Source organism: Micromonospora sp. NPDC049230 (assembly GCF_040647875.1).
Taxonomy (GTDB): domain Bacteria; phylum Actinomycetota; class Actinomycetes; order Mycobacteriales; family Micromonosporaceae; genus Micromonospora.
In genome coordinates this window covers 1-114,142 of the sequence record NZ_JBEZCZ010000013.1, presented here as the reverse complement: position 1 = coordinate 114,142, position 114,142 = coordinate 1, and the positions used below count along the sequence as shown (strand labels likewise).

The 114,142-nt window shown below is 72.7% G+C and carries 104 protein-coding genes and 5 tRNA genes (1 of these 109 cut by a window edge); 51 read left to right on the top strand and 58 right to left on the bottom strand.

The features are described from left to right. The 3 genes from AB0A95_RS14380 to AB0A95_RS14370 all read right to left on the bottom strand — a co-directional run. Positions 1-857, bottom strand: partial view of a diacylglycerol kinase family protein gene (locus AB0A95_RS14380; protein ID WP_357556139.1) — the 5' portion only. It extends 148 nt beyond the left edge of the window; only the first 857 of its 1,005 coding nucleotides appear in the window; its start codon is at positions 855-857; its stop codon lies beyond the left edge, outside the window. A 94-nt stretch (positions 858-951) separates the two neighbouring features. Beyond that, positions 952-1,530 (bottom strand): Clp protease N-terminal domain-containing protein, encoded by a 579-nt coding sequence (locus tag AB0A95_RS14375; protein ID WP_357556198.1) that lies wholly within the window; start codon positions 1,528-1,530, stop codon positions 952-954. Next, positions 1,530-1,766 (bottom strand): helix-turn-helix domain-containing protein, encoded by a 237-nt coding sequence (locus AB0A95_RS14370; RefSeq protein WP_272616519.1) that lies wholly within the window; start codon positions 1,764-1,766, stop codon positions 1,530-1,532. The genes AB0A95_RS14375 and AB0A95_RS14370 overlap by 1 nt, the downstream gene beginning before the upstream one ends. A gap of 151 nt (positions 1,767-1,917) precedes the next feature. Here AB0A95_RS14370 and AB0A95_RS14365 point away from each other — a divergent pair, with 151 nt between their 5' ends. From AB0A95_RS14365 to AB0A95_RS14355, 3 genes are read left to right on the top strand one after another with little or no spacing between them, the layout of a single operon-like run. Beyond that, positions 1,918-2,778 (top strand): universal stress protein, encoded by an 861-nt coding sequence (locus tag AB0A95_RS14365; protein WP_357556137.1) that lies wholly within the window; start codon positions 1,918-1,920, stop codon positions 2,776-2,778. Between the two features lie 59 nt (positions 2,779-2,837). Next, positions 2,838-5,231 (top strand): phosphoketolase family protein, encoded by a 2,394-nt coding sequence (locus AB0A95_RS14360; RefSeq protein WP_357556136.1) that lies wholly within the window; start codon positions 2,838-2,840, stop codon positions 5,229-5,231. Positions 5,232-5,241: 10 nt separating this feature from the next. Continuing rightward, entirely contained in the window at positions 5,242-6,087 is an 846-nt protein-coding gene (locus AB0A95_RS14355) for a universal stress protein (protein ID WP_357556135.1), read from the top strand. An 11-nt stretch (positions 6,088-6,098) separates the two neighbouring features. On the opposite strand, the gene AB0A95_RS14350 is transcribed toward AB0A95_RS14355, so the two are convergent. After that, positions 6,099-7,091, bottom strand: coding sequence for a reductase (locus AB0A95_RS14350; RefSeq protein ID WP_357556134.1), 993 nt, complete (start codon positions 7,089-7,091; stop codon positions 6,099-6,101). Between the two features lie 75 nt (positions 7,092-7,166). Beyond that, on the bottom strand, positions 7,167-7,814 hold the full coding sequence (locus tag AB0A95_RS14345) for a TOPRIM nucleotidyl transferase/hydrolase domain-containing protein (RefSeq protein ID WP_357556132.1): 648 nt from the start codon (positions 7,812-7,814) through the stop codon (positions 7,167-7,169). Between the two features lie 174 nt (positions 7,815-7,988). On the opposite strand from AB0A95_RS14345, the gene AB0A95_RS14340 reads away from it, so the two are divergent. The 4 genes from AB0A95_RS14340 to AB0A95_RS14325 are packed head-to-tail and all read left to right on the top strand — an operon-like array spanning position 7,989 to position 15,538. Next, a complete protein-coding gene (locus AB0A95_RS14340) occupies positions 7,989-8,921 on the top strand; it encodes an ABC transporter ATP-binding protein (protein WP_357556131.1) in 933 nt (310 codons plus the stop codon). After that, positions 8,918-9,610 (top strand): ABC transporter ATP-binding protein, encoded by a 693-nt coding sequence (locus tag AB0A95_RS14335; RefSeq protein WP_357556130.1) that lies wholly within the window; start codon positions 8,918-8,920, stop codon positions 9,608-9,610. The genes AB0A95_RS14340 and AB0A95_RS14335 overlap by 4 nt, the downstream gene beginning before the upstream one ends. A 4-nt stretch (positions 9,611-9,614) precedes the next feature. Beyond that, positions 9,615-12,782, top strand: a complete 3,168-nt coding sequence (locus AB0A95_RS14330; protein ID WP_357556129.1) for a permease — start codon at positions 9,615-9,617, stop codon at positions 12,780-12,782. Next, positions 12,779-15,538: an ABC transporter permease gene (locus tag AB0A95_RS14325; RefSeq protein ID WP_357556128.1), complete on the top strand. Its 2,760-nt coding sequence runs from the start codon at positions 12,779-12,781 to the stop codon at positions 15,536-15,538. Before AB0A95_RS14330 ends, AB0A95_RS14325 begins: the two co-directional genes overlap by 4 nt. A gap of 63 nt (positions 15,539-15,601) precedes the next feature. Here AB0A95_RS14325 and AB0A95_RS14320 read toward each other — a convergent pair. Together AB0A95_RS14320 and AB0A95_RS14315 are read right to left on the bottom strand one after the other, a co-directional pair. After that, positions 15,602-15,676 (bottom strand) — tRNA-Val (locus AB0A95_RS14320). A gap of 26 nt (positions 15,677-15,702) precedes the next feature. Then, positions 15,703-15,775 (bottom strand) — tRNA-Gly (locus tag AB0A95_RS14315). 146 nt (positions 15,776-15,921) lie between these two features. Between AB0A95_RS14315 and AB0A95_RS14310 the strand changes: the two genes are divergently transcribed. Beyond that, entirely contained in the window at positions 15,922-16,164 is a 243-nt protein-coding gene (locus AB0A95_RS14310) for a DUF6458 family protein (protein ID WP_357070106.1), read from the top strand. A 79-nt stretch (positions 16,165-16,243) separates the two neighbouring features. Here the strand turns inward: AB0A95_RS14310 and AB0A95_RS14305 are convergent, their stop codons facing one another. From AB0A95_RS14305 to AB0A95_RS14275, 7 genes are all read right to left on the bottom strand, one after another. Beyond that, positions 16,244-17,200, bottom strand: a complete 957-nt coding sequence (locus AB0A95_RS14305) for an NADP-dependent oxidoreductase (RefSeq protein WP_357556127.1) — start codon at positions 17,198-17,200, stop codon at positions 16,244-16,246. 14 nt (positions 17,201-17,214) lie between these two features. Continuing rightward, the gene (locus tag AB0A95_RS14300) at positions 17,215-18,324 is read right to left on the bottom strand and encodes a Gfo/Idh/MocA family oxidoreductase (RefSeq protein ID WP_357556126.1); all 1,110 of its coding nucleotides are present in this window, start codon (positions 18,322-18,324) and stop codon (positions 17,215-17,217) included. A gap of 72 nt (positions 18,325-18,396) precedes the next feature. Next, the gene (locus tag AB0A95_RS14295; RefSeq protein ID WP_357556125.1) at positions 18,397-18,978 is read right to left on the bottom strand and encodes a helix-turn-helix domain-containing protein; all 582 of its coding nucleotides are present in this window, start codon (positions 18,976-18,978) and stop codon (positions 18,397-18,399) included. Between the two features lie 154 nt (positions 18,979-19,132). Next, the gene (locus AB0A95_RS14290) at positions 19,133-20,053 is read right to left on the bottom strand and encodes a glycosyltransferase family A protein (RefSeq protein WP_357556197.1); all 921 of its coding nucleotides are present in this window, start codon (positions 20,051-20,053) and stop codon (positions 19,133-19,135) included. Positions 20,054-20,210: 157 nt separating this feature from the next. Next, a tRNA-Val gene (locus AB0A95_RS14285) sits at positions 20,211-20,282 on the bottom strand. 13 nt (positions 20,283-20,295) lie between these two features. Then, positions 20,296-20,366 (bottom strand) — tRNA-Cys (locus tag AB0A95_RS14280). Positions 20,367-20,400: 34 nt separating this feature from the next. Further along, positions 20,401-20,473, bottom strand: a tRNA-Gly gene (locus AB0A95_RS14275). A 388-nt stretch (positions 20,474-20,861) separates the two neighbouring features. Between AB0A95_RS14275 and AB0A95_RS14270 the strand changes: the two genes are divergently transcribed. From AB0A95_RS14270 to AB0A95_RS14260, 3 genes are all read left to right on the top strand, one after another. Next, complete coding sequence (locus AB0A95_RS14270; RefSeq protein WP_357070132.1) at positions 20,862-21,464, top strand: TetR/AcrR family transcriptional regulator; 603 nt, start codon at positions 20,862-20,864, stop codon at positions 21,462-21,464. 79 nt (positions 21,465-21,543) lie between these two features. Beyond that, complete coding sequence (locus AB0A95_RS14265) at positions 21,544-22,125, top strand: TIGR03086 family metal-binding protein (RefSeq protein ID WP_357556124.1); 582 nt, start codon at positions 21,544-21,546, stop codon at positions 22,123-22,125. Between the two features lie 371 nt (positions 22,126-22,496). Next, positions 22,497-25,427 (top strand): M36 family metallopeptidase, encoded by a 2,931-nt coding sequence (locus tag AB0A95_RS14260; protein WP_357556123.1) that lies wholly within the window; start codon positions 22,497-22,499, stop codon positions 25,425-25,427. Between the two features lie 47 nt (positions 25,428-25,474). Here the strand turns inward: AB0A95_RS14260 and AB0A95_RS14255 are convergent, their stop codons facing one another. Next, positions 25,475-26,326 carry a hypothetical protein gene (locus AB0A95_RS14255; RefSeq protein ID WP_357556196.1) on the bottom strand — a complete coding sequence of 284 codons (852 nt, stop codon included), beginning with the start codon at positions 26,324-26,326 and terminating at the stop codon, positions 25,475-25,477. Between the two features lie 183 nt (positions 26,327-26,509). On the opposite strand from AB0A95_RS14255, the gene AB0A95_RS14250 reads away from it, so the two are divergent. The 5 genes from AB0A95_RS14250 (at position 26,510) to AB0A95_RS14230 (ending at position 31,229) form a co-directional block, all read left to right on the top strand. After that, entirely contained in the window at positions 26,510-27,178 is a 669-nt protein-coding gene (locus AB0A95_RS14250; RefSeq protein WP_357556121.1) for a 50S ribosomal protein L11 methyltransferase, read from the top strand. A gap of 66 nt (positions 27,179-27,244) precedes the next feature. Continuing rightward, complete coding sequence (locus tag AB0A95_RS14245) at positions 27,245-28,411, top strand: cytochrome P450 (protein WP_357556194.1); 1,167 nt, start codon at positions 27,245-27,247, stop codon at positions 28,409-28,411. Between the two features lie 93 nt (positions 28,412-28,504). After that, positions 28,505-29,389, top strand: coding sequence for a polysaccharide deacetylase family protein (locus tag AB0A95_RS14240; protein ID WP_357556119.1), 885 nt, complete (start codon positions 28,505-28,507; stop codon positions 29,387-29,389). A gap of 89 nt (positions 29,390-29,478) precedes the next feature. Beyond that, positions 29,479-30,411 carry an ATP-binding cassette domain-containing protein gene (locus tag AB0A95_RS14235; RefSeq protein WP_357556118.1) on the top strand — a complete coding sequence of 311 codons (933 nt, stop codon included), beginning with the start codon at positions 29,479-29,481 and terminating at the stop codon, positions 30,409-30,411. Then, positions 30,408-31,229: an ABC transporter permease gene (locus AB0A95_RS14230; protein ID WP_357556116.1), complete on the top strand. Its 822-nt coding sequence runs from the start codon at positions 30,408-30,410 to the stop codon at positions 31,227-31,229. The genes AB0A95_RS14235 and AB0A95_RS14230 overlap by 4 nt, the downstream gene beginning before the upstream one ends. A gap of 30 nt (positions 31,230-31,259) precedes the next feature. Here AB0A95_RS14230 and AB0A95_RS14225 read toward each other — a convergent pair whose 3' ends face one another. From AB0A95_RS14225 to AB0A95_RS14210, 4 genes are read right to left on the bottom strand one after another with little or no spacing between them, the layout of a single operon-like run. Further along, positions 31,260-31,937, bottom strand: a complete 678-nt coding sequence (locus AB0A95_RS14225) for a response regulator transcription factor (RefSeq protein WP_357556115.1) — start codon at positions 31,935-31,937, stop codon at positions 31,260-31,262. Then, on the bottom strand, positions 31,937-33,496 hold the full coding sequence (locus AB0A95_RS14220) for a histidine kinase (protein WP_357556114.1): 1,560 nt from the start codon (positions 33,494-33,496) through the stop codon (positions 31,937-31,939). Before AB0A95_RS14220 ends, AB0A95_RS14225 begins: the two co-directional genes overlap by 1 nt. Positions 33,497-33,550: 54 nt before the next feature. Beyond that, positions 33,551-34,276 carry a dethiobiotin synthase gene (bioD, locus tag AB0A95_RS14215; protein ID WP_357556112.1) on the bottom strand — a complete coding sequence of 242 codons (726 nt, stop codon included), beginning with the start codon at positions 34,274-34,276 and terminating at the stop codon, positions 33,551-33,553. After that, positions 34,273-35,433, bottom strand: a complete 1,161-nt coding sequence (locus AB0A95_RS14210; RefSeq protein ID WP_357556111.1) for an 8-amino-7-oxononanoate synthase — start codon at positions 35,431-35,433, stop codon at positions 34,273-34,275. The genes bioD and AB0A95_RS14210 overlap by 4 nt, the downstream gene beginning before the upstream one ends. Positions 35,434-35,659: 226 nt before the next feature. Here AB0A95_RS14210 and bioB point away from each other — a divergent pair, with 226 nt between their 5' ends. From bioB to AB0A95_RS14195, 3 genes are read left to right on the top strand one after another with little or no spacing between them, the layout of a single operon-like run. Next, positions 35,660-36,655, top strand: coding sequence for a biotin synthase BioB (gene bioB / locus AB0A95_RS14205; RefSeq protein WP_357556110.1), 996 nt, complete (start codon positions 35,660-35,662; stop codon positions 36,653-36,655). A gap of 5 nt (positions 36,656-36,660) precedes the next feature. Then, complete coding sequence (locus AB0A95_RS14200; RefSeq protein WP_357556108.1) at positions 36,661-36,852, top strand: hypothetical protein; 192 nt, start codon at positions 36,661-36,663, stop codon at positions 36,850-36,852. Between the two features lie 4 nt (positions 36,853-36,856). Continuing rightward, positions 36,857-37,363: a GNAT family protein gene (locus AB0A95_RS14195; protein WP_357556107.1), complete on the top strand. Its 507-nt coding sequence runs from the start codon at positions 36,857-36,859 to the stop codon at positions 37,361-37,363. Positions 37,364-37,438: 75 nt separating this feature from the next. Here the strand turns inward: AB0A95_RS14195 and AB0A95_RS14190 are convergent, their stop codons facing one another. Next, a complete protein-coding gene (locus AB0A95_RS14190) occupies positions 37,439-40,342 on the bottom strand; it encodes a glycoside hydrolase family 9 protein (protein WP_357556105.1) in 2,904 nt (967 codons plus the stop codon). Between the two features lie 295 nt (positions 40,343-40,637). Here AB0A95_RS14190 and AB0A95_RS14185 point away from each other — a divergent pair, with 295 nt between their 5' ends. Then, the gene (locus AB0A95_RS14185) at positions 40,638-41,036 is read left to right on the top strand and encodes a VOC family protein (protein ID WP_357556104.1); all 399 of its coding nucleotides are present in this window, start codon (positions 40,638-40,640) and stop codon (positions 41,034-41,036) included. 12 nt (positions 41,037-41,048) lie between these two features. On the opposite strand, the gene AB0A95_RS14180 is transcribed toward AB0A95_RS14185, so the two are convergent. After that, on the bottom strand, positions 41,049-42,125 hold the full coding sequence (locus AB0A95_RS14180; protein ID WP_357556103.1) for a GNAT family N-acetyltransferase: 1,077 nt from the start codon (positions 42,123-42,125) through the stop codon (positions 41,049-41,051). Between the two features lie 89 nt (positions 42,126-42,214). Then, positions 42,215-42,916, bottom strand: coding sequence for an amino acid-binding protein (locus AB0A95_RS14175; RefSeq protein WP_357556101.1), 702 nt, complete (start codon positions 42,914-42,916; stop codon positions 42,215-42,217). A gap of 150 nt (positions 42,917-43,066) precedes the next feature. On the opposite strand from AB0A95_RS14175, the gene AB0A95_RS14170 reads away from it, so the two are divergent. Both AB0A95_RS14170 and AB0A95_RS14165 read left to right on the top strand, forming a co-directional pair. Next, positions 43,067-44,146 (top strand): phosphotransferase family protein, encoded by a 1,080-nt coding sequence (locus AB0A95_RS14170; RefSeq protein ID WP_357556100.1) that lies wholly within the window; start codon positions 43,067-43,069, stop codon positions 44,144-44,146. Beyond that, the gene (locus AB0A95_RS14165) at positions 44,146-45,357 is read left to right on the top strand and encodes an acyl-CoA dehydrogenase family protein (RefSeq protein WP_357556099.1); all 1,212 of its coding nucleotides are present in this window, start codon (positions 44,146-44,148) and stop codon (positions 45,355-45,357) included. Before AB0A95_RS14170 ends, AB0A95_RS14165 begins: the two co-directional genes overlap by 1 nt. A gap of 130 nt (positions 45,358-45,487) precedes the next feature. On the opposite strand, the gene AB0A95_RS14160 is transcribed toward AB0A95_RS14165, so the two are convergent. The 6 genes from AB0A95_RS14160 to AB0A95_RS14135 all read right to left on the bottom strand — a co-directional run bounded on the left by AB0A95_RS14160 (position 45,488) and on the right by AB0A95_RS14135 (position 52,055). Then, on the bottom strand, positions 45,488-46,534 hold the full coding sequence (locus tag AB0A95_RS14160) for a LacI family DNA-binding transcriptional regulator (protein WP_357070177.1): 1,047 nt from the start codon (positions 46,532-46,534) through the stop codon (positions 45,488-45,490). Positions 46,535-46,616: 82 nt separating this feature from the next. After that, entirely contained in the window at positions 46,617-48,038 is a 1,422-nt protein-coding gene (locus AB0A95_RS14155) for a GH1 family beta-glucosidase (RefSeq protein ID WP_357556098.1), read from the bottom strand. Next, positions 48,035-48,877, bottom strand: coding sequence for a carbohydrate ABC transporter permease (locus tag AB0A95_RS14150; RefSeq protein WP_357556097.1), 843 nt, complete (start codon positions 48,875-48,877; stop codon positions 48,035-48,037). The genes AB0A95_RS14155 and AB0A95_RS14150 overlap by 4 nt, the downstream gene beginning before the upstream one ends. 10 nt (positions 48,878-48,887) lie before the next feature. Next, positions 48,888-49,859, bottom strand: coding sequence for a sugar ABC transporter permease (locus AB0A95_RS14145; protein WP_357556096.1), 972 nt, complete (start codon positions 49,857-49,859; stop codon positions 48,888-48,890). A 109-nt stretch (positions 49,860-49,968) separates the two neighbouring features. Further along, entirely contained in the window at positions 49,969-51,255 is a 1,287-nt protein-coding gene (locus tag AB0A95_RS14140; RefSeq protein ID WP_357556095.1) for an ABC transporter substrate-binding protein, read from the bottom strand. A gap of 245 nt (positions 51,256-51,500) precedes the next feature. Further along, on the bottom strand, positions 51,501-52,055 hold the full coding sequence (locus tag AB0A95_RS14135) for a plasmid pRiA4b ORF-3 family protein (protein WP_357556094.1): 555 nt from the start codon (positions 52,053-52,055) through the stop codon (positions 51,501-51,503). 150 nt (positions 52,056-52,205) lie between these two features. Here AB0A95_RS14135 and AB0A95_RS14130 point away from each other — a divergent pair, with 150 nt between their 5' ends. The 10 genes from AB0A95_RS14130 to AB0A95_RS14085 all read left to right on the top strand — a co-directional run bounded on the left by AB0A95_RS14130 (position 52,206) and on the right by AB0A95_RS14085 (position 63,777). Further along, positions 52,206-52,952: a pyrimidine reductase family protein gene (locus tag AB0A95_RS14130; RefSeq protein WP_357556093.1), complete on the top strand. Its 747-nt coding sequence runs from the start codon at positions 52,206-52,208 to the stop codon at positions 52,950-52,952. A 148-nt stretch (positions 52,953-53,100) separates the two neighbouring features. Next, complete coding sequence (locus AB0A95_RS14125) at positions 53,101-54,855, top strand: ATP-binding protein (protein ID WP_357556091.1); 1,755 nt, start codon at positions 53,101-53,103, stop codon at positions 54,853-54,855. A gap of 18 nt (positions 54,856-54,873) precedes the next feature. Further along, positions 54,874-56,022 (top strand): exonuclease SbcCD subunit D, encoded by a 1,149-nt coding sequence (locus tag AB0A95_RS14120; RefSeq protein ID WP_357556090.1) that lies wholly within the window; start codon positions 54,874-54,876, stop codon positions 56,020-56,022. Then, entirely contained in the window at positions 56,022-58,496 is a 2,475-nt protein-coding gene (locus AB0A95_RS14115) for an SMC family ATPase (RefSeq protein WP_357556089.1), read from the top strand. Before AB0A95_RS14120 ends, AB0A95_RS14115 begins: the two co-directional genes overlap by 1 nt. Further along, positions 58,493-59,452: a hypothetical protein gene (locus AB0A95_RS14110; protein WP_357556087.1), complete on the top strand. Its 960-nt coding sequence runs from the start codon at positions 58,493-58,495 to the stop codon at positions 59,450-59,452. Before AB0A95_RS14115 ends, AB0A95_RS14110 begins: the two co-directional genes overlap by 4 nt. 18 nt (positions 59,453-59,470) lie before the next feature. After that, positions 59,471-60,328, top strand: coding sequence for a fused MFS/spermidine synthase (locus AB0A95_RS14105; protein WP_357556086.1), 858 nt, complete (start codon positions 59,471-59,473; stop codon positions 60,326-60,328). 122 nt (positions 60,329-60,450) lie between these two features. Then, positions 60,451-61,143 (top strand): sigma-70 family RNA polymerase sigma factor, encoded by a 693-nt coding sequence (locus AB0A95_RS14100; protein ID WP_357556085.1) that lies wholly within the window; start codon positions 60,451-60,453, stop codon positions 61,141-61,143. After that, a complete protein-coding gene (locus AB0A95_RS14095) occupies positions 61,140-61,916 on the top strand; it encodes a zf-HC2 domain-containing protein (RefSeq protein ID WP_357556084.1) in 777 nt (258 codons plus the stop codon). The genes AB0A95_RS14100 and AB0A95_RS14095 overlap by 4 nt, the downstream gene beginning before the upstream one ends. A gap of 203 nt (positions 61,917-62,119) precedes the next feature. Further along, positions 62,120-62,770 (top strand): hypothetical protein, encoded by a 651-nt coding sequence (locus tag AB0A95_RS14090; RefSeq protein ID WP_357556082.1) that lies wholly within the window; start codon positions 62,120-62,122, stop codon positions 62,768-62,770. Positions 62,771-62,856: 86 nt separating this feature from the next. Continuing rightward, positions 62,857-63,777, top strand: a complete 921-nt coding sequence (locus AB0A95_RS14085; RefSeq protein WP_357556081.1) for a DNA-3-methyladenine glycosylase 2 family protein — start codon at positions 62,857-62,859, stop codon at positions 63,775-63,777. A 54-nt stretch (positions 63,778-63,831) separates the two neighbouring features. Here AB0A95_RS14085 and AB0A95_RS14080 read toward each other — a convergent pair whose 3' ends face one another. Both AB0A95_RS14080 and AB0A95_RS14075 read right to left on the bottom strand, forming a co-directional pair. Next, complete coding sequence (locus tag AB0A95_RS14080) at positions 63,832-64,254, bottom strand: SRPBCC family protein (protein ID WP_357556192.1); 423 nt, start codon at positions 64,252-64,254, stop codon at positions 63,832-63,834. A 96-nt stretch (positions 64,255-64,350) separates the two neighbouring features. Then, the gene (locus AB0A95_RS14075) at positions 64,351-64,563 is read right to left on the bottom strand and encodes a hypothetical protein (protein WP_357070209.1); all 213 of its coding nucleotides are present in this window, start codon (positions 64,561-64,563) and stop codon (positions 64,351-64,353) included. Positions 64,564-64,697: 134 nt separating this feature from the next. On the opposite strand from AB0A95_RS14075, the gene AB0A95_RS14070 reads away from it, so the two are divergent. Together AB0A95_RS14070 and AB0A95_RS14065 are read left to right on the top strand one after the other, a co-directional pair. Beyond that, complete coding sequence (locus tag AB0A95_RS14070) at positions 64,698-65,813, top strand: ATP-dependent DNA ligase (RefSeq protein WP_357556079.1); 1,116 nt, start codon at positions 64,698-64,700, stop codon at positions 65,811-65,813. A 58-nt stretch (positions 65,814-65,871) separates the two neighbouring features. Then, positions 65,872-67,449: an alpha/beta hydrolase gene (locus AB0A95_RS14065; RefSeq protein WP_357556190.1), complete on the top strand. Its 1,578-nt coding sequence runs from the start codon at positions 65,872-65,874 to the stop codon at positions 67,447-67,449. Here the strand turns inward: AB0A95_RS14065 and AB0A95_RS14060 are convergent. Beyond that, positions 67,376-67,897: a potassium channel family protein gene (locus tag AB0A95_RS14060; protein ID WP_357556078.1), complete on the bottom strand. Its 522-nt coding sequence runs from the start codon at positions 67,895-67,897 to the stop codon at positions 67,376-67,378. The two genes, AB0A95_RS14065 and AB0A95_RS14060, sit on opposite strands and share 74 nt — an antisense overlap. Positions 67,898-67,971: 74 nt before the next feature. Between AB0A95_RS14060 and AB0A95_RS14055 the strand changes: the two genes are divergently transcribed. Both AB0A95_RS14055 and AB0A95_RS14050 read left to right on the top strand, forming a co-directional pair. Further along, positions 67,972-68,424, top strand: coding sequence for a GNAT family N-acetyltransferase (locus AB0A95_RS14055; RefSeq protein ID WP_357556077.1), 453 nt, complete (start codon positions 67,972-67,974; stop codon positions 68,422-68,424). Positions 68,425-68,513: 89 nt separating this feature from the next. Then, complete coding sequence (locus tag AB0A95_RS14050; RefSeq protein WP_357556076.1) at positions 68,514-68,948, top strand: hypothetical protein; 435 nt, start codon at positions 68,514-68,516, stop codon at positions 68,946-68,948. Between the two features lie 340 nt (positions 68,949-69,288). Here the strand turns inward: AB0A95_RS14050 and AB0A95_RS14045 are convergent, their stop codons facing one another. The 8 genes from AB0A95_RS14045 to AB0A95_RS14010 form a co-directional block, all read right to left on the bottom strand. Beyond that, on the bottom strand, positions 69,289-70,047 hold the full coding sequence (locus AB0A95_RS14045) for an ABC transporter ATP-binding protein (RefSeq protein WP_357556075.1): 759 nt from the start codon (positions 70,045-70,047) through the stop codon (positions 69,289-69,291). After that, a complete protein-coding gene (locus AB0A95_RS14040; protein ID WP_357556073.1) occupies positions 70,044-71,039 on the bottom strand; it encodes an ABC transporter ATP-binding protein in 996 nt (331 codons plus the stop codon). Before AB0A95_RS14040 ends, AB0A95_RS14045 begins: the two co-directional genes overlap by 4 nt. A 1-nt stretch (position 71,040) precedes the next feature. Next, positions 71,041-73,749, bottom strand: a complete 2,709-nt coding sequence (locus tag AB0A95_RS14035; protein ID WP_357556071.1) for an ABC transporter permease — start codon at positions 73,747-73,749, stop codon at positions 71,041-71,043. Then, positions 73,746-76,940 carry an ABC transporter permease gene (locus AB0A95_RS14030; protein ID WP_357556070.1) on the bottom strand — a complete coding sequence of 1,065 codons (3,195 nt, stop codon included), beginning with the start codon at positions 76,938-76,940 and terminating at the stop codon, positions 73,746-73,748. Before AB0A95_RS14030 ends, AB0A95_RS14035 begins: the two co-directional genes overlap by 4 nt. Positions 76,941-77,081: 141 nt before the next feature. Next, positions 77,082-77,246: a hypothetical protein gene (locus tag AB0A95_RS14025; protein ID WP_357556068.1), complete on the bottom strand. Its 165-nt coding sequence runs from the start codon at positions 77,244-77,246 to the stop codon at positions 77,082-77,084. Then, positions 77,243-77,458, bottom strand: coding sequence for a helix-turn-helix transcriptional regulator (locus AB0A95_RS14020; protein ID WP_278138146.1), 216 nt, complete (start codon positions 77,456-77,458; stop codon positions 77,243-77,245). Before AB0A95_RS14020 ends, AB0A95_RS14025 begins: the two co-directional genes overlap by 4 nt. After that, positions 77,458-77,937, bottom strand: a complete 480-nt coding sequence (locus AB0A95_RS14015) for a DUF2975 domain-containing protein (RefSeq protein WP_357556067.1) — start codon at positions 77,935-77,937, stop codon at positions 77,458-77,460. Before AB0A95_RS14015 ends, AB0A95_RS14020 begins: the two co-directional genes overlap by 1 nt. Before the next feature lie 31 nt (positions 77,938-77,968). Then, positions 77,969-78,613 carry a YdeI/OmpD-associated family protein gene (locus AB0A95_RS14010; RefSeq protein WP_357556066.1) on the bottom strand — a complete coding sequence of 215 codons (645 nt, stop codon included), beginning with the start codon at positions 78,611-78,613 and terminating at the stop codon, positions 77,969-77,971. 101 nt (positions 78,614-78,714) lie between these two features. On the opposite strand from AB0A95_RS14010, the gene AB0A95_RS14005 reads away from it, so the two are divergent. Then, positions 78,715-79,452, top strand: coding sequence for a VOC family protein (locus AB0A95_RS14005; protein WP_357556065.1), 738 nt, complete (start codon positions 78,715-78,717; stop codon positions 79,450-79,452). Positions 79,453-79,575: 123 nt separating this feature from the next. On the opposite strand, the gene AB0A95_RS14000 is transcribed toward AB0A95_RS14005, so the two are convergent. After that, positions 79,576-80,826 (bottom strand): DUF222 domain-containing protein, encoded by a 1,251-nt coding sequence (locus tag AB0A95_RS14000; RefSeq protein ID WP_357556189.1) that lies wholly within the window; start codon positions 80,824-80,826, stop codon positions 79,576-79,578. Between the two features lie 87 nt (positions 80,827-80,913). Here AB0A95_RS14000 and AB0A95_RS13995 point away from each other — a divergent pair, with 87 nt between their 5' ends. Together AB0A95_RS13995 and AB0A95_RS13990 are read left to right on the top strand one after the other, a co-directional pair. After that, positions 80,914-81,756, top strand: coding sequence for an MBL fold metallo-hydrolase (locus tag AB0A95_RS13995; RefSeq protein ID WP_357556064.1), 843 nt, complete (start codon positions 80,914-80,916; stop codon positions 81,754-81,756). Beyond that, on the top strand, positions 81,753-82,208 hold the full coding sequence (locus AB0A95_RS13990) for a MarR family winged helix-turn-helix transcriptional regulator (protein ID WP_357556063.1): 456 nt from the start codon (positions 81,753-81,755) through the stop codon (positions 82,206-82,208). Before AB0A95_RS13995 ends, AB0A95_RS13990 begins: the two co-directional genes overlap by 4 nt. 40 nt (positions 82,209-82,248) lie before the next feature. Here AB0A95_RS13990 and cutA read toward each other — a convergent pair whose 3' ends face one another. From cutA to ligD, 3 genes are all read right to left on the bottom strand, one after another. Next, positions 82,249-82,572, bottom strand: coding sequence for a divalent cation tolerance protein CutA (cutA, locus tag AB0A95_RS13985; protein ID WP_357556062.1), 324 nt, complete (start codon positions 82,570-82,572; stop codon positions 82,249-82,251). Positions 82,573-82,690: 118 nt separating this feature from the next. Then, on the bottom strand, positions 82,691-82,882 hold the full coding sequence (locus tag AB0A95_RS13980; RefSeq protein WP_357556061.1) for a DUF397 domain-containing protein: 192 nt from the start codon (positions 82,880-82,882) through the stop codon (positions 82,691-82,693). A gap of 84 nt (positions 82,883-82,966) precedes the next feature. Then, positions 82,967-84,004: a non-homologous end-joining DNA ligase gene (gene ligD / locus AB0A95_RS13975; protein WP_357556060.1), complete on the bottom strand. Its 1,038-nt coding sequence runs from the start codon at positions 84,002-84,004 to the stop codon at positions 82,967-82,969. A gap of 47 nt (positions 84,005-84,051) precedes the next feature. Between ligD and msrB the strand changes: the two genes are divergently transcribed. Next, positions 84,052-84,456 (top strand): peptide-methionine (R)-S-oxide reductase MsrB, encoded by a 405-nt coding sequence (msrB, locus tag AB0A95_RS13970; protein ID WP_357070243.1) that lies wholly within the window; start codon positions 84,052-84,054, stop codon positions 84,454-84,456. A gap of 28 nt (positions 84,457-84,484) precedes the next feature. Here msrB and AB0A95_RS13965 read toward each other — a convergent pair whose 3' ends face one another. The 3 genes from AB0A95_RS13965 to AB0A95_RS13955 form a co-directional block, all read right to left on the bottom strand. Beyond that, positions 84,485-85,087, bottom strand: a complete 603-nt coding sequence (locus AB0A95_RS13965; RefSeq protein ID WP_357556059.1) for a DUF305 domain-containing protein — start codon at positions 85,085-85,087, stop codon at positions 84,485-84,487. Between the two features lie 64 nt (positions 85,088-85,151). After that, positions 85,152-85,883: a lytic polysaccharide monooxygenase gene (locus AB0A95_RS13960; RefSeq protein WP_357556058.1), complete on the bottom strand. Its 732-nt coding sequence runs from the start codon at positions 85,881-85,883 to the stop codon at positions 85,152-85,154. Between the two features lie 110 nt (positions 85,884-85,993). After that, positions 85,994-86,269 carry a glycoside hydrolase gene (locus AB0A95_RS13955; RefSeq protein ID WP_357556057.1) on the bottom strand — a complete coding sequence of 92 codons (276 nt, stop codon included), beginning with the start codon at positions 86,267-86,269 and terminating at the stop codon, positions 85,994-85,996. Positions 86,270-86,425: 156 nt separating this feature from the next. Here AB0A95_RS13955 and AB0A95_RS13950 point away from each other — a divergent pair, with 156 nt between their 5' ends. From AB0A95_RS13950 to AB0A95_RS13935, 4 genes are all read left to right on the top strand, one after another. Beyond that, positions 86,426-86,686: a Prokaryotic metallothionein gene (locus AB0A95_RS13950; protein WP_355051720.1), complete on the top strand. Its 261-nt coding sequence runs from the start codon at positions 86,426-86,428 to the stop codon at positions 86,684-86,686. Between the two features lie 178 nt (positions 86,687-86,864). Beyond that, a complete protein-coding gene (locus AB0A95_RS13945; RefSeq protein WP_357556056.1) occupies positions 86,865-87,809 on the top strand; it encodes a DMT family transporter in 945 nt (314 codons plus the stop codon). A 24-nt stretch (positions 87,810-87,833) separates the two neighbouring features. After that, positions 87,834-88,289, top strand: a complete 456-nt coding sequence (locus AB0A95_RS13940) for a GNAT family N-acetyltransferase (RefSeq protein WP_357556055.1) — start codon at positions 87,834-87,836, stop codon at positions 88,287-88,289. A gap of 122 nt (positions 88,290-88,411) precedes the next feature. Continuing rightward, positions 88,412-89,530: a lytic polysaccharide monooxygenase gene (locus tag AB0A95_RS13935; protein ID WP_357556054.1), complete on the top strand. Its 1,119-nt coding sequence runs from the start codon at positions 88,412-88,414 to the stop codon at positions 89,528-89,530. A gap of 58 nt (positions 89,531-89,588) precedes the next feature. On the opposite strand, the gene hemQ is transcribed toward AB0A95_RS13935, so the two are convergent. From hemQ to hemE, 3 genes are read right to left on the bottom strand one after another with little or no spacing between them, the layout of a single operon-like run. Next, positions 89,589-90,290 (bottom strand): hydrogen peroxide-dependent heme synthase, encoded by a 702-nt coding sequence (gene hemQ / locus AB0A95_RS13930; protein ID WP_357556053.1) that lies wholly within the window; start codon positions 90,288-90,290, stop codon positions 89,589-89,591. Beyond that, on the bottom strand, positions 90,287-91,696 hold the full coding sequence (gene hemG, locus AB0A95_RS13925; protein WP_357556052.1) for a protoporphyrinogen oxidase: 1,410 nt from the start codon (positions 91,694-91,696) through the stop codon (positions 90,287-90,289). Before hemG ends, hemQ begins: the two co-directional genes overlap by 4 nt. 7 nt (positions 91,697-91,703) lie before the next feature. After that, on the bottom strand, positions 91,704-92,801 hold the full coding sequence (hemE, locus tag AB0A95_RS13920) for a uroporphyrinogen decarboxylase (RefSeq protein WP_357556051.1): 1,098 nt from the start codon (positions 92,799-92,801) through the stop codon (positions 91,704-91,706). A 137-nt stretch (positions 92,802-92,938) separates the two neighbouring features. Here hemE and AB0A95_RS13915 point away from each other — a divergent pair, with 137 nt between their 5' ends. The 5 genes from AB0A95_RS13915 to AB0A95_RS13895 all read left to right on the top strand — a co-directional run bounded on the left by AB0A95_RS13915 (position 92,939) and on the right by AB0A95_RS13895 (position 99,469). Then, positions 92,939-93,511, top strand: a complete 573-nt coding sequence (locus tag AB0A95_RS13915) for a DUF3000 domain-containing protein (protein WP_357556050.1) — start codon at positions 92,939-92,941, stop codon at positions 93,509-93,511. Between the two features lie 95 nt (positions 93,512-93,606). Next, a complete protein-coding gene (locus AB0A95_RS13910) occupies positions 93,607-94,926 on the top strand; it encodes a ribonuclease D (RefSeq protein WP_357556049.1) in 1,320 nt (439 codons plus the stop codon). Between the two features lie 278 nt (positions 94,927-95,204). After that, positions 95,205-96,401, top strand: coding sequence for a thiolase family protein (locus tag AB0A95_RS13905; protein WP_357556048.1), 1,197 nt, complete (start codon positions 95,205-95,207; stop codon positions 96,399-96,401). After that, the gene (locus AB0A95_RS13900) at positions 96,398-98,467 is read left to right on the top strand and encodes a 3-hydroxyacyl-CoA dehydrogenase NAD-binding domain-containing protein (protein WP_357556047.1); all 2,070 of its coding nucleotides are present in this window, start codon (positions 96,398-96,400) and stop codon (positions 98,465-98,467) included. The genes AB0A95_RS13905 and AB0A95_RS13900 overlap by 4 nt, the downstream gene beginning before the upstream one ends. A gap of 171 nt (positions 98,468-98,638) precedes the next feature. Beyond that, positions 98,639-99,469: a hypothetical protein gene (locus tag AB0A95_RS13895; protein WP_357556046.1), complete on the top strand. Its 831-nt coding sequence runs from the start codon at positions 98,639-98,641 to the stop codon at positions 99,467-99,469. A gap of 59 nt (positions 99,470-99,528) precedes the next feature. Here AB0A95_RS13895 and AB0A95_RS13890 read toward each other — a convergent pair whose 3' ends face one another. The 7 genes from AB0A95_RS13890 to AB0A95_RS13860 all read right to left on the bottom strand — a co-directional run bounded on the left by AB0A95_RS13890 (position 99,529) and on the right by AB0A95_RS13860 (position 106,637). Continuing rightward, positions 99,529-100,038 carry a levansucrase gene (locus tag AB0A95_RS13890; RefSeq protein ID WP_357556045.1) on the bottom strand — a complete coding sequence of 170 codons (510 nt, stop codon included), beginning with the start codon at positions 100,036-100,038 and terminating at the stop codon, positions 99,529-99,531. A gap of 235 nt (positions 100,039-100,273) precedes the next feature. Then, positions 100,274-100,699: a VOC family protein gene (locus AB0A95_RS13885; RefSeq protein ID WP_357556044.1), complete on the bottom strand. Its 426-nt coding sequence runs from the start codon at positions 100,697-100,699 to the stop codon at positions 100,274-100,276. A gap of 161 nt (positions 100,700-100,860) precedes the next feature. Then, a complete protein-coding gene (locus tag AB0A95_RS13880; RefSeq protein ID WP_357556043.1) occupies positions 100,861-102,036 on the bottom strand; it encodes a HAMP domain-containing sensor histidine kinase in 1,176 nt (391 codons plus the stop codon). Next, entirely contained in the window at positions 102,033-102,701 is a 669-nt protein-coding gene (locus AB0A95_RS13875; RefSeq protein ID WP_357070407.1) for a response regulator transcription factor, read from the bottom strand. The genes AB0A95_RS13880 and AB0A95_RS13875 overlap by 4 nt, the downstream gene beginning before the upstream one ends. 86 nt (positions 102,702-102,787) lie before the next feature. Beyond that, entirely contained in the window at positions 102,788-104,077 is a 1,290-nt protein-coding gene (locus tag AB0A95_RS13870) for a PQQ-binding-like beta-propeller repeat protein (protein ID WP_357556042.1), read from the bottom strand. Continuing rightward, positions 104,074-105,366: a PQQ-binding-like beta-propeller repeat protein gene (locus AB0A95_RS13865; protein WP_357556041.1), complete on the bottom strand. Its 1,293-nt coding sequence runs from the start codon at positions 105,364-105,366 to the stop codon at positions 104,074-104,076. The genes AB0A95_RS13870 and AB0A95_RS13865 overlap by 4 nt, the downstream gene beginning before the upstream one ends. After that, entirely contained in the window at positions 105,363-106,637 is a 1,275-nt protein-coding gene (locus tag AB0A95_RS13860) for a PQQ-binding-like beta-propeller repeat protein (RefSeq protein WP_357556040.1), read from the bottom strand. The genes AB0A95_RS13865 and AB0A95_RS13860 overlap by 4 nt, the downstream gene beginning before the upstream one ends. A 126-nt stretch (positions 106,638-106,763) precedes the next feature. Here AB0A95_RS13860 and AB0A95_RS13855 point away from each other — a divergent pair, with 126 nt between their 5' ends. Further along, a complete protein-coding gene (locus AB0A95_RS13855; protein ID WP_357556187.1) occupies positions 106,764-108,653 on the top strand; it encodes a hypothetical protein in 1,890 nt (629 codons plus the stop codon). Here the strand turns inward: AB0A95_RS13855 and AB0A95_RS13850 are convergent, their stop codons facing one another. Further along, entirely contained in the window at positions 108,654-110,477 is a 1,824-nt protein-coding gene (locus AB0A95_RS13850; RefSeq protein WP_357556039.1) for a hypothetical protein, read from the bottom strand. Beyond that, positions 110,477-112,570 carry a hypothetical protein gene (locus tag AB0A95_RS13845; RefSeq protein WP_357556038.1) on the bottom strand — a complete coding sequence of 698 codons (2,094 nt, stop codon included), beginning with the start codon at positions 112,568-112,570 and terminating at the stop codon, positions 110,477-110,479. The genes AB0A95_RS13850 and AB0A95_RS13845 overlap by 1 nt, the downstream gene beginning before the upstream one ends. Positions 112,571-112,763: 193 nt before the next feature. Here AB0A95_RS13845 and AB0A95_RS13840 point away from each other — a divergent pair, with 193 nt between their 5' ends. Beyond that, the gene (locus AB0A95_RS13840) at positions 112,764-113,918 is read left to right on the top strand and encodes a hypothetical protein (RefSeq protein ID WP_357556186.1); all 1,155 of its coding nucleotides are present in this window, start codon (positions 112,764-112,766) and stop codon (positions 113,916-113,918) included. Positions 113,919-114,142 lie beyond the last annotated feature (224 nt).

Below are 114,142 nucleotides of genomic sequence, written 5' to 3'. Positions count from 1 at the left end.
GCGATGAGGTCGCCGTCCAGCTCGCGGGGCTGGGCCCGGTTGCTGGTGACCACCACGCGGCGGCCCCGGAACACCTCCATCTGCGGCACCTGGCCGCTGCGGCGGATCACCGCCCAACCGAGCGCGAGCCAGTGCCGCAGGTTGCGGGGGGTGAGCACGGCGACGTCGAGCCAGCCGTCGTCCGGCTCGGCCTCGGTGAGCAGGGTCACCCCACCCTGGAGCCGGCCGACGTTGGCGATCAGGACCGAGCGGGCTCGGCGGCGCAGCGGCGGGCGGTCGTCGACGCGGATCTGCACCCGCATCGGCCGGTCCCGCAGGTGGCGGGCGGCGCCCATCACGTACGCCGGCCAGCCGATGCGGGCCTTGGTGGTCTCGGAGGTGGCGGCGAGCATCTGGGCGTCGAAGCCCATCCCGGCCATCACCGTGAAGTATTTGTCCTCGACGGCGCCGACGTCGAGCAGCCGTCGGCCCCGTTCGACGGCGACCTGGAGCCCGGCGGCCAGGTCGGTGGAGAGACCGAGGTTGGCGGCGAGCAGGTTGCCGGTGCCCTGCGGCAGCACGGCGAGGGCCACGTCGGTGCCGACCAGCGCGCTGACGCAGGACATCACTGTGCCGTCGCCACCGCAGGCGAAGACCAGGTCGACGCCGTCCTTGACGGCCTGCTCGGTCTGGCCACGGCCCGGGTCGTCGACGGTGGTCTCGTGCCACTGCGGCTCGGGCCAACCCGCCGCGCCCAGGGCGTCGTTCACCGTACGGCGCAGCTCGTCGAGATCGTCCACCTTCACCGGGTTGACCACCACGGCGGAGCGCAGCCCGCCGTCGCCGCCCGAGGGCCGCCTGTCCTGTCCAGCATCCACGGGCGCCAGTGTGCAGCACCGGGGCACCTTCAGCGACCCGATGCGGGGCTCGCGTCGCAAGTGCCACAGACAGGTTTCAACGTGCGTGCACCCGTCAGGCCGCCGCCCGTAGCGCGCTCTCCACCCGTCGGCGCAGATCGTCGAGGTCGAGGCCGGACTCGGTGAGCACCAGCGCGCCCAGCCCGTGGCCCTCCCGGAGCACGCCGAGCAGGATGTGCTCGGTGCCGATGTGCTTGTGGCGCAGGCGTAGCGCCTCGCGCAGGGACAACTCCAGCGCCTTCTTCGAGCGGGGCGAGAACGGCCCACCGAGGTAGCGCTTGCGCCCCCACCGGCGGCGCGGTGCCGGCACGGCCTCCCGCAGCGCGTCCGGGCCGAAGGACTGCTCGATGCGGGCCACGATCGCGGCCAGGTCGATGCCGATCTCCCGCAGGGCCGCCGCGTCCGCGTCGCCGAGGCCGACGCCGCCGCCGGCGGTGTGTCGGCGGACGCGTTCGCGCAGGTCGTCGGCGCGTACGCCGGCGTCGGCGAGCACCCGGGCGGCCAAGCCGGCGTCGTCGTCGAGGAGGGCGAGCAGCAGGTGCTCGGTGCCGACCGGCCGTTGGCCCTCGGCCCGCGCCTCCTCCACTGCCCGACGCACCACGCCGCGCGCGCGGTCGGTGAACCGTTCGAACATCACGCCTCCCAGGATGAGTTGACCGCCGGTCGCCCGGCGTGCTTCTTGTGCACCGCCTGCCGGCTGACCTCGAGCGCGTCGGCGATGTCCTGCCAGGACCAGCCCTGTCGACGGGCGTTGTCCACCTGGACCACCTCAAGCCGCTCGAGCAGCCGGCGCAGCGCGCGGACGGCGCGCAGCCCGACCCGGGGGTCGGTGCTGCCGGCTGCCGCCGCGAGTTCCGTCGCCTGACTCATGCCGTCAACATACGTTGACAGCACCACTCGCGTCAACCCCAGTTGACATTTCCAGGAGTGCCGGAACCGGACCCGTCGCCGTGTCGGCCCGGCTACCCTCGGTCAGGGACAGCTTGGTCAGGCCGGGCGCGAGGCCCGGGAGGTGATATCGATGGCCGCACCCGCCGACGCAGCGGTGCTGGTCGGCATCGGCTCGGTTCTCGACCTCCCGGTCGTCGAACAGGCCGCACAGGAAGCCGCCGGGCACGGCCGGCCGCTGCACCTGCTGCACATGTTCGACTGGCAGGCGGCCTTCGCGGCGGACACCGTCGCCGCACCCCGCGACCGGGCCGAAGAGCTGCTCACCCGGGCCGCCCAACTCGCCCACCAGGCCGAGCCCGAGCTGACGGTGGGCAGCGAGATCGTCGAGAGCGGCATGCTCGCCACCCTCATCCGCCGGTCGGAGACGGCCTTCCTGCTGGCGGTCGGCGACAGCGGCATGGCCGGCAGCGGCCAGTGCGTCCCGGCCGAGACGCCCGCCGTGCAGTTGGCCGCGCGGGCCGGTTGCCCGCTGCTGGTGGTCCGCCGCGAGCCACCACCGCAGGGGCCGGTGCTGGTCGGGGTGGACGGCTCACCCAGCTCGCACCTCGCCCTGCGGTGGGCCGTGGAGTGCGCGGCACGCCGGGACACCCGGCTGCTCGCGCTGCGGGTGGTGGAGCAGGACGAGGACACCGACGCGGTCACCGAGCAGCTCGTCGAGGCCCTGGCACAGCACACCTGCCGCAACGGTTCGGTGCCCACCGAGTGCCGGGTCGTTCGGGGCGATCCCGGTCAGGTCCTGATCGAGACCTCCCGTACGTCGCAGTTGGCGCTTGTCGCCGCCCGCGGCGACGAACCGGGGCGAGCGATGCTGGGCGCGGTCGCCCAGTCCCTGCTCTACCACTCCCCCGCACCGGTGGTCGTCGTCCGTGGCCTGGCCGAGGCGCCGCTGACCGGGCCGGCCGCCCCGGCGGCACGCGCCCAACGGCCCTGACCCCGGCGTTCGCTGCGGCGAAGCCGCACGTCCCACTCCTACCCGCGAGAGGCAGCCTGATGGACACCGCTCTCGACGCGCGACGCGCCCTCACCGACGACGAGCTGCGCCGGCTGGACGCCTACTGGCGTGCCGCGAACTACCTCACCGTCGGGCAGATCTACCTGCTGGGCAACCCGCTGCTGCGGGAGCCGCTGAGCCGCGACGACATCAAGCCCCGGTTGCTCGGGCACTGGGGCACCAGCCCCGGGCTCAACCTGATCTACGCCCACCTCAACCGGGTGATCGTGGCGCGTGACCTCAACGCCATGCTGGTCACCGGCCCCGGGCACGGCGGCCCGGCCATCGTGGCCAACACCTGGCTGGAGGGCACCTGGTCGGAGCGCTACCACGACGTGGCACGGGACGAGGCCGGGATGGCCAAGCTGTTCCGCCAGTTCTCCTTCCCCGGTGGCATCCCCAGCCACGTCGCGTCGGACGTGCCGGGCTCGATCCACGAGGGCGGCGAGCTGGGGTACGCGTTGAGCCACGCCTACGGGGCCGCGTTCGACGACCCGGATCTCGTGGTGGCCTGCGTGGTCGGCGACGGTGAGGCGGAGACCGGCCCACTGGCCGGCAGTTGGCTCTCCAACGTGTTCCTCAACCCCGCGCGCGACGGCGCGGTGCTGCCCATCCTGCACCTCAACGGCTACAAGATCGCCAACCCGACGGTGCTGTCCCGGATCCCCGAAACCGATCTGCTCGACCTGATGCGCGGTTCGGGCTACCAGCCGTACGTGGTCGCCGGTGACGACCCCGCCGTGGTGCACCGCACGCTCGCCGCGACGATGGACCGCGCGCTGGACGAGATCGCCGAGATCCAGCGGCGGGCCCGTTCCGGTGGTGCCGTCGAGCGCAGCCGCTGGCCGATGATCATCCTGCGGACGCCGAAGGGCTGGACCGGCCCGAGCGAGGTCGACGGCGTCCAGGTGGAGGGCACGTACCGCGCCCATCAGGTGCCGCTGTCCGGGGTACACGACGACCCGGCGCACCTGGCCGAGTTGGAGCGGTGGCTGCGCAGCTACCGGCCCGAGGAACTGTTCGACGCCACCGGCGCGCCGGTGGACGAGCTGCGGACGCTGCCCCCGCGCGGGGACCGGCGGATGAGCGCCAACCCGGTCACCAACGGTGGCGTGGTGCTGCGCGACCTGACCCTGCCCGACTTTCGCGACTACGGCGTGGACGTCCCCGAACCGGGCAGGCCGATGGCCGGTGCGACGGGGGTGCTCGGCCCGTGGATCCGCGACGTCATCAGCGCCAACCCGGAGACGTTCCGACTGTTCGGCCCGGACGAGGTCGCCTCCAACCGGCTGGGCGCCGCGTTCGAGGTCACCGGCCGGACGTGGGTGGCGGCCACCGTCGCCGGCGACGACCACCTCTCCCCCGACGGCCGGGTCATGGAGGTGCTCTCCGAGCACCTGTGCCAGGGCTGGCTGGAGGGCTACCTCCTCACCGGCCGGCACGGCGTCTTCACCAGCTACGAGGCGTTCATCCACATCGTCGACTCGATGCTCAACCAGCACGCCAAGTGGCTGAAGGTGACCCGGGCCATCCCCTGGCGGCAACCGATCGCCTCGTTGAACTACCTGCTGTCCAGCCACGTCTGGCGTCAGGACCACAACGGCTTCTCCCACCAGGACCCCGGCTTCATCGACCACGTGGTCAACAAGAAGGCCGAGGTGGTGCGGGTCTACCTGCCACCGGACGCCAACACCCTGCTCGCCACAATGGACCACTGCCTGCGCAGCCGGCACTACATCAACGTGGTGGTGGCCGGTAAGCAGTCGGCACCGAGTTGGCTGACGATGACCGAGGCGATCCAACACACCCGCCGGGGCCTGGGCATCTGGGAGTGGGCCAGCAACGACGAGGGCACCGAGCCGGACGTGGTGCTCGCCTGCTGCGGAGACGTGCCCACCCTGGAGACGTTGGCCGCCGTCGAGCTGCTCCGCCAGAACCTCCCGGACCTGCGGATCCGACTGGTCAACGTGGTCGACCTGATGCGGCTGCAAACGGACACCGAGCACCCGCACGGCCTGACCGACAACGAGTTCGACACCATCTTCACCGCGGACCGGCCGGTCATCTTCGCGTACCACGGTTATCCCTGGCTGATCCACCGGCTCACCTACCGCCGCAACAACCATGACAACCTGCACGTACGCGGTTACAAGGAGGAAGGGACCACCACCACCCCGTTCGACATGGTGATGCTCAACGACCTGGACCGTTTCCACCTGGTCATCGACGTCATCGACCGGGTGCCCGGCCTGGCCGCCCGCGCCGCGCACCTGCGCCAACGGATGGTCGACGCCCGGCAGGCCGCCCGCGACTACACCCGCCGGTACGGCGAGGACGACCCCGCGGTCGCCGAGTGGCGCTGGGTCCGCACGACCGACCCGACGAACCCCTGAGGAGGACGACGTGCGCGACGCGGAGATCCTGGTCGGCTTCGACGGCTCCACCGACGCCTCGGTGGCGGTGGACTGGGCGCTGGAGGAGGCGCGGCACAGCGGCCGACCGGTGCGGCTGGCGTACGTCTTCGAATGGCTGACCGTGGCCGGCTGGGTCGGCCCGGGCGTGGCGCCCGGGGTCTGGCCGGACGAGACCGCCCGCCGGCAGGTCGAGGACCTGGTGCGCAAGGCCGCGGCGAACGCCGCCGCCACCCACCCCAAGCTGCGGATCACCGGCGAGGTGTACGACGGGCCACCCGCGCTGGTGTTGCAGGAACGCTCGGCCGAGGCCGGGATGCTGGTGCTCGGCAGCCGAGGCCACGGCGGCTTCGGGGGCCTGCTGGCCGGGTCCACGGCCGTGTCGGTCGCCGCGCACGCGCACTGCCCGGTCGTGGTGGTGCGCGACGGCACGGCCGGCCGACCGGACGGCCCGGTGGCGGTCGGGGTGGACGGGTCGGCGCCGTCGCTGGTGGCGCTCGGTTTCGCAGCGGAACGGGCGGCGCGGCGGCAGATGCCGCTGCGCGTGCTGCACGCCTGGACACCGGGCCCCGCTGCGGCGGCCGGGGTGCCCGACGAGCGGGCCGCCGTGGAGCAGGCACTGCAACCGTGGCGACGGACGTTTCCCGAGCTGAACGTCACCGTCGACGTGATCCCGGGCAGCCCGGCGGCGATGCTGATCGAGGCGAGCCGGTCCGCGCAGGCGGTGGTGGTCGGCAGCCGGGGTCGGGGCGGACTGGCCGGAATGCTGCTCGGCTCGGTCAGCCAGCAGGTGATCCAGCACGCCAGTTGCCCGGTCGCGGTGGTCCGCGAACGCTGACCGCGCGGAGATCAGCCGGTGAGCACGGCGGCCTCCCGTTCCGGGGCCAGACCGATCGAGCCGCGGTCCGGCCGCCCGGCACGCGGCGGGACCGTGCCCACCTCGCGGAGCCACCGCCAGGTGTCCTCGACGGTCTCGGCCACCGGCCGGCAGGTCAGCCCGGCGGCGAAGACACGGGTGACGTCCCGCTCCAGCAACCCCCGGTAGGGGTGGCCGATCGGCAGCCAGATCGGCAGGTCACTCCACGGCTGCACACCGGCGGCGAGGATCGGCGCCGGATCGGTCCAGCACAGCCGGGCGTCGGCACCGGTGACTGCCACGCACGCGTCGAGCAGCTCGCCCATCGTGGTCTGCGCCCGCCGACCGATCGTGTTGAACGTGCCGCCCACCCGCCGGGCGCCCGCGTCCAGCATCCAGCCCGCCAGGTCACGGACGTCGATGTACTGCACCGGCAGGCCCGCCGGCCCGGGGGCGAGCACGTCGCCGCCCCGCTCGACGCGCCGCAACCACCAGGGCAGCCGGCCGATGTCCTCCCCCGGGCCAAGGATCAGCCCGGCACGGGCGACCAGCGCCCGCTGCCCGAAGACCTCCCGCACGGCACGCTCCGCGCCGGACTTGAGCTGCGGGTAGTCGCCGTCGACGGAGTCCGGGTCGGCGTCCACCACCGGTGAGTCCTCGTCCAGCCCGGCAGCGGCCGGGTCGGCGTAGACCGACCCGCTGGACACGTACACGTAGTGGCCTACCGCGTCGACCAACGCGCGGGCGGCGTCCCCGGCAGCGCGCGGTGCGCCGTCCCAGGTGTCCACCAGCAGGTCCCACTCGCCGCCGGCCAACGCCGTCAGGCCGTCCGGCGCGGTGCGGTCACCCCGCAACCGATGTACGCCGGGAGGCACCGTCCCGTGCAGCCCCCTGTTGAAGACGGTCACCGACCAGCCACGGCGGACCGCCTCGGTGACCGTCGCACCGCCCACGAACCCCGTACCGCCGAGCACCAGCAATCTCATCCGCCCACCCTGCCGGTGCGGGCCGGCGAACGACAGCCCTGTTCACCGGTAGCGGATCTGCCCGTGGCAGAACCGTCAGTCGAGCAACCGATCCAGCGGTCGGGGGATGGCGCCCGGGTCGACGGCACGGACGAGCGCGGACGCGTACCGGGCCTTGCGACCGCTCATCGTGCCCAGGAAACGGCGCAGCTGTCGCTCAACCGTCCGCCCGCGCTGCGCGGGCTGCTTCTGGAAGACCCGGAACCTCGCCAGATCCCGCTCGGCATCGATGACCCGCTCGACACCGGCGCTGCCCAGCGCACGGATCAGCTCGTCCTCCAGGTCGGTCACGCACACCTGGAAGCCGAGCGCCGCCATGGCCGGACGGGTCAGGTCACCGCCGAAACCGGCCCGCTCCAGCCCCCGTCGGAAGAAACCCTCCTCGGCCTCGTCGCAGAGCCCTCGTACGGTCAGGGCCAGGCCCTGCGCCCCGAAGAGCCGCAGGTACCTGGCGACACTCATCGCGCCACCGATCGGCAGGACGCACACGCCCTCACCCGCCAGGTCGCGCCCCCGCCGCTCGGCCAGCGCCTCCACCGCGCACTGGTCGCTGAAGCCCTCGACGAGCACGACAGTGCTCAGCTCACCGGCCAGCTCGCGGGCAACAGTGGCGGCTGCCGCGGCGTCCGCGCCGCCGGTCGCCCACACCCGCACGGCGCCTCGGAAACGGTCCGGCTCTCGCACAGGCCAGAGTCTCGCAACCCGCGACGAGGACCGCCATCGATTTGGGGTACGGCGACGGCTCGACCGGGCTGCGATGACGAGAAGTTCTCCGCGATGGGCGATACTGGCGTGCCGCAGCTTGCCCCGGTCACCCGAGGCTGGCTCCACGGCGGCACAACCCGGACGGAGAAGGGCATGCCCCGCACACCGCTGTCCCTGCCGCAGCCAACCGCGCGGGCGCCCGAGTTCGGCCGGGACGCGCTCATCGTCTGCGAGAACCTGGTGCGGATCTACCAGACCGGTTCGATCGAGGTGCAGGCCCTGCAGGGGCTGGACCTGGCCGTGCAGAGCGGCGAGTTGGTCGCCGTCGTCGGCGCCTCCGGATCGGGCAAGTCGACACTGCTCTCCATCCTGGCCGGCATCGACGCCCCCACCGCCGGGCGGGTCCGGGTCGACAGGTGGAACCTGCTGGCGATGTCCCGCGCGGACCGGGTGGACTACCGGCGGCACACCGTCGGGTTCGTACGACAGCAGACGGCGAGCAACCTCATCCCGTACCTGACCGCACGGGAGATGGTGGACCTGCCGATGACGACGGCCCGGACGCCGAAGGAGGAGCGCCGGGAGCGCGCGGCCGAGCTGCTGGACAGCCTCGGCGTCGCCGACTGCGCCGACCGGCGCCCCGGGCAACTCTCCGGAGGGCAACAGATGCGGGTCGCGATCGCGGTGGCGCTGGCCAACCAGCCGCGGGTCCTGCTCGCCGACGAGCCAACCGGTGAACTGGACGCCGCCACGTCCGCGGAGGTCTTCGGCGCGCTGCGGGACGTCAACCGGCGGTACGGCGTCACGGTCGTCGTGGTGACCCACGATCCGGAGGTCAGCGGCCAGGTCGAACGCACAGTCGCGATCCGGGACGGGCGCACCAGCAGCGAGGTGCTGCGCCGCACCACCACCGACGCGGAGGGTGACACGCACGTGATCGCCGAGGAGTACGCCGTGATGGACCGCGCCGGGCGGGTCCAGGTGCCCCGCGAGTTCCGCCAGGCGCTGGCGCTGACCCGACGGGTCCGGCTGGCCCTGGAATCCGACCACATCACGATCCACCCCGACTCGGGCAGCGGCGAATGAGCAGCGAGCCACTGCTGCGCGTGCGCGGCGTGCACCGGAGCTTCCGCACCGGGCCGAGCGTCGTACACGCCCTGCGCGGTGTGTCGTTCGACGTGGCCGCCGGTTCGATGGTGGCGCTCGTCGGCCGGTCCGGCTCCGGCAAGACCACCCTGCTCAACGTCATCGGCGGCCTGGACCGCCCGGACGCCGGCACCGTGCACGTCGACGGCACCGACGTCACCGCGCTCGACGAGGACGGCCTGTCCCGGCTGCGGCGGGAGAAGGTGTCGTACGTCTTCCAGAGCTTCGGGTTGATCCCGGTGCTGTCGGCCGCGGAGAACGTCGCGGCCCCGCTGCGGATGGCCCGCGTCGCCCCGAGCGAGCGCGAGCGGCGGGTCGAGTTGCTGCTGGAGCTGATCGGCCTGGCCGACCACGCCGGGCAGCGGCCGGCCGAGCTGTCCGGCGGCCAGCAGCAGCGGGTGGCGATCGCCCGCGCGCTGGCCGCGTCGCCCCAACTCCTGCTCGCCGACGAGCCCACCGGGCAACTGGACGCCGAGACCGGCCTGTCGGTGATGGCCCTGCTGCGCGGGATCGTGGAGTCCGAAGGCGTCACCGTCCTGGTGTCGACGCACGACGCGGTGATGATGGCCCTGGCCGACCGGGTGATCCGCATCCACGACGGGCACCTCGACGAACAGGCAGCCGGGTGACGCGATGATGGGGCTGGTCAGCCGGCGTGCCCGCGCCCAGTGGCCGTTGCTGGCGGCCCTCCTCGGGGTCGTCACGATCGGCGCGACACTGCTGGGCACCTGCACCCTGCTGATCACCCGCACCGCCGAGCGGGCGCTGGAGGTCGCCATGGCCCGCGCCGCCCCCGCCGCCGTCGACGTGACCGTCTACACCGGCGCCGTCGAGGGCCCGGACACGTCGTCCGTCGCCGCCGACACCCGCACCGTGGTGACCTCCGCGCTCGCACCGTTCCCGGCGTCGACGACCGCGCGGGCGTCGACGGTGCTGCGGGCGCTGCCGCCCACGCTCGCCAAGGGCACCACAGTTCCGGCCCAGGCGTACCTGTCGGGGATGGACGACCTGCCGACCCGAGCCGAGCTGATCACCGGGCGCTGGCCACAGCACCCTGGCGACGCGGTGCTGCTGGAGTCCACCGCACAACTGCTCGGCCTCACCCCCGGCAGCCGGGTACGCCTCGGCGCCGAACTGGCCCACGCGCCGGTCCCGGCCATCGACGTGACAGTCGTCGGAGTGGTACGCCCGCTGCCGGGACGCGGCTGGGACCGCGACCCGCTGGCCGCGGCCGGCTCCGCCACCGGCTACCGGGACGGCCGCTTCCTCCAGCCGGTCAACGCCTACGGCCCGTTCCTCGTCGACCTCACCGACCTGGTCACCACAGGCGCCACTGTCGACCGGATGGAGGTCACCGCCCATCCGGACCTGTCCGACCCCAACCGTCGCGACCTGGAGACCGTCGCCGGGGCCGTCCGCGACACCGACCGCCGGCTGGCGGGCACCCTCGGTGACCGCGTCCGGCTCGCCCGGGTCTCCTCCGAACTGCCGCTGACCCTGCGAGCCGCCGACGACCAACGGCACGTCACCTCCGCCGTCGTGCTGGCCATCGCCGTCCTCGGCGGTGTCCTGACCGCGACGGCACTCGTCCTCGCCGGCCGGCTGACCACTGGCATCCGCGCCGACGAGACAGCCCTGCGGTCCGCCCTGGGCACCAGCCGTCGCCAACTCGCCGCCACCGCGACGATCGAGGCCGGGCTCGTCGCCGCCGTCGCCGCCGCGCTCGCGATACCGGCCTCGTCGGCCCTGCACGCCGGCCTGACCCACCTGCCGCCGCTGGACGGTGCCGGCCTGACCGTCCGGCCGGCCATCGTCGGTGTCCAGGTCCTCGCGGTCGTCGGTGGCGCGCTGGTGCTCGCCGCCGTCCTCACCGTCCTGGCCATCCGGCCCGTCCCGGCGGCCAGCGACCAGCGCACCCGCCGCGAGCTGCTGGCCCGATCCGGCGCGGACGTGCTGCTCGCGGCGTTCGCCGCCGCCGGCTGGTGGCAGCTGTACGCGCAGCCCGCCGCCGCCAGCCCACGCGCCGACGCGGTCCGGGTGCTCGCACCGGCGCTGCTGCTCACGGCGGGCGCCGCCCTGGCCCTCCGGGTGGTGCTGCCCGCCCTTCGTGGCGCCGACCGGCTGGCGTACCGCGCCAGAGGGCTGGCGCTTCCGCTGGCGGTCGCCGAGGCCGCCCGCCGGCCACAGGCGGTCGCCGCCGGACTGCTCGTCGGACTGGCCTGCGCGGCCGGAACCTTCGGCCTCGCCTTCGACGACACGTGGCACCAGTCGCAGCGCGACCAGGCGGCGCTCACCGTCGGCACCGACCTGGCACTCACCCTCAGCACGGCACCGGTGGCCGGAGAGGGCGCGGCCGTCAGCGCGGCCACCGCGGGGGCCGTGAGTCCGGTCCTCGACCGGGGCACCACGGTCGGTCAGTGGCTCGGCAACGCGGGCGTTGCGCCGCGCCTGGTCGCCGTCGACACCACCCGCGCCGACGCCCTGCTGCGCGGACGGCTGGACGACGACCGCGGATGGGCCGACGTGGGCGCCACGCTGGCACCCCGCACCCGGGCCACCGGCCTCGCCATTCCGGCCGGTGCCCCGCTCGTCCTGCGCGGGACAGCCGCCGGCGGCGCCCCGCTCGCCGTGACACCCCAACTGATGTTGCAGGACGCCACCGGCCTCCGCACGTCCTGCACCGGTCCCGCCGTACCGCTCGACGGCCAGGAGTTTCGGTTGCCCGCCTGCGCGACGGCTGACGGGCAGCGCCTCGTCGCGGTCGCCCTGCCCCTCACCACCGACACGGTCGGCGGATCCGTCGCCGTAGCCGTCACCCTCACCGTGCCGCCCACCGGGGCGGTGGAGAAGCCCACCGACGGATCGGAGTGGACCGCCACGTCCGCGCCGCCGATCCCGAGCAAGGTGAGCGACCTGACCGTCGGGGTGTCCGCCACGCCGACGGGAACCGCGCTGCGGATGGCCGCGACCGTCGACCTCGGCCGCGCCGAGGACGCCGCCCGGACCCTCGTCGCCACCGCATTCCCGGACCCCGGCCCGGTGCCCGTCGCCGTCTCCGCCCACTTTGCCAGCGAGGTCGGTGCCAAGCGCGGCAGCCAACTCAGCGTCACGGTCGGCATCACACCCGTCCGGATCGTCGTCAGAGAGGTCGTGCCGACCGTGCCGTCCGCCCCTGGCGCCGTCGCCGTCCTGGCCGACCTGGACACGCTGTCGCGCGCACGCGCCGTCACCGGCGACCTGACGTTCCCGGTCGACGCCTGGTGGGTCGGCCACCCCGCCGCTGCCGGTGCCGCCGAGCGGGCCGCCGCCCTGTACCTGGGCACCGTCACGACCCGCGAGGCGGAGACGGCCCGCCTCACCGGCGGCCCGCTGCGCGCCGGGCTGCCGGCCGCCCTCCGGCTCCTCGTCCCGGCCGCGGCCCTGCTGCTGCTCGCCGGCGTCGTCCTGCACGTCACCTGTGACCTACAGGTCCGCGCCGTCGAGGTGACGCGGCTGCGCGGCCTGGGGATGTCCCGGCGCGACATCCGGGGCGTGCTGCTCGGCCAACACGCAGGCGTTCTGCTGCCCCTGCTCGCGGCGGGCGCGGCCGTCGGCGCGCTCGCCACCCGCGTCGTCGCCCCCCTGCTCGTACGCTCCGACACCGGCGCCGCGCCCGTCCCGGCCACCCAGCCACACTGGCCGTGGCCAGCCGAGGCCGCACTGCTCGCCGTACTGCTGGCCGGCTGCCTGCTGGCGGTCGCCGTGGTGGTCACCGTCCAGGTCCGCCGGGCCGACGCCGCGCACCCGCGGGTGGCGCCGTGAAACGGTGGCTGACCCGCCGGTGGCCGGCGCCGCACTGGCCCAGCATCCGTGGCCGTGGCCGTGCCGACGCCGGACCGCTGCTGCTCACCGCCGCCGTCATCGCGGCCATCGCGCTACTCGCCGGGGCCGTGCCCGCGCTGTTCGGCGCCGCCGCCGACACCGCCGTCCGGGACACGGTCCGCCGCGCCGGCCACGACTCGACAGTCCTCGTGCACGCCGACTGGGAACGCGACGACGGGCCGACCGGCGGGCGGGTCCGGATGCCCCGCCTCGCCGAGGAGGTCGACAAGTTCCGCGCCCGGGCGGCAACCGCGCTCGGACCCGACCTGGACGCCGCGCTGCTTCCGCCCGTCGCCGTCGTCAACGGCCCGATCCTCACCATCACCGACGGCACCGTGCCGCGTACCTTCCAGCTCACCTACCTGGCCGGTGACCTCGACACCCCGGCCGTGACCTGGGTCGCCGGCAACGCGCCCGGTTCCACTGTCTCCGACGAGTACGTCGAGACCTCCTACGACGGACCGCCCTGGCCGGTGCAGGTCGGTCTCTCCGAGGCGGACGCCGCCGCACTGCGCCTCGGCCCCGGCGATCGGATACGGGTCACGGACGGCAAGGGTAGCGACACTGACGTCCGGGTCAGCGGGATCTACCGACCCGCGGACAGCACCGACCCGGCCTGGCAACTCGCCCCGGCGCTGCTGCGCCCCGTGCCCGGCGCCGACGGCGTGGGGACCACCCGGTTCGGCGGCCTGCTGTCGCGCGCGTCGTTGCCGGACGCCCGGCTCGCCGTCGACGAGGGCCAACTGCGGCGCACCATCCACTTCGCCCCGGACCCCGACGCGCTCACCTGGGACGCCACCGCCGCGCTCGCCAGCAAGGTGGTCAAGCTCAAGGCCGGTTCCGGCTCGTCCGGCGGCCGCGACCAGTCCCTGAAGTGGGAATCGCAGCTGGACACCACCCTGCGCGACGCCCAGGCCCGCAACAGCGCGGCTTTCGCACAGGCCGCCGTCCTGCTCGCCGGCGTGCTGACCGCCACCGTGCTGGTCCTGCTGCTCGCCGCCGACCTGCTGGTCCGCCGTCGTACCCCGGTGCTGCGGGCCGCCCGGCAGCGGGGGGCGGCACTACCCGACCTGGGTACGGAACTGGTCATCGAATCCACTGTCGTGTCCCTGTCGGCCGCCGCCGTCGGGCTCGCACTCGCCCGCGTGGTCACCCCGGGCGTCTCCTGGACCTGGACGGTTCCCGTGGTTCTGGCCGGTGCCGTCGCCGGGCCGGCGTTCGGCACGCTCGCCGCCGCCCGCGCCAGCCGCGACCGGCGTCAACCCGCCAACCCTGCCGCTCGGCGCTGGATCCGGGCCACCGGTCGGTTGCGCCGCGCCGCCGTCCAGGTCGCTGTCCTGATCGCCGCGGTCGCCGCCCTCGTCACACTGCACCAGCGCGGCCTGCTGCCCGTCTCCTCCGACGGTGCTACCGGCGAGCTGACCGGCGACCTGATCCTGCCGATCAGCGCCCCCGCTCTGGGCGCGCTCGTCGGCGCGCTCGTCCTGCTCCGGGTGGTGCCCCTCGGGGCGCGGTTCGCACTCCGCCAGGCCCTGCGCTCGCGCCGCCCGCTGGCCGTGTTCGGTGCCGCCCAGGCGGCCACGACGGCCGGGCGTGCGCTGCCACTGCTGGTTCTCGTCAGCACCACGGCGCTCGCGTCGTTCGCGCTCATCCTCGGCGTCACAGTCACCCGAGGTCTGGCCGACGGCGCGTGGAGCACCGTCGGCGCGGACGCCCGCCTCGACGTCGGCGCCGACACCGAGGCCGCCACACCCGCACTCGCCCAGCGCATCGCCGCCGCGCCCGGGGTAGAGCAGGTCGTCGTCGCGCAGGTGACCGACTCGGCACACGTCTCCAGCGATTCGACACCGCTCACCCCACGCCTTGTCGTCGTGGACGCCGCCGCGTTCCAGCGCCTGCTGGCCACCACTCCGCTGCCCGACGCGCCGGCGCTGGCCCGGCTCACCGCACCCGGTCGGGGCCCCGGGGACGTCCCCGCGCTGGTCCGGTCGAGCGACGGCGGTCTGCGGCCCGGCACGCGGCTGCAACTGTCCCGGGACGACGCACCGGCGATCGGTCTCGCCGCGGTCGGTACCGCTCCCTCCGTCGGCGGTGCCGACGACGTCGTCATCGTGGACGCCGCGGCGCTCGCCGACGCCGGGCTGCCCGCCGTTGCGAACACCGTCTGGGTGACCGGCCCCGGCGCGGCGCGGGCCGTGTCGAACACCGGCGTCGCCGCCGACGTCGTGCTGCGCACGGACGTCCTGCGGGCGCAGCGGGTGGCACCGCTGACCGCGGGGCTGCTACGGCTGGCGTGGACTGCCGCCGCGGTGCTGCTGGCGCTGGGGTTGCTCGGCCTCACGCTCGCCGCCGCCGCCGGGGCGTCGCAGCGGTGGCAGACCCTGACCCGGCTGCGGACCCTCGGCCTGCGGCCACGCGACGCCCGCTGGGTCGCCGCCGGAGAGCTGCTGCCGCCGGTCGTGGTCGCCGCGGTGTGCGGCCCGCTCCTCGGGGCCCTGCTCGCGCGCCTGACGTTCGGCCCGCTCGACCTACGGTTGCTCACCGGCCAGGCCGCCGACCCGGCGGCGGCCCTGCCGTGGTGGCTGCTGGGCCTGGTGAGCGTGGCGCTGCTGGCGACGGCCGCCACTGTCGTACCTGTCGAGTCGGCGCTGCGGCGACGCGACCGGCTGAGCGAGGTGCTCCGGGCCGGCGAGTAGGCGGAAACGCCGAGACCCGTTACCGGATATCCGGTAACGGGTCATCAGAGCTGCGGGGGTGGATGGTGGGCGATACTGGGTTTGAACCAGTGACCTCTTCCGTGTCAAGGAAGCGCGCTCCCACTGCGCCAATCGCCCGTGGCGGCCCCGTGGGGCGCGTCGCGAGCGGACGACGGGATTCGAACCCGCGACCCTCACCTTGGCAAGGTGATGCGCTACCAGCTGCGCTACGTCCGCACGTCCCCGACAAGCGCCGGCGACAGGTGAACTCTACCCGATGCCAAGATCGCTTGGTACGGCACCCTGTCCGGTCGCGGTTGCGCTGGTCCCCGCCGGGGTACTGAAGGGCCCGACAGCGCACCACACCCCCTAAGGAGGCTGTCGTGGGTATCGGCACCAGCATCTTCCTGATCGCGCTCGGCGCGATCCTCACCTTCGCACTGGACGCGAGCGTCGGCGGCATCAACCTCGACGTGGTCGGCTGGATCCTGATGGGAGCCGGCGTGCTCGGCCTGATCATGACCACGCTGATCTGGGGCCGCCGCCGCGAGGTGGTCACCACCACCGAGCAGCCTGTCGAATACCAGCGGGTCGAGGAACGGCGGGACATCGCCCCGCCGCTGTGACACGACCACTCTCCACCGCCGACGGACCAGCCGCTGCCGGGCCGGCCGCCTCGACGAAGGCGGCCGGCCACAGACGGAATCAGAACTCGATGACCAACCGGCCGCGTACCCCTCCGGCTTCCAGGAGCTGATGCGCGCGGGCCGCCTCCTCCGGCGGGAACCGGCCGGCGACGCGAAGGCTCAGCACCCCCTCCTCGGCGAGCTGCCGAAGCAGGTCGAGCTTGTCGCGACGCCCGTCATAGTCGTGCACGTGGGCAGCCACCATCCCGATCCCCCGCTGGCTGGCCTGGGCCAGCAGCAGCGGATCCGGCCCGCCGCGCAGCAGCGCGACGGCGCCACCGTCGCGGACCGCGGGCAGCAGCGCGCCGCCGATCAGCGCGGCGTCGACAGCGGCATCCACACCCTCCGGGGCGTGCTCCCGGAAACGGTCCGCGACACCCTGGCCTCGGGGCACCGTCACGTCGGCGCCGAGCGCCGCGACCAGCTCGACGTCACCGGGCGCCGCGTCGGCCAACACGTGGTGACCGGCGGCCTTGGCGAGCTGTACGGCGTACCCGCCGACGGCGCCGGCCGCGCCGGTCACCGCGAGGGTGCTGCCGGGCGGCAGCCGCAACTGGTCCAGGGCGTGCAGGGCGGTCAACCCGTTCATCGGCAGCGTGGCGGCCTCGGCGGGTGACACGCCCGCCGGCGCGGGCACCACCCAGGTTTCCGGAAGCACGACCCACTCGGCGTACCCACCTCCGGCCTCCCGGGTCGGATTGACCATGGCCATCACCGGGTCACCCGGGGCGAGAGCACCACTGCCCCCGGGACCCACCTCGTCGATCGTGCCGGCGATGTCCAGGCCGGGCAGCAGCGGGTCGGTGCCGCGGAGTCGTACCGGCGTCACACCGGCTCGGATCAGAGTGTCCGCGGGGTTGACCGCCGCCGCGCGTACCCGGATGCGGACCTCACCGGGGCCTGCGTGCGGGGTCGGAAGCTCGACCACCCGCAGCACCTCCGGCCCGCCGTAGCGCAGTAGTCCGACCGCTCTCATACTCGAACTCCCCGTCATGCGGGTCGGGCCAGGGACTGGGTCGTGCCGGTGGCGGAGGCACGCTCGATCGCGTCGATGAGCCGGTGCCGGCCGAGGGCATGCGCGAAGTCGGGGACGGTCCGTGTGCCGTCGGCCAACTCCCGGGCGAGCTGCCGGTAGAGCCGGGCCACACCCCCGGCCACGGAACGACTCAGCTCGGCCGGTACGCCGTCCAGGTAGGACGCCGGGACCTCCAGTGGTCGGACGGCGCTGTCGGCGCCCCGGCCTCCGGCGAGGGTCAGCTCGGCGACCTGCATGTTGCCCCAACCGGCGGTCAGCACCAGGTCACCCTCACTGCCGTTGATCTCCCACCGGAAGTTGTCCCCCCGGGACACCCCGCCTCGGTAGAAGATGGACGCCGCCGCCCCGCCGTCGAGGGTGCCGATCACCGAGACCTGGTCCGGCACGGTAACCGGAATGGCGCTGCCGTCCGTCGCGAGCGTCGTCTGCTTGCGGCCGACCACGAGGTTCGCGGCCACCGAGTCGAACTCACCGAGGACGAAGTGCAGCGGGTCGAGGGCGTGCAGGGTGGCCGAGGTGAGCGGCGTGGCGCCGTTGGCATTGTCGAACCAGTACGCCTGGCTGGGGTCGGCGACTTCACCACCCCAGACCATCCCCGAGCCGACCATCGTGGTGCCGAGCACCTTGCCGACATACCCGTCACGGATCAACTCCCGGGCGTACTGGACCTCGGGGGCGTACCGACCCTGGAGGCCGACCACCGTGCGGACGCCCGCCTTCTCCGCCCGGTCTGCCAACCGCTGGGCCTCGGCCAGGCCATTGCCCAGCGGCCACTCGCTGTAGACCATCTTGCCCGCGTCCAGGGCCGCGGAGATGAGCTTGAAGTGCTCGGTGACCTTCACCGCCACGACGACCAGATCGACGCCGGGGTGGAGGATCAGGTCGCGGTGGTCGTGGTACGCGGGCACGCCGTACCTGGCCGCTGCGGCCTCGGCGCTGCTCGGGCGGGACGTGCTCACCGCGCGGAGCGTGAACTCGGGTGTCGCGGCGATGGCGGGCACATGTGCGGTGGAGGCCCATCCGCTGGTGCTCGCGCCGATGATGCCGACGCCGATCGTAGACACGACTATATCTCCTTAGAATATGAAAAATTGGATCATTGCTAGTCGCTTGGGCGATGGACCCGCGTGGGGCCGTCAGTTCAGGCAGGTGAGCGCGACCTCGGCGTACCGGGTCAGCGCCGCCCGGTCCGGGTTGATGGCACCCATCACCCGCAGCCCCTGAAGGCTGGTCACCAGGAAGCCGGCCAGGTCGGTGGCGCTGCGATCGGACGTGACCTGGCCCCGCAACTGCGCCTCGGCGAGCAGGTCGTGGAGCGCCAACTCCAGGGACTGGGTGGTGGAGCGGAGCCGCTCGGCGACCCGCAGATCCTGGTGTGCCCGTTCCATCGACGCGCCGACGATGAGGCAGGCGAGGTGTCGGCCGTCGCCGGTGATGTCATCCACAGCGCCGACGAACACCTCACGGATGACCTCCCGCGCGTCGTTGCCGGAGCGCAGCAGGTCGACCATCGGTGCGGCGTAACGCTGCCGGTACAGGTCGAGCACCGCGAGGTAGAGGCCGTCCTTGCTACCGAAGGCTGCGTAGATCGAGCCGCTGCCGAGGCCGGTCGCCTCCGCGAGGTCGCGCATCGAGGTGCCCTCGTAGCCCTTCCTCCGGAACACGTCCATCGCGGCGTTGACCGCGGCGTCGAGGTCGAACTCGCGGGTACGTGCCATGCCGGAGACGCTACCCGCTATCTGGAACGATCGACAAAGTATCGCCGATCACAGTGGTCGCGTCGACCGGCTCGGTGCCGTGATCGACTCGCTTTCCTGGAAGACGCGGTGTGCGCGTGAGGCAGACGGCGCGACCTCACCGAACCCGAGTGGATCACGGTGACCGCGACGGCCGAGACGGCTCCGCCGCCATCGGGTTCTTCCGGGGCGGGGCGGCGGAGTAGGCCGGGTGGGTTCGGTGCAGCGCCCGGAACGGCAGGTAGCAGAGCATGATCAGCCGGCTGGTCAGCCAGGCCCGCCAGTAGCTGGCACTGCCGCCCCGCCCCGAGTGGCTGGCATAGGAGGCGTCGATCATCCGCAGGTACGCCCAGAAGTCGGCCGGGTCGTTCCGGAAACGGCGCGCTGAGGTGCTGGCCCGCAGCCCGGCGGCGAAGACCACCCGGTGGCCGGCCCTCCGCAGGTGGATGCCGAGGTCGAGGTCCTCGTGGTAGCGGCGATCGTCGCAGAGGTCGGTCCGGATGGCGTGCCAGGCCCGGGCCCGGACCGCCATGTTCGCACCGAACAACCAGTCGAGCCGCTGCCGGTTCGGCAGTGTCCATGCCCGGCGCAGCGTCCGGTCCACCGCGTTGAGGGCCGCCGGAAAACGGATGTCGTAGTAGGTCACCGGACCGGTCACCGCCGCGACGGTGTCGTCGGCGAAGACCCGGCGGACCGCCTCCACCCAGTACGGCGGCAGCCTGGTGTCCGCGTCGATCCGCCCGATCACGTCACCGGTGGCCGCAGTCAGGCCGCGGTTGCGGGCGGCCAGTACGCCGACCTGCGGCTCGCTGAGCAGCACGACCCGGTCGGTGTACCCGGCCAGCCGGGCCCGCGTCGCGTCCGTGGAGGCGTTGTCCACCACGATGATCTCGTCGGCCGGCGTGGTCTGCCGGAGAGCCGCGTCGAGGCACGGCCCGATGTTCTCCTCCTCGTTGTGCACCGGCACGACGATCGAGACCCTCGGTGCGCGGGCCGGACCCGCTGCGGCGGTCTCGGATGGTCCAGCGCTGTCGGATGGTCCAGCCGCCCCGGTCATGGTCCGCCCCCGCCCGTGCGCGTCGATGGATGCGTCGCGCGGGAAGCGTGCCATGCGAAGCCGCACCGGCGCTGTCCCGGACGCGGACGAGGCCCGGACAGCAGAAGGCCCGTCACCGGAAGCCGGTGACGGGCCGTTCAACTGCCTCTGTAACCTGTGGGCGATACTGGGTTTGAACCAGTGACCTCTTCCGTGTCAAGGAAGCGCGCTCCCACTGCGCCAATCGCCCGTGCTTGTTGCCGAGGTGGGGACGGGATTTGAACCCGCGTACACGGCTTTGCAGGCCGTTGCCTCGCCTCTCGGCCACCCCACCGAGGTTGCCCCCGTCATGCGTGGCGGCAGCTCCGAGCGGACGACGGGATTCGAACCCGCGACCCTCACCTTGGCAAGGTGATGCGCTACCAGCTGCGCTACGTCCGCACGCCCCCCGGCGTTCCCGGGTGACGGATGAGAACTTTAGCCGAGCCGGTGAAAGACTGCCAACTCGGGGTCACCTCGGCGCGTCCCCTCCTGGTGAGGCGGGAATGGAGATCACCACCCGCCAGCTTCCTAGGCGGCTGACCTGGTGCCGACGGGCACCACCGACGGTCACCCTCGGGCATCCACTCGACAATGACGGCCATCATTGCGCCAAACGCTCGCCACCAGGGCCTTTACGCGCCACCCCATCGCGGCGGACCTCGACGAACACACTCACAGGAACGACTGACGGCACCCCGGGGAATTGTCCGGCTTCCGACTCTCGCGGCGCGGATCCGGGCACAGCCGTAACTGTTCGTGTTCAATCGGATGGGCTACGGTAACGGTCGTGACGAGACGTGCGGCCGAGATCCGCCTGGATGCCCTGCTGCGCACCGCCTGCGATGTGATCGTGGAGCGCGGTCTGGCCAACACCCGGACCGCCGACGTGGCACAGGCCGCCGGCGTGAGTCAGGCGTTGGTGTTCTACCACTTTGCCACGAAGGAGCGGTTGCTCGCGCAGGCCTTCGCGTACGCGGTCGAGCAGGATCTGGCCCGACTGGACGTGGTGACCCGCTCCTCGGCGCCGCCACTGACCAAGCTCCGCCGGATCCTCAAGCTCTACACGCCGGCCGGGCGGGCAACCTCCTGGTCGATGTGGATCGACGGTTGGTCCGAGTCGCTGCGTACCCCGGAGTTGGAGAAGGTGTCCCGCCGGCTCGACCTGCGCTGGCGGCAGGACCTGGCCGCGGTGATCAGCGCCGGGGTGGCCGACGGCACCTTCCAGTGCGCCGACCCGGACGGCGCCGCCTGGCGGATCAGCGCGGTGATGGACGGGCTCGCCGTCCAACTCGCCGTGCACGACCGGGTGATCTCCCGCCGGCAGTTCGGCGAGTGGGTCCGGCTGGTCACCGCCCGAGAGCTCGGCCTCGATCCGGTCGCGCTGGACTAAACCGACCAGCCACCGCTCGCGCACACCAAGGCCGGGCAAAACGGCTCGGCCCGCCCCGACGACCGGAACAATCGGCAGCATGGACCTGCTGGACGCGTACCGCCGGAGCCTGGCCGAATTCGTCGACCGGGTGGACCAGATCGAGCCCGGCCAGTGGTCCGACCCGACACCCTGCTCGGACTGGGACGTACGCACGCTCGTCAACCACGTGGTGAGTGAGGACCGGTGGAGCGTCCCGCTGCTCGCGGGCCGGACCATCGACGAGGTGGGCGACCGGCTCGACGGCGACCAACTCGGCACCGACCCGATCGCGGTGGCGCGGGAGGCGGCCGCGCAGGCCGAGATCGCCGCCACCCACCCCGGCACGCTCGACCGCGCCGTGCATCTCTCCGCCGGTGAGACCCCGGCCGCCGAATACCTCCAGCAGCTCCTCGCCGAGCATCTCATCCACGGCTGGGACGTGGCGGTGGCGATCGGGGCGCAACCGCGCCTGGACCCGGACGCGGTGCACGTGGCCGCCCGCTGGTTCGCCGGCCAGATCGACGACTACCGGCGCAACAACCTGGTGCGGCCCGGGGTACGGGTGCCCGACGACGCCGACGAGCAGGACCACCTGCTGGCCGCCTTCGGCCGTAACCCCGACTGGACACCGGACGACTGACCACGTGGTGGCCCCGGGTGGGCGCGACGGATAAGCGGCTGTTGGGTGCCTGTCGAGTTGCCCCGCTGACGGGGCAGCTCGGCGCGGACTGACGGGCAGCTCCTTGCCGGTAGCCGGCCACCCCGGACAGCCGGCGCTCGTCCACCCTCCCGCCGACGGCCCAGCTCCTGGGCGGTGTTGACGGCGATGCCGTTGACCCACCGACTGCGGCGACCAGCCCGGGCCTCGCCCACGCGCTGGGTTCGCCGGCCGGGCGATCCGTCACAGACCTTGCCGCCACCCCAGCCGGCTGATATCCAGAGATGCACATGCGTGATCGCGCAGCGACGGCCGGCGGACCGCCGGCCATTTCGCTCCCACGAGGAGGTCCCGTGCCACGACCCGAATGGTCACCCCCGATGAGCCGGCGTCGACGCCGGCTCATCGCCGTCCTGGCGGCGACGGCCACTGTCGCCGCGTTGCTCCCCACCGGTGTGAGCACCGCGGCACCCACCGGCAGCGCCCCGTCGGCCGAGCGCCGGTCCGGACCGTTCAGCGAGGGGCACGAGCCCGCCGACGCCGACAACCGCATCGGTACGGCGGCACCCGACGCCCGTCAGCGCGGTCTGGCACGCGCCGCCGACCCCGACGTCCGGTGGAACCGACTCGGCACCCCGCACGCCCTCGGCCCCGGCCGCACCCCGCTCGCCACCGGACTGCCCACCGACCCGGAGGCCGCCGCCCGCGCCTACCTGCGGGCCAACCGCGACCTGTTCGGCATGAACGCCGACACGGTGGCCAGCATGGAACGGGTGCTGGTCCGGCCGATCGGCAGTGGTGCCGTGGTCACCCTCCGGCAACGGTTCGGCGACCTGCCAGCCGGTCCGGACGGTCTCGTCACCCTCGCGGTCGCCAACGGATCGGTGCTCTCGGTCAGCTCCTCGCTGGCCCGCGGCACCGGCACGCCCGCGCCGGCCACCCGCACCGCCGAGCAGGCGTACGCCGCCGCGCTCGCCGACGCCGGGCTGACCGCCGGCGCGGTGGCCAGCCACACCATCCGGCAGGTGGCCGTACCGACCCCGCTGGACGGGCCGCGGGCCGCCTACGAGGTGACCATGATCGGCGCGGACACCGAGCACCCGGCCGCGTTCACCAGCTATGTGGACGGCGGCACCGGGCAGGTGCTGGTCCGTGAGGACCTCGTCAACTTCGACTCGGACAACCCGAGCTGGGCGGTCTTCCCGGCCACCCCGCCCCGCGACCTCGGCCCCGGGCAGGACCCCCGGGTGCGCTGGTGCGGCGACCCCGCGCCCGGCTGCCAGGCCGCCCTCCGCGACCCGGCCACCGGCCAACCGTGGGACGTCGACGCGGCCACCGGCACACCCACCCTCACCTCGCGCGGCAACTCGGCCAACACGGTGCTGTCCTGGGGTGCGGGCACCCCTGTCGTCCCGGCCCCCACCAGCCCTGAGCGCCGCTACGAGTTCCCCTTCACCGACCAGTGGCACCAGGCGAGGTGCAACCCGGGCGTGTTCACCTCCGCCCAGCGCAACGACGCCGACGCGTCGATCGCCAACCTCTTCGCCATGCACAACCGGATGCACGACTGGTCGTACCGGTTGGGCTTCACCGAGTCGGCGTGGAACCTCCAGGCGGTCAACCTCACCCCGGCCGGGCTGGGCGGCGACGCCGAGCAGGGCCGCGCCCAGCAGGGCGCGCTGACCGGCAACCGGAACAACGCCATCCAGAGCACGCCTCGCGACGGGCAGCCGCCGACCACCACCATGTTCCTCTGGCAGCCGCAGGCCGGCGGGCCGTACCCGCCGTGTGTGGACGGCGACTACGACATGACGGTGATCGGCCACGAGTACACCCACGCGATCACCGAGCGGATGATCGCCGGCCCGGACAGCGGGATCGGCGGCCACCAGGGCGGCGCGATGGGCGAGTCGTGGGGCGACCTGCTCGCCGCCGAATACCTCTTCCAGAACGGGCTGCGCGCACCGGGTGAGACGCCCTTCGTCACCGGCGGCTACGTCACCGGCAACCTGGTCAGCGGCATCCGCAACTACGACCCGAGTCGCAGCCCGCTCAACTACTCCGACATCGGCTACAACACCGCAGGTCCCGCCGTGCACGCCGACGGGGAGATCTGGGGCGCCACCAACTTCCGGGTCCGCTCCGCACTTGTCACGCGGTACGGCCTCGGCACCCCGCAACGGCAGCTCGACTGCGCACAGGGCAAGGTCGCCGCCGACAGGTGCCCCGGCAACCGGCGCTGGTCGCAGTTGGTCTTCGACTCGTTCCTGCTCCAGGCCGCCAGCCAGGTCAGCATGCTCGACATGCGGGACAACATGCTCACCGCCGACCTGCTCCGCTTCGGCGGCGCCAACCAGGACCTGATCTGGGCGGAGTTCGCCCGCTCCGGGATGGGCCGCGACGCCGCCACCAACGGCGCCGGCGACACCGACCCGACGCCGAGTTTCGCCTCGCCGCGCGGCGGCAACGCGACACTCACCCTGCGCCCGCGCGGGGACAGCGTCGACGCGCCGATCCGGGTGTACGTCGGGGCGTACGAGGCGCGGGCCACGCCGATCGCGGACACCGACCCGGCCACGCCGATCCCGGACACCGTGGAGCTGGTGGCCGGCACGTACGACCTGCTCGCCGTGGCACCCGGCTTCGGGCACCAGCGGCTCAGCGTGGTCGCCAAGGCCGATCAGGACGGGTACGTGGACCTGCGGTTGAGCCGCAACTTCGCGTCCACGGCGTCCGGGGCGACGGTCACCGGCGACGGGGTCAACCTGGACCGGATCGCCGACGACACCGAGGCGACGAACTGGGCCTCCCTGGACGGGGTGGCCGGCCGGCAGCTCACCGTGGCGTTGCCCGGGGACGCCCCGCAGACGGTCAAGCGGCTCAACGTCAGTGCGATGCTGCGTCCCGCGATCGCCGGCGACGCCGACACCGGCAGTCAGAACGCGCTCAGCGCGTTGCGCTCGTTCGCGGTGTCCGCCTGCGACGCGACGACCACCGACTGCGCGGACCCGGCCCGCTGGCGGCGGATCTACACGAGCGCGGGCGACGCGTTCCCCGGCGGGGCGTACCGGTCCTACAGCCGGGACATCAACCTGCGGACGTTCGCGGTGCCCGCCACCCTCGCCACCCACCTGCGCCTGGAGGTGCTGGCGAGCCAGTGCACCGGCGGCCCCCGGTACGCGGGCGAGCAGGACGACGATCCGGCCACGACGACGGACTGCGCGACGGCCAGCCCGGCCCGGACGCAGGTCAGGATCGCCGAGTTCCAGGCGTTCTCGCAGTGACGCCGAGGGGGGCCGGCGGACCACCCGCCGGCCCCCTCGACCCCCGATCAGCGGCGGACCGGTCGCCAACGGTCGGCCGAAGCCGGCCGTTCCCAACGCCGGTCCACCGTCGGGTCCTCGCCCTCGTCGGACGCGGGCCGGGTGAGGTGTCGCAGCCGCAGCAGCAGGCCCATCCCGAGGAAGAGCAGCAACGCGCCGAGCAGGAACGCCGCCTGCACGATGCCGAACCCGCCGGACTGCGCCACCTGCCGGCCGGCCGGTGGCGCGGCGTCGGCCGGGTAGTCCCCGACCGGCTCCTCGGCCGTCGTGCTCTCATCCTCGGCCGGCTCACTCGGCGGGTCACTGGGCCGTGACGGTGTCGCTGTCGGCTTCGGCGTACCGGTCGGGGCGCCAACCGCCCCCACCACCGAGCGGGTGGCGGTCTGTCGGGCCAGCAGGCGCGCGTTGGCGTCGTACGCCTCGGCGGCGAGGGTGACCCGTCCCTGGGTGACGTCGTCGGCGAAGGCCACCCGGTAGCGGGCCGTGACGGTGCGGCCCGGGCAGAGCGTGCCCGGGTCGAGCTGCCGGTCGGTCAGCCGGGCCACGTCGCCCTCGGTCTGGATCTCCAGCGGAAAGTCGCCGGTCTCCTCCACCCGGTCCATCTTCACCTGGTCGAGTCGGAGGCCCTGCACGCTGAGCACCATCGACCAGCGCACCTTCGCGCACCCGCCGCGCCGATCCGTCTGCGAGACCACCGCCGAGATCGTCCGCACCTGGTCACCGGCGCTGAACCGGGCCGGCAGGCCGCTCATCTCGGTGGCGAAGGCCGCCTGTGCCGGCGCGGCCAGGGTGAGCACCGCCCCGGCCACACCGGTAACCAACGCCCCGATCCGCAGCGCGTACCGCCACACGATCACCATCACCTCGCCTCTTCTCGTCTCCTGCGCAAAACGCTAGGAGGAAGCGGGCGGGTCGGACAGAGGGGTGTCTTCGCACCGGACGCCAAGGACGAGTGGTGATTTCACCGACAGTGGTGAACCCCTTACCCGTACCGGTCCACCTCCCCGCGCCGCCCGGGGTGACAGGTGCGCGAGAATCGCCGGGTGTCCGAACTCTCCAGCACGTTCGTCCGGCTGCACGCCCGCCTGGCCCCGGTCGCCTTCGTTCCCGAGGTGCGACTGCACCAGGCCGACGAGCCGATCGGGTTGTGGGAGCTGACCGAGGGCGAGTTCTCCACCGACCGGCCGCCGCCGTTCTGGGCGTTCGCCTGGGCCGGCGGGCAGGCGCTCGCCCGCTACGTGACAGACCACCCGGAGCTGGTCGCCGGCCGCCGGGTGCTCGACCTCGCCTCCGGCTCCGGCCTGGTGGCCATCGCCGCCGCCCGCGCCGGCGCGGCGTCGGTGCGCGCCGTCGAGGTGGACGAGCTGGCGGTGGCGGCCGTCGCGCTCAACGCCGAGGCCAACGGGGTACGCGTCGACGCCGAGTTCGGCGACATCCTCGACTCCGACGCCGGGGACGCCGAGGTGGTGCTCGCCGGCGACGTCTTCTACAGCGGCGCGATGGCCCGGCGGGTGCTGCGGTTCCTGCTGCGCGCCGCCCGGACCGGCGCACCCGCGCTTGTCGGTGACCCCGGCCGGGCGTTCCTGCCCCGCGACCGCTTCGACGAGTTGGCCGTGTACGACGTGCCGGTGCCGGAGGCGCTGGAGAGTGTCCGGGTGAAGCGCACCACCGTCTGGCAGTTGCGCGCCGGGCTGCCCGGAGCCGCCCGCTAACGTGTCGACGTGCTGTTTTCCGGCTGGGGGTCCGCGGTCGAGGCACCCTGGCCGGACGTCGCCGAGGTGACCGACCACGTCGGCGTACGCCATCTGGTCGTCACCCGGCACGCGCTGGTCCGGCAGGTGCTGGCCGACCCGGTCACCTACCGGCCGGACAACGCGCTGGACGCGGTGACACCGATGCCGGTGACCGCGCTGCGGGTGCTCGCCGGGCACCGGTTCCGGCTGCCGCCGACCCTGGCCAACAACTCGGGCGTCAGCCATCCGGAGATCAGGGCGATCGTCGCGGCGGCGTTGCACCCCGCCCGGGTCGCCGCGCAGCGGCTCTGGCTCACCGCGCTGGTCCGGGACCGGGTCGCCCGGCTCGGCGCCCGGCTCGACACCGGTGCCTCTGTCGACCTGTACGCGGACCTCGCCGCCGACCTGCCGCTGCTGGTGCTGGCCCGGCTCGTCGAGCTGCCGGACGCACCGGTCGGCGCGGTCAAGGAGTTCGCCCGCGCGGCGCTGGAGTTGTTCTGGGCACCGTTGGACGCCGACCGGCAGTTGGCGCTCGCCGCCGAGGTCGGTCGGTTCCACGGCGTACTGCGGGACTTCGCGACCGGCGGGGGCGGGTTGGCCGCCGAGTTGCGCGCCGCCGGGCACCCGACGGACGTGGTGGTCGGCGCGCTCTTCTTCCTGCTCGTCGCCGGGCAGGAGACCACCTCGCAGTTCCTCACCCTGCTGCTGCACCGGCTGGCCGGCGAGCCCGCGGTGCGGGTCGGTCTGCGCACCGGAGCGGTCGCGGTGGCCGACGTGGTGGAGGAGGGGCTGCGACTGGAGCCGCCCATCGTCACCTGGCGGCGGGTGGCGGCGACGGACAGCACGCTGGGCGGCACGGCGGTGCCGGCGGGCAGCAGCCTCGTGCTCTGGCTGGCCCGCGCCGGCCGTGATCCCGCGATCGTCCAGTCGCCCGACGAGTTCCGCCCGGGGCAGCGTGGGTCCCGCCGACACCTGGCGTTCGGGGCCGGTGCTCACCGCTGCGTCGGTGACGTGCTGGCCCGGATGGAGGCGGCGGTGGTGGTTGCCGAGGCGGCACCACTGCTGGACGCGGTGACGGTGGTCCGCCCACCCTGGTGCCCGGACAATCTCACCTTCCGGATGCCGGACGCCTTCGTGGTGCGCTCAGTCGAGCGGCCCGTGGACCAGGAGCACGATGCTCCCGACGATCGCGATGGCGCCGACGAGCAGTAACCCGCTCGGGTGATCGGCACGGGGCACGGGAGCTGACCTTGACCCGCTATGTTTCCGGGCGTGTCATCAGCCCATCCGCGCCGCATCCTCGCAGTGGCAACGCTTCTGGCCGTGCTGACGCTGACCTCCTGCACAGGCGGTCCCGGCCACCGGACCAACGCCCGGCAGGTCACCGCGACCCAGCCGACGCCATCCGCACAGCCGACGCCGTCCGTACAGCCGACGCCATTCGCCCAGCCGACGCCGTCCGCACAGCCGGCACTCTCGGCACTGCCGACGCCGTCGGCCTCGCCGTCCCCGACGGTGAAGCCCACACCGGGAACTCTGGCCTGGTACGTGTCCCAGGTCCCGACCTTCCCGCAGGCGCCGCCACCGCAACCGGTGCCGCTGCCGACGACCGGCGCGGCCCAGTTCTGGCACCGTCTGCCGACCGACCAGAAGGTCGCCTTCATCACCATCGACGACGGCGGGCTGGCCCGCCCGCCCGACGTGGCCGACTTCGTCTGGCAGGCGCACATCCCGGTCACGATGTTCCTCAACTCACCGGCGGCGGCTGAGCACACCGACTACTTCCGGCAGATCCAGGTGGCGGGCGGGGTCGTCGAGAACCACACCATCAACCACACCTCGCTGGCCGGCCGCTCGTACGACTACCAGAAGCACGAGATCTGCGGGGCGGCGGACAGGCTGGAGGCGCTGTTCGGCAAGCGCGCGACCCTGTTCCGTCCGCCCTTCGGCAACCACGACGCCACCACGTTGCGAGCCGCGCACGACTGTGGCGCGAAGGCTGTCCTGCACTGGACCGAGACGGTGCACGAGGGGAAGGTGCGCTACCAGACCCCGGAGAAGGTGGTCCAGCCCGGCGACATCCTGCTGATGCACTTCCGGCCGGCGCTGATGGACGACCTGCTCGCGGCGCTCAAGGCGATCCACCGGGCCGGGCTCACGCCGGCGCTGCTGGAGGACTACGTGCGCTGACCGACCCGCCCACGACCTGACGAAAGTCAGGGTCGGGTGGTGCCCTTCGGGCGCGGTGCGGCAGCGGGTCGCGCGCCTAGCGTCAGCGCATGATCACATTACGTGGGTTGACGAAACGGTTCGGGGCGACGGTCGCCGTCGACGCGTTGACCGTCGACGTCGCGCCCGGCCGGGTCACCGGCTTCCTCGGCCCCAACGGCGCCGGCAAGTCCACCACCATGCGGATGATCCTCGGGCTGGACCGTCCCACCGCCGGACAGGCCCTCATCGGCGGGCGCGCGTACCGGGAACTGCGCCGACCGCTGCACGAGGTGGGTGCGCTGCTCGACGCCCGGGCCATCCACCCGACCCGGTCCGGCCGGGCCCACCTGTTGGCCATGGCCCGCAGCAACGGCATCCCCGCCCGCCGCGTCGACGAGGTGCTGGACACCGTCGGGTTGGACGCGCGGGCCGCCGGCAAACCGGGCCGGACCCTGTCCCTCGGCATGGGTCAGCGGCTCGGCATCGCCGGCGCGCTGCTCGGCGACCCGCCGGTGCTGATGTTCGACGAGCCGGTGAACGGCCTCGACCCGGACGGGGTGCGCTGGGTACGCCAACTGACGCGCTCGCTCGCCGACCAGGGGCGGACCGTCTTCGTCTCCAGCCACCTGATGAGCGAGATGCAGCTCACCGCCGACCAACTCGTGGTGATCGGGCGGGGCCGACTGCTCGCCGACGCACCGATCGGCGACGTGATCGCCGGCGGTGCTGTCGCCGTCCGGGTGCGCAGCCCGCACCCGGACGGGCTGGCCGCCCTGGCCGCGCGCCTCACGGCCACCGGAGCGAGCGTGGTGGCGGCCGACCGCACCGAGCTGACAGTCACCGGCGCCACCGCGGACCGGGTCGGTGACCTGGCCTACGAGCTGGGGGTACGACTGCACGAGCTGACCGCGCAGGCCGCGACCCTGGAGCAGGCGTTCATGGAGCTGACCGCCGACAGCGTCGAGTACGCGGGCGGTCCGACCGAAGGTGGGCAACGATGAGCACCCGGACCGACGCGGGCACCCGCCCCACCAGCACGCCGACCGCCGGTGCGCCGGCCACCTTCCGGGGGGCGGTGGCCGCCGAGTGGACCAAGCTCTCCTCGGTGCGCAGCACCTGGTGGACGGCGCTGGCCGGGCTGCTGGTGATGGCCGCCAGCGCCGGCCAACTCGCCATCTACGCCGCGAACGCCAACACCAACGACGACCCGACCGACGACCCGGGAATCGTCACCGTCGGCAGCGTGCTGATCGACTCGGTCGAGCTGACCCAGTTCGTGGTGCTCGCCCTCGGCCTGCTGGCGATCACCGCCGAGTTCACCAGCGGCACCATCCGGACGACGTTGCAGTGCACCCCGTCGCGCGGTCGCGTGCTGCTGGCCAAGGCCACTGTCGCCGGCACTGTCACCTTCGCCCTCGGGTTGCTGCTCGGCGGCATCGGCGCCCTGGTCGCCCGACCGGTGCTCGGCGAGTGGGGCAGCGCACCGGCCGCCGAGACGATCGGCGACATCGTGGCGGTGGCGGTCTACCTGGCGCTGATCGGCGTGTTCGCCCTGGGCCTCGGCGCCGCACTGCGCAGTGCGGTGCTCACCATCACCGTGCTCCTCGCCACCCTGATGATCGTGCCGCTGTCCCTCCAGGAGCCCGACATCGAGGTGTTGAACCGGATCGCCGACGGGTTCCCCGGCGTGGCCGGCGGGCACTTCCTGGCCGGCGACACCGAGCCGTACCCGAGCCTGGTCGGGCTGCTCCTGCTCGCCGGCTGGGCCGGTGCCGCACTGCTGCTGGGCCGGGCCGCACTGCGCCGCCGCGACGCCTGACGAGCGGAGCGGGGGCTTCCGGGCCCCCGCTCAGCCGTCGACGAGCCCCGCCTCGTACGCGAGGATCGCCGCCTGCACCCGGTTACGCACGTCCAGCCGGGTGAAGATGCTTGTCAGGTAGCTCTTCACTGTGCCCTCCACCAGGTGCAGTCGGCGGGCGATCTCGGCATTGGACAGCCCCGCCCCGACCAGGGCCAGCACCTCCCGTTCCCGCTCGGTCAGCCCGGCCGTCCGGTCCCGCGCGGCCGGCCGGCGGGCCAACCGCCCCGCGCCCAGCTCGATCACCCGGCGGGCCACCCTCGGCGACAGGTACGCGCCGCCGTCGGCCACGGCGTGCACACCGGCGATCAACTCACGCGGGTCACCGGCCTTGAGCAGGAACCCGTTGGCACCGTGCCCGAGCGCACGGGCCACATGGTCGTCCTCGCCGAACGTGGTCAACATGATCGTCGCGGTCTCCGGCACGATCCGGTGGATCTCGGCGGCGGCGGCCAACCCGTCCAGCCGTGGCATCCGGATGTCCAGCAGCGCGACCCGAGGTCGGTGCGCACGGACCAGTTCCACAGCGGCGTGCCCGTCACCGGCCTCGGCGACCACCTCGATACCGGGATCGCTGGCGAGGATGGCCCGCACCCCGGCCCGGATCATCGCCTCGTCGTCGGCCAGCACCACCCGCACCGGCGCTGCCCCGGCCCTGTCGGTGTCCACTAGGCGATCCACTCCTTGCTGGCCAACCGGCCGTCGGTGAAGCAGAGCCGCCAGGTCGGCTCGGCGAGGGGGAAGTTGCCGTCGGTGTAGTACTCGCAGCCGGCCCGGTCGACGCCGACGGGGCTCTCCAACTGCCGCCGGGGCAGACCCTCCAGCTCCGAGCGGGCCGTGCCGACGCGCATCTGGTCGAAGGTGTCCCGGTCCAGCACCGTCCCGGCGGTCGCCACCGGGTAGTAGACGAGGGAGAGCACCAGGGCGAACCCGGCAGGCGCCAGGAGCGCCACCAGCAGACTGCGCCGGACCCGCCGGCGAGCGTCGTGCAGTCGCCGTTCCGCGTCCACCGGCCGCTCCACCGGACCGGGCTGGCCACCCACCCGTGCGGCAGTGTCGTTCTCCACCGCCTCCACCGGTGGCGCGGTCGCCGGCAACACCGCCCGGACGACGAACCCGCCCTCGGTGCGGGGCCCGGCGTCGAGCGTCCCACCGGCGAGGCGGACCCGCTCGGCGAGCGCGAGCAACCCGCTGCCCTGCGACGGCGGGGCCGGCAGCGGCTCGGCCGGCGGAGCACCGTTGACCACGCACACCTCGACCCGTTCACCGTCGCGGGTGAGACGAACGTCGACCGGGGCGCCCGGCGCGTACCGGGCGGCGTTGGTCAGCGCCTCACGGACCACCCGGTGGGCCGCGTGGCCGGTCATCGCCGGCAGGTCGGCGACCACCGAGGAGGCGTCCAGCCGGACCGCCAGGCCAGCCTCCCGGGCGTTGTCGACCAGGTCGGCGACTGTCTCTCCACTCGGACGCACCGACGCGCCACCGTCCTCGCGGAGCACCCCGATGATCTCGTGTAGTCGCTCGGTGGCGGCGGAGACGCTGGCCCGCAACTCTCCCGCCGCGGCCCGGTGCCGGTCGTTCAGGTCGGCGGCGACCTCCAGGGCGGCGGCACGCAACGCGATCAGGCTGAGGTCGTGGCCCAGCGAGTCGTGCATCTCCCCGGCGATCCGGGCCCGTTCCCGCAGCCGGATCCGCTCGGCGACGCCACGCTCCTCGCGGATCAGCGCGTCCACGTGCCGATGACCCGCTGCGGCCAGCTCCTGTTGCTGACGCCGGTAGCGGCCCACCAGCCAGGGGAACACCGCGGCGAAGAGCAACACCGAGGCCAGCAGGAACCAGGTGGCCTCGCCGGTGCCGAGCAGACCCAGGTTGAGCGCCGTGCCGCCGGCCGCGATCACCACGAAGACCACGGCCACCGGGCGCGCGGTGACGCTGCGCCGCCCGGTGAGATAGCTGAAGACCGGAACGGCGAAGACGAAATTGCCGTCGACGACCGACCCGAGCACCACCAGCACCAGGGCGACCAACGGCCAGCGTCGACTCGCCACCGTGGCCACGCCGAGCAGCAGCAACTTGCCGACCAGCAGCGGCACCGCGTACCGCTGGTAGGGCGGGCTGACCCCGGCGTAGCCGACCGGGGCCGCGACCACCGCCCAGAGCAGCGCGTCCAGCAGCAGGTGACGCCGCCGATCCAGCGGACCTGGCAGCGGGAAGTCGAGGATCCGCACGGCGGCCAGGCTACCCACGCCCGACCTGCGCGAACACCGACGAAAGTCAGGTGTTCAGCCGCTCTCCTCGGCCCAGACCCGCCAGTCGTCGAGCACGCCGTGCAGGGCCGGGGTGAGCCAGCCCGGCGCGGAACGCCGGAACACGCCCGGGTCCATCGCCCCGGCGCCGTCGGGCAACGCGCCGAGCAGATTCGGCACCAGCTCGGTGAGGTTCGTCCAGTGCACCAGCTCCGGCCTGCTCGGCCAGGCTCCGATCACCACACCGGCCGGCACCGCCCGCCGGTCGAGCGCCTCCAGGGTCAGCGCGGTGTGGTTGAGCGTGCCCAACCCGGCGCGGGCCACCACCACCGCGGGCGCGCCGAGCGACACCGCCAGGTCGGCCATCGTCCACGCCTCCCCCGACGGGCGCAGCCCCATCGGCACCAGCAACCCGCCCGCGCCCTCGATCAACACCAGGTGGTGTTTGTCCGTCTCGGCACGAACGGCGTCCACCGCCTCGTACAACTCCAACGGCGGCAGGTCGGCGACCCGGGCGGCCGTCAACGGGGCGAGCGGGTCGGGGTAACTGGCCAGGGTCCGCCCGGTCAGCGGGGCAGCCAGCCGGTTCACCGCGTCCACGTCGCCGGGCTCGCCGCCGGCCGTACCCGTCTGGCCCGGTTTCACCACCGCCACCCGCAGCCCGGCGGCCTGCGCCGCGGCCGCGATCGCCGCGGTGGCCACCGTCTTGCCGACCTCGGTGTCAGTCCCGGTGACCAGGACCGGCCCTTCCCACCCGGTCACGGCGCCACCTCTGCTCGCGACTGCGGGGCACACTCCACGATGACCTCCAGGGCCCGCTCGAAATCCGCCCGGGGCACCCCGGCGCTGACCGTGAGGCGCAGACGGGACCGGCTGTCCGGGGTGGACGGCGGCCGGAAACAACCGACAGCTACGCCCCGATCCCGGCAGTCGACGGCCCAGGCACTCGCCGCCTCCGGCCCGGGGGCCGTCACCGAGATCACCGCCGCGTCCGGCGCGGAGACGGTCAGCCCGGCCGCACGCAGTCGAACGACCGCCAACCGCACCCGGTCGGACAACTCCCCGCGCCTGTCGTCGTCGACCCGGGCCAGCCGCAGCGCGGCGTGCACACCGGCGGCGACCGCCGGCGGCAGCGCCGTGTCGAAGATGAACGTACGCCCGGTCTCCACCAGATGCCTGACGAACTCGGCGGGGCCGGCGACCACGCCACCGGCACCGCCGAGCGCCTTGGACAGGGTGGCGGTCACCAGCACGTCCGGTTCGCCGGTCAGCCCCGCGGCCGCCACCGCACCCGCGCCGGCCGGACCGGTCACGCCGAGCGCGTGCGCGTCGTCGACAAGCAGGAGCGCACCGTGCCGCCGGGCCACCGCGTGCAACCGGGCCAGTGGGGCGAGGTCACCGTCGACCGAGAAGATCGACTCGGTCACCACCACCGCCGGGCGGCCCGGAGCGGCAGCGAGTGCGGCGGCGACGGCGTCCACGTCGACGTGCGGGGTGACCACCGTCTCCGCACCGGAGATCCGAGCGCCGTCGATCAGGGACGCGTGGTTGTGCGCGTCGGAGACGAGCAGCGTCCGGGGTCGCACCAGCGCCCGCAGCGCACCGAGGTTGGCCAGGTAGCCGGAGGAGAAGACCAGGGCCCGATCGGTGCCCAGCCACTGCGCCAGCTCGTCCTCCAGCGCCTGGTGCGCGTCGGTGGAACCACGGACCAGACGCGACCCGGTCGCCCCCAGCCCGTACGCCGACAGTGCCGCGGTGGCCGCGGCGATGACCTCCGGGTGGGTGGCCAGGCCGAGGTAGTCGTTGCCGGCCAGATCGGTCACCTGGTCGCCGGCGGGACGCGGGTGCAGTCGTCGGGTCAGCCCCGCCTTCGCCCGCAACTGCGCGCGGCGGTCGAGCGCCGCCAGCCAGTCCGCCACCGTCACCCCTTCGCCGCCGTCCGCGCCGGTCAGCCCGACACCTGCCGGGCGAAATTACCACCCGCCACCACCGGCCCGACGGATCCGCTCGGTGCGCGGGGCCGGCGGGCTGCCAGGCATTCCGGCTGACCGGGCGCCTAGGGCCTGGGTCAAAGCCCCTGGCCGGCCTGCGGCGGGCCCAGACTCGACCGAGGACTTTGACCCAGGCCCTAGTAGGCTACGAGCCATGCCAGAGATCCTCGACCAGGCCCGGACCCAGGTCCTGGGTGACGGTGTCGGCCTCGACCGGGCCGGCATCCTCGCGGTGCTGACCCTGCCCGACGAGCACCTGCCCGCCGCCCTGCAACTCGCCCACGACGTGCGGATGCGCTGGTGTGGCCCCGAGGTCGAGGTCGAGGGCATCGTCTCGCTGAAGACCGGCGGCTGCCCGGAGGACTGCCACTTCTGCTCCCAGTCCGGTCTGTTCACCTCGCCGGTGCGGTCGGTCTGGCTGGACATCCCGTCGCTTGTCGAGGCGGCGAAGCAGACCGCCAAGACCGGGGCGACCGAGTTCTGCATCGTGGCCGCGGTGCGCGGCCCGGACGCCCGGCTGATGAAGCAGATGCGCGAGGGTGTCGCCGCCATCAGGGCCGCTGTCGACATCCAGGTCGCCGCGTCGCTGGGCATGCTCACCCAGGAGCAGGTCGACGACCTTGTCGACATGGGCGTGCACCGCTACAACCACAACCTGGAGACCTGCCGGTCGTACTTCCCCAACGTGGTCACCACGCACTCCTGGGAGGAGCGCTGGGAGACGCTGCGGATGGTGCGCGACTCCGGCATGGAGGTGTGCTGCGGTGGCATCCTCGGCCTCGGCGAGACCGTCGAGCAGCGGGCCGAGTTCGCCGCGCAGCTCGCCGAGCTGAACCCGCACGAGGTGCCACTCAACTTCCTCAACCCCCGGCCGGGCACGCCGCTCGGCGACCGTCCGGTGGTGGAGGGCAAGGACGCGCTGCGGGCCATCGCCGCGTTCCGGCTGGCCATGCCGCGCACCATCCTCCGGTACGCGGGTGGTCGCGAGATCACCCTCGGTGACCTGGGCACCCGTGACGGCCTGCTCGGCGGGATCAACGCGGTGATCGTCGGCAACTACCTGACCACCCTCGGTCGACCGGCGACCGCCGACCTGGACCTGCTCGACGAATTGAAGATGCCGGTCAAGGCGCTCTCTGCCACGCTGTGACGACGATGACGACGACCGAGCTGTGGTGCGACAGGTGCGGTGAGTCGGCGACGGCCGGCGCCCACCCCGCGTGCGCGTCGGCCCGCCAGTTGGAGCCGCCCCGGTTCTGCCCGCGGTGCCGCCGCCGGATGAAGGTGCAGGTGCTGCCGGTCGGCTGGTCGGCGGTCTGCGTCGAGCACGGCGAGCGCAGGGGCTGAGCCGGTGCTGCACGGGCGGGCGGTGACCCTGCGACCGGCGACTGTCGCGGACGTGCCGGCCCTCGCGGCGATCCGGGCCACCCCGGAGGTGCGCCGCTGGTGGCGTGGCGGCGGCGACCTGACCGAGGCCGTCCGCGCCGACCTCGGCGACGACGACCTGCACGTGTACGCGATCGAGCACGACGGCCGGGTGGTCGGCGCGATCCAGTGGTACGCCGAACCCGACCCGGACTACCGGCACGCCAGCCTGGACGTCTTCCTCGACCCGACGGTGCGCGGTGCCGGGCTCGGCGTCGACGCGATCCGCACCCTGACCCGGCACCTGATCGACGAGTACGGCCACCACCGGTTCACCATCGACCCGGCCGCCGCGAACAGCGCCGCCATCCGGGCGTACGCGAAGGTCGGTTTCCGTCCGGTGGGGGTGCTGCGCCGCTACGAGCGCGGCGACGACGGGCGCTGGCACGACGGCCTGCTGATGGACCTGCTCGCCGACGATCTCGTGGAGTGACGCAGTGACGAGATCTTGGACAGTCACCGTCTCGGCGTAACGACAACTGCCCAAGATCTCGTCGTCAGTGGGCGCTCAGGCGAGAGCGCAGGTGGTGTTGTTGACGGTGAAGGCCGTCGGTTTCGCGTTGGTGCCGGTGTAGGCGCCGTTGAACCCGAAGTTCACTGACGCGCCAGGCGCGATCGTGCCGTTGTAGGACAGGTTCGTGGCGGTGACCGCCGCGCCGGTCTGGCTGACCGCCGCCGACCAGCCCTGGCTGACGGTCTGCCCGCCGGGGAAGCTGAACCGCAGCGTCCAGCCGTTGATCGCGGTGGTGCCGGTGTTGGTGATCGTCACGCTGGCGGTGAAGCCGGGGCTCCAGTCGGTGATGGCGTACCCCACCGAGCAGGCCCCGCCGACCGGCGGGGACGCGGTGGTCACCGCGACCGGCGCGGACGCCGCGGAGGTGTTGCCGGCAGCGTCGACGGCCACCACGTAGAACTGGTACGCCGTCGACGCGGTCAGCCCGGTCACCGCGACGGTGGTGCCGGTCGGCGAGCCGACGAGCGCGTCGGTGGCGCCGGCCTCGCGGTAGACCCGGTACCCGGTGACGCCGACGTTGTCGGTCGACGGGGTCCAGGCCAGGGTGAGCCCGGTGGCGGTGACCGCCGACGCGACAGGGGTGCCGGGCGTGCTCGGCACTGTGGTGTCGGTCGAGCCGGTCGGCGGTGTGGTCACGGTGAGCACCGGTGAGGCCGCCGACCTGTTGCCGGCGCCGTCGCGGGCGATGACGGCGAACTCGTACGTGTGCTCCGGCAGCAGCGTCGAGATGGTGAGCGTGGTGCCGGTGACGGGTCGGTTCAGCACCGTGTCGCCACCGACCTCGATTTCGCGGACGTCGTAGCCGGCCAGGCCGCTGCCGCCACTGTCGGTGGACGCCGCCCAGGTCAGGGTGACCGAGCGGGGCGCGAGGCCGGACGCGACGGGCTTGCCCGGCGTGGTCGGGGCGGTGGTGTCCGGCACGACCGGCCCGGGCTCGTCACCCCAGACGCGGGTGGTGCCGGAGTAGAGCGGCACCTTCCGGTTGGGCCCGGCGGTGGCCTGGTACGACGGGTCGTTCGTCGGGTCCCAGGTGCCGCCCTCCGGCACACCGATCTTGAACTGGACCTCCATCCGGTGCGCCGACTGCCCGGCCGGGGCGATGGTGTGGCCGGTGCAGTCCACCTCGACGTACCAGATGTCGCCGCTGAACTGCTTGGCTGTGGTCGGGGACGGGCAACCCTGGGTGTAGCCGGCGGTGACCTGCACCGGGCCGGTGCCGTCGGGCCGGAAGTAGTAGCGGAACTTCCCGTCGGTCAGGGCACGCGCCGGGAACGCCGACTTGTTGTAGACGATCACCTTGAGCCCGGTGGCCCGGGGCTCGGCCTGCGCCACTGTGGTCTCCACCGTCAACTCGTCGATGTCCGGCGTCTCGGCGACCGGGAAGTTGGCCAGCGGCGTGCCACCGTACTCGGAGGTCAGCCGGACCAACGCGGACGTGAAGCCGGCGTTGTAGTCGGTGGCCACCTCGTTCATCACGTAGTCCGACCGGCTGTCGCTGTACGCGTCGTTGGCCGCGGACGGGCCACCGACGAGCGCGCCGTAGAGGGTGTGCCGGGTCTGCACGGGCACCGTCTGGCTGTCCCACCAGGAGCCGTGCGCGGTGCGGTGGTGCGGGTTCTTCGGCGAGTTGGCGCCGAACCCGATGACGTAGCTGGAGCTGCGCGGGTTGTCGCCCAGCGCGTAGTTGATCTGCCGGACGGCGAAGTCGTGGTAGCGCGCCTTGCGGGTCGTGTCGGTGGTCTTGTCGCTGTAGACGAGCGCGGCGAACGAGGTGTTGGCGGCGTACCGCAGCGCGCCCCAGGAGTCGAGCACCGCCATCCCGCCGGGGGAATACGGGACACGCTGCCCGTTCACCCCGACGGTCCAGTAGTCCAGCCAGCGGTTGGCGTCGTCGACGTACTTCTGCTTGCCGGTCAGGTTGGCCAGCAGCACGTACGCCCCGAACTGCTTGTTGTCCCAGGCGATGGTCCACTTGTAGGAGCGGGTGGTGGACTGGTTCTCGGTGTTGAGCTTGTCGTACTCGCTCTCGGCCTTGGCCAGGTAGCTGGCCTCGCCGGTGGCCCGGTGCAGCCAGATCGCGGCCCAGACCAGCTCGTCCTGCCAGCCACTCCACGACTTGTAGAACGACGCCGCGTCGGTGATGCACTCGCTGTAGGACTTCCGCACGGTGTCGGCGAAGGTGTAGAGCTGCCGCGCGTGGCCGAGCAGCTTGTCCGCGTAGGCCGCGTCGGTGGGCCGGAACACCATCGACGAGGCGGCCATCGCGGCCGCCGTCTCCCCCGCCAGGTCCGCGCCGCCACAGCTCGCATCGATCTTGTACGCGGGACGCGCCATCTGCATCACCTCGGCCGGACCCCACCACTTGTGGTCGTCGTCGCCCTTGCCGACCTGCCCGTAGAGGACGTTCGCCGACGGGTGCGCCTTGATGAAGTAGTCGTTGACGAAGCGCAGGTTGTTGAGCAGGTGCGGCAGTTGCCCGGACGCCGTGTAACCGCTGCGGTACTCGACCGCCCCCCAGGCCAGCATGGTGGCGCTGAACGCCATCGGGAAGCCGAACTTGACGTGGTCGCCGGCGTCGTACCAGCCGCCGGTGAGGTCCACTCCGACGTCGGCGCCGTCGGTGAGCGCGCTGTCGCCGCGCCAGGAGACCCGATTCCAGTCGGGCAACCTGCCGGACTGCTGCGCCTCGTAGAAGAGCAGCGACTTCTGCAACGCCTCGGCGTAGTTGTAGGTCGCGGCCGGGGCGGCGGACGCGGGCCCGGGCGGCGGTGCGGTCACCGCGAGGGACGCGCCGGTGAGCAGTGCGACGCCGACGGCCAGCAAGCGCCGGGGCCAAGGCTGGTCGGCGACCGGTGACCGACCGGGGTGGCCGCTGGACGGCCGGGTCAGGTGGCGCATGCGGGCTCCTGTCGGAGGTGCCGCCGGCGGTCGCACCGACGCGGGACGGCGTACGGGCGGCACGGCCACCGGCGACTGCGAGGTGGCGGTGTGGCCACGGAAGCCGTGGAAGCGCTCCCATGGATAACCGACAATGTAATGGGCCGGCCGGCGATTGGGAAGCGTCTCTGCGCCGACGTTGACGACCAGGGTCGAGCACCTCCGCTGGTACTCCACGCCGGACAGGTAGATCCGCCGATCGAAGGGGCCCGTGCCCGCCTCTCCCCCCGCCGGCCCGACGGCGTACGGTCGAGAGATGGCGATCATCGCGCAGCTCTCGTTGGGAGTGTCCGATGCGGAGCGAGCCGGAGCGTTCTGGGCTGCCGCCCTCGGCTACCGCCGCCGCCCACCCCGCCACCCGGGCGACGAGTGGATCGTTGTGGAGCCGCCGCCCGGGATGCCCGGCACCCCCATCGCGATGGACCTCAGCGAGAGCCCGGTGGAGGAGTTCCCCCGCACCCACCTCGACCTGGACGCCGGTGAGCGAAGCCTCGACGAGGAGGTCGACAGGCTTCTCGCCCTCGGCGCCCAGTGGGTCGACTGGAGGCACTACCCGACGGACCCACTCCCGACCGAGCCGCCGTACGTGGTGCTCGCCGACCCGGAGGGTAATCGGTTCTGCGTCTCGGGCCGCCGCGAACCGCCCCGGCGGTGACCGGGACCCTCGCTACGCCCCAGGTGTCAGCACCGTGCCCGTCCGCACCGCCGCAGTGCGGACGGCGAGCGGGAACGTGATGGTGAGCAGCGCGCCGTCGCGCTCCACCGAACTGGGCCGGTCCAGTCGCCGCAGCGTCCGCAGCAGCGGAGTGTTCTCCGCCTGGACGTGCAGCACCAGCGCCGCGTACCCGGCCGCGTCGGCGTGCCGGACCAACCGGCGCAGCAACGCCGAGCCGAGGCCCCGCCGCTGCCAGTCGTCGCGCACCAGCAGCGCCACCTCGGCCTCGTCGCCCTCGCCGAGCAGGTTCGCCATGGCGACCACCGACTCCGCCGCACCGTCGGCACCGGTGGTCGTGGCGACAAGCGTCAACCCTTGCCCCGGCTCCAACAGCCGCCGCAGTCGGGCCGGCTGCGGCAGCGGCGCCCCGCCCAGGTAACGCCGATCCCGGCTACGTGCCGAGCACGCCTCGTGCAGCTCGACGACACCGGACAGGTCGTGCGCGCAGCCCGGCCGGACGGCCACCTCGGCCCCGTCGGGCAGCACCAGGGTGACCTGTTCCGCGGCCCGACGCGCCACTGTCGCGGCCAGCTCGACAAGGGCCTGCGCCCGGGCGTACTCCGCCGGGGTGAAGGCGGGCGCGGCCCGGCGCAGCGCGAACGAGCCGCCCGCCGGGTCGGCAAGCGTCATTGTGGCGTCGGTGATCCCCCTGTCGACGCCCGTCGACGCGGGTCGCCAGGTGACCGAGTCGGCGCCGAGCAGGGTCCGCAACGCCTCGCCCGTCGCGTCCGGGTCGCGCACCAGCCGGTTGGCCAGCCCGAGCACCCGGGTGGGTTGGTCGGCCAGGCCGCGCGCCTCGCTGCGCGCCACCCAGCAGTCCCGGCCCCGACCGCGCTCGACGGCGGCGACCAGACCCGCCTCGTCGAGCGCGTCGGGCGCGTCGACCAGAAAGTCGTCCACCGCGCCCTGCTCGGTGGGTTGCACCTGCACGGTGAGGATGTTGACCCCGCGCAGCGCGAGGCTCGCCGTGAGCACCGACAGGTAACCCGGCCGGTCGTCGACAGTTGCCCGAATCCGCCACAACGTCATGGTTGACTCCCTTCCCACCGCAGAGCCTCGTCGCCGGCTGTTGCCGCGCGATTACCCGGCGGTGTCGCGCCCGGGAACTCGCCGGCCGGTCAGGGACCGGCGACCACCGGCGGCGTGCCGACCAGGTCCAGCCGATCGCCGAGGATCACCGCACTGGCCCGGACCAGCTGGGTGAGCCGGTCGACCTCGGTGCTGTGGAAGTTGGCGGCGCACAGGGTGTCGCTGTATTCCCTGCCCACCACCAGCACCAGGCCCGCCCGGCCGAACGGCGCGATCGCGTGGTGGGTGCCGTCGGGCGTGGTCATCGACCGACCGCGCAGCGGGGTCACCTCCGGCAACCGCAGGGGCACCGGAGTACGCCAGCTCGCGTGCCCCACAGTCGCCCCGCCGCCCCCGGTCCGTGAGGCCCAGTCGACAGGCACCATGGCGGCGACGGCCCAGTCGGCCGCCAGCAGCCCGGGCACCGCGTCGACAAGCGTGGCCAGCCCGTCGACCGGGTTGGCCGCGACCTGGGCCAACAGCTCCGCGTCCTGGCCGGTGGTGGTGGGCGCGCCGATCGCCCGCCACACACCGTCCACCCGCACGCCCGGAATCGCCGCGAGGCCGGCAAGCAGCCGCTCCACCCGGGCGGCACCCGGCCAGACGACAGTGAAGTCGTCCACCGCGCGCCCGCCGAGTCGTTCGAGGACCACCACCTGGACGATGTCCGCCCCGGAGACGCCCAACGTGCGGGCGACCTGGCCGAGCGTGCCCGGACGGTCCGGCAGGGTGACCCGAACTCGCAGCAACATGTCTGTCCCTCCGCTCGGCGGGCCGGCGACAGGCGGCCGGCAGGCTGTGTCACAGCCTGCCGGTTGACCATTTCGTCCCTGTTGCAGAGGCATGACCCGAGGGGAAACTCTGACCTTGACAACGTGAGCACGCTGCCATCAACTAGTCGGATGAGTGATCCGGCCGCCGACGCATCGCGACCGGGCACCGTTTCCGCCTCTCCTGCCGGGCTTCCCCTCGACCGGCTCGCCGGCTATCTGGCCCGGCACCGGCCCGAGCTGACGGTCGGGCCACCACGGGCCGAGCTGATCGCGGGCGGCAAGTCCAACCTCACCTACCTGCTGCGCCTCGGCGACCGCGAGGTCGTGCTGCGCCGCCCTCCGCTCGGGCACGTGCTGGCCACCGCGCACGACATGGCCCGCGAGTTCCGGGTCATCTCGGCGCTGGCGTCGACCGAGGTGCCGGTCCCGGGCGCGCTGCTGCTCTGCACCGACCCGGAGGTCATCGGGGCGCCGTTCTACCTGATGGAGCGGATGCCCGGCGAGGTGTTCCGCACCCGTGCGCAGACCGACCCGCTGGGTGGCGAGCGACGCCGGGCCCTCGCCATGGCGATGATGGACACGCTCGCCGCGCTGCACACCGTCGAGCCGGCCACCGTCGGGCTTGCTGACTTCGGCCGCCCGGAGGGCTACCTGGCCCGGCAGGTCCGCCGCTGGGGCGGGCAGCTCGACCGCTCCCGCAGCCGTGAGCTGCCCGGCATCGACGAGTTGCGTGACCTGCTGGCCGCGACCGCCCCGGAGGGCGCGAACGCCGGCCGGATCGTGCACGGCGACTACCGGTTGGACAACCTCCTCGCCTCGGCCGACCCGGTGGCCGTGCACGCCGTCCTCGACTGGGAGATGGCCACCCTCGGTGACCCGCTCGCCGACCTGGGGCTGCTGTTGACGTACTGGGACGTGCTCGGCGGCAGCGACACGGCCGAGGGCAACCCCGTCGCCGACGGGCTCGGCCCCCGCGCCGGCTTCCCCACCGGCGACGAGCTGATCGACAGGTACGCCGGGCGCAGCGACGTGGACGTCGGGCCGCTGCACTGGCACGTGGCGCTGGGCTGTTTCAAGCTCGCGGTCATCTGCGAGGGCATCCACTACCGCCACACGCTCGGGCAGACGCTCGGCGAGGGCTTCGACCGGATCGGCGAGATGGTGGCACCGCTGGTCGCGCACGGGCTGAGCGCTGCCAGGGAGCGGTGATGGACTTCTCATACGACAGCCGGACCGAGGAGCTGCGCGACGAGCTGACCCGGTTCCTGACCGAGCACGTCTACCCGGCCGAGGCCGTGCACGCCGAGCAGGTGGCCGCCGGCGACCCGTGGTCGCGTACCCCGGTGTTGGCCGAGCTGAAGGCGGAGGCCCGCAAACGCGGCCTGTGGAACCTGTTCCTGCCCGACCCCCGCTACGGCGCCGGCCTGACCAACCTCCAGTACGCGCCGCTGGCCGAGCTGACCGGGCGCAGCCCGCACCTGGCCCCGGAGGCGGTCAACTGCGCGGCACCGGACACCGGCAACATGGAGCTGCTCGCCGAGTTCGGCTCGGACGCGCAGCGGCAACGCTGGCTGATGCCGCTGTTGGAGGGCGAGATCCGCTCCGCGTTCTGCATGACCGAACCGGACGTGGCGTCCTCCGACGCCACGAACATCGCCACCCGGATCACCCGCGACGGCGACGAGTACGTGATCAACGGCCGCAAGTGGTGGTCGTCCGGCGCGATGGACCCGCGCTGCGAGATCTTCATCGTGATGGGCAAGACCGACCCCGACGCCGACCGGCACCGCCAGCAGAGCATGGTGCTGGTTCCCCGGGACACCCCGGGGGTGCACGTGCGCCGGGGCATGACCGTCTTCGGCTACACCGACGGCTCGCACGGCGGGCACGCCGAGATCGACTTCAGCGACGTCCGGGTGCCGGCGGAGAATCTGATCGGCGCCGAGGGCACCGGCTTCGCCATCGCCCAGGCCCGGCTCGGTCCGGGCCGGATCCACCACTGCATGCGATTGATCGGAATGGCTGAGCGGGCATTGGAGCTGCTCTGCCGCCGGGCCAACGAGCGGATCGCGTTCGGCCGACCCCTCGCCGAGCAGGGCGTGGTCCGGGAGTGGATCGCCGAGTCACGGGTGCGCATCGAGCAGGCCCGGCTCCTGGTGCTCAAGACGGCCTGGCTGATGGACACCGTCGGCAACAAGGGCGCACACACCGAGATCCAGGCCATCAAGATCGGCACCCCGGCGATGGCGGAGTGGGTGATCGACAAGGCCATCCAGGGGTACGGCGGCGCGGGCGTCAGCCAGGACACTCCCCTGGCCGCCCTCTGGGCCCAGACCCGCACCCTACGCCTGGCCGACGGCCCCGACGAGGTCCACCGCAACTCCCTGGCCAAGCGCGAACTCCGCCGCTGGACCCAGTAACCCCGCCCCCACCCTCGCCGCCCCCGCCCCGCCCTCCCCGTTGATCATGAGGTTGTTGCCCGCCACATCGGCGTGTCATGGCAATAACTCCATGATCAACGGCAAGCCCCTTGGGGGGTCGGGGTGGGGGTCAGGCGGAGGCTCGGTGTACCAACTGGGTGTCCAGGAGGATGTGGGGGGCCGGGAGGGCCTCGCCGCGGATCCGGGCCACCAGCAGGCGGGCCATCTGCCGGCCCATCTCCTCCACCGGTTGGAAGACAGTGGTCAGCGGCGGGTCCGCCCGGAGGGCGATCGTCGCGTCGTCGAAGCCGATCACCGCGACGTCCTGGGGCACCCGCCGGCCGGCCTCCCGCAGCGTACGCAGCGCGCCGAACGCCATCAGGTCGGACGCCACGAACACCGCGTCCAGATCCGGGCAGGCATCCAACAGTCGGCGCATGGCGATCGCGCCGCTACCCTCGCTGAAGTCCCCGTACGCGATCAGGTCGGGGTTGACGCCGGCCCCGGTGGCCTTGACCGCCTCGGTGTAGCCGGCCAGACGGGCCAGGCCGACGCCCATGTCCTGCGTGCCGGCGATGGTGGCGATGCGGCGTCGCCCCTGCCTCGCCAGGTACTCCACCGCCTGCCGGGCCCCGCCGACGTTGTCCACGTCCACGAACCAGGCCGGCTGGGCGCCGGGCTGCAACATCCGGGCGGGCCGACCGCCGAGCACGGCGGGCAGGCCCCGCTCCTCCAGCAGCGTCGGCAGCGGGTCGGAGTCGTGCAACGACAGCAGGAGTACGCCGTCGACGTGCTGGTTGGTCAGGTGGTGCTCGACCCGCTCCCGCTCCACCGGCGACTGTGCCATGGCCAGCCAGAGCTGCATCGGCGTCTCCAGCAGGCCGGAGCTGATGCCCCGGACGATGGCGGCGAAGAACGGCTCGGTGAAGACCCGCTCACCGGACTCGGACACCACGAGCGCGACGGAGTCGGTCCGCTGGGTGACGAGCGCACGGGCGGCGCGGTTCGGCACGTACCCCAGCTCGGCGATGGCCTGCTGGACGGCGGCCCGGGCCTCCGGGCTGACCTGCGGCGAGCCGTTGACCACGCGGGAGACCGTGCCCCGACCGACACCGGCGCGTGCCGCGACCGCATCGAGGGTCGGACGCCCGAGTGACCGGGTGCGCTGCGTTGTCATCGTCTGCTCCTCCGACGGCGGGCGGACCCGGCGCCACCTGCGAGGGGTGGACGCCGGGGCCGTCCTGATGGCTGGCCCGAGCCTATTGTGCGGCCAGACCGTTGCGCCGGATCACCGAGGCGTACCACTTGGCGCTGGACTTGGGAATGCGGACCTGAGTGTCGTAATCGACGTGGATCATGCCGAATCGCTTGGTGTAGCCCCAGGCCCATTCGAAATTATCCATCAGCGACCAGGCAAAGTATCCCCGCAGAGGCACTCCTGCGTCGATCGCCTCGTGCGCGGCGCGCAGATGGGCGTCGAAGTAGGCCAGCCGGTCGACGTCGTCGACCTGCCCGTCGACCACCGTGTCGACGAACGCGGAGCCGTTCTCGGTGACGTAGAGGGGCAGGTCGGTGTACTCGTGCACCCGACGCAGGGTCTCGACCAGGCCCGGGGCGTCGATCTCCCAGCCCATGTCGGTGACCGGGACGCCCCTGGTGACGAACCGGACGTCCTCGCTGCCCGGCCAGCACCCACCGCCCTGGTCGGCCTCGCCGCCCTCGGCCGGTGCGGCGACCACGTGCCGGCTGTAGTAGTTGACCCCGACCAGGTCCAGTGGCGTGGAGATGGTCGCCAGGTCGCCGTCGCGCACGTGGGCGAAGTCGGTCACGGTGCTCAGGTCGGCGACCAGGTCCTCCGGGTACGAGCCACGCAGCAGCGGGTCGAGGAAGAACCGGTTGGCCAACCCGTCGATGCGCCGTGCGGCGTCCCGGTCGGCAGGGGTGTCGCTGGCCGGGTCGACCGGGTAGAGGTTGACTGTCACGCCCACCTCGGCGGCCGGCCGGGCGGCCCGCAGCGCCTGCACGGCCAGGCCGTGACCGAGCATCAGGTGGTGCCCGGCGCGGACCGCGGCCGCCCCGTCGGTGCGGCCCGGGGCGTGCACGCCGGAGCCGTAGCCCAGGAACGCGGAGCACCACGGCTCGTTCAGCGTGGTCCAGTAGCGCACCCGGTCACCGAGCGCGTCGGCCACCAGCGTGGTGTAGTCGGCGAAGCGGGCCGCGGTGTCCCGGGCCGGCCAGCCGCCGACGTCCTCGAGGGGTTGCGGCAGGTCCCAGTGGTAGAGGGTCAGCCACGGCTCGATGCCGTTGGCCAACAGCTCGTCGACAAGTCGCCGGTAGAAGTCCAGCCCCTGCGGGTTGGCCGCACCGACGCCGCCGGGCTGCACCCGGGACCAGGAGACCGAGAAACGGTACGACTTGAGGCCCAGCTCGGCCATCAGCGCGACGTCGTCGCCGAGCCGGTGGTAGTGGTCGCACGCGACGTCGCCGGTGTGCCCGGCGACGACCCGACCGTCGGTGTGGCTGAAGGTGTCCCAGATCGACGGGGTACGGCCGTCGACGGCCGCCGCCCCCTCGATCTGGTATGCCGCGGTCGCGGCCCCCCACAGGAAACCGGGTGGGAAGGTCAGCCCGGGACGGTCGTCGAGAACGTCGACGGCGTTGGGGCTGGCGGGGTTGCTCACGACTTGACGGCACCTTCCATGATGCCGCCGATGATCTGGCGGCCGAACACGAGAAAGACGAGCACGAGTGGGATGGTGCCGATCGCGGTGGCGGCGAACACCTGGGAGTAGTCGGTGTAGTAGGCGTACGACAGGAAGGAGAGCGACACCTGCAGGGTCGGGTTCTCCGGGGTGAGGATGGCGTACGGCCAGATGAACGAGTTCCAGGTCTCCATGAAGGTCAGCAGACCGAGGACGCCGGCGGCGGGACGCAGCGCGGGCAGCACGATGCTCCAGTAGATCCGGAACGTGCTCGCCCCGTCGACGCGACCGGCCTCGATCAGCTCGTCGGAGATCGCCTGACTGGCGTACTGCCGCATCATGAACACGCCGAAGGCGCTGACCAGGAACGGCACGGTGACCGCGTAGAGCGTGTCGTACCACCCCAGGTCCTGCATCATGCCCCAGAGCGGGATGAGCCCCATCTGGGTCGGGATCATCATGGTGACGATGATCGCCAGCAGGAGGGCGTTGCTGCCCCGGAACCGCAGCTTGGCGAACGCGAACCCGGCCAACGAACCGGTGAGCACCACCGAAACGGTGACCACCGACGAGACGATGATCGAGTTCATCATGCCGGTGAAGAAGTTGGCGGCGTCGTTGTCGAGCACCCGCCCGAAGTTGTCACCGAACGCGCCGGCCGGGGTCACCGGTGGCGGCACGTCGTTGATGGAGTCCAGGCTGCGGCTGGCGATCACCAGCATGTAGTAGAACGGGTAGATCGACAGCAGCGCCGCCAGGACGAGCGCCACGTAGGTCAGCGGACTGGTGCGCCAGAGGCGCTGGGAACCCGAGATCATCGCGCTCTCCTCACTTCGCCGAGCGGCGGACGAGTAGGAAGTTGAACAGCGACACCACGACGATGATCATGAAGATCGCCCAGGCCACCGCGGCTCCGTAGCCGGCGGTGTTCAGGTTCTCGATTCCCATCTCGTACATGTACATGGCCAGCGTCTGGAACTCCCGCTGGTCGCCGCCGATGATGTTGCCGTTGGCGAAGAGCAGGGGCTCGGTGAACAGCTGCATGCCGCCGATCGTGGAGAGGATGACCACGAAGATGAAGGTGGGCTTGAGCATCGGCAGGGTGATCTGCCAGAACTGCCGCCACGGGCTGGCGCCGTCGATCGCCGCGGCCTCGTAGAGGTCCTTCGGGATCGCCTGCATGCCGGCGAGCAGGATCAGGGTGTTGTACCCGGTCCACCGCCAGTTGACCATCGTGGAGATGGCGAACCAGGAGCTCCACCGCTGCCCGTCCCAGTCGACCGCGTCGACACCGACGAGGCTGAGCAACCAGTTGAACAGGCCGAACTCCCGCTGGAACAGCATCCCGAAGACGATCGCGACCGCGGCCACCGACACCACGTTCGGCACGAAGATGGCCATCCGGAAGAAGGTCTTGGCGCGCAGGAAGGTCCGGTTGAGCAGGTTCGCCAGGAAGAGGGCGAGCAACAGCTGCGGGATGGTCGACAGGGCGAAGATGCCGAACGTGTTGACCAGCGCGTTCCAGAAGTACTCGTCGGACACCAGCCGGGTGTAGTTGTCGAAGCCGATGAACGAGTGCTCGCCGATCATGTCCCAGTCGTGCAGCGACATCCAGGCGGTACGCAGCATCGGGTACAACCCGAACACGCCGAAGATCAGGAAGAACGGGGCGATGTAGAGGTAGGGCGAGTACTTGACATCGAGACGGTTGAGTAACCTTCCCCGGCTACGTCGGGAAGAGACGTCGGGAGGAGGCGGTGCTGCTGGCGACGGCGGCGCCGTCGTGGCCGACAGGCTCATGCGAATTTCCTTTTCCGGCGAGGCCCGGGGGCCCTCGCGCAGGGCGCTACGCGGAGGGGACCGGCCGGTGGCGTCCGGGAAGCCCCGAACGCCACCGGCGGGGAATCACTTAGAAGGCGCCCTGAGTCTTGGCGTCCTTTGTGAACTGCTCCCAGGCCTTCGCCTTGTCGGCCCGCCCGTTCTCGAACGCCCGCAGAGCCGGCTCGAACGCGTTCTCCTTCACCGACTGGTGCTTCGGACCCAGGTGGGTCGGCTGGATCTTGGCGACGCTCTCACCGAAGATCTTGCCGGTCGGCGCGTTGCTGAAGTACTCGTTGGTGTAGCTGAGGAACGCGTCGTTCTTCAGCGCCTCCAGGTTCGTGGGCAGCGGGCCCTTGAGCTTGAAGGCGTCCACCTGGCTCTTCGCGTTGGTCAGGTACTCGGCGAGCTTCGCCGCCTCCTTCGGGTACTTGCTCTGCTCCGGAACCGCGAGCCACGAGCCACCCCAGTTACCGCCGCCACCCGGCACGGACGCGACGTCCCACTTGCCCTTGTTGGCCGCACCGGAGTTGTCCGACACGATGCCGAGCATCCAGGACGGGCAGAAGGTGGCCGCGAAGGTGCCCTGCTTGAAGCCACCCGACCACTCCGGCGACCAGGTCTGCGCCTTGGCGGAGATGTCCGCCATCGAGGTGGCGGTGTCCCAGGCGTTCTTCACCGCGGGGCTGGTGTCCGCGATGATGTTGTTTTCCTTGTCGTAGAACAGGTCGCCGTTGCCCTGGAACATCACGCCGTTGGAGACGGCGGTGATCGAGTCGACGAACGCCTTGCCGGTGGCCTGCTTGTACTTCAGACCGGCGTCGTGGAAGCCCTTCCAGTCCGGCCAGAGGGCCGACACCTGGTCGCGCTCGGTCGGCAGGCCGGCCGCCTGGAACAGGTCCTTGCGGTAGCAGACCGCGAGGCTGCCGACGTCGGTCGGCAGGCCGATCAGCCGGCCGTCCGGCGCCTTGCCCAGCTCCCACTTCCACGGCAGGAAGTCCTTGGAGTGGTCGGGGATCAGCGGCGCGAGGTCGACCCAGTTGCGCGGGTTGGCCTTGAACTCGTTGAGCACGCCCTCTTCCAGGGCGGTGACGTCCGCCGCACCCTTGCCGGTGGCCAGGTAGCGGACCAGCTTCGGCCGGTACTCACTGAGCTGCGCGGTCTTGCGCAGCTCGATCTTGATGCCGGTGTCCTTCTCGTACTGCTTGACGAGCTCGTCGTAGCCGAACTCGCTGAAGGTATCGACAACCAGCTTGGTGGGCTTCTCGCCGGCAGCCGGCTTGTCGTCGTCCTTGCCGCAGGCCGCGAGACCGCCGATTGCGGTGATCGCGGCCAGGGCAGCGGCCGCCAGGCGGGTACGCCGCGTGGTGACAATCATTCGCTGACCCCTCTTTCCGGGTGGTGAGGCTGGGTGGTTTGTGGTGGGGGGGTGCTCATCGCGCCAAGGCCGGGGATGCGTGAGTGACACAAGCCACCCTCGGGAGCGCTCCCATGAGATTGCCGGCGGGTAACGGGAGTGTCAATAGGACAATGGGAGCGTTCCCAGATCGTTACCGCTAAGCTCCCCCGAGGTCACACCCCATTCGGCCCCCGCGTCGAACGCCAGCGAAGGCCGACGCCGGGTCAGCAGAAGCGGCGCAGGAGCGTGGTGGTGCGGCGGGGATCGAACCGGACCGGATCGAAGGTGGACCCCGCCCAGTCGCGCAGCATCGCGTGCCGAGGATCGGCCGCGTCGCCCTGGTCCGCCAACGCGACAAGGAGCGCCTGGTAACCCGGTGGCCCGCCGACACCCTCGGGTGGGCAGGCCCGCTCGCCGTTCAGACAGAGCGGGTACCGCTCGTCGGGATCGACGGTCAGCGCGTCCTCCACCACCAGGTCGTGCTCCCACCAGTCGGTGAAGTCGTACGTGTAGGAGAACCGGCTGCCCTTGCCGAGCACCGCGTCCAACCGCACGTCCAACTCGTCGTGCAGCGCCAACTCCCCGTCCGGGTCGGGCTCGCCGTACTGCACCGCGTCGATCTCGAACGAGTGCAGGCGGCAGTCCCGCCAACCCATCGCGTGCTGCACCACCCGATGCAGCCGGTCCAGCGTGTAACCGGCCGGGACGAGAACCCGTCGCCACACCGGCGGGCGGACGCCGGCGAGGGACATCTTCAGCTGGAAGATCTGACGCGGCATGCTGTCCTGTCCTCCCCGGGCTTAGGCTGCGAGCATGATCTGCCGAGCGTGCCGGGCCCGGCGTCATGACGACTGCCCGGGCCGGAACTGGTGCGACTGCCAGCACCGTACCGCCCGACCGACCCCTCCGGTCACCGGTCCGGCCAGCGAATGACCGTCGGAATGCCGATCCGGCGGCTCTGGCCGGAGCCGTCGACGCAGCCGCTCGACGACACCGGGCTGACCGCGCTCTACGGCCGCGCCGACGAGCCCCGACTCCGGGTCAACTTCGTCACCAGCCTGGACGGCGCGGTGAGCGTGGACGGCTACTCCGCCGGGCTGTCCGGAGCGCCGGACAAGCGGGTGTTCGGCCTGCTCCGGATGCTCTGCGACGCGCTGGTGGTGGCCGCCGGCACGCTTCGTCACGAGGCCTACCGGGCGGTCCGCCTCAACGAGCGTCGCCGCGCCTGGCGCCGCGACCACGGGCTGACCGACTACCCCACGCTGGTGGTCGTCTCCGGCTCGTTGGACCTGGATCCGGCGCAGGCCGCCTTCGCCGACGCGCCCACGCGGCCGGTCGTGCTCACCCACGCCGACGCGGAGCCGCCACCCGGCCTGACCGACGTCGCCGACCTGCTGCGCTGCGGTGCCGAGCGCGTCGACCTGGCCGCCGGTCTCGCCGAGCTGCACCGACGCGGGCTCACCCAGCTGCTCTGTGAGGGCGGCCCGCACCTGTTCGGCGCGCTCACCGCCGCCGACCTGGTCGACGAGCTGTGCCTGACCGTCGCGCCCCTGCTCGCGGGGCCGGGACCGGGCCGGATCACCGCTGGCGACACCGCGCCGCCCCGGCACCTGCCGCTGCGCCACGTGCTCGCCGCCGACGACGGCGTCCTCATGCTCCGCCACGCCCGCCCGTAACCCGCCGTCGCCCAGGCACACACCCACAGTCGTGAGCATGCCGGACCAGGGTGTCGTCCGCCGCGTCGCGTGGCGACCTGTCGTACTCCTCGGGCAGGATGCACCTCATGCTTCCCGACCGTGCTGCCCGAGTGACCCGAGTCGCCCGATGACCGACGCCGACCTCGACAGCCCCGGCGAGGCGGTCGGGCGGGTGCTGGGCACCGCCGACGCCACTCCGTTGCAGTTCTGGACCGCCGTGGCGCCCGGCAGTTACCTCCAGCTCGACGACGTGGTGGTCACCCGGCGCGAGCTGCCCGACCGGGAGCCGGTGACGATCGCCGGCGTGGTCACCCAGGTGCGGGCTCGGCACGAGGGCGCCCAGTTCGACTCGGACGTGTTCGCCATCGCCGACGGCACGCTGCCCGCGATGGTGCAGGAGGCGGCGGAGGTCACCACGACGCGTGTCGATCCGGAGCTGTACGTGCCGCCGACCCCGGGCGCAGTGGTGCACCGGGCCGAGGGGGACGCCCGGGCACGGGCGCTGCACTTCGACCGGATGGAGCGGCGCATCCCGATGGGGATGGGTCGGGACGGCGTCCCGGTCTACCTCAACGCCGACTTCCTCGACGGCAGCCGGGGCGCGCACGTCTCCATCTCCGGCATCTCCGGGGTGGCCACCAAGACCAGTTTCGCGACCTTCCTGCTCTACTCGGTGTTCCGCTCGGGGGCGCTGGGCGGCGACGCGGTCAACGCCAAGGCGCTGATCTTCAACGTCAAGGGTGAGGACCTGCTCTTCCTGGACCACCCCAACACCCGTCTCGACGAGCCCACCCGCGCGGCGTACGCGAAGCTTGGTCTGAGCGCCGGCGCCTTCCCCGACGTGCGGGTCTACGCCCCGCCCCGGGTCGGTGACGCGGCCGGCACACCTGATGTGAGCAGCCGGCTCACCGGGGTGGACTCGTTCTACTGGACGTTGAGCGAGTTCTGCGCCGACCGGCTCCTGCCGTACGTGTTCGCCGACGCCGACGACGAGCGCCAGCAGTACACGATGGTGGTCCACTCGGTCACCGCGCACCTGGCCCGTTACGCCCAGCCCGCCGACGGCGGGGTGAGCATCGACGGGGTCCGGCTCGGCTCCTACGGCGACCTGGTCGACCACATCGTCGAGGCGCTCAACGACGACGAGACCCGCTCCGACTGGGCGGGCAGCGCGGTCGGGCTGGGCACCGTCAACGCGTTCGCCAGGCGGTTGATCGGCAGCAAGAAGGACCTCGCCCGACTGATCCGTGGCGACCTGGCCACCCGCCGCCCGCACTCGATCAACACCAGCGAGTCGGCGCAGGTCACAGTGGTCGACCTGCACAACCTTCCGGATCGCGCCCAGCGGTTCGTGGTCGGCGTGACGCTCAAGAGCGAGTTCGAGCGCAAGGAGAAGTCCGGCACGGCCAAGCCGCTGCTCTTCGTCGTCCTGGACGAGCTCAACAAGTACGCCCCCCGGGAGGGCTCCTCCCCGATCAAGGAGGTGCTGCTCGACATCGCCGAGCGGGGCCGCTCGCTCGGCGTGATCCTGATCGGCGCGCAGCAGACGGCGAGCGAGGTGGAGCGGCGCATCGTCACCAACTCCGCGATCCGGGTGGTCGGCCGGCTCGACCCGGCCGAGGCGTCCCGCCCGGAATACGGCTTCCTCCCGCCCGCGCAGCGGCAGCGGGCGCTGCTGGCCAAGCCCGGCACGATGTTCGTCAACCAGCCGGACATCCCGGTGCCGCTCTGCCTGGAGTTCCCGTTCCCCGCCTGGGCGACCCGGGTCTCCGAGGCGGGCCGCGCACCATCGGAGACGCTGCGCTCGATCACCCAGTCCGCCGACCCGTTCGCCGTGGTGGGCTCCGGTGGCGGCGGCACCGACGACGACATCCCGTTCTAGGCAGGGGCCGGCACACCCATGAAGATCCTGCACACCTCCGACTGGCACGTGGGAAAGGTGCTCAAGGGGCAGTCCCGGGCCGACGAGCACAAGGCCGTGCTGGCCGGGGTGATCGAGATCGCCCGTGCCGAGCAACCGGATCTGGTGATCGTCGCCGGTGACCTCTACGACACCGCCGCGCCCAGCTCGGAGGCGACGCGCCTGGTCACCCGGGCGTTGACCGCGCTGCGCCGCACCGGCGCGGACGTGGTCGCGATCGGCGGCAACCACGACAACGGCCCCGCGCTGGACGCGCTGCGCCCGTGGGCTGATGCCGCCGGCATCACCCTGCGCGGCGGGGTGCGGGAAGATCCCGACGAGCACGTGATCGACGGCGCCACCGCCGGCGGTGAGCGGTGGCGGCTGGCCGCGCTGCCGTTCCTGTCCCAGCGGTACGCGGTGCGCGCGCTGGAGATGTACGAGCTGACCGCCGCGGAGACCAACCAGACGTACGCCGACCATCTGGGGCGGGTGCTGGGGCGACTGACCGAGGGTTTCACCGAACCGGACCGGGTGCACCTGGTCACCGCGCACCTGACGGTGACCGGCGCGGCCACCGGTGGCGGCGAGCGCGACGCGCACACAGTGCTGGGCTACGCCGTTCCGGCGACCGTCTTCCCGGCCACCGCGCACTACGTGGCGCTGGGCCACCTGCACCGGGCGCAGCGCGTGGCGGGCCCCTGCCCGGTGCGCTACAGCGGCAGCCCGCTCGCCGTCGACTTCGGTGAGCAGGAGAATGTCCCCTCGGTGACGATTGTCGAGGTGACCGCCACCACCGCCGCCCGGGTGCGGGAGGTGCCGGTGACCGCGGCGAGCGCGCTGCGCACGGTGCGGGGCACCCTGGCCCAGCTCGCCGAGATCGAGGCACCGGACGCCTGGCTGCGGGTCTACGTGCGGGAGCAACCTCGCGCCGGCCTGCGCGAGGAGGTCCAGGAGTTGCTCCCCCGGGCGCTGGAGATCCGGATCGACCCGGAGCTGCTGGCCGCGCCGGGCAGCGGTGCCCGCATCGCGCAACGATCGGGTCGTTCGCCCCGGGAGTTGTTCGGCGACTATCTGGACAGCCGGGGTCACGCCGACGAGGGCGTCCGGGAGCTCTTCGACGAGCTTTTCGAGGAGGTCGAGCACTGATGCGTCCGATGCGCTTGGACATGGCCGGTTTCACGGTCTTCCGGGACGAGACCACAGTCGACTTCACCGACGCCGACTTCTTCGCGCTGATCGGTCCGACCGGTTCGGGCAAGTCCACGGTGCTGGACGCGATCTGCTTCGCCCTCTACGGCATGGTGCCCCGCTGGGGTGGCGCCCGGGGGTTGGCCAACGCGCTCGCACCGTCGGCGACCGAGGCCCGGGTGCGGTTGGTCTTCGAGTCCGGCGGAGCCCGCTACGTGGCGACCCGGGTGGTCCGCCGGGACGGCCGGGGCAACGTGAAGACCGCGAACGCCGGGTTGCAGTTGATGCCGGCCGGGTTCGACGTGACCAAACTGGACACCGGGTTGAGCCCGGACGACCTCGGCGAGGTGGTCGCCGGCACCCCCGCCGAGATGGAACAGGCGGTGCTGGAGGCGGTCGGGCTGCCGTACGAGCAGTTCACCAGCTGTGTGGTGCTGCCGCAGGGGCAGTTCGCCGACTTCCTGCACGCCAAGCCGGCGACCCGGCAGCAGATCCTGGTCAACCTGCTGGGCCTCGGTGTCTACGAGGACGTGCAGAAGCGGGCGACGGCGCGGGCCGCCCAGGCGGAGGCCCGACTGGAGGCGGTCGACCAGGTGCTCGCCGGGCTGACCGGCGTGGACGACGAGGCGTTGGCCGAGGTCGAGGCCCGGGTCGAGCGGATGGCCGAGCTGGCCGGTGCGGTGACCGCCGCGGTGCCGGAGCTGGCGGCGGCCCGGGTCACCGCCCGGGAGGCGGCGGCGGCGCTGACCGCCCTCGACGACGAGCTGACCGTCCTGACCGGGGTCCGCGCGCCGCGCGGGGTGGCCGAGGTGGCTCGCACCGTCACCGCGGCGCGGGCCGAGGCGGAGGCGGCGGCGAGCGGGGTGTCGCTGGCCGAGGAGCGGGAGGACAAGCTGCGCGGTGAGCTGGCCGGCGCCGGCGACGAGAGCGCGGTGCGACTGCTGCTGAAGGCGTACGACGATCGGGATCGGTTGTCCGGCGAGGCCGACACGGTCCGCGCCGCGGTGCGGGCGGCGACCGACGAGCACACCGCGGCGGTGGCGGCGCTGGCCGACGCCCGCGCGGCGGCCGAGCGGGCCGACGCCGAGCTGGAGGCGGCCTTCCGGGCGCACGAGGAGGCGAAGGCCACCGACCTGGCGGTCAGCCTGCGGGTGCACCTGCATGCCGGGGCGCCCTGCCCGGTCTGCGAGCAGCAGGTGCGGCAGGTGCCGGCGGTGCCGGCCGATTCGGCGGTGGCTGCCGCGACGGCGGCGGGCAAGGCGGCGCGGGCCGCGACCAAGGCCGCGCAGACGATGGTGCAGCAGCGCGACGCGGCGGCGCGTGACCTGGAGCGGCTGTTGGTACAGGCGCGGGCCCGGCAGGAGCAGGTGGACGCCCGGCTGGCCGAGTTGGACGGGCAACTCGCCGGCGTGGCCGAGCCGGCGGCGCTCCGGCGCGAGTTGGCCGAGCACGCCCGGTTGCGGCGCGCGCTGGAGGAGGCGGCGACGGCCGTGCGGGCCGGCCGTGAGGCCGCTCGGCAGGCGCGGGCCGGGGTGGACGCCGCCGAGGAGCGGCTGCGCTCGGCGTGGCGGGCCTTCGACACCGCGCGCGACGGGTTGGCGCGGTTCGGCCCGCCGGCGGCCGATCGGGACGACGTGGCCGCCGCGTGGGCGGCGTTGACCGGTTGGGCGACGACCGAGGCGGACCGCCGCCGCGCCGACCGGGCGAGCCGGGCCGCCGCCGTGGCGGAGGCCGAGTCGGTGGCCGACGCGGTACAGCGGGCCATCGCCGGCATCTTCGCCGCGGCGGACGTGCCGGTCGGCGACGACCCGGTGCACGCGGCGACGGTGGCGGTGGAGCGGGCCGAGGCCGAGCGGCGGCGGCTGCACGAGCGCCGCGAGCAGGCCGGCACGTTGCGCGAGCAGCGGGCCGGGCACGAGCGGGAGGCACAGGTGGCGCGCGCGCTCGCCGGGCACCTGCGGGCCAACAACTTCGAGCGGTGGTTGCTGGCCGAGGCGTTGGACCTGCTCGTCGACGGTGCGTCGGGGATTCTGCGGGAGCTGTCCTCCGGGCAGTACGAGTTGGTGCACGACAAGGGTGAGTTCGTGGTGGTCGACCACCACGACGCGGGTCTGCGCCGGGGCGTGCGGACCCTCTCCGGCGGTGAGACGTTCCAGGCGTCGCTGGCGTTGGCGTTGGCGCTCTCCGAGCAGTTGGCCGGGATGTCGACAACGGCGGCGAGCCTGGAGTCGATAGTCCTGGACGAGGGCTTCGGCACGCTCGACGCCGCGACACTGGACACGGTGGCGGCGACACTGGAAAACCTGGCCGCCCGGGGCGATCGGATGGTCGGCGTGGTCACCCACGTGCCGGCGCTGGCCGAGCGCATCCCGGTCCGCTTCGAGGTGCGCAAGGATGCCCGGTCCGCCCGGGTGGAACGGACCGGCCGGTGAGCGACGCGGCGTTCTTCGTCGACTCGTGGGATCCGGCGTACGGGGCGTCGTTCGAGGCGTCGGCCGCCGGGCCGGCCGCGCCGAGCAGCGCGCAGGTCGACGCGGACGTGGAGTTGCCCGCCGTGGACTGGCGGGCGATCGGGGTACGCCCGGGGGTGCGGGCGCCCGACGTGGTGTTGCTTGTCGACGGGGTACGCCGCATCGACGCGAGCATCTGGACGGCGGAGACCGACGGCGGTTCGTTTCCCGGGTTGGCCGCCTCGTACGCGGCCGGGGTGGTGCGGTGTGACCTGGGCCGGGGCGCGGCGCAGCTGGCCGGCACCCGGGTTGGTCGGGGCCTGTTCACGGCGAGTCCGTCGGCGCAGGACGTGGTGGCCGGCGCGATCCGTTACCCGGTGCACCGGGTGGGTGGCACCGGTGAGCTGGCGAAGCTGCCGGCCGCCGTGCAGGGCCCGTTGACCGCGCTGGAAGTGGCGGTGTCCGACGCCGCCCGGGTCGACGGTGACCTGCTGGTGGTGGACGGCCCGTTGCGGAGTCGCCGGCAGTTGCCGCGCACGCTCGGCTACATCAAGACGCAGCACAGCCAATACCTGGATGCCCGGCTGACCGCGGTGGTGACGGGTATGGCGTCCGGCGAGCGCTCGCCGGTGTTCCGGCTGGGCACCGCCTGGGGTGGCTGGTCGTGGTATTTGCGGCTGCCGGTGGCGGTCGGCGCGCCGTGGGCGGGCATCGTCCGGGTGGAGTGCTCCGCCGACCTGCCCGTCGAGGCGGCGATCGAGCTGGCCGACCTGTCGCTTGTCACACTGCCCCGCTTCGCCTCGAACCCGTACAAGGATCCGCGGGCCCCACAGAACCTGATCCCGATCGCCGGGCTGGAGCGCCGACTGCGCGCCCTGCTCGGCGATTCCCGACTGTTGCACCGCGCGTTGACCGCCGCGGCCCGCGCCGCCCGCTGACGGCGGATACTGGTTCCGATGGGACGTAAGCGGGCGGCTGACCGGGTGGTGGAGACTGTCGACACCGGGCAGGCCGAGCTCGTCCCGAATCCGGACCGGGCGGGCTCGTGGACGCTGCTGCTGGATGGCGCGCCGCAGTCGCACGTCGACCTGACCGACCCCACGCACCTGGAATTCGAGTACGTGCGACGGTTGGCCGCGGCGGTGGACCTTGTCGCACCGGCCGGCGTGCCGCTGCGGGTGCTGCATCTGGGCGGTGGCGCCCTGACCCTGCCCCGCTACGTGTCCGCCACCCGGCCCGGCTCCACCCAGCGGGTGGCCGAGGTGGACGGCGCCCTGGTCGAGCTGGTCCGCAGGGTGTTGCCGTGGCCGTCCGACGCCCGGCTGCGGGTCCGCGTCGACGACGCGCGGGCCGTGTTGACCGCCACCCGGGACGCCACCTACGACGTGGTGGTCGCCGACGTGTTCGCCGGAGCGCGTACCCCGGCCCACCTCACGTCCGTGCAGTACGCGGCCGAGGTGGCCCGGGTGCTGCGCCCCGCGGGGTGGTATCTGGCGAACCTGGCCGACGGCCCGCCGCTGCGGCACGCCCGTGGGCAGGTCGCCACGGTCCGTTCGGTGTTGCCGCAGGCCTGCCTGGTCGGCGACGCGGCGGTGTTGCGGGGCCGCCGGTACGGAAATCTGGTGCTGGTCGCCGGGCGGGCCACCCCGCCGGTGCCGGAGCTGACCCGGCGCGCGGCCGGTGACTGGTTCCCGGGCCGGGTGGTGGCCGGCGACGAGTTGGACCGCTTCACCAGCGGCGCGCAGGTGGTCCACGATGCCGACGCGACAGGTTCCGATCCGCCGCCACCGGGCCTGTTCTCCGTCCGCCGCTGACCGCCCACTCAACGACGGCGGGAAAAATTCCGCCGTTCGTTGATCCGTTCGGGGCGTTGCCGCGTACCACCGGGCGGCCCGCTTCGTGGGCCGGCGATGGTTACGGACACCCGGAGGTCTGCATGCATGCGGTGGCGGCCGGTTGGCATGGCGATGCGGTAAGCGCGGACTGGCTGTCGGCGCGGTCCTCGTCGCGGCCGACGTCGTCTGCCGGTGGGGTCGACGCCCACGCGACGTCTCGCCAGAATGGTCCGGTGACGCCGCGACCGGCGCCCGGGCGCCACCAGGCGACGTCAACCGAGGCCAGCCACTCCGACCAACTGATCCGGATGCTCTACGCCGAGCACGCCGGCCCGTTGTTGATGTTCGTCATGCGTCTCACCGGGGGGGACCGGCAACGTGCTGAGGACATCGTCCAGGAGACACTGCTGCGGGCCTGGCGTAACGCGCACCGCCTGGGCACGCAGGGGCAGGGTTCGCTGCGGCCCTGGCTGGTCACGGTGGCCCGCCGGATCGCCATCGACGAGCACCGCAGCCAGGAGGCCCGGCCGCCGGAGACGTACGACCGTGATCTCACCGCGTTCGCCGAGGCGGACAGCACCGACCGGGTCCTGCGGACCATGACGGTGGCGGACGCGCTGCGTACGCTCAGTCAGTCGCACCGGGAGATCCTGATTTCGACGTACTTTCGGGGGCGGACGGTGCCGGAGGCCGCCGAGGAGTTGGGCCTGCCACTCGGCACCGCCAAGTCGAGGGTCTACTACGCGCTGCGCGCGCTGCGCACGGCTCTGCAGGAGCGGGGGGTGACAGAATGAGTCGGCCAGATCACATGGACGTCGCGGCGTACGCGCTCGGCGTGCTCGACGAGCAGGACACTGAGCGGTTCGAGGAGCATCTCGCCGCCTGCTGGGCGTGCGCGGCCGAGTTGGAGACGATGGTGCCGGTGGTCGGGCTGCTCTCCGACATCGACGGCGAGACGATGATGGCGCTGGAGCAGACGGCGACCGATCCGGCACTGCTGAACCGGACGCTGGGCGCGGTCCGGGCCGACCGTCGGCGTACCCGGTTTCGTCAGATGCTCGCGACGGCCGCCGCGGTGGTGGTCTTCGGCGGGCTGACCGGGTACGGCTTCGTGAGCGTGACCGACAGCAGTTCGACTCCGATCGCCGGTCCGACGGCGAGTGCGCCGATCGACCCGCAGACCAGCGGGCCGACGGCCCCGCCGAGCGGCCCGGGTGTGGGTGGCACCGAGGAGGAGGGCGACCAGGTCGACGCGACCGACCCGACCACTGGCGTGCAGACGACGGTGTTCCTGGTCAAGCGGGACTACGGCACCCGGATCAATTTCAGCCTGCGAAAGCTGCCCGGCCCACGCGTCTGCCGGCTGGTGGTGATCCGCAAGAACGCCGAGGCCGAGGTGGTCTCGAGCTGGTCGGTGCCGGAGGGCGGTTACGGCACCAACACCCGACCGCAGGGTCTTGAGTTGAGTGCCTCCACGTCGGCAGTGGTGGGCGACATCAAGCAACTCCAGGTGCAGTCGGTGGATGCCGGTGGGGTGGCGAGCCCGCTGGTCACGGTGCCCCTGTAGGGTCACGCACGCGTCGGCGCCGGTCATTGTCACAATGGCCGGCGCCGATTCGTTGTCGCGGAGTGCCTCCCCTGTGCGGGCGTACGGATCGATGCCCCGACCGGTTCAATCAATTCCACGTGAAATTGACCACTGTTACTCCTTCAACCTTGACAGCCAAACGCCCGTACCTATGGGTGAACTGCCAAGAATGAGGAGGGCACGTGGCACAGATGAAGCGGACCGTCATCGTCGCGAGCGCGATGGTCGCACTAACGGCCTGCGCTCCCGCAGGTTACGACGGGGCGAACTCGAGCGCTGCCGAGCCGGTCGCCGTCGCCGCGGCCGAGCCCAGCGCGTCGGTGGAAGCCGAGGCGTCGGCGTCCGCGGAGGCGCCGGCAGCCGCCGACGCGCCGCCCGCGAACGTCGACCTGACCGAGAAACTGGTCGGCAAGACCGTCGCCCGGATGGGCAAGGTGGTCACCGACCAGGACGGCTGGATCCTGTACCGCTTCGACAAGGACACCGCCGACCCGCCGTCGTCGAACTGCGTCGACAAGTGCGCCGAGGTGTGGCCCCCGGCGCTGACCGACGGTAACCCGCAGCTTACCGGCGTCTCCGACGACAAGGTCAGCAGCGTGACCCGCCAGGACGGCACCCGTCAGCTCACCATCGGTGGTTGGCCGGTCTACCGCTACATCGGCGACAAGAAGCCCGGCCAGTGGAAGGGCCAGGCGGTGGGTGGCACCTGGTTCGTGGTGCAGCCGGACGGCAAGAAGAACCTCGAGTGCCTGCCCACCTCGACGCCGAAGCCGGTCGCGCCGCCCGCGGACAGCGGCGCCAACGACGCCGGGGGCTCGGGCTACTCGTACTGACCCCAGGCGCCACGAGACGTACGGTGGCCGGTCGCAGCCGGGGAGGGCCGCGACCGGCCACCGTCGTGACCTGGCAAAGTAGTGGGGTGACCGAGACCGAACCCGCCGCGACCCGGGTGCTGCGCCCACCGGTCGGCTACCGGCTGGCGGCGTCGGTCCGGGCGCTGACCTTCACCCCGTACGACCCGTGCGCCCGCGTCGTCGCCGGCACCTTCTGGTGGGCGACCCGCACCCCGGACGGGCCGGCCACCCTGGCGCTGCGACTGGCCGGCGGTGACCTGATCGCCGAGGGCTACGGGCCGGGCGCCGCGCACGTGGTGGCACGGGCCGACGCGATCGCCGGGCTGCACGACGACCTGACCGGCTTCGCCGAGTTGGCCGGGGCGCACCCCCTGGTGGCCCGGCTGGCGCGGGAGCACCGGGGGCTGCGGATGCCCCGCACCGGGCAGGTCTTCCCCCGGCTGCTGCGCGTGGTCTTCGAGCAGAAGGTCACTGTCAAGGAGGCCTACCGGGCGTACGCGGCGACAGTGCGGCACTTCCGCGAGGCGGCGCCCGGTCCGCTGCCGTCGCTGCTGCTGCCGCCCGAGGCCGCCGCGGTGGCCGCCACCCCGTACTGGGTGTTCCACCCGTTCGGCGTGGAACAACGGCGGGCCGACACACTGCGCCGCGCCGCCGCGCTCGCCGAGGAGTTGGAGCGCTGCGCCGACGCCGCCGACGCCACCCGCCGGCTGACCGCCATCGGAGGCATCGGCCCGTGGACGGCCGCCGAGGTGGTCCGGGTCGCGTACGGGGACCCGGACGCGGTGAGCGTCGGCGACTACCACGTCCCGAACACCGTGGCCTGGGCGCTCGCCGGCGAGCCGAGAGGTGACGACGCCCGGATGTTGGCCCTGTTGGAGCCGTTCCGGGGTCACCGGGGCCGGGTCTGCGTGCTGCTGGCCGCGGCCGGCCTCGGCGCACCGAAATACGGCCCGCGCGCCACGATCCGCTCGTTCGCGCGGTACTGACCCATTCGCGCGGTACCGACCATTCGCGGTACCGAGCGGCGGCCTTGGGGGCGGTCAGCTCCGCTCGCACCGACGCTTGAGACCGTCGGCCTCCAGGCCCACGTAGCGGCGAAGCAGGCCGCCGTACAGCCGGCCGATCAGACCGGCCAGCAGCCCGGACTGGACGATGGCCAGCTCGACCCGGGTGCCCCCGTCGGGCAGCGGCAGCAGCCGGTGCTCGCCCCGGGTACGCACCCCGGGGCTCTCGGAGACCCAGGTGAACTCGCGTCCCTCGGTCAGCTCGGTGACCCGCCACACCGCCGGCCGTAGCTTCGGCTGCGTCAGTGTCGCGGTCGCGCCGACGGCGAGTGGTCCCGGCTCCCCCCGCTCGACCCGGGACACCGAGGCCGTCCACTCCGGCCAGCGCTCCACGTCGACGAGCACCGCCCAGACCTGTTCGGCGTCGGCGGCGATCTCCGTCCTGGCTTCGAACCGCATCACGTCCCCTCCCCGGCGGCGCCGATGCGCACCGCCGGCCGGTGCGGACGAGACCGCCGGGTGGATCGTGACAGCCGCGCGCAACCCCGTGGAGGATCAGGCGGCCTCGCGCAGGTCGGCCAGGCTCAACGGGGTACGCCGTCGCAGCAGTTCCTCCAGCTCGGGCACCGAACCGACCTCGCCGAGCACGTTCCGGCCGCCGCCGAACCGCTGCGGGTAACGGCGGGTCAGCCGGTAGCGGTAGCGGCCCCGGATCAGCTCGACGCTGACCCGCCACCGCCCGCAGCAGTCACACACCCACTCGGCCACCTCGTGAAAGTAGCTCTGAGCTGCGGTTATCCGATTCGCCCGAGCGGGACGAGAGGCGCGCGGACGGACACAGCCCCGGGCACCCACGGTGATCTGCCTCACGACCGTCGGTGCCGTCTGATTGACTGGTCGCCGTGGACCTGCCGATCAATCCTCCGGTCGAGCCGATGCTGGCCAAGAGTGTCGCCAAGCTCCCCACCGCGCCCGGGATGACCTACGAGCCCAAGTGGGACGGGTTCCGGTGCATCGTGTTCCGCGACGGTGCCGAGGTCGAGCTGGCCAGCCGGGGCGGCAAGTCGATGACCCGCTATTTTCCCGAGGTGGTCGACCAGGCCCGCCGGCAGTTGCCCGAGCGGTGCGCGGTCGACGGTGAGCTGATCGTCATCCGGCGCGACGGGCCGAGCGGCCAGCCCCGGTTGGATTTCGAGTTGCTGGCCCAGCGCATCCACCCGGCCGCGTCCCGGGTGAAGCTGCTGGCCGAGACCACACCCGCCGATTTCGTCGCGTTCGACCTGCTGACCATCGACGGCGAGGCGCTGCTCGACCAGCCCTACCCGCACCGCCGGGAGCGGCTGGTCCAAGCCCTGGCCGGAGTGCGCCCGCCGGTGCACGTCACCCAGGTCACCACCGATCCCGACACCGCCCGCCGATGGTTCGACGTCTTCGAGGGCGCCGGTCTGGACGGGTTGATCGTCAAGCCGGCCGACCTGCCGTACGAGCCGGGCAAGCGGCTGATGTTCAAGGTCAAGCACGCCCGCACCGCGGACGCGGTGGTGGCCGGCTTCCGCTGGCACAAGTCCGGCCCGGTGGTGGGCTCGCTCCTGCTCGGGCTCTACGACGACGCCGGGGTCCTGCACCACGTGGGGGTGAGCGCGTCATTCACCATGGCCCGCCGCGCCGAGCTGCTGGACGAGCTGGCCCCCTACCGGGACATCGGCGGCGAGCACCCGTGGGTGCACGGCGACCACGAGCGCGGCCAACGCATCCCGGGTGGGGTGAGCCGGTGGACCGGCACGAAAAACCTGGAGTGGGAGCCGGTCCGCCCCGAGTTGGTGGTCGAGGTGGGCTACGACGCGATGGAGGGCGAACGGTTCCGGCACACCGCCCGGTTCGTCCGCTGGCGCCCCGACCGCGATCCGCGCTCCTGCCGCTACGACCAGCTCGACCGGCCGGTCCGCTTCGATGTGGACCAGGTGCTGCGTGGCGACCCGGCAGCCACCGTGGACCGGGCCGCCACCGGCTCGGCGTAGCCTGGTCGTCGACTCGACCCCGGAGGAGCACGTGATCCGCACCGCCCGTCAGCCCCGGATGGCGACCAGTCGCCGGGTCCGTCTCACTCTGGCCGCCTTCACCGCCGCGGTGCTGCTCACCGCCGGTTGCACGCTGCCGGCGTTCGCGCCACGCACCGAGGTGGCGGCCGAGGGCACGGCCGCGCCGACCGGCAGCGCGCCCACCTGGCGGCCCTGCCCGGAGGTGCCCGAGGATCTCGTCGGGCGCGGCGCACCCGGCATGCGCTACGAGTGTGCCCGGATCGCGGTGCCCCGCGACTGGGGCACCGGGGGCGGGGCGAGCGCCGGTCCGGGCGCCGGTCAGACCTTCGAGATCGCCCTGCTGCGGGCCCGCTCCGCGAAGCAGCGCGACCGGGTGGGCTCACTTGTCGTCAACCCCGGCGGTCCCGGGGGCTCCGGCGTCGACACCGCCGTCTACCTCTCCTTCGGCGCCCAGTTCGGGGGGCTCCCCACCTCGATCACCGAGCGCTTCGACATCGTCGGTTTCGACCCGCGCGGCGTCTCCCGGTCCAGCCCGGTGAAGTGCATCTCCGACGCCGACCTGGACGCCAGCTTCGGCTTCGACCCAGACCCGGCGAGCCAGGCGGAGTTCGACGGCTTCGCCGGCCTGAGCCAGCGGATCGGGCGCGGCTGCGGCGACCGCTACGGCGACCAGTTGCCGCTGTTCGGCACCGAGCAGGCCGCCCGCGACATGGACGCGGTGCGCGCCGCGGTGGATGACGACAAGCTGACCTACCTGGGCTACTCCTACGGCACCCTGCTCGGCGCCACGTACGCCCAGCTCTACCCGCAGCGGGTGCGGGCGCTGGTGCTCGACGGCGCGGTGGACCCGCAACAGCGGCTGGTGGAGGGTTCGGAGAGCCAGGCCCGCGGCTTCGAGCGCGCCTTCACCAACTTCACCCGCTGGTGTACGGCGAACGCCGGCCGCTGCCCGATCGCCCCGGACGCGCGGGCCGCTGTCACGTCGGCCATCGACAAGGCCAAGGCTTCACCGGTACGCGGCGCCGGCGGTCGGGAGGCCACCGCCGGCTGGGTGTTCTACGCGGTCATCTCGTCGCTCTACACCGAATCCGGCTGGCAGGAGTTGGCCAAGGCGATCGACCGGCTGGCCGAGGGTGACCCGAAGGACGTGTTCCGGCTCGCCGACGCGTACGCCGGCCGGGGTAGCGACGGGCACTACTCGAACCTGTTCGACGCCAACCTGGCCATCAACTGCGCCGACGAGACGGAGAAGCCGAGCCGGGAGCAGATCCGGCAGTTGCAGTCGGAGTGGCGGGGGAAATATCCGCTGTTCGGGCCGGCGCTGGCGGTCGGCATGCTGAGCTGCGTCGAGTGGCCGGGTGGGCGTGACCCGTACCCGACCGGGAAGGCGGCCGGCGCGCCACCGATCGTGGTGGTCGGCACCACCGGCGACCCGGCGACGCCCTACGAGCAGACGCCGCGACTCGCGTCGATGTTGGGTGTCGGCCGGGTGCTCACCTGGGAGGGCGAGGGGCACACCGCGTACCCGCAGACGTCCTGCATCACCAACGCGGTCGACGCGTACCTGCTCGACCTGACCGTGCCGCCCGAGGGGAAGCGCTGCCCGGCCCGCTGACCGGCTGGTTCGGGGGCAGCGGGGGCAGCGGGGGCAGATCGATCCCCTGCCGGGTCGCCAACTCCTCCAACAGCGCCCGCATGCGGCGCACGTCGGCCTTGAGCTGCTCCTGCTCCTCGTGCTCGAAGGCGTTGTCGTCGATGATGAGCCGGCTCGCGAAGTGCGCGGTGATCAGCGGGATGACCAGGAGCACCATTGTCGAGATGAGCAGAGCGGCCAGCGTCCGGCCCGCCCAGGTCGTCGGCGAGATGTCGCCGTACCCGACGGTGGAGGCGGTCACCACCGCCCACCAGACGGCGTCGGCCGGGCTGCGCTCCTCGACCTCCCCATAGATGACTCCGGCCACCACGATCATCAACAGGTACGAGGTGATCAGCGTGCGGGGCGAGTTGGCGAACCACACCAAAGCCCGGTATATCCAGCGGAACGGCAGCAGCAGGAGCTCCATGCCGCCCCATGCTGCCCGTTGCCCGCAACCGGCACCGACACATTCGTCGGTTTCGTTGTGCCAGGCTCACCGGCATGACCGACGTGACCTACCGGGAGGCGGTCCGGGCCGACCTGCCCGCCGTCATCGCCCTGCTCGCCGACGACGTCCTCGGTAAGGCCCGCGACTTCACCGAGGTCGACGAGGCCTACGAGAGGGCGTTCGCGGCCATCAGCGCCGACCCGCGCAACCAACTGATCGTGGCCGAGCAGGCCGGTGACCTGGTCGGCTGCCTACAGATCACCTACATCCCCGGCCTCGGTCGGCACGGCGCCGAGCGGTCGCTGATCGAGTCGGTCCGGGTCCGCTCCGACCGACGCGGCGAGGGGCTGGGGCGGGACCTGATGGCCTGGGCCATCGACCAGGCCCGGCAGCGTGGCTGCGCGCTGGTGCAGCTCACCACCGACAAGGCCCGCGCGGACGCGCACCGCTTCTACCTGAGCCTCGGCTTCGTGGCCAGCCACGAGGGCATGAAGCTCGCGCTCTGACCGGGGCCGGGACTACATTCGCTGCCATGAGTGAGTCGGCGACGACCGACCGTGGGCAGTCGCGCGCGACGTGGAGGTGGGCGGGCCGCGTGCTCCTGATCGTCGGCGTCCTGCTTGTCGTCGTCGCGTTCTGGCTGCCCGCCTGGCACAGCGTGTACCTGGGCCGGACGGATGTCACCCCGGGCAGGAGGGTGATCGGCTATTCGCTGCCGTTCGCGGTGATCGCCGCCGTGTTCGCGGTGCTGTCGCTGGCCAACGCCGGTCCGTCCCGCTGGGTGTGGCGGCAGGCCAGCCTGGGGATGCTCGTTTCCAACGTGCTCGCCTGCGGCAGCCTGACCGGGGTGTACTGGTATCTCCGGGCCGAGGACCCCTTCGTGAAACACGAGTTGCTGTCGACCACGCCGGGCGCCGGGATACTGCTGGCCCTGCTGGGGTGCCTGCTGATCCCGCTCGCCGGCGCCCTCCCCAACGGCCGCAAGGGCACCGACCGGCCCGAGCACAACCGGCCCGACCGGGCGGAGTAGGAGGACGGCCTCGTCCGACCGCCGGAAGCGCCACCCGGCACGACGTGCCAGGCGGTCGCGCCTCGGGGTGCTGGGGCCGCCCCTCAGCACCTGTAGAGCTGCCCCGACTATGGGGCAGCGAATCGCGCCAACAGCAGGCAGCGAAGACCGACGACCACCCGCCCGGCCTACCGCGCGCCCCATATCTGGGGCAGCTCTACAGGGAGCGAACACACCTCGTCAGTCGCCGCTGACCGAGTCCGCAGCCCACAACCCAGGCCGCCACAACCCACGGCCCGCCGCCACAACCCACGGCCGCCGCCCACGGCCCGCGGCCCGCCGCCCACGGCGAGACACCGCCTCAGCTGTCGACCAGGCGACCGTCGCGCAGGACGAGCACCCGGTCGGCGAGGTCGATCAGGGCCGGGTCGTGCGTGGCCACCAGCGCGGTCATGCCGCGCGCGTGCACCACCGCGCGCAACAGGTCCATGATGGACCGACCGGTCTCCGAGTCGAGCTGACCGGTGGGCTCGTCGGCGATGAGCAGGTCCGGCTCGTTGGCCAGGGCCCGGGCCACCGCGACGCGCTGCTGCTGCCCACCGGAGAGTTCGTAGGGACGCTGCGCCGCGTGGCCGCCCAGGCCGACCATCTCCAGCAGCACGGCGACCCGCTGTTCCCGCTCGGCGGCCGGCACCTGCGCCAGCCGCAACGGCACACCCACGTTCTCGGCGGCGGAGAGGATCGGCACCAGCCCGAAGGTCTGGAACACGAACCCGACGGTGCCCCGGCGCAGTTGGAGCAGCTCCGCCTCGCCGGCCGCGGTCACCTCGTGCCCGGCCACCACCACCTGGCCGCCGTCCGGCCGGTCCAGACCGCCGATCAGGTTCAGCAGCGTGGTCTTGCCGGCCCCGGACCGACCCCGGATGGCGACAAGCTCGCCCTTGTTGGCGCTGAACGAGACGTCCCGCACCGCGTGCACGGCGTGTTCGCCCCGGCCGAAGGTGCGGCTCACGCCGCTGACCCGCACCACCTCGGCCGGTTGCGCCGCGGGCCCACCGCCGAACCCGGCCCCACCGCCGAACCCAGCCGCACCTGTCACCACCATGTCCCGACCACTCATGCCCGTGCCCCCCGCTCATCCGCGGCCCGGTCACCGGGCCGTACCTGCACGTGATCCGGCTCCAGATCGAGCCGAACCCGCTCCTTCAGCGCGAGCGCGTCGACGAAAGCGGCCGGCAGCTGCATCCGGCCGTTGCGGTCCAGCACCGCGTACTCCTCGCTGACCAGTTCGGTGTTGCCGTCCGCGTCGGTCCGGGCGGTTCGGCGTACCTCGGAGGCGGTCCGGCCGTCGCGGATCGCGACGGTCCGGCGGACCTGCGTGGCCACGGCGTGGTCGTGGGTCACCACCACGATTGTCACGCCCAGCTCGGCGTTGATGGTGCGCAGGGCCGCGAAGACCTCGGCGCCGGTCGCCTCGTCCAGTTCACCGGTCGGCTCGTCGGCGAAGAGCACCTCCGGATCGTTTGCCACCGCGACCGCCACCGCGCACCGCTGCTGCTCGCCACCGCTGAGCTGCCCCGGCCGGCGGTCCGCGCAGTAGCCCACGCCGACCATGTCGAGCAGTTCCCGGGCTCGTTCCCGGCGGGCCTTGGCACCGCGTTTGCCGGCCAGCTGCATGGGCAGCTCGACGTTCTCCAGTGCGGTGAGGTACGGCAGCAGGTTGCGCCCGGTCTGCTGCCAGACGAAACCGACGAGCTCCCGCCGGTAGCTCAGCCGCCGCTTGGCGGACAGCGAGAGCAGGTCGTAGTCGGCCACCCGGGCGATGCCGGCGGTGGGCGTGTCCAGGCCGGAGAGGATGTTGAGCAGTGTCGACTTGCCCGAGCCGGACGCGCCGACGATCGCCACCAGCTCCCCCCGGTCGATGACCAGGTCGAGCCCCTGGAGGGCGACGACCTCGACGCCCTCGGTCTTGAAGATGCGCACCAGGCCGTCGCAGACGATGTGCCCGCGCAGTCGGTCCTGCCCGCCGGCGCGCTCCGCGGCACGAAGCGCTGCCCGCTGTTGCAGGGCGGCCAGGTCGGGCGCCAGTGAAGTCTGGGCGGTAGCGGTCATCTCAGCTCTCCTCTCCGAGCCGAAGCACCTCACCGAGGCGCAACCGGCGGTTGTTCAAAGCCTCGACGGCGACCGCGAAGCCGAGGGCGACCACCCCGAGCGCGAGCACCGCCGCCACCAGGCCGGGCTCGAACGCCACCCGGACCGGCATGCCACTGGTGAACGCGGACAGGCCGAGCACCGGGTTGAGCAGCAGGGGCAGCACCGCACCGACGAGTGCGCCGGTCAGCACCGACACCCCGACCAGCGGGGCCAACTCGACAAGCAGCAGCCCGCGCCACTGCCGGCGGGACATCCCGAGGGTCCGCAGCCGGGACAGCACCTGGCCGCGGGCGCGCGCACCGGCCAGCACTGTGAACGCGATGGCCAGCAGCCCGAGTACGGAGCCACCGACGGCGCCGCCGACGAACCCGAAGGCCAGCACGCCGTTCGCGCCGCCGGCACCGAGATCGCGGCGGACGTCGGCTCGGGTGTCGACGACGACCCCGAGGGGGCGTTTCTCCCCGGTGACGGCCCCCTGCTGCTGGTACCGCAACTGCCCCTGGTCACCGGCGCGGCGCAGCGCCTGCGCGTCCAGCCGATCGCCGGCAACCAGCAGGCTGGTCGCCACTGGCGTGGTGGTGCGCGCCGGCAGCGCCTGCCAGGGCAGGATGACGAACCGGTCGGTGGTCGCCGGCAGCAGGGGGAAGTTCTCCTCGCTGCCGGCCACCCGGAACTCGTACCGCTGGCCCTGCACCGAGATGAACGCGGACCTGTCGATCTTGGCCTTGGCGAGATCGGCGGCGACCGCCGGCGACACGATCGCCGGCACCGGGCCCGGTTCGGGCCGGGCGGTGCGCAACCCGGCCGGAAGCAGCAGATCCACCTCGGACTCCCGGGCCACCGCGTCCAACCCCGGCCCATCGACAAGCATGACGGCCGTCGAATCGAGCCGCGGGTCGGTCCCGAGTTCGTCGACCGCCAGCCGCTCGTCGGACGAGTACAGCACCCGCGTCGCCGCCCGGACCCCCGGCAGGCGGCCCAGCTCGTCGACAGTGTCGGGGGCGAAGCGCTCACCGCGGATCACCGCGTCGGCGGGCACGATCCGCTCGGCGGCCCGGTCCCGGCTCGCGTCGACGCCGGCGGCGACGACCGCGCAGAACGCCGCGGTGCCGATCGCGAGCACCACGACGACCAGCGGGGCCGCGACCGCCGACCGGCCGGCGCGCGCCGTGCCGAGGAAGGCGACGCTGCCCCTCCTCCGCGCGGCCAGCCGGCTGACCAACAACAAGGGCCAGGGGTACGCCCGCAGCGCGAGCACGGCCGCGGCGATCGCGAGCAGCACCGGCACCGACACCAGCAGGGGGTCCACCTCGCCGAGGGTGAGGCCGCGTCGACGCAGCAGCACCGCGGCGAGCGCGGCGAACAGCAACACGGAGACCTCGACGGTGAGCCGGCGGGTCGACGGGCGCATCCGGACCAGATCGCGGCGGGACGCCCCGCCGGTCGGCACGGCCAGCGTGGCCAGCGGCAGCGCCAGGGTGACCAGGACGGTCGCGGCGATCAGGTACGGCGTGCTCGGATCGGGGGCGCCCGGGAAGAGGGTGCCCAGCCACCAGCCGAGCGCGGCGGCGACGGGCACCACCAGCAGCGACTCGGCGAGGCTTCGGCGGGCGCCGGCAGTGGTCCCGCCGCCACGGGCCCGGATCAGCACGAACTCCGCCCGGCGGCGCCGGGTGGCGAGGATGGCGGCGAGCACGATCAGCCCGGCCAGCGTGGCCAGTACGCCGGCCGCGATCACCGCCAGCAGGGTCCGGGCGGCGTTGACCTGGGCGGCGAACGCGCGCAACGGGATGTCGATGCCCTGGGCCAGCGAGAGCTCGGCCGGCCTGTGCCGCTGCGTCTCCTGGAGACCGTCGATCAGCTGGTCCAGCCGCCGAGCATCGATCTTGTCGGCAGCCAGCCGGTACCGCCAGTTCGACCGGATCGGCCAACCCGCCGCGGCCCGCTTGTCCAGGGCCGACTGGGCGACGACACCGGAGGCGATGACCGGCTGACCGTCCCCCTGCGGTGGGATGGTCTGCAACAGCGATGGCAGCCCGTCCCAGATGCCGCCCGTACTGTCGACGGGGCGGAACAGCCCGACCACCGTCAGCGGGGCGGCGTCGGAGAACCTCTTCTGGTCGTCGACCCTGCCGATGCGCAGTTGGCTGCCGGTACGCAGGTTGAGTTTGGCGGCCACGTCGACGTCGAGCGCCACCTCGATCGGCCGGTCGGGAAGGTACGTCTCACTCGGCCACGTCCCCTCGACGAGGGTGCTGGCGCCCTGGATGTCGGGCATGCCCCGCAGACCCAGGTCGACGAGCAGGTTGCGGGCCGCGAGGTCCGGCCCGAGCACGCGGGCCGGTTGCGCGTCCACGTTGTACCACCGCTCGGTCACCGCCGAGCGCACCTGCGGCGGCAGGTCCGCGGCCAGGGCCTCGAACCGCTCACGGGCGCCGCCCATGGCCGTCCGCAGAGCGGGGGCGGTCACCACGCCGGTGGTGTACGAGAGGTCCCGGCGTGCCGGCAGCTCATTGTTCAACTGTGCCCGAAGCCCCTGTTCGGCGAGCCGGTTGACCATCCGGGGCACGCCGCTGATCAGGAGCGTGACCACCAGGGTCAGCACCGCCAGCAGCAGGAACTGCCCACCGTACGCCCGGACCCGCCGGGCCGCCGCGCCGACGCTCATCGTTCTCCCCCGATTCGCAGCTGCACCGCCGCCACCCGCTGACGGATGCCGGCGGCGATGAACGCGCTGAAGGCGAGCGCCGCCAGCAGCAGACCGACGGCGGTCAGACCGATCGGCACCCAGGGCAGCGCGAACGTCGCCGGGGGGATCGGCCGACCAGCGGCCGGGGTGAGGATGACCAGCGGGGCCATTGTGGCTCCGACCGCGGCACCGAGCAGCAGGCCGACGCCGACGCCGATGCCGGCGAGGAAGGTCTGTTCGGCCAGCAGCGCCCGGGCCAGCAGCCGGGGCGTGGCGCCGAGGGTGTGCAGCACCGCGAACTCACTGAGCCGACGTCGGGCGGTGGCCCACACGTCCACCATCAGGCCGACGAGGGCGAGCAGCACCGCGCCGAGCGCGGCGGCGAGCATTCCGGTGCGCGACCCCTGCCAGTACGGGTCGTCCGCCGCGGCGGTGATCGTCGCCTGCCGGTCGAGGACTGTGACGCCGGGCAGCTCGGCAGCCGCTCCGGCGGCGGCCGTCGCGTCGGTGGCACCGATCCACCACTCCGGTGTCGGGCGGATCGTCCCGCCGCCGCCGAGTAGTGCGTCGACAGCGGCCGGTAGATCGAGCAGTACGCCCTCACCGGTGGTGGTCGGCACGGATTCCAGTTCACCGACCAGGTGGACCCGCAGCGTCACCCCGGAGAGCGCCAGCTCGACGGTGTCGCCGAGGTGAAGGCTCAGCGCCTCGCGTACCCGGGGGGTCATCAGCACCGGCACGGCGGCGACGGGTCCGCCCGCCACTCCCGGTACGACGACGAACCGGCCCGTCGGTTGGTCCTGCCGTTCCCACTCGGCGACCAGCCGGATCGGGCGGTTGGCGACGAGCCCGGCGCCGCTCGACTCCACCGGCGCGCGCGGCCCACCGGGCCAGGTCACCGTCCAGTCTCCGGTCAGCTCGGCCGGTCGGGCCGCACCCCCGGCATCGACAAGGGCCAACCCTTCCACCCGGAACCCGTACGAGGTGCCGGCCGCGAACCCGGCGTCGGCTTCGAAGCCGGCCAGCCGCAGCCGCGCGTTGCCGACGTCCGGAAGCGTGACGGTGAAGCGTTTGGCCTGCCCGGTGCTCGGCGTGTCGACAGCCGGCAGCCGGAAGGCGAGGCCGTCGGTGGTGGTGAACAGCAGCGCCACCGCGATCTGGTGCGGCTCGGTGGCTTCGGTGACCGGCGTACGGACGGTGCCGGTGACCGCCCGGGTGCCCGCCGGCAGCTCGACTCCCCCGATGGCACCGCGCGCCTGGATCATGCGCTGGTACTGCTCGGACACCGGATCGTCGCTGAGCCGGTCGGCGAGTCGGACGACACCGGGGGCGCTGGCCGGGTCGATGCCGATCACGGTCACCGGCAGGTCCTCCCGGCCGACCCGGATGTCGTCCCGCCACGCCGGCAGCACCCGGTCCACGCTGGGCAGCGCGGCGAGTTCACCGGCCCGGGTGAGCGGGGCGGCCCCGGCTCGTTCGGTGACCCGCAGGTCGGCGCCGACGGTGTGGCCGGCCTGCTCGACCTGGGACCGTTCCCCCGTGCTGATCAGGGACCAGGCCAGGGTGCTGCCACCGACGGCGAGGGCGAGCAGCAGCACCGGGCCGGCGTGCGGACGCCGACCGGCCTGCCACATGCCGAACATGGTGGCCGTCCAGGGCCGCCGGTCGACGAACCGCTCGGCGAACCGGGTGACAGGTGGCAGCACCCGCAACGCCAGCACGGCACCCGCCAGCACACCCAGTGTCGGGGCGGCGATCAGCAGCGGGTCGAGCCCGAGCCGGCCGCCCGAGCCGGCCAGCGGCGAGGCGTACCGGCGCAGTTGCACCCAGGCGAGCACGGCGAGCGCCACGAGCACCAGGTCGACGCTGGCCCGCTGGACGCTCGCCGCCCGGTTGGGGCGGGAGCGGGCGGCCATGTCGGCCACGTACGTGCCGGCGCCGCGCAGTGTCGGGGCGACCATGGCCACCAGGCAGCCGGCCGCCGTGGCCGCGGCGGCCGCCCAGACCAGCGTGGTGTTGCCGCCGGCGGCGGACAACCGCTCGGCACCGCCGGGTCGGACGAATCGCAGCGCCACGGTGGCGATCACCGGCGCCAGCAGGACGGCGGGGGCGACCACCAGGGTCGCCTCGCGGGCGGCCAGGCCGGCCAACTGCCGGCGGGCGGCACCGCGGGCACGCAGCAAGGCGGTCTGCGCGCGACGGTCCTCGTGCAGCAGCGCGGCGACAAGCACCAGCGCGTACCCGCCGAGCACCAGGATGAGCAGCAGCGGGGTGGCCAGCGCGGAACGGCCGACCAGGTCGGCGCGGGCGATCCGGTCCAGCAGCTGCGGCATCTTGGTCACCGCCTGCCCGGAGGTGCCCAGTTGGGCGGCTTCGGGCGCCGCCGCGGACGCCACGGTGAGGGCTTTGCGCACGGCGGGCAGGTCGGCCGCGTCGACGCCACCGAGATCCGGTTCGACGAGCCAGGATGCCGACACCGAGCCGGGGAAGACCGCCGCGAAGTCAGCCGGGTCGAGTGCGAACGGCCCGTACGACGTGCCGGAACCGGCACTGCCCGTCCCGACCCCGGGGGCCAGCAGCCAGTACGCGTCCGCCGGGTCGCGGGGCCGCCAGGTGCCGGCGAGCACCAGTTCGCTGCGCCGTTCGGTGGCCCGGTCACGGACCGGGATGCGTTGCCCGACGCTGAGGCCCAACGCACCCGCGGCCCGCTCCGGCAGGCTCACCTGGATCGGGTTCCCGCCCGGGCGAGGCCACGCTCCGCTGGTCAGCTCCGCGTGCGCGGCGAGGTCGTCGAGGGTTGCCAGGTTGGCGAAGACAGGCTCGTCCCCGGTACGGGGTACGGATCCGAGTGAGCCGGTCAGCTCCCGCCCGGTGCCGTACCGGGCGACCGAGACGCTGACCGGTACGCCGGCCAGCCCGTCGGTGAACTCGGCGCGGACCGCCCCGTCGCGGGTGGCGAACTCGGCAGCGTCGCGTCCACCCGACCCACTGACCAGGAGGCCACGTTCCTCGGCCGGCGAGGCGGCCACCAGCGCCCGCTGCCCGGCGTCCACCGCCCGACGGTTGTAGTCGGACAGTCCGGTGACCAACGCGACGGCGACCAGGGCCGCGATCACCGCGGCGACCAGCAACCCGCGCGCCTCCCGGGCCCGCCTCCACACCAGCTTCATCCGACGCCTCCCCTGGCCCTGATGGGCCGACGACCATCAAGACAGGCGACCTACCGGGAAAGGTTCGCGCCCGTTACATGATCGTTACCAGGAGAGGGATCGGCGTGCGCCCCGGCTGGCCGGCTGGCTGCCGCCGCTTGGCTAGCTGCCGCCGCGGAGGTTGCGGATGCCGAACGCCGCCGCGCCGATCACCAGCACGACACCCAGGAGCTGGAGGCCCGGCGAGTCGTCGGCCTCCCCGTGCACGATGCCGGCGATGCCGAGGGCGACCACGAGGATGACGCCGACGGTCAGGGCGTACCTCATGGGGTTTCCTCCTCGACCCACTCGAGCAGGTCGCCGGGTTGGCAGCCGAGGACCCGGCACATCGCCTCCAGCGTGCTGAAGCGGACGGCCTTGGCGCGGCCGTTCTTGAGCACCGCCACGTTGGCGGGCGTGAGCCCGACACGCTCGGCGAACTCACCGACGCTCATCTTGCGTTTGGCCAACTCCACGTCGATGCGCACGACGATGGGCATCAGATCACCGCCTCCATGTCGGTCCGCAGCGTGGTTGCCTGCCGCAGCAGCGCACGCATCACCACCATGAGGAGCCCGAGCACCGTGACGCCCATCGTCAGCAGGAACAGCAGGATCGGGCCACCCGGGTCGTCGGCGTTGAAGCCGACGTAGAGGAAGACACCCACGAGCACCACCCACGCGGCGCCGACGGCCCACACGATCAGGTCGACCCAGCGCAGGGACGCCTCGGTGAAGATGCGGTCGTTCTTGACCAGGCTGAGCAGCTTCCAGGTCGACACGATGACCACCTGGACGCACAGCACCCAGAACACCGTGATGGCGGTCAACGGCCACCGAAGGTAGGCGTGCTCCGGCGACTCCTGTGCCATGTGCGCGAACTGTCCGGGCAGCGAGAACGTCTGGAACCCGATCAGGACCACGAACAGCACCCCGAGAAAAACTCTGAGAGCGGCTACCGCTCGATGCTCTGTAACCATGCATCGAGTTTCACTCGTTACCTATCGAAAGTCAATCGCTCCCCGAAGAGTCGTCTCCCGCTCCGGCAGGCGTCGGCCCGGACACCGGCCTCGCCTTCTGCGGATGGATCGTCTCGTGGCGGGCCAGCATGGCGACGAACTCGACGATCTTCCGCTCGCGGGTCTGCGCCCTCTTGACGCCGTTCACGCGGTGGGTGAGAGCGAACCGGTTGGCCCTGGTGAGCACGTCGAACATGGCCTGCGCGGCGGGGTCGGCCGCGATGGCGGCGAGCAGGTCGGCCGGCACCTCGGTTTCCGACGACGGGGCGTACGCGGCAGCCCACCGCCCATCCGCCTTCGCGGCTTCGACAGCGGCGCGACCCGCGGGCTGCATACGCCCCTGCTCCTCCAGCCGGGCCACGTGGGCGACGTTGCGTTGCGACCAGGAGCTGCGGGACCGGCGCGGGGTGTAGCGGATCCAGGAGCTCTCCTCGTCCCGTTTCCGGGCCTGCCCGTCGATCCAGCCGAAGCACAGGGCCTCGTCGACCGCCTGCTGCCAGGTCAGCGTCGTGACGGTGCCGCCCTTCCTGGTCAGGGCCAACCAGACACCGGGGGACGTGGCGTGGTTGGCCGACAACCACACGCGCAGGGCGTCGGCGTCCGCGACGATCAACTCATCCAGCTCTGGGCTCGCCATGACGGCAGGCTAACCGCCACGACCGACGCTGCGGCCACGCCGACTCGTTGGCTGCGGCCACGGGTGCAGCCGTCCACCGGTCACGCTCTAGCATCGTCGCCATGGCAACGCGGCTCGTGCAGATCAACATGAAGGCTCGCAACGACTCCGCCCTCGGCGGTTTCTGGGCGCAGACACTCGGTTGGGGAGTCTCCAGCGAGGGACCCGGCGTGACAAACCTCGAACCTCTGGGCTTCGGCTATCCCGACCCCGTCGCCGTCTGCGTCGACCTCGTCATCTCCCCGGAACCCAAGACGGTGAAGAACCGCGTGCACGTCGACCTCGCCACCACCTCGGCGGCCCAGCAGGCGCAACTGGTCACGCGGCTGAAGGATCTCGGTGCGACACCCGTCGACATCGGCCAGGGTGACGTGCCCTGGACGATCCTGGCCGACCCGGAGGGCAACGAGTTCTGCGTGCTGGAACCCCGACCGCGTTACCGGGACACCGGGCCGATCGCCGCCGTGGTGGTCGACTGCGCGGACCCGCGAGCCATGGCCAGCTTCTGGGACAGCGCCATGGACTGGACCCTGCACGAGGTGACCGACGACAGCGCGGTGCTGCGCTCCGCCCAGGGCGTCGGCCCCTATCTGGAGTTCATCCGTACGCCCGACGTGAAGACCGGATGGAATCGCGTCCATCTCGACGTCCGCCCGTACCCGGGTGACGACCCGCAGGCCGAGGCGGCCCGACTGCGGGCGCTCGGCGCCACCGCGGTCGACCTGGGCCAGAGCGACATCCCGTGGACGGTCCTGGCCGACCCGGAGGGCAACGAGTTCTGCCTGCTCGCCCCGGGCTGACCCGAACCGCGACCATCCGCACGGCGTGACCGCCGGCCCGCCCGAACGCCGCGACGCGCCCGGGGCGGCGGAATACCGCGGCCGCCTCGCACCTCGCTCCCGCTGCGGGCCGTTGGGGATCGGCTACGTCCGCCGATGGTAGTGGTTGCGGCGTGGTATCTGGCCGGGGTCGAGCCAGGCCGGCGGAACGAACTCCGGCTTGCCGTCGCCCCCCAGCCGAACCGCCCACTCGGCCTGGTGCAGGTGCCGATGGTGGTGGCCGCAGAGCAGCACGGCGTTGTCGAGACTTGTCGGGCCGCCGTCGGCCCAGTGTCGAATGTGGTGGGCGGCGCACCACCGGGGTGGCCGGTCGCACCCGGGGAAGGCGCAGCCGCCGTCGCGCAACACCAACGCCCGTCGCAGCGGGCCGGTGACGAGACGTCGCTGCCGGCCCACGTCGAGAACCTGGCCGGCGCCGCCGAGCACGGCGGGCAGGATGGCGGCGTCGCAGGCGAGCCGGCGGACGGCCGCCGGGGTGAGGTGCGGGCCGGTGTCGAGGGTGCCGGCACCCAACCGCCGGGTCAGCCCGTCGAAGTCGGTGGTGACGACGAGTTGGGCCGGGTCACCGCCGCGCTCCGGCAACTCGCCGGTGCGCAGCGCCAGCCGGCACACCTCGGCGAGGGCGTCGTGTCGACGCTGGCCGGGGGTGCGCGTGTCGTCGGGCCCGCAGGGTGGGCTGAGCGGGTCGATGGCGGCGCGCACGAGCGCGGCGGTCTCCGCGTCGAGGGTGCCACTGAGCCGTAGTCGCCCGCCGGCCCGCTCGGAGACGGTGACGTGCCGGTCGCGGGCGGCCCGCGCGGCCTCGGCCTCCAGGGCCGCCGCCGCGGCGGCGTCGGCGATCTCGGGCGCGACGTGGTCGAGGATCCGGCTGCCGAGTCTGCGCAGCAGGGTGGGGTCGAACTGCGCGGCCCAGTCGACGAGCACGCCCACGGCCTTGTCGGCGACCTCGACGCCGGCGTGGGCCGACACGGTGGCGACCGCCTCGGCGATGACCCGGGCCTGCTCCACGGTGACCGCTCCGCGCGCCAGAGCGGCACGCACGGCGGGCGGTGCCACGTCGAGCGAGGCGGCGAGGCCGACCAGCCGACGGGCAGCGGCGACGTCGAGGCGTAGGCGGTGACGCAACCAGACGGTCGTCGAGGACGCGCCCTGCGCGACGGCGGTGCCCCGACCGTCCAACTCCCTGACGACCGCCACCTGCACCGCCGCCAGCCGCTGCTGAAGCCGGTGCGTGGCGTCGAGCGCCGCGATCAGGTCGTGCTCGGAGAGCGCCCAGGCCGAGGCATCGGCGCAGGTCGCCACCGCACTCTCCGCCCGTGCCAACTCATCGATCACCAACAAATCCCAGAACAGGTGTACGACAAGTTCGGCCGCCGCGATATTCGTCCGGTGCCGGATCATCTGACGCCATACGATTACCCGATGACATCGCTCCCCGCCCCCTGGACGGACGCCCTTCCCGAGGCGACACCACCGGCCGGCATGGCGATCTACCAGCTCCCCACGGGCACCTACGAAACCCGAGCGGCATTTGCCGTTCGCGGAGGTTCGTTCCGCGACAAGCGACAGTTCGCGGCCACCGCCATCCTCGTGACGCACCCGTTCGGTGACTTCCTCGTCGACGCCGGCTTCGGGGCCGACGTCGCCGCGCATGTCGCCATGCAGCCGCGGTTCGCCCGCGCCCCGTTCCAGGCAACCCGGACGGTGAGCCAGCAGCTCGACGACAGCGGTTACGACCGCACCCGGCTCAGCGGGGTCTTCCTGACGCACTCGCACTGGGACCACGCGAGCGGCCTGGACTCGCTCGACCTCCCGGTCTGGATGAACCGGAACGAGCTTGAGTACGCCCGCGGCAACCGCGACGGCAGGGTCTTCCGCGCCGTCTCGCCCGGCCACGAGATCCACGAATACGTCTTCGACGGCCCCGCGTATCTCGGCTTTCCCGCGAGCTTCGACGTGCACGGCGACGGGTCTCTGGTGCTGGCGCTGGCCGCAGGCCACACGACGGGGTCCATTGTCGCGTTCGTGACCCTTCCGTCGGGCCAGCGCTACGCGTTCATCGGTGACCTGACCTGGCAGCTCGATGGCATCCACCGCAGAGTCGAACGCCCCTGGCTGCTGCGTACCCTCGCCGACAGCGACGCCGCGCAGGTGCGACAGGGCATCCTGCGGTCGGCCGCCCTGACCGAGCTGATGCAGGTGGTCCCCGCGCACGACCGCCGCGCCTACGACGGCATTCCGCTCCTGCCCGGAGCGATGCGATGACCGAGGGGCCGGCGCCGGCGCTCGACTCCGAGATCACCTGGCTGCTGCATCGCGCCGCCCAACGAATGCACGTGGTGACCGGCGAACAGGCCGAGAGGCACGGCCTCCACCTGCGGGATTACATCGTGTTGAGTGCACTGGACAAGACACCCGGGCTCACCCAGGTCGAGTTGGCCAGAGCGCTCGGCCTCGACAAGACCACGCTCATGACCCAACTGGATCGACTCGAGCGGGCCGATCTCGTCGTACGCCACTCCGATCCGCAGGACCGCCGCCGGCGCATCCCGGCGATCACGCCCGCCGGCGACGACGTACGGGCGCAGGTCGCCCGCGCCAGCGAGGAGGCGGAGAGCAACGCGATGACCGGCTTCAACGCAGTCGAGATCGCCCTGTTCCGCCGGATGCTGTTCGCGATCATCGGCACCAGCACCGACCCGGGCTCCTGCCTCTGACGCTGCGGCCCAGCCGTCGGCGCTTTGGCCGCCGAGGCGTCTACGCGCCCTCGACCGTCCGCCTGATCCACGCCAGATAGTCGGCCGAGGCGTGAACGACCGCCGTAGCGGTGACCTGAGGGTTTTCCCACGGGTGGGCGTCGATGAGGTACGCCTCCAATCGCGGGTACCTGTCGGTCGTGGTAAATAGCAGCACCTGCCATTCCTCGCTCGTGCCCTGCTCGCCGAGGTGCCAATACACCGACAACACCGGCCCGGCTACCTGCGCGCCTGCCGCCAAGCGTGCCGCCGTTGCGCCTTCGGCCAACCGCACTGCCGCTTCCCGGGTGGGGGCGGCGGTGGACACCTGCACGTAGTCACTCACCTCGCAAAGGCTAGCTGGGTGGCGGGTATACGGACCCGCACAACGAGGTGCCAGAAACCCCCGGCCTGCCTGTGTGGGAGAGCCGGGGGTTCCCGTCGATCCGGGCAGCCTCAGCGGGCTACCTGGCTGCCTTCACGTACGAGACGAACGCGCCCCACGTCACCGGAAGGAAGGCCAACGCGGGACCACCCTTATCCTTGCTGTCCCGAACAGCGACGACACCCGGAATGTTGTCGGCGACCTCCACACAGTTGCCCTGTGCTCCGCTCCGGGTGCTCTTGCGCCAGGCCGCGCCGGCCAGATCAATCATGGTGCCTCTCCTTGATTCCCTGCATCAGCTTCCGGGATTCCTCCGCGCTAGCCAGCGCGCGTAGCCGCACCGAGTTTCGCCGCCTCAGGCGCTCTCGTCGTCGGGCGTGCGCTTGGCGCGGCTGGGTTGCACCCGCTTGGGTTCGCCGGGCATCTTCGGGTGGTCCGGTGGGTAGGGCAGGTCGCCCTGGCCGGCGGCGGCGTCGCGGTCGGCCCACTCCAGCAGCGGGGTGATGTCCCACGGGGCGTCGTCGATGCCGGCGTGCGGGTCGCCGCGCTCGGCGAGCCGGGCCGGCACGGTACGCAGGTCGAAGTCGTCCGGGTCGACGTCGGGCAGCTCGTCCCAGGTGACCGGCGTGGAGACGGTGGCCCGCGCGTTGGCCCGCAGCGAGTACGCGCAGGCGATGGTGCGGTCCCGGGCCATCTGGTTGAAGTCGACGAAGACTCGACTGCCGCGCTCCTCCTTCCACCAGGCGGTGGTGACCAGGTCGGGGTTGCGGCGCTCCACCTCCCGGGCGAGCGCGATGGTGGCCCGGCGCACCTCGGTGAACGTCCAGCGGGGTTGGATGCGCAGGTAGACGTGTACGCCGCGACCGCCGGAGGTCTTCGGCCAACCGGTCACGCCCAGTTCGTCGAGGAGCGCGCGGACCTGCGCGGCGGCGCGCGCCGCGTCGGCGAAGTCGGTGCCGGGTTGCGGGTCGAGGTCGATGCGCAGCTCGTCGGGTCGGTCGACGTCGGCGGCGCGCACCGGCCAGGGGTGCAAGACGATGGTGCCCATCTGCGCCGCCCAGGCCACGTGGGCCAGATCGGCCGGGCACAGCTCCGCCGCGCTGCGCCCGCTGGGGAAGGTGATCTGGGCGGTCGTCACCCACTGCGGCACCCCTCGGGTGGGCACCCGCTTCTGGAAGAACGCCTCACCCTCGACGCCCTCGGGGAAGCGTTGCAGCGTGGTGGGCCGCTCCCGCAGGGCACGCATGATCCCGTCGCCCACCGCGAGGTAGTAGTGGAAGACGTCCGCCTTGGTGAAGCCCCGCTGGGGGAAGATCACCCGATCGGGACTGCTCAGTCGTACGCTGTGCCCGGCCACCTCGACCTCGGTGACCGCTGCCTTGGTGCCCGCCATCTCGCGACCTTATGCCACACCCCCGACGTTCGACGTACCGTTGACGGGTGAGTCTTGACGACAACGAGCTGCCCCGCACCGAAGACGAGTGGCGGGTCCGGTTGACCCCCGAGGAGTTCCACGTCCTGCGGGAGGCCGGCACCGAACGCCCGTGGGTCGGCGAGTACGTGGACACGAAGACCCAGGGGGTCTACCACTGCCGCGCCTGCGGGCTGGAGCTGTTCTCCAGTGACACGAAGTTCGACTCGCACTGCGGGTGGCCGAGCTTCGACGACGCCATCCCGGGCCGGGTGAAGGAGATCGAGGACCGCAGCCTCGGCATGGCCCGCACCGAGATCCGCTGCGCCCGCTGCGACAGCCACCTCGGGCACGTGTTCCACGGGGAGGGTTTCACCCCGAAGGACACCCGGCACTGCGTCAACTCGATCTCGGTCCGGCTGGAACCCCACTGACTTGAGCGGTCCGGGCCCGGCGACGCGCTCACGGCGTACCCCCGAGCAGGTCGACCTCGGCGGTCCGGGACTGCTCGATCCGCCGGGCCAGGTCGCGGACCTGCTCGTTCCGGCCAACGCCGACCTGGGCTCGGGCCAGGTCGGCCGCCGCACGCTGGTGGTCGGCGAGCACGTCGCGCAGCACCCGGTCGACATCCGCGGCGGGCGCGGTCCGCAGCCGCTCCAGCGCGGCGTCGTCGCCGTGCCCGTCATGCCGGTGTACGCCGGCGCTGGCCCCCGGCCCGGTTGTGGGCAGCCAGCCGCGCATCGCGGAGAGTTCGTCGGCCTCGGTCGCCTCGATGGCGGCGGCAAGGGTACGCAGCGTGTCGTCGCGCAGCCGGTCCCGGGCCAGCGCGACGATCCGCAGGGTGCGTTCGCTGTGCCCGACCATGGTGCTCAGGAAGACCACGTCGATCCCGCTCATCGCCTCCGGCGCGAGGGCGGACGCGGCGCCCCCGGACGACGCCGGTCCGGCCGGGGACGCGGGCGCCGGTTGCGGCACGACCGGCGGGCTCGACGTGGGCGACCCGCCGCAGCCGCCGGCGAGCAGCAGCGCGGCGACGAGGGACACCAGACGGGTACGACGGGGCATGCCGGGTGCTCCGTTCACGCGGGACGGCGACACGGGTGCGGCCACCTGCCGCACCCGTGGGGGGTCAGACCTGCTGCCAGAGCGCCGGTACGTTCGGCGGCTCCCAGCCGGGGATCGCCGTGTGCGCCTGCCGGCAGCGGTACGTCCGTCCGCCGTAGGTGACCTGGTCGCCGACCTGGTACGCCCGGCCCGTCGTCCAACTGCCGCCCGGGGCGGGCGTGGTGGTCGGCGTGGTGGTCGGGGTGGGCCGTGGGGTGGGCGAGGTGGTGGGGCTCGGATTCGACCCGCCGCCGATCTGCACGTCGACGCAGGAGTAGAAGGCGTTCGCGGTGTCGGAGATGTTCCACACCGCGAGGATCTTCTGCCGCCCGGAGAAGCCGCCGAGATTGACTGTGTGCGAGACCGTCGCGCCCGGCTGCTGGCCGTTGCCGTTGACCACGCCGACCCGGGTGTTGCCGATCCAGTACTCCCAGTTGCTGGTGGCGTGGCGGGCGGTGTTCACCCAGGTGAAGGTCAGCGAGCTGCCGACCGAGGTGGCCGGCCAGCCGCGGCTGTCGTCGTTGAGCACGGCGAACTGGGCGATTCCCGCGTTGCAGCTGCGCAGGCCCTTGGGCCCTTCCACGCTCTGCGGCTCGTATTTGATCTGCCCGCAGTCGGGCACCCGACCCTGTGCGCAGAGCGCCTGTCGGCTGGGCGGGGCGGAGACGTAGCCGTGCGCCTGCGCGGGAGCGGCGAGGGCGAGGGTGGCGGTGACAGCACCGGCCGCCACCAGCGGGATGGTGATTCTTCGACGCATCGGGGCGGCTCCTTTTCCAGGGTCCGGTAGGTGCCCCTCAACGTAATTTAAACATTGTTAACAGTAAAGACTCCGATCGATAAATCCATCGATGGTGACGAGTTTTCTTCTCAGAGGCGGAGCAGGCTGCCCCGGTCGTCGACCTGGTCGGCCGACTCGTCGTCCAACCAGACACCGTCGGCGGCGAGATAGCGGAACACGTACTCCCCCGGCGGGAGCTTCACGGTGACCGTCCGCATCCCGTCGCGGCGGATCACCAACTCGTGTCGGCCCGGCTCCCAGCCGTTGAAGGAGCCGACGACGCTCACCGGGCCGGGTGGGGCGTCCCGGGGCAGGCAGAAGGTCACCCGGGTCTGGTTGCCGAAGAGTTTGTTGCGCTTGATCACTGTGACCCTCCGGGGGTTGCGGCGGTTCACCCGGCACAACGCACAACACGCCGAAGCCGACACGCCGCCCGGGCCGGTGGAGAGCGCCATTTCCGTCCGTGCGCGTTCAGGCATCCGGCATTCTGGGGCGAAACGGCGCAATGAGGGAGGTTGGTCATGGCCACCTGCGAGGTCTGCGGCAACGACTACTGGATGGCGTTCGAGGTGCACACCGTCAGCGGTGACGTGCACACCTTCGACTCCTTCGAGTGCGCGATCCACCGGATGGCACCGATCTGCGAGCACTGCCAAGTCAAGATCGTTGGGCATGGCGTCGAGGTCAACGGCCGCTTCTTCTGCTGCGGGCACTGCGCCCGCGCGGTCGAGGGCGCCGAGGGTGCCGAGATCCGCGACGCCGTCGGCGCACGCCCCGCCTGACCGCGATTCTGCGGTACGGTCGTCGCCATGCGGCCACCGCTGGGTGTTCTTCCCCCGCCGCGCTCCTGAACGGAGCGCCGCGCCCTCGCCGACCGGGTGACCGACCCGGCTCGGCCCCTCGCCGTACGCGCTCCGTCGACGTCGTCCCCGTCAACGGCTCACCCTTCGGAGCGCATCCGTGTCCCTCTCCCGTACCGTGCCGCCGGGCGCCCCGGCCACGACCGTCCGCCCGGCCCGCACCGGCCTGATCCAGATCACCGTCACCGGCGTGCTGTGGGGCACCACCGGCGTGGCGGTGCAACTCCTGCGCGACAGCACCGGGCTCAGCCCGGTGAGCATCGGCTTCCATCGACTCGCGATCGCCGCGCTCGTGCTGCTGGCGTGCACCGCCGGCCGGCTCGGCACGATCCTGGCCGCCCTGCGCGCGGCACCCGTACCGCTGCTGCTCACCGGCATCGGCCTCGGCCTCTACCAGGCGCTCTACTTCGCCGCCGTGGCCTGGGCCGGCGTCAGCGTCGCCACAGTCGTCAGCCTGGGCCTGGCCCCGGTGCTCGCCGCGACCTGGGAGTCGGTGCGCGCCCGACGGATCCCCGGCCCACTGCGCCTCGGCACGCTCGTCGCGGCCGTGGCCGGCCTCGCCCTGATCACCGGCGCCACGGCGGACCCCAGCGTGGCGGCGCCCGCCCCACTGCTCGGCCTGCTCGCCGCGGCCGGCTCCGGCCTGGGGTACGCGGTGACCACCCTGATCAGCCGACACCTGTCGCAGCGCACCGCGCCGATGACGTTGACCACCATCTCCACAGTGGTCGGCGCGCTGACCCTGGCGCCGTTCGCCCTGGTCGCCGGGGCCAGCGTGCCGCTACGCCTGGACACCGTGGCACTGCTGCTGCACCTCGGCGTGGTCACCACCGCGGTCGCGTACGCGTTGTTCTACGCCGGCCTGCGTACGACTCCGGGCAGCGTCGCCGCCGTGCTGACCCTGCTCGAACCGCTCACCGCCGCGGCACTGGCGGTGGCCCTGCTCCACGAGCCGCTCCCGCTGCCGGTCAGCGTCGGCGGTGTCCTGCTGCTCACCGCCGTGGTCGCCACCTACCTCGCACCCGACCGGGACGACACCAGGTAGACCGACCCGACCTACCATCGGTGGATGCCCCAGCAGACCACCGAAATCCGGACGGCGTCCTTCGCCGACCTGAACGCCCGCACCTTCCACGACCTGCTCAAGCTGCGCATCGACGTGTTCGTGGTGGAGCAGAACTGCCCGTACCCGGAGCTCGACGGACGCGACGTGGAGCCGGGCACCCGGCATCTCTGGCTCACCGACGGCGGCGTGCCGCTGGCGTACCTGCGAATCCTGGCCGACCCGGACGGCACCGCCCGGATCGGTCGGGTGGTGGTGGCCCCGGCGGCGCGCGGCGGCGGACACGCCGCCCGGTTGATGACCGCGGCGCTGGAGGTGGTGGGCAACCGGCCCTGCGTGCTGGACGCCCAGTCGCACCTTGTCGCGTTCTACACCCGGCACGGCTTCGCGGTCAGCGGCCCGGAGTACGTCGAGGACGGCATCCCGCACACCCCGATGCGGCGCGAGGCCATTGACGGCTGACGATCAGCCTGGCATGGTTCGGGGTGAGCCATCGCGGGAGCCAGCGAGTGGGGCACGGGAGTGGGCAACTCCCGTCGATCCGGGTGCCGTCGTCTGACCGACCTCATCCCCCCGGGGGCTCCATGTCCACTCTCACCCGATCTCGACGCGTGCTCTGGTTGTTTGCCATCGCGGCGACCAGCACGCTTCTGTTGACGACAGCGATAAACACCATGCAGTCCCAGTCGGCCTCCGCGCACGGGTCGGTCGTCGACCCGGCCTCACGTAACTACAGCTGTTGGCAACGGTGGGGCGCCGAGTTCCAGAACCCCCGGATGGCCACCGAGGACCCGATGTGCTGGCAGGCCTGGCAGGCCGACCCGCAGGCCATGTGGAACTGGAACGGCCTGTTCCGCGAGGGTGTGGGCGGCAACCACCAGGCCGCCGTCCCCAACGGCCAGCTGTGCAGCGGCGGTCGCACCCAGAACGGTCGCTACAACGCGCTGGACACCATCGGCGCGTGGAAGACCACAGCGGTGTCGAACAACTTCCGGCTTCGCTTCTTCGACGGGGCCAGTCACGGCGCCGACTACATCCGGGTGTACGTGACCAAGCAGGGCTTCGACGCGCTCACCGAGCCGCTGGGCTGGGACGACCTGGAGTTGGCCGGGCAGATCGGCAACACCCCGGCCTCGCAGTGGAACCCGGACACCGGTGGTGTCTCCATCCAGATCCCAGTGAACGCGCCCGGGCGCACCGGACGGCACATCGTCTACACCGTCTGGCAGGCCAGCCACTTCGACCAGTCGTACTACCTGTGCAGCGACGTCACCTTCGGCGGCACGAGCACCCCGCCGCCGACGACGCCGCCGCCGACCACTCCCCCGCCGACCACGCCTCCACCCACCACGCCGCCGCCGACCACCCCGCCGCCGGTCACCAGCACTCCGCCGCCGGCCGGGGCCTGCACGGCGACGTACCAGGTCACCGGCCAGTGGGCCGGCGGCTTCCAGGCCGAGGTGAAGGTCAGCGCGGGCGGCTCGCCCACCAAGGGCTGGTCGGTGAGCTGGAACTACAACAACGGCCAGCAGGTCACCTCATCGTGGAACTCCACGGTCAGCACCAACGGCTCGCTGGTCACCGCACGCAACGCCAACCACAACGGCACCCTCGCCGCCGGCGCGAGCACCACGTTCGGTTTCCTCGGCTCGTGGAACGGCAGCAACCCGGTTCCGCTGGTCTCCTGCACGTCGACCAGTTGACCTCCGTCCGGTGCCGCACCCGGGCGGGGGTGCGGCACCGGCCGGCGGGCGGCAGGGGTCAGACCAGGCAGTTGACGATCTCGGCGACCGAGCGGCGGCGGCCCGTGTAGAAGGGGACCTCCTCGCGGACGTGCCGGCGGGCGCCGGAGGCGCGCAGGTCCCGCATCAGGTCCACGATCCGGTGCAGTTCGTCGGCCTCGAAGGCGAGCATCCACTCGTAGTCACCAAGCGCGAACGCGGCGACAGTGTTGGCGCGTACGTCCGGGTAGCCGCGGGCCATCTTGCCGTGCTCGGCCAGCATCTCCCGCCGCTCGGCGTCGGGCAGCAGGTACCACTCGTAGGAGCGGACGAACGGGTACACGCAGATGTAGGGGCGGGCCTCCTCGCCGGCCAGGAACGCCGGGATGTGGCTCTTGTTGAACTCGGCCGGCCGGTGCAGCGCCATCTGCGACCAGACCGGGGTCAGCGCCCGGCCCAGCGTGGTGCGGCGGAACCGCAGGTACGCGTCCTGGAGCGCGTCGGGGGACGCGGAGTGCCACCAGATCATCACGTCCGCGTCGGCGCGCAGCCCGGAGACGTCGTACACGCCCCGGACCACCACGTCCTTGCCGGCCAGCTCGTCGAAGAGGGCCACGACCTCGCCCGTGACGTTGTCCCGCAGTGACGGCAGCGGGGCACTGGCCCGGAACACCGACCACATCGTGTAGCGGATGCTGTCGTTGAGCTCCCGCAGGCGGGCCGCGTTGGTCTGCTCGGTCATCTCGCCGATCCTCCCAGTGCTGTGATGATCTCTTCGGCCGCCGTCTCGCCGGAGCGGACGCAGACCGGGATGCCGACGCCGTCGTAACCGGCGCCGGCGAGGGCGACTGTGGGGTGCGCGGCCCGCAACGCCGCCCGTGCGGCGGCGAGCCGGTCGGCGTGCCCCGGAGCGTACTGCGGCAGCGCACCGCCCCACCGCTGCACGTGCCCGTCGACCGGGGCGGGCAGCGGGGTGCCGAGCACCGCCGACAACTCCCGGTGCACGGTGGTCGCCAGGTCCGCGTCGGGGCGTTGCAGGTGCGCCTCCTCGCCGTACCGGCCCACCGAGGCGCGCACCAACGCCAGCCCGTCCGGCCGGCGCAGGTGCCCCCACTTGGTGGTGAAGAAGGTCGCCGCCTTGATCAACAGCCCCTCGGTGCTGGGCACCAGGAAGCCGGACAACTCGGGCAGGTGCGGTTGCGGCAACGCCAGGGTGACGAGCGCGACGCTCGCGTACTCCAGCGCACCGACGCCCGCCGCGACCGCCGGAGCGGGGCCGGCGAGCAGCCGGGCCGCCGGTCGCGCCGGCACCGCCAGCACCACGGCGTCCACGTCCACCAGCTCGGGATCGCGGGTCGGGCCGACGGTGAGCCGCCAGCCCGTGCCGGTCGCTGTCAGCTCGCGGACGGCGGCGTTTCGCCGGACCGTCGCGCCACTGGCCGTCGTCGCCGCCTCGACCAGGGTGGTGAGCCCACCCGCGAGGGTGCCGAACACCGGGGCGCCGGGAGCACGCGGCGCGGCGGCCTGCGCGGCCCGGACCGCGCCGGTCAGGGTGTGCTCCACCCGGGCCGTGCGGGCCAGCGCCGGCATCGTCGTGACCAGCGAGAGATCGTCGGCGCGGCCCGCGTACACGCCACCCAGCATCGGGTCGACAAGTCGCTCGACCACCTCGTCACCGAAGCGGGACCGGACCAGCGCGCCAACCGAGACGTCCGCGTCCGGCCCGACCAGCGGCCGCCCGTCGTCGGTGTCGGCGCCCGCGACCGGGCGGGCGACAGACGTCACCCGGTCCAGATCCCCGGGTACGCCCACCAGCGTGCCGCCCGGGATGGGGCGCAGCCCAGCGTCGATCACCAGCGCGGCCTGCCCCACCGTCGGGTGCACGATCCTCTCGGCCAACCCGAGTCGCCGGATCAGGGCCACCGCGGCGGACTCGCCCCCGGTCGGGTCCCGCAGCAGGAACGACTCGGCGCCGAGCTCCACCGGCTGGCCGGCCAACTCCCCGGTACGCAGCTTGCCGCCCAGTGCGCCGGACTGCTCGTACACGGTGATCTCGGTGCCGGCCGGTGCGCGCTCGCGCAACCGGACCGCGGCGGCCAGCCCGGCGATCCCGCCGCCGACCACCGCCACCCGCCAGGGCTGCCGCATCGCCTTCTCAGCCCTGGTCGGCCCGGCGGCTGGACAGCTCGTGCACCAGCGCGACCACCCGGGTCAGCACCTCCGGGTCGGTCTCCGGCAGCACACCGTGGCCGAGGTTGAACACGTGCCCGGGGGCCGCGCTGCCCTGCTTGAGGATGCGGCGCACCTCGGCCTGCACCACCGGCCACGGCGCGAGCAGCACCGTCGGGTCCAGGTTGCCCTGCACCGCCTTGTCCGGGCCGATCCGCCGAGTCGCCACGTCCAGCGGGGTACGCCAGTCGACGCCGACCACGTCCGCGCCGGCCTCGCCCATCGCGCCGAGCAGCTCGGCGGTGCCCACCCCGAAGTGGATCCGCGGCACCCCGGCGTGGACCAGCCCGCCCAGCACCGCCGTCGAGTGCGGCAGCACGTAACGGCGGTAGTCGGCCTCGGACAGCGCGCCGGCCCACGAGTCGAACAGCTGCACGGCGGAGACCCCGGCCTCGATCTGCACCCGCAGGAAGGCGAGCGTCACCTCGGCCAGCCGGCCGCAGAGCGCGTGCCACAGCGCCTCGTCGCCGTACATCAGGGCTTTGGTCTTCGCGTGGGTGCGCGACGGCCCGCCCTCGACCAGGTAGCTGGCCAGGGTGAACGGCGCGCCGGCGAAACCGATGAGCGGGGTGTCGCCCAGCTCGGCCACCAACTGCCGGACGGCCTCGTCCACGTACGAGACGTCGTCGCGGGTGATCGGGCGGATCCGCTGGACGTCGGCGGCGGTGCGGATCGGCTCGGCGACCACCGGGCCGGTGCCCGGCACGATGTCCAGGTCGACGCCGGCCGCGGCGACCGGCACCACGATGTCGCTGAACAGGATGGCCGCGTCCACTCCGTGCCGGCGCACCGGCTGGAGCGTGATCTCGGTGACCAGCTCCGGGCGGCGGCAGGACTCCAGCATCGGCACTGTCGCCCGGATCTCCCGGTATTCCGGCAGCGAGCGGCCGGCCTGGCGCATGAACCAGACCGGGGTGTGCGGGCCGGGCCGTCGTCGGCAGGCCCTGACGAAGGGCGAGTCGGCTGGTCCGCCGGGGCGGGGTTCTCCGTCTCGGGCGGCAGAGCCCGTGGTGTCCGTGGTCATCGCCGCAATCGTGCCACGCCCACCACCCCCACCCCACCTGGGGTGAAAGGACGAGCGACTTCCGCGGGGCCCCCGGCGGGGCACGGGTGTCGGCGCGCCGTCGAAGCCGGGGACCGACTGCGGCATAGGCTGCCGACATGGCCCCCCCGATCGCGCTCCCGGAGACGTTCGCCCGCGCGGTCGCCGGGCTGCGATCGGCGACCCCCCGGCCGGAGATCACGCTGGAGGAGGTCGGCGCCCCCCAGCGGTTGGCCCCGTACGCGTTCGCACTCTCCGCGGCGGTGCTGCGCGACGGCGACGAGGTGGCGACCGGCCGGTTGATCCTGCTGCACGACCCGGTCGGCCACGAGGCGTGGCAGGGCACCCTGCGGTTGGTCACCTACGTGACCGCCGAGTTGGAGGTCGACCTGGCCGCCGATCCGCTGCTGCCCGGCGTCGGCTGGACGTGGCTGACCGACGCGTTGGACGCCCAGGAGGCCGGCCACCGGGCGATCGGCGGAACGGTGACGCAGACCATGTCGACCCGGTTCGGTGACCTGGCCGGCCCACCGACAGTGGGCGACATCGAGATCCGCGCCTCCTGGACGCCTGTCGACGACGACCTGACCCCGCACCTGCTCGGCTGGTGCGCACTGCTCGCCTCCACCGCCGGCCTCCCCCCGCCCGGCGTGACCGCCCTCTCCGACCGTCGCCCCGCCGGAGCGGCCTGATGATCGGCGTCCGGACGGACACGTCACGGACACCTGACCGACACGCGCCGGACCGGCTGCACACGCCGGATCATCGCGCGCACTAGGGTTGGCAGGTGACCGACGAACCACCCCTGCGCCGTCGGCCCGCCGAAGAACTCCCGGGAAACGCACCCCAGCACCCGCCGTCGGCCCAGCCGCAGCCGGCGGGCGACGGGGTGGACCCGACCGACGGTGGGCCCGTTCCGCTGATCGCACCGCGTGACGGCACCCCCGAGCCGGTGGCCGCTCCGGCCCAGCTCGCCGAGGTCGTGGCCCGCTTCGCGGCGGGCACCGGCCCCGTCGCCCTGGACGCCGAACGCGCCTCCGGCTACCGCTACAGCCAGCGCGCGTACCTGGTGCAACTGCGCCGGGCCGGTGCGGGCACGGCGCTGATCGACCCGCTGCCACTGCCTGACCTCAGCGCGCTGGACGCGGCGATCGGGGATGCCGAGTGGGTGCTGCACGCGGCCAGCCAGGATCTGCCCTGCCTGGCCGAGGTGGGGCTGCGCCCGCGCCGGTTGTTCGACACGGAACTGGCCGCGCGGCTGGCGGGGTTCGAGCGGGTCGGGCTGGCCGCGCTGACCGAGCAGTTGCTCGGCTTCACCCTGGAGAAGCACCACTCGGCCGCCGACTGGTCGAGTCGCCCGCTGCCCGAGTCGTGGCTGACGTACGCCGCCCTCGACGTGGAGATGCTCACCGACCTGCGCGACGCCCTCGACGCCGAGCTGACCCGACAGGGCAAGTCGGCCTGGGCCGCGGAGGAGTTCGCCGCCCTGGTCCGCACCGGGGCGCGTCCGCCGCGGGTCCGCGCGGAGCCCTGGCGGCGTACCTCCGGCATCCACCGGCTGCGGGGGGCGCGGGCCCAGGCCCGGGTCCGCTCGATGTGGTACGCCCGGGACCAGATCGCGGCCCGGCGGGACGCCGCGCCCGGCCGGGTGCTGCCCGACTCGGCGATCATCGCCGCTGCCGAGTTGGACCCGAAGGACGAGAAGACCCTGCTGACCCTGCCCGGTTTCGGCGGTCGGTCGGTCCGGCGGTTGGCCCGCACCTGGCTCGCCGCGCTCGACGACGCCCGACAGTTGCCGGACGACTCGCTGCCGGTCTCCCCGACCGTGGAGGGCCCACCACCGCCACACCGGTGGGCCGAACGGGATCCGGTGGCGGCGGGCCGGCTGGCCCGATGCCGGGAGGTGGTGATCCGCATCTCCGGTGAGCACAACCTGCCGCCGGAAAACCTGATCACTCCGGACTCGGTTCGCCGGCTGGCCTGGACCCCACCGGAGGAGCTCACCGAGGAGGCGGTCGCGGAGACCCTGCGCGGCCTCAACGCCCGCGAATGGCAAATAGGCCTCCTAACCCAAGCCCTGACCGAAGCCCTAGACCCAACCCCCTAACCCCACCCACCCCCACCCCCTGACTTCTCCGTTGATCATGGGGTTATAGCCACCGCCACCGGCGTGTCGTGACAACAACGCCATGATCAACGGAAGGCCGGCGGGGTGGGGGTCGGGTGGGTGAGGGTCGGGGTGTGGGGTGGGCCACAGGAGGGCTTGGGGACCGGGGTGGTTACTGGCGAGTAGCATTTGGGGGGAACGTGCCCGTGTCGGCGACCCTTGTCCGGTCCGGAGTGCCGCTCCGCGTAGGTCGGATCGTGGTCGAATAGGAGGCTCAAGTGCCCCGTGAAGTTCGGGATGTCGTCTTTGTCGACGGTGTCCGTACCCCGTTCGGCAAGGCGGGTGGTATGTACGCCAACACCCGCGCCGACGACCTGGTGATCCGCTGCATCCGTGAGCTGCTGCGGCGCAACCCGCAGCTGCCTCCGGAGCGGGTCGAGGAAGTCGCCATCGCGGCCACCACGCAGATCGGCGACCAGGGCCTCACCATCGGGCGCACCGCCGCCCTGCTGGCCGGTCTGCCCAAGACCGTTCCCGGCTTCGCCATCGACCGGATGTGCGCCGGCGCGATGACCGCGGTGACCACAGTGGCCAGCGGCATCGCCATGGGCGCGTACGACGTCGCCATCGCCGGTGGCGTCGAGCACATGGGGCACCACCCGATGGGCGAGGGTGTCGACCCCAACCCGCGCATCATCGCGGAGAAGCTCGTCGACCCGTCCGCGCTGGTCATGGGCGCCACCGCGGAGAACCTGCACGACCGGGTGCCGCACATCACCAAGGCCCGCACCGACGCGTTCGCGCTCGCCTCGCAGCAGAAGACCGCGAAGGCGTACGCCAACGGCAAGCTCCAGGACGACCTGGTGCCGATGTCCATCCGGGACGCGGAGGGCGGCTGGGGCCTGGCGACTGTGGACGAGGCCCCACGGGACACGTCGTTGGAGAAGCTCGCCACCCTGAAGACCCCGTTCCGCCCGCACGGCAAGGTCACCGCGGGCAACGCGGCCGGCCTGAACGACGGTGCCACCGCGAGCCTGCTCGCCGACGAGGCCACCGCCCGCGAGCTGGGTCTGCCGGTCGCCATGCGGCTGGTGTCGTTCGGCTTCGTCGGCGTGGAGCCGGAGGTGATGGGTGTCGGCCCGATCCCGTCGACGGAGAAGGCGCTGCGTCTCGCCGGGCTCAGCATCGACGACATCGGCCTGTTCGAGCTGAACGAGGCGTTCGCCGTGCAGGTGCTCGCCTTCCTCGACCACTTCGGCATCGCCGACGACGACCCGCGGGTCAACCCGTGGGGCGGCGCGATCGCCATCGGTCACCCCCTCGCGTCCTCCGGCGTACGGCTGATGACGCAGCTGGCCCGGCAGTTCGCCGAGCACCCCGAGGTCCGCTACGGCGTGACCGCGATGTGCATCGGCATCGGCATGGGCGGCACTGTCATCTGGGAGAACCCGCACTGGGAGGGTGGCAACAAGTGAGCGCACTGGCCGCACCGAACGAGGTCGTCACCCGCGCGCTGCTGCGGCAGGTGAACGTACCGGGGCTGGACCGACCCGCTGCCCTGATCACATTGGACAACGGGCTCGACCACACCAAGCCGAACACCTTCGGCCCGGGCGGGCTGACCGACCTGGACGACGCGATCACCGCGGCGCTCGCCGCCGACCCGGCGTTCGTCGCTGTCACCGGCAAGACGTACATCTTCTGCGTCGGCGCGGACATCCTGGGCCTGCCGCAGCTCGCCGACCGCGCGCAGGCGTTGGAGATCGGTCGCCTCGGCCACCGGGTCTTCGCCCGGCTGAAGGACAGCACGGTTCCCACCTTCGCGTTCGTCAACGGCGCGGCGATGGGCGGCGGCCTGGAGTTGGCGCTGCACTGCCACTACCGGACGCTCTCCGGTGGTGCGGCGGCCCTCGCGCTGCCCGAGGTCTCCCTCGGCCTGGTGCCCGGCTGGGGCGGCACCCAACTGCTGCCGAACCTGATCGGCATCCCCGCCGCGACCCAGGTGATCATCCAGAACCCGCTGATGCAGAACAAGATGCTCAAGCCGAAGCAGGCCGCCGAGCTGGGCATCGCGGACATCCTGCTGGAGCCGGCCGACTTCCTGGAGCGTTCGCTGGAGTGGGCGGCCGACGTGGTGCGCGGTCGGGTGACAGTCACCCGACCCGAGGTCGACAAGGACATGTGGGCGGGCGTGCTCTACTTCGCCCGGGAGACGCTGAACCAGCGGCTGCACGGCGCGGTGCCGGCCGCGTACAAGGCCCTCGACCTGCTGGAGACGGCCAAGGACGGCGACTTCGCCGCCGGCACCGCCGCCGAGGACGAGGCCCTCGCGGACCTGGTCTTCTCCGAGGAGCTGCGCAGCGGCCTGTACGCCTTCGACCTGGTGCAGCGGCGGGCCAAGCGACCGGCCGGCGCACCGGACAAGGGCCTGGCCCGCACCGTCACCAAGGTCGGCATCGTCGGCGCCGGCCTGATGGCCAGCCAGTTGGCGCTGCTGTTCGCCCGTCGCCTCCAGGTGCCGGTCGTCATGAGCGACCTGGACCAGTCGCGGGTGGACAAGGGCGTCGGCTACGTACACACCCAGATCGAGAAGGCCGTCACCAAGGGCCGGATGGACAAGGGCACCGCCGCCAAGCTGTACGGCCTGGTCAGCGGCACTGTCGACAAGAGCGCCTTCGCCGACGCCGACTTCGTCATCGAGGCGGTCTTCGAGGACCTGGGGGTCAAGAAGCAGGTCTGGGCCGAGCTGGAGAAGATCGTCTCCCCGGAGGCGGTGCTCGCCACCAACACCAGTTCGCTGTCCATCACCGAGATGGCCGCCGACCTGGAGCACCCGGAGCGGGTCGTCGGTTTCCACTTCTTCAACCCGGTGGCGGTGCTGCCGCTGCTGGAGATCGTCCGGGGCGAGCGCACCGACGATGCCACACTGGCCACCGCGTTCGCGGTCGGCAAGCAGCTCAAGAAGTCGAGCGTGCTGGTCAAGGACGCCCCGGCGTTCGTGGTGAACCGGCTGCTCACCCGCTTCCTGGGCACCGTCTTCGCCGCCGTGGACGCCGGCACGCCGCTGGACGTGGCGAACAGCGCGCTGGACCCGCTGGGACTGCCGATGCGCCCGCTCGCCCTGCTCCAACTGGTCGGGCCGGCCGTCGCGTACCACGTGGGCGGCACCCTGCACGCTGCGTACCCGGACCGGTTCGGCGTGAGCGACAACCTCAGGCGGATCGCCGACTCGGGTCAGCCGATCGTGGTCGACGACCAGGTCAACGAGGAGGTGGCCAAGCTGCTCGTCGTGGGTGACCAGCCGCTGACCGCCGAGCAGGTACGCCAGAACGCGCTCGACGCGCTCGCGCAGGAGATCCGGCTGATGCTGGACGAGGGCGTGGTCGCCGAGGCGCAGGACATCGACCTGTGCATGATCCTGGGCGCCGGTTGGCCGTTCCACCTGGGTGGCGTGACGCCGTACCTGGACCGGACCGGCACCTCCGAGCGGGTCACCGGTCAGCGGTTCCTGCCGCGCGGGGCGGCGAGCCTGCCCGCCTGACGATCCCCCAGCGCCACCGTCGCGGTGGTCGGACCATCCCTCTCGTGGACGGCCGACCACCGCGACCGTTTGTGATCACCCTGGCCGTCCGGGTGGACCCACGCGGGGCGTCACCGGTAGCCGCACCGGGTTAGGATCACGCGCTTTGCACCCCTGACTTGGAGCTAACTGATGTCTCAGCCGCCGGCCACCCCGTACGGCCCGCCGCACGATTCCTCCAATCCACCCCAGCAGCCGGGCCAGCCGCAGTACCCGGGCCAGCAGCCGGGCCAGCCGCAGCAGCCCGGCCAGCCCCAGTACCCGGGCCAGCCGCAGCAGGCCGGTGCGTGGCCGCCGCCGCAGCAGCAGGGGTTCCCGCCCGCGCAGCCGGGTCAGCCGTACGGCGCTCCCGGCCAGTTCGCGGGCCCGCCGCCGGCGAAGAAGTCGAACGTCGGCAAGATCGTGCTGATCGTGCTGGCGGTCGTGCTGGTGCTCTGCCTCGGCGGGGCGGCGATCACCTGGTTCGCGATCAGGAAGGACGTGGGCGACGTCGTCGACGCCACCAAGACCCGGGTGGTCGCGCCGGCGACCCTCGCCGGCCGGCCGAAGATCACCGATCCGCAGCTGCAGTTGGCCGCCGACAAGTTGGTCAACGACATGAAGTCCGAGGTGCAGAACGAGACCAGCACGGTCGGCGCGTTCTACGGCGACCCGACCAAGCAGGACCTCGTCATGATCGCCGCGGTGTCCGGTCTGATGACGGACCCGAAGAAGGAACTGGACGACGCCGTCAACGGGCTCTCCACCGAGCTGACCGTGACAAACATGGCGTCGGTCGAGGCCGGCCCGCTCGGCGGCGACGCGAAGTGCGGCGACGGCAAGGCCGCCGGGAACATCCCGTTGGGCGTCTGCGTCTGGGCCGACCGCGGCAGCCTGGGCATGGTGGTGGTCTACTTCAAGACCGCCAAGCAGGTGGAGGCCGAGTTCACCACCATTCGGGGCCAGGTCGAGCAGCGCTCCTGAGCCGTACGACGACCGGGGCCCGGCCACCTCAGGGTGGCCCGGGCCCCGTGCCGTACCGCTCAGGCTCCGGCCACCGGGAAGTACGCGTTCAGCTTGCTCCGCAGGTGGGCCGCGTAGATGAAGCCGAGCACCGGGTTGCCGCGGTAGGCGCTGGCCGTGCCGCTGCCGACCTCCACCGCCACGGGTCGGGCCACCGCGGCGAACTTCACCTGCTGGCCGCCCTGCGCCCACGCCGAGGCAGCCGGCTCGACCTGGGTGCCGACCAGGGCGGGGAACACCGCCACGCCGTTCTGAAAGCCGCGCAGCTGCCCCTTGCGGGCCAGCACGTAGTCCATCGCCGTGGCGGTGAACCCCTGCAGGGCGTCCGCCGTGACGTGCGTCGCCGGCGCGGCGACAGTGAACAGGTGCAGCTTTGTCGCCATCCACCGCATCCGGAAGTCACCCCGGTGGCCGATCAGCACCGGTACGCCGCCCCAGTCCTCGGTCCGCACCTCGCAGCCGTCGGCCCGAAGCCGCTCGCCGGTCGCGGTGAGGTACGCCCGCACCGGCTCGGTCGCCTTCGTGTCCATCTGCCCACGCCCTTCGTTGGCTCGCTGTGGCCGCTCATCTAACACCATCGCCGCCTGCCCCGCCGCCCCTGTCGATCATGAGCAAACGCCGGCTCGCGAAGCAGCGCCGGATCTGCCAGGAGCACACGGAACACCTCGTCACCGATCGGGAGGATCAGCAACGAATCCCGACCCGTAGTGGTGCCGGGGCCCCGACACCCGAAGGTCGCCGGAGCCCCGGGCCACACGCCGGCGGTCAGGCCGGTCTGTTGTCTTCCGCCGCGGCCCGCGCCGCCGCGGCCGCCCTCCGCTCGGCAACGTTGCCGAGCACGCAGAACTCGTTGCCCTCCGGGTCGGCGAGCACCGCCCAGCCCGTGCCATCGGCGTTCCGATGGTCGGTGACCACCGTGGCACCGAGGCCGAGCACCCGTTCGACCTCCTCATCTCTGGTCCGGTCGAGAGGTTCCAGGCAGATGTGGAGCCGGTTCTTCGTCACCTTGTCTTCCGGCACCTCTTGGAAGAACAGGTTCGGGGTGGCGTCGTCCGACGGCAGCAGGGCCGCCTCCGGGTCACCCGGGGCGTCGTCGGAGTGTCGGGCGTACCCGAGCACGGCGGCCCAGAAGCCAGCCAGGGCGTACGTGTCGTGGCAGTCGAAACTGATGTTGCGGATCCGTGGATACACGGGTGTTCCCTCCAAGCGGGATGGGACGCTCCGCTTCCGGGAGTCAGCCGGCGCAGACCCGGGGTGCGGAGTCATGATTGGTGGACATCGACGCACCCCCCTTCGTTTCTTGGGCTGACGCGGTGATCTTGCCAGCGACCGAGCGCTGCACGCAACCCCGTTCAGCCGACGGTGGGCACCGAGCCGTTGACCGCCGGGGCGTCGGCCGAGGGCAGCGTGACAGTGACCTCCAGGCCACCGCCGGGCTGTGCGATGACGCGTACCGTGCCGCCGTGCGCGGTGCAGACCGCCCGGACGATGGACAGGCCGAGGCCGGACCCGCGGGCCCCGGTGCGTTCCCGGCCGCCACGCCGGAACGGCTCGAACAGCCCCGGCACGTCGGCCTGGTCCACCTCGAACCCGGTGTTGCCGACCACCAGCCAGGACCGGTGGCCATCGGTGCCGGTACGCACCCAGAGCCGGCCGTGCAGGTGGTTGTAGCGAACCGCGTTCTCGATCAGGTTGCCGGCCAACCGGTCCAGCAGCCCCGGGTCACCCACGACCGGGGCGGACTCCAGTGACGCCTGCACCCGCAGGCCGATCCGTTCCACCTCGCGGCGCATCGCCGACAACGCGTTGGCGGTGCCCGCCGAGAGGTCACACTCGGTACGCCGGCCCAGCTGCCGCCCGGCCTGCGCCTCGCTGCGGGCCAACACCAGCAGCGCGTCCACCAGGCCGTTGGCCCGCTCGGACGCGTCCCGGACCACTGTCGCCATCCGGCGGTACTCGGCGGCATCCGCGTCGTCGTCGCTGAGCGTCACGTCGATCTCGGTGCGCATCACGGCCAGCGGAGTCCGCAGCTCGTGCGAGGCGTTCGCCACGAAACGCTTCTGTGCCTCGAACGCGGACGCGATCCGGTCCAGCATGGCGTCGAACGTCTTGGCCAACTCGGCCACCTCGTCGTCGGCGCCCGAGTAGCCGATCCGCTGGTCCAGGGTGGCCTCACCGAGGCGCTGTGCGGTCGCGGTGACCTGGTGCAGCGGGCGCAGCGCCCGACCCGCCACCGCGTACGCGCCGGCCACCCCGACCACGCTGATCGCCAGGAGCGCGACCAGACCCTTGGCCAGCAGCTCCCCGGACGCGGCGTCGACAAGTCGCCGCTGCCACTCGGCCGCGTCCATCCGCCCGCCGTCGGAGAGCAGCACCGTCGTGCCGGGCAGCAGCTCGTCGGTGGGGCGCAGCGCGTCGCGGACCAGCAGCCAGGCCAGCAGCACCAGGATCGCTCCCGCGCCGACCAGCAGCACGCCGTTGAGCAGCGTCAGCCGCAACCGCAGGGTGGGCCGCACCCGGCGGCTCACGCGCCCACCTCGGCCGTGCGGTAGCCCGCGCCCACCACTGTCTCGATCAGCGGCGGGTCACCGAGCTTCTTGCGCAGCGTCATCACGGTGACGCGGACGATCGTGGTGAACGGGTCGGTGTTCGCGTCCCAGACCCGTTCCAGCAGCTCCTCACTGGAAACCACAGCGCCGCGCGCCTTGAGTAACTCGCTGAGCACCCCGAACTCCTTGTTGGTCAGGTCGACCGGCACCCCGGCGCGGGTGGCCACCCGGCGGGCCGGGTCGAGCACCAGGTCGGCCAGTTCGAGCACCGGCGGCGCGGCCGGGGTGGCCCGCCGGCCCAGCGCCTGCACCCGGGCGACCAACTCGTCGAACGCGAACGGTTTGGACAGGTAGTCGTCCGCGCCGATCTGCAACCCCTCCACCCGGTCGGCGACGGTGCCGCTCGCGGTGAGCATCAGCACCCGGGTCAGCGCGCCGGAGGCGGCCAGGTCCGCGCAGATCTGGTCACCGTGCACGCCGGGCAGGTCGCGGTCGAGCACCACCACGTCGTACCGGGTGACGAACGCCGCCTCGTGGCCGGCGTCGCCGTCGTACGCCACGTCGACAGCCATCCCCCGCTTGCGCAACCCGCGGGCGATCGCGTCGGCGAGGTTGCGCTCGTCCTCCACCACAAGTACCCGCATCCCGGCCTCCTCGCTGCTGACCACCGACAACCTAGTGCCAGCCGGCAACCATCGTCCCTCGCCGGCCCGTCCGGGCCGACGGGTGGTCAGTCGCGCAACTGCCAGATCCGGTACGTGCCGCCGGTGCCGGAGCACAGCAGGCGCCCGTCGATCGCCTGGCAATGCCCGGTGGCCTCCGGCAGCACGTCCACGATGCGCGTCCGGCCGGCGCGGACGTCCAGCTCCCCGACCAGCGCCCCGCCGTCGGGATGCGGACGGACGCCGAGCAGCCGGCCACGGGTGTCGACGTCGTACAGCTCCCACCGGCCCAGGTCGGCCAGCTCCTGGCCGGTCAGCGCGTCGATGACGAAGAACTGCCCTACCGGACCGCTGCTGATCACGCTGGACAGCAGCCGGCCACCGGACGGCCAGGCCCACATCCAGCGGTCGCTGCGCCAGCGCACCTCGCCGGTCGCGGGATCGACAGCCCACAGCCCGGCGGAGCGGGTGCGCAGACACAGGACGCTGCCGCAGCCGTGGACGATGTCGACCTCGCCCGCCGTGGTGCTCCAGCGCCGGTCCAGCCGGTCCAGCCCGTAGGCGGTGATCGTCTTCGGTTCCCCACCGACGGCCAGCACCAGGTCGTCCACCACCTGCACGTACGCGAGGGGCCTGCCGCCGGGTGGGCGCAGGTCGGCGCGCACCAGCACCGCGCCGGTCCGCGTGTCGCGCACCTCGACCGGCCCCCGCACGTCGGTGAACACCAGCCGCTCCGCCTTCTCGCCGGCGACCTGCGCGTCGACGCCGACGGCGGGGGCGGTCACCTGCCAGCGCACGGTGCCACAGCAGGGATCGACAGACCGCAGCCGGACCGGCTCTACCTCACCGTTGGAGCGCAGCAGCAGGGTGCCGTCGGCCAGCTCGACGGGGGTGTCCGGCTGCTGCCAGCGGTACGCCCCGGTGGCCCGGTCCAGCGCCACGGTGAGGCTGGCCCGCGGGTCCGCGCCGATCTCGTAGCCGTTGAGCAGCAGCATTCCGTTCTTCGGCACAATCCCCCAGGAGCGGGCCTGCCCGGGCAGCGCCACGTCCCAGACCGGCTCGCCGTCGGCCAGCCGGAAGGCGGCGAGCCGCCACTGCGGCGCCTGAGCGGTGACCGGGTTGATCACCAGGATCAGGTCGCCGTCGACGAGCACGTCGGCGCCGGCCTGGGCGGGCACCGTCACCACGGCCCGCCCCGGCGGCGGCGCGGCTGCGGCGGCGACTGTGGCCAGCACGAGCAGCAGGGCCAGCGCGCAGCGCAGCGGTCGGCCGTGGGCGCGGGGTGGGCGGGACAACGGCGCGGCGTCCGGCTCCGGGCCGGGCCGCAGCTCACCGAGGTCGATCACCGGGCCGGTCACCGCGGCATCCGGAACAGCCGGTACGAGCCGTCCACCGACTGGCAGAGCAGGAGGCCGACGACCGCCTGGCAGTTTCCGGCGGTGTTCGCGAGCACGTCCCGTGCACGGGCCTCCCCGGCGCGGACGTCCAACTCCGCGACGACCATCCTGCCGTCCGGGTGCGGACGGATGCCGACAAGCGGGCCGTCGATGTCGAACTGGGCCAACTCCCACCCGCCCAGGTCGGCCAGCTTCCGGCCGGTCAGCGGATCGAGCACGACGAACTGCTGCGTGAGGGTGCGCAGGCTGCTCGTCGGGATGGCCACCACCCGCCCGTCGTACGGGAAGACCCACGCCCAGCCGTCGCTGCGCCAGCGCACCTGGCCGGTCGCGCGATCGACCCCCCACAGCCCGCCCCCGTGTCTCTGCGGACACAGGACGGGACCACAGTCGTCGACGACGTCGATCGGCTCGGTCATGGCGGTGCTCCAGCGCTGGTCCAGCCGGTCCAGCCCGTAGGCGGTGATCGTGGGCGGCATCGGACGGGTGGTCAGCAGGAGATCGTTCACCACCTGCACGGTCTCGAACGACCCGCCGTCGGGTGGGCGCAGGTTGGCCCGGGCCAGCTCCGTGCCGGTGATCGCGTCGTGCACCTCGGTGAACCCGTTCCTGCGGTGCAGGATCACCCGGTCCACTCCGCTTGCGTGGTGCCGGAGGCTGACGTACTCGGCGGCGTCGGGCAGCTGCCAGCGCACGGTGCCGCAGCAGGCATCGACCGCGCGCAGGCTGACCGGCTCCTTGTCGGCGCCGGACTGTAGCAACACGTTGCCGTCGGCCAGCGGGTCGGGGCGGCCCGGCTGCTGCCAGCGGTACGCCCCGGTCTTCCGGTCGAACGCCAGGGTCAGGATGCTCCCCTCGGGCGGCAGCGCCTCGTAGACAGTGAGCAGCAGGGTCCCGCCCGCCACCATGATCCCCCAGTTGCGGCCCTGCACCGGCACCACGGTCTGCCAGAGCAACGTGCCGTCGGGCAACCGGAAGGCGCTCATCCGCCGCCGCGTCGGCTGCTCCGGGTCCGGGTCGAGCACCACGAACAGGTCGGCGGTGAGCAGCGTCTCGGCGGCGAGCTGTGCGGGCACCGTCACCGCGGCCGGGCGGCGCGGCGGCACGGTGGCGGAGACGAGCGTGGCCAGCACGAGCAGCAGGACCAGCGCACAGCGCAACGGCCGACCGGACGCGCGGGGCGGACGGGGCAGCGGCTCCCGATCCGGGCCGTGCCGGAGCTCACCGAGGTCGATCACCGCGCCGGTCACGTTCGCAACCGCCACAGCGCGGTGGAGCCGTCGAGACGCTGGCAGAGCAGGATCGGTAGCGACGTCTGGCAACCGCCCGCGATGTCCGGCAGCACGTCGAGGATTCGCGCCCGGCCGGCCGCCAGGTCCAGTTCGGCGACGACCAGCCGGCCGTCGTCGCCGTGCCGCAGCCCGACCAGCGGATCGTCGCGCCGGAGCACCGGCAGCAGGTCCCACTCGCCCAGCTCGGTGCGCGTTCGCCCGGTCGCCGCGTCGCGCACCGCGTACTGCCGGCCGAGGCCGGCCATCAGCAGCCAGTCGCCGCGTATGTCGGCAAGCAACTCCCGGCCCGGGTCCGACCAGCGCACCACGCCGGTGGCCGGATCGAGGACCTGGAGGCTGCCGTCCTGCTCCGACACGCAGAGCAGGTGGGCACAGCCGACCACGAACGACACCGGAGACACCTGAGCCGTCCACCGGTGCTCCAGCTCGGCCAGCCCGTAGGCCACCACCCTCGGGACGTCCCCGGGTGTGAGGAGCAGCAGCAGATCGTCGACGACCTGGACCCGCTGGAACACCGGCGGGTCGCCGGGCAGCGTGTCGACGCCGCGCAGCAGGCGACCGCTGTCGGCGTCGTGCACCTGGACCTCGCCGCTGGGTTGCACCAGCACGAACCTGTCGATCCGACCGTCGGTCACGTGGAAGCCGGGGCCGCTCGGCGACAGCAGCGGCACCGACCAGCGCACCCGGCCGGTGTCGGGCTCGATCCGGCTCATCCGGTCCGCCCCACTCTGGCGGACGTCCGTCAGCAGCAGCCCGCCGTCGGCGATCGGCACGGGGGCACCCCCATGCCGCCACCGCTGCTGGCCCGTCTCGGCGTCGAAGGCGGTGGTCTCGATCACCCCCTCCTCGGCATCCACACTCGTGGCCAGCACCAGCCCCCGCTCGACCCGGACGCCGAGGTAGTCGTCGCCGCGGGGCACCGACGCACGCCACCGCGCACCGGCGCCGTTCGGTGCCGACCGGGCGTACACGGTCAGGTGCCGGTCCCCATCGGGTGTCGGCGGGTCGATGACGATGACGCCGTCCGCGGTGAGGAAGGCGGAGTCCGCCCGCGACGCCGGCACCACTGTCATCGTCCGTCGCGGCTGCGGTGTCGCGCCGGCCAGCAACACCAGAGTGAGCAGCAGCACGGCGGCGCCGCGCACCGGGCGGCCGGCGGCGCGGGGCCGGCGGACCGGCGGACCGGTCGTCGACTCGTCCCCGATCTCACCCAGCTCGATGATCGACAACGACCGTCCCTCCGTGATCGCGCCGTGCTGGCCGTCGGGTGACGTCCGGCAAACCGACCGTGAGCGCACCGGGCCGGCAAAAGCGACGGACCCGCGCCTGTACGATGGCGCGTCGTGGCTGTGCCGGTGGTAGACCCTTCGCTGAATCCCGTAACCGATGCCGACCCGGCCGAGGTCGAGCCGACACGGCGGCCCCGACGCCGCCCGGCCCGAGCCGACCTGTTGGCACTCGGAGCCTATGTGCTGCTGGGCATCTTCGTCTGCCTCAACTACTGGGGTGACGTCACCGGCCGGGTCTCCTCGCACCTGCCCACCGACCACAGCTGGTTCGAGTGGTTGTTCGCGCACGGCGCGTACTCGGTGCGGCACCTGGAGAACCCGCTGTTCACGGCCCGGCAGAACGCCCCGGACGGCGTGAACATGATGGCCAACACCTCGCTGCTCGGGGTGACCCTGCCGCTGGCCCCGCTGACCATGCTGTTCGGCCCCCAGGTGATGTACGCGCTCTACCTGGGCGCGGCGCTGGCGGCCACCGCCGGCACCGGGTACTGGATGCTCTCCCGCCACCTGGTGCGTTCCCGGGCGGCGGCGTTCGTCGGCGGCGCGTTCCTCGGCTTCGCGCCGGGAATCATCCACCACGCCAACGGTCAGCCCAACTTCGTGTCCAACTTCCTGTTGCCACTGATCGTGGTGCGGGTGCTGCGCCTCGCCGAGCCGGGCCGGTGGCGGCGCAACGGGCTGGTGCTCGGCGCGCTGGTGACGTACCAGATCTTCATCAACGAGGAGATGTTGCTGCTCACCGCGCTGGCCTGCCTGGTCGTCGTGCTGGCGTACGCCGCGCAGCGGCCACGCGCCGCCTGGGCCGCCGCCGGCACGTTCGCGGCCGGGCTCGGGGTCGCCGGTGGGCTGGCCCTGGTGCTCGCGGCGTACCCGATCTGGTTCCAGTTCAACGGCCCGCAGTCCTACCGGGGGTTGCAGGGCGGCGTCTTCCACAACTGGGGCGAGGACCTGATGGCCTTCGTCACCTTCGCCCGGGACACCTGGGCCGGTGACCCGGCGGTGGAGCAGACGATCGGGCTGACCGAGCAGAACACCTGGTTCGGTTGGCCGCTGGTGCTGCTCTCGCTGGTGTCCCTGGTCCTGCTCGTGCGCCGGTCGCTCGTCACGCGGATCGTCGCGGTGCTGATCGTGGTGTTCACAGTGGCCGCGATCGGGCCGATGGTGCGCTTCGACGGTGTGGAGACCACAGTGCGTGGCCCGTGGTCGTACGTGCCGGACGACCTGCCGCTCGTCGAGATGATGATGCCGACCCGGCTGACGCTCGTGGTCGCCGCCGCGGTGGGCGTACTGCTGGCGTTGACCTGGGACGCCGCGCACCGCCAGGGGCGCGCGGTCGCCGACCCGGCGCGGGTGCCGGCCCAGCGCGTCGACGAGCCGACCCCGGCGACGTCCGACGACCCGGCCGCACCCGCGCCGGTCGCGGCGCGCCGTCGGTGGCTGCGCCCGGTGGGGTACGCGGCGGTCACCCTCGCCGTGCTGCCGCTGCTGCCCCGACCGCTGCCCGCCCAGCAGATCGACCCGCCGCCGCACTTCATCACCGCGGGCGGTTGGCGACAGTACGTGCCGGCGGGCCGGACCCTGGTGCCGGTGCCGATCCCGAGCAACGTGCACGGCCTGCCGACGCTGCGTTGGAGTGCGCTGACCGGGCAGGAGTTCCCCGTCCCGGGCGGCTACTTCATCGGGCCGAACGAGCTGGGTGAGGGTGTCTTCGGTGCGCCGAACCGGCCCACCAGCACCCTCGTCTACTCCACCATGGACAAGAACGCCGTCCCGGCGCTCACCGAGGAGAACCGCCGCCAGGCCGTCGAGGACCTGCGGTTCTGGCGGGCGTCGGTGGTGGTGCTCGGGGCGCACCCCCGCGAGGCGGTGCTGCGTGAGCTGGTCACCGGCCTGATCGGGCCACCCCGGCGGGTCGACGACGTCTGGGTCTGGGACGTCCGCGCCCTGGTGGGCTGACTAACCGACGCGGTCCCGGACGTCCCACACCCACCCGCCGTCGACAGGTCGACCCGGACCGAGCAGATCGTCGACGGTCCGGCGGACCGGGTCACCATGGTCCAGTCGGCCGAGCACGACAAGCGCGGCGCGCCAGTGCCGCAGATCCTCGACGGCCTGGTCGCGGTCGGCGTCGCCGAGCACCGGCACCGTGCCGGACTCGGCCACCCGACGTAACAGCACCGACGTGGGCCGGTCCGGCGCCCCCCAGCGGGCCGCCGGGTCGTCCGGGCCACTGGGGCCGATGAAGTAACCACCCGGCGCGGGGAACGCCAGACCGGTACGCGCCGACCAGAGCATCACCGCGCTGCGCCCGGCACCGGTGACCGGGGGCACCCCGACCACGGTCCGGCCGGGCGGCACCAGCGCACGCCAGCCGCCGTCGGCGACGAACGCCGGCACCGGCGCGACAGGCACCACCCGGATCGGCGTCGGAGCCAGAGGCAGCAACGCGGCGGCGACCGCGCCGGCCCACAGCAACCGCACCGGCAGGCCCGGCGCCGGCCCGCGCGCGGTGCGGACCCGGTCCAGGGAGAGCGCCACCAACACACCGAGCACCGGTACGCAGACCAGCGCGAACCGGGCCGGCACGGCGAGGTCCAGCAGTGGCAGCCCGGCGACCAGCCGGTACGGCCCTCCGATGCCGGTCGCGGTGCCGTCCACCCGCACCTCGGTGCCGAGCGAGAGCAGGGCGAAGACCAGGCCACACCCGCCCAGTGCCCGGACCAGCGGTCGGCGCCACTGCCAGATCACGATCACCACGGCGAGCACCAACAGCCCCGGGCCGAAGAACGAGTTCTCCTCGGTCGGGTTGGGCGACAGCAGCCCCGGCAGCCAGTCGTCGCCGAGGACCGTCTGCCGGGCCGACGCGGTAAACGAGGCGGCGTCCAACTGGAAGCCGTGCGTGTCGAACGCCATCCCCGAGTAGTGCTGCGGGCCGTGGAACTGGAACCACAGCGGGTACGCCAACAGCACCGCCGCCACCCCGGCCGCCACCGCGAGCCGGCGGACGAGGGCCGGTGCGAGCCGTCGGGCGGCCTCGGCGTCGGCGAGCGCGTAGCCCAGCGCGAACACCCCGGCCGCGAGCGCGAGGAAGACCAGCACCTCCTCACCGACGAAGACCTGCCAGACGAGCAGCAGTCCGAGGCCGACACCGGGCCGCCACACGGCGCTGGTGCGGTGCTCGGCGACCGTGCCGCCAGGCCGGTGCTCGGCGGCCCGGGTGGGCCGGAACACCAGGGCGAGGATCGCGGGCACCAGGAACTGTGCGGCGATGTGCAGGTGGGCGCTCGCCTGGGCGACCATGCCCGGGGCGAAGCCGCAGACCAGCCCGCCGATCGCCGCCGCGCAGCGGCTGGTGACCAGCCGGCGGCGCAGCAGCGCGTACCAGGCGGCGGCGGTGCCGGCCAGGCAGCAGACGACAGCCACGCAGAACGCCACCTGCGACCCGAAGAGCAGGGTGACCGGGGTCAGCGGAACACCCAGGCCGAGCACCGACGTGTTGGCCATGAGGTTGACCCCGTCGGGCGCGTTCAGCCCGGCGCTGAACAGCGGGTTCTCCCCCGCGACCACGGCATGCGCCGCGTGGGCCAACATCCACTCGAAGAGGATCTGGTCACCCGCCTGGTGGAACAGCCGCCACGGATGACCCCACTGGGCACTGGTCAGCACCACGGCCAGGCCCAGGTAGCCGGCCACCACCAGCACGTCGCGCAGCCGTGCCGACCGGGACGTGCTGGCCGCCGCCGGGGGCGACGTGGTCTCCGACGTCGTCCCGGTGGTCATCACACCGAACGGTCGGTGAGCGTCCGGACGTCCCAGACCCAGACGTCCAACTCCTGGCGGCCCGGTCCGACCAGCTCCTCGACAGTGCGTCGCAGCGGCTCGGCGTTCTGTTGCCGCACGGGCAGCACCAGGATCGCCGCCCGCCAGTGCCGCAGCTCGTCGGTGAATCGGCGGCGCTGCCGGTCGTCGAGCTTCGGCGTACGACCGGTGGTCGCCACCTCCTCCAGCATCTGGCCCACCCCGCTGGGTCGGCCCCCGAACCGGCCCGCGTCGCCGGTGTTGCCGTTTCGAGGTGCGAGGAAGTAGCCGCCGGGGATCTTGAAGTCGAGGTTGGTGGCCGCCGCCCAGCGCATGCCGTGCGTGTTGCCCATGCTGGGCACCGGGATCGGCACCAGCGTCTGGTCCGGCCCGACGTACGCCCGCCAACGGTCCGCGGTGATGAAGTCCGGCACCGGCGGCCGAGACACCATCCGCAGCGGCATCGGGGCGATCGGCAGCAGCGCGAACGCCAGGCCGGCGGCGGTGAGCGTCCGCACGGTACGCCGCTCGGCGGGACGCAACGCCCAGGCCCGCTCGACGGCGAGCGCGAGCAGCAGACCGATCACCACGCTGGTGATCAGACCGAACCGGGTCGGCACCACCGCGTCCAGCAGCGGCAGGTGCACCAGCCACCGCCACGGCCCGGTGACCAGCTCCCGGTCCCACCAGGAGACCCGCTCGCCGAGCGAGAGCAGGGCGAAGAGCAGGCCCGTCGCCGCGAGCGCCCGGATGATCAACTCCCGGCGCAGCCAGACCACGATGCCGATGGCGATCATGGACAGGCTCCAGCCGAAGAAGGCGTTCTCCTCGGAGTAGTTCGGCGCCAGATTGATGTTGGCGCGCTGGTTGCCGCCGAGGGTGGGCGAGCCCGGGGCGAAGAAGGCGGCGATGTCGTTGCCGTAGTCCTTCACCGCGTCGCTGAGGCCGTGGTAGGCCATCGGCCCGGCGAACTGCACGTACAGGGGGTACGCCAGCAGCGCCCCGGCCAGCAGCGCACAGGTCACCACACCGGCGCCGAGGGGCCGCCACGCCGCCCGCCAGCGGGCCGGCTCCTGCACGAGCACGGCCAGCAGGAAGACGCCGCACGCCAACGCCGTGAAGAGCAGGATCTCCTCGTTGATGAACGCCTGCACGGCGACCAGCAGGGCGAGCAGCGCGCCGTCGCGGACCGGCTTCCGGGAGCGGGTCAGCACCAGCACCCGCCAGACGATGAACGGCAGCAGGAACTGGCTGATGATGTTCGGGTGCCAACTGGCGTGCGAGAGCATCGCGGGCGAGAACCCGCAGAACCAGCCGCCGACCGCCGCCGCGAGCGGGAGCCGCACCACGTGGCGGGAGAGCATCAGGTACCAGCCCATGGCGGTGCCGGCGAGGCCGAGCGTCACCAGCACCACGAACGAGACCGCCGGCCCGAACAGCAGCGTCACCGGGACCATCGGAATGCCCAACGCCAGCACCGCCGTGTTGGCCATCAGGTTGACGCCGTCGGGATAGTTGAACTGCTCGGTGTAGAACGGGTACTCGCCGTGCAGCACCACCCGTACCGAGTGGGCGAGGAAGAACTGCACCTGGGCCGGATCACCGGTGTAGAGCGAGGCCACCCGACCGGACGGGTCCAACCAGATCCGGCTGGTCACCCAGACCGCGGCCAGCAGGAACAGGCCGCCCACCGCCAGGTGCTGCCGCCGCCGGGTCCACCGACGCCACCACGCCCGTGCCGGTACCGCCGCCGCGTCCTCGGCAGACTCGGCCGGAGCCGGCACGGCAGCCGGCGCAGCGGCCTCAGCCGGAGGGGCCTCGGCCGGAGCCGGCGCAGCGGCCTCAGCCGGAGCCGGCGCAGCGGCCTCAGCCGGAGCCGGCGCAGCGGCCTCAGCCGGGGTGGCGAGGGTGGGGCCGGTGGTGCGCTGGGTCTCGGTCGACGCGGTGGAGGTGCTGGTCAGCGCGGCAGGGCCAACGAAGAGACCGGCCGGAGTGCGATAGCTCACCATCTCGTCGGAGCCAGCTGCCGACTCCGGGTGCGGCGCGGGCAGGGCGCGGGACTCGGCAGGCGTCACAGTCGGCGGAGTCTACCGGAGCTAGGAAAACCCACTCCAGCCCCGGTGATTCCACTGTGGCTGCACCGGCGACGGCCACCGCAGGTCCCGCATCGGACATCTCGTACTATGGCGCTTTCCGACAGCGACGGCGAGGCGATCGGGGGCGGGCCAGGTGACTCCAGGCCGTCGGTACGGCAGGGCGGTTCCCGTCCTGCTGAGCGCACTGCTGGCCACCACGGCGTGCGGTCCGATAGCCGATCGGAAGCCAGCCGACCTGCGGGTCGGGTACGACAGCCTGGACGGCACGCTGGCCGTGTGGCCGCCGCGCGGCGACCTCTCCCGGGACACCACGGCGACGGCAGCGGTCACCGAAGCCGTCCGTGACTGGCGGTCACCGGCCGACGACCGCGCACACCTGCCCACGTCCGGCATCCTCTTCTCCGGTCGGGTCGACGGCGCCCCGGTGGCGATCGTGGCCGCCGACGTGCCCGGCGAAAGCGCCTCCTGGCTGCTGCAACTCACCCGCGACGGCGACCGGTACGCGGTGACCCGCGCCACCGAGTACACCGACCCGGGCTACCTCGTCTACTCCGACGTGCTGCCGATACAGACCGCCGGCGGCCGGCGCTACCTGGTCTCCGCCCGGGTGCAGACCCTGGTCGGGCCACAGGATCGGACGCTGTCCGTCGCGGACGGCCTCAGCGCGCCGGTCGACGTACCAGCCTGCACGGCCGTCGGAGTGACCGCGACCCTCCGAGCCACCGAGTCGTTGCCCCGCGGGCGGGCCGCCGACCGACTGCTGGACCTGGGCACCGGCACCGTCGATCCGCGCTATCCCCTGATCCGCGACGAGTCCGGCACGGGGCGGCGGGCACTGACCGGCCTGGACACCTGCGTGCTGGCCGGCGACCGGGGCCCGTTCGGCAGCATCCCCCGCCGGATCGGCGACCGGGACGCGCCGCGCTCGGTGCCGACGTCCTGGCCGATGGCGAAGCTCATGGTGCGCTCGCTCGGCGAGGTCGCCCTCGGCGGCGGTGCGGCGGCCGAGTTGCAGCAGCTCAGCTGGGACACCGATGCCGGCGCGATGACCGCGGTGGTCTACCGACCGGCCGACGGCGGCACGCCAGTCGTCTCGCCCGCCGACCGGGCCACCCCGTTGCAGGCGTACCAACTGCCCATGCCCGGTCAACCGCTGGTGGTGCTCAGTTGGCGACCCACCCGGGACAGCTCCCTGTCCGTCCCACCGGGCACCCCGCTGCTGGTCGAGCGCCCCGGCCTGGCGGTGCTCCCCAGCCCGACCCGCTCCCAGACCTACAGCCTGGCCAACTCCGACAAAACCCACTACCGCTCCGTAAAACCCCGCTAACCCCACCCCACCCCACCCAACCCCACCGCCCTGCCCCACCCCGCCCCCCGCCCCCGCCCGGGTCGATCATGCAGTTGTGGTGCCCCACAAAAGGGGTGAATCATCGCTCATCGGCCACCACAAGTCCATGATCGACGAGTGCGGGGGGCGGGGCTCGGGGCGGGGGGCGGGGCGGGGCGGGGACAGGGGGCGGCGGGCGGTCCTGGAGGGGCGGCCCGGCGTGG

Coding starts and splice junctions, on each gene's coding strand:
- AB0A95_RS14375 (WP_357556198.1), bottom strand. CDS start 1,530: ATGTTCGAACGGTTCACCGACCGCGCGCGCGGCGTGGTGCGTCGGGCA.
- AB0A95_RS14370 (WP_272616519.1), bottom strand. CDS start 1,766: ATGAGTCAGGCGACGGAACTCGCGGCGGCAGCCGGCAGCACCGACCCC.
- AB0A95_RS14365 (WP_357556137.1), top strand. CDS start 1,918: ATGGCCGCACCCGCCGACGCAGCGGTGCTGGTCGGCATCGGCTCGGTT.
- AB0A95_RS14360 (WP_357556136.1), top strand. CDS start 2,838: ATGGACACCGCTCTCGACGCGCGACGCGCCCTCACCGACGACGAGCTG.
- AB0A95_RS14350 (WP_357556134.1), bottom strand. CDS start 7,091: ATGAGATTGCTGGTGCTCGGCGGTACGGGGTTCGTGGGCGGTGCGACG.
- AB0A95_RS14340 (WP_357556131.1), top strand. CDS start 7,989: ATGCCCCGCACACCGCTGTCCCTGCCGCAGCCAACCGCGCGGGCGCCC.
- AB0A95_RS14335 (WP_357556130.1), top strand. CDS start 8,918: ATGAGCAGCGAGCCACTGCTGCGCGTGCGCGGCGTGCACCGGAGCTTC.
- AB0A95_RS14330 (WP_357556129.1), top strand. CDS start 9,615: ATGATGGGGCTGGTCAGCCGGCGTGCCCGCGCCCAGTGGCCGTTGCTG.
- AB0A95_RS14305 (WP_357556127.1), bottom strand. CDS start 17,200: ATGAGAGCGGTCGGACTACTGCGCTACGGCGGGCCGGAGGTGCTGCGG.
- AB0A95_RS14295 (WP_357556125.1), bottom strand. CDS start 18,978: ATGGCACGTACCCGCGAGTTCGACCTCGACGCCGCGGTCAACGCCGCG.
- AB0A95_RS14290 (WP_357556197.1), bottom strand. CDS start 20,053: ATGACCGGGGCGGCTGGACCATCCGACAGCGCTGGACCATCCGAGACC.
- AB0A95_RS14265 (WP_357556124.1), top strand. CDS start 21,544: ATGGACCTGCTGGACGCGTACCGCCGGAGCCTGGCCGAATTCGTCGAC.
- AB0A95_RS14255 (WP_357556196.1), bottom strand. CDS start 26,326: ATGGTGATCGTGTGGCGGTACGCGCTGCGGATCGGGGCGTTGGTTACC.
- AB0A95_RS14235 (WP_357556118.1), top strand. CDS start 29,479: ATGATCACATTACGTGGGTTGACGAAACGGTTCGGGGCGACGGTCGCC.
- AB0A95_RS14230 (WP_357556116.1), top strand. CDS start 30,408: ATGAGCACCCGGACCGACGCGGGCACCCGCCCCACCAGCACGCCGACC.
- bioB (WP_357556110.1), top strand. CDS start 35,660: ATGCCAGAGATCCTCGACCAGGCCCGGACCCAGGTCCTGGGTGACGGT.
- AB0A95_RS14200 (WP_357556108.1), top strand. CDS start 36,661: ATGACGACGACCGAGCTGTGGTGCGACAGGTGCGGTGAGTCGGCGACG.
- AB0A95_RS14190 (WP_357556105.1), bottom strand. CDS start 40,342: ATGCGCCACCTGACCCGGCCGTCCAGCGGCCACCCCGGTCGGTCACCG.
- AB0A95_RS14185 (WP_357556104.1), top strand. CDS start 40,638: ATGGCGATCATCGCGCAGCTCTCGTTGGGAGTGTCCGATGCGGAGCGA.
- AB0A95_RS14180 (WP_357556103.1), bottom strand. CDS start 42,125: ATGACGTTGTGGCGGATTCGGGCAACTGTCGACGACCGGCCGGGTTAC.
- AB0A95_RS14175 (WP_357556101.1), bottom strand. CDS start 42,916: ATGTTGCTGCGAGTTCGGGTCACCCTGCCGGACCGTCCGGGCACGCTC.
- AB0A95_RS14170 (WP_357556100.1), top strand. CDS start 43,067: ATGAGTGATCCGGCCGCCGACGCATCGCGACCGGGCACCGTTTCCGCC.
- AB0A95_RS14165 (WP_357556099.1), top strand. CDS start 44,146: ATGGACTTCTCATACGACAGCCGGACCGAGGAGCTGCGCGACGAGCTG.
- AB0A95_RS14160 (WP_357070177.1), bottom strand. CDS start 46,534: ATGACAACGCAGCGCACCCGGTCACTCGGGCGTCCGACCCTCGATGCG.
- AB0A95_RS14150 (WP_357556097.1), bottom strand. CDS start 48,877: ATGATCTCGGGTTCCCAGCGCCTCTGGCGCACCAGTCCGCTGACCTAC.
- AB0A95_RS14145 (WP_357556096.1), bottom strand. CDS start 49,859: ATGAGCCTGTCGGCCACGACGGCGCCGCCGTCGCCAGCAGCACCGCCT.
- AB0A95_RS14140 (WP_357556095.1), bottom strand. CDS start 51,255: ATGATTGTCACCACGCGGCGTACCCGCCTGGCGGCCGCTGCCCTGGCC.
- AB0A95_RS14135 (WP_357556094.1), bottom strand. CDS start 52,055: ATGCCGCGTCAGATCTTCCAGCTGAAGATGTCCCTCGCCGGCGTCCGC.
- AB0A95_RS14130 (WP_357556093.1), top strand. CDS start 52,206: ATGACCGTCGGAATGCCGATCCGGCGGCTCTGGCCGGAGCCGTCGACG.
- AB0A95_RS14125 (WP_357556091.1), top strand. CDS start 53,101: ATGACCGACGCCGACCTCGACAGCCCCGGCGAGGCGGTCGGGCGGGTG.
- AB0A95_RS14120 (WP_357556090.1), top strand. CDS start 54,874: ATGAAGATCCTGCACACCTCCGACTGGCACGTGGGAAAGGTGCTCAAG.
- AB0A95_RS14115 (WP_357556089.1), top strand. CDS start 56,022: ATGCGTCCGATGCGCTTGGACATGGCCGGTTTCACGGTCTTCCGGGAC.
- AB0A95_RS14105 (WP_357556086.1), top strand. CDS start 59,471: ATGGGACGTAAGCGGGCGGCTGACCGGGTGGTGGAGACTGTCGACACC.
- AB0A95_RS14100 (WP_357556085.1), top strand. CDS start 60,451: ATGCATGCGGTGGCGGCCGGTTGGCATGGCGATGCGGTAAGCGCGGAC.
- AB0A95_RS14095 (WP_357556084.1), top strand. CDS start 61,140: ATGAGTCGGCCAGATCACATGGACGTCGCGGCGTACGCGCTCGGCGTG.
- AB0A95_RS14080 (WP_357556192.1), bottom strand. CDS start 64,254: ATGCGGTTCGAAGCCAGGACGGAGATCGCCGCCGACGCCGAACAGGTC.
- AB0A95_RS14065 (WP_357556190.1), top strand. CDS start 65,872: ATGGCGACCAGTCGCCGGGTCCGTCTCACTCTGGCCGCCTTCACCGCC.
- AB0A95_RS14060 (WP_357556078.1), bottom strand. CDS start 67,897: ATGGAGCTCCTGCTGCTGCCGTTCCGCTGGATATACCGGGCTTTGGTG.
- AB0A95_RS14055 (WP_357556077.1), top strand. CDS start 67,972: ATGACCGACGTGACCTACCGGGAGGCGGTCCGGGCCGACCTGCCCGCC.
- AB0A95_RS14045 (WP_357556075.1), bottom strand. CDS start 70,047: ATGAGTGGTCGGGACATGGTGGTGACAGGTGCGGCTGGGTTCGGCGGT.
- AB0A95_RS14040 (WP_357556073.1), bottom strand. CDS start 71,039: ATGACCGCTACCGCCCAGACTTCACTGGCGCCCGACCTGGCCGCCCTG.
- AB0A95_RS14035 (WP_357556071.1), bottom strand. CDS start 73,749: ATGAGCGTCGGCGCGGCGGCCCGGCGGGTCCGGGCGTACGGTGGGCAG.
- AB0A95_RS14030 (WP_357556070.1), bottom strand. CDS start 76,940: ATGAAGCTGGTGTGGAGGCGGGCCCGGGAGGCGCGCGGGTTGCTGGTC.
- AB0A95_RS14025 (WP_357556068.1), bottom strand. CDS start 77,246: ATGAGGTACGCCCTGACCGTCGGCGTCATCCTCGTGGTCGCCCTCGGC.
- AB0A95_RS14020 (WP_278138146.1), bottom strand. CDS start 77,458: ATGCCCATCGTCGTGCGCATCGACGTGGAGTTGGCCAAACGCAAGATG.
- AB0A95_RS14015 (WP_357556067.1), bottom strand. CDS start 77,937: ATGGTTACAGAGCATCGAGCGGTAGCCGCTCTCAGAGTTTTTCTCGGG.
- AB0A95_RS14010 (WP_357556066.1), bottom strand. CDS start 78,613: ATGGCGAGCCCAGAGCTGGATGAGTTGATCGTCGCGGACGCCGACGCC.
- AB0A95_RS14005 (WP_357556065.1), top strand. CDS start 78,715: ATGGCAACGCGGCTCGTGCAGATCAACATGAAGGCTCGCAACGACTCC.
- AB0A95_RS13995 (WP_357556064.1), top strand. CDS start 80,914: ATGACATCGCTCCCCGCCCCCTGGACGGACGCCCTTCCCGAGGCGACA.
- AB0A95_RS13990 (WP_357556063.1), top strand. CDS start 81,753: ATGACCGAGGGGCCGGCGCCGGCGCTCGACTCCGAGATCACCTGGCTG.
- AB0A95_RS13980 (WP_357556061.1), bottom strand. CDS start 82,882: ATGATTGATCTGGCCGGCGCGGCCTGGCGCAAGAGCACCCGGAGCGGA.
- ligD (WP_357556060.1), bottom strand. CDS start 84,004: ATGGCGGGCACCAAGGCAGCGGTCACCGAGGTCGAGGTGGCCGGGCAC.
- AB0A95_RS13965 (WP_357556059.1), bottom strand. CDS start 85,087: ATGCCCCGTCGTACCCGTCTGGTGTCCCTCGTCGCCGCGCTGCTGCTC.
- AB0A95_RS13960 (WP_357556058.1), bottom strand. CDS start 85,883: ATGCGTCGAAGAATCACCATCCCGCTGGTGGCGGCCGGTGCTGTCACC.
- AB0A95_RS13950 (WP_355051720.1), top strand. CDS start 86,426: ATGGCCACCTGCGAGGTCTGCGGCAACGACTACTGGATGGCGTTCGAG.
- AB0A95_RS13940 (WP_357556055.1), top strand. CDS start 87,834: ATGCCCCAGCAGACCACCGAAATCCGGACGGCGTCCTTCGCCGACCTG.
- AB0A95_RS13935 (WP_357556054.1), top strand. CDS start 88,412: ATGTCCACTCTCACCCGATCTCGACGCGTGCTCTGGTTGTTTGCCATC.
- hemQ (WP_357556053.1), bottom strand. CDS start 90,290: ATGACCGAGCAGACCAACGCGGCCCGCCTGCGGGAGCTCAACGACAGC.
- hemG (WP_357556052.1), bottom strand. CDS start 91,696: ATGCGGCAGCCCTGGCGGGTGGCGGTGGTCGGCGGCGGGATCGCCGGG.
- hemE (WP_357556051.1), bottom strand. CDS start 92,801: ATGACCACGGACACCACGGGCTCTGCCGCCCGAGACGGAGAACCCCGC.
- AB0A95_RS13915 (WP_357556050.1), top strand. CDS start 92,939: ATGGCCCCCCCGATCGCGCTCCCGGAGACGTTCGCCCGCGCGGTCGCC.
- AB0A95_RS13895 (WP_357556046.1), top strand. CDS start 98,639: ATGTCTCAGCCGCCGGCCACCCCGTACGGCCCGCCGCACGATTCCTCC.
- AB0A95_RS13890 (WP_357556045.1), bottom strand. CDS start 100,038: ATGGACACGAAGGCGACCGAGCCGGTGCGGGCGTACCTCACCGCGACC.
- AB0A95_RS13875 (WP_357070407.1), bottom strand. CDS start 102,701: ATGCGGGTACTTGTGGTGGAGGACGAGCGCAACCTCGCCGACGCGATC.
- AB0A95_RS13850 (WP_357556039.1), bottom strand. CDS start 110,477: ATGACCACCGGGACGACGTCGGAGACCACGTCGCCCCCGGCGGCGGCC.